At 43.6% G+C, this 115343-nt stretch carries 97 protein-coding genes, 1 tRNA gene, 2 pseudogenes and 1 riboswitch (2 of these 101 only partly in view); of the genes and pseudogenes, 36 read left to right on the forward strand and 64 right to left on the reverse strand.

Translation table 11 applies throughout. From position 1 onward, the window contains the following. Positions 1 to 125, reverse strand: partial view of an L-rhamnose/proton symporter RhaT gene (gene rhaT / locus ABD894_RS05435; RefSeq protein ID WP_345209976.1) — the start only. Its footprint begins 958 nt before the window's first position; the window shows 125 of its 1083 coding nt (coding positions 1-125); it begins with the start codon at positions 123 to 125; its stop codon lies beyond the left edge, outside the window. A 241-nt stretch (positions 126 to 366) separates the two neighbouring features. On the opposite strand from rhaT, the gene ABD894_RS05440 reads away from it, so the two are divergent. Continuing rightward, the gene (locus tag ABD894_RS05440; RefSeq protein ID WP_345209977.1) at positions 367 to 1218 is read left to right on the forward strand and encodes an SDR family NAD(P)-dependent oxidoreductase; all 852 of its coding nucleotides are present in this window, start codon (positions 367 to 369) and stop codon (positions 1216 to 1218) included. Between the two features lie 73 nt (positions 1219 to 1291). After that, positions 1292 to 2212: a helix-turn-helix domain-containing protein gene (locus ABD894_RS05445; RefSeq protein ID WP_345209978.1), complete on the forward strand. Its 921-nt coding sequence runs from the start codon at positions 1292 to 1294 to the stop codon at positions 2210 to 2212. Between the two features lie 113 nt (positions 2213 to 2325). On the opposite strand, the gene ABD894_RS05450 is transcribed toward ABD894_RS05445, so the two are convergent. The 6 genes from ABD894_RS05450 to ABD894_RS05475 all read right to left on the reverse strand — a co-directional run bounded on the left by ABD894_RS05450 (position 2326) and on the right by ABD894_RS05475 (position 12510). Next, the gene (locus ABD894_RS05450; protein WP_345209979.1) at positions 2326 to 3441 is read right to left on the reverse strand and encodes a DUF4998 domain-containing protein; all 1116 of its coding nucleotides are present in this window, start codon (positions 3439 to 3441) and stop codon (positions 2326 to 2328) included. A 30-nt stretch (positions 3442 to 3471) separates the two neighbouring features. After that, positions 3472 to 4656: a DUF5000 domain-containing lipoprotein gene (locus tag ABD894_RS05455; RefSeq protein ID WP_345209980.1), complete on the reverse strand. Its 1185-nt coding sequence runs from the start codon at positions 4654 to 4656 to the stop codon at positions 3472 to 3474. A gap of 38 nt (positions 4657 to 4694) precedes the next feature. Further along, positions 4695 to 6584 (reverse strand): RagB/SusD family nutrient uptake outer membrane protein, encoded by a 1890-nt coding sequence (locus ABD894_RS05460; RefSeq protein WP_345209981.1) that lies wholly within the window; start codon positions 6582 to 6584, stop codon positions 4695 to 4697. A 57-nt stretch (positions 6585 to 6641) separates the two neighbouring features. After that, entirely contained in the window at positions 6642 to 10007 is a 3366-nt protein-coding gene (locus tag ABD894_RS05465) for a TonB-dependent receptor (protein WP_345209982.1), read from the reverse strand. 554 nt (positions 10008 to 10561) lie between these two features. After that, complete coding sequence (locus tag ABD894_RS05470; RefSeq protein WP_345209983.1) at positions 10562 to 11815, reverse strand: FecR family protein; 1254 nt, start codon at positions 11813 to 11815, stop codon at positions 10562 to 10564. 95 nt (positions 11816 to 11910) lie between these two features. After that, entirely contained in the window at positions 11911 to 12510 is a 600-nt protein-coding gene (locus ABD894_RS05475; RefSeq protein ID WP_345209984.1) for an RNA polymerase sigma factor, read from the reverse strand. Between the two features lie 640 nt (positions 12511 to 13150). Here ABD894_RS05475 and ABD894_RS05480 point away from each other — a divergent pair. The 3 genes from ABD894_RS05480 to ABD894_RS05490 all read left to right on the forward strand — a co-directional run bounded on the left by ABD894_RS05480 (position 13151) and on the right by ABD894_RS05490 (position 14784). Then, positions 13151 to 13223 (forward strand) — tRNA-Gly (locus ABD894_RS05480). 103 nt (positions 13224 to 13326) lie between these two features. Then, positions 13327 to 13710: a hypothetical protein gene (locus tag ABD894_RS05485; RefSeq protein WP_345209985.1), complete on the forward strand. Its 384-nt coding sequence runs from the start codon at positions 13327 to 13329 to the stop codon at positions 13708 to 13710. Positions 13711 to 13776: 66 nt separating this feature from the next. After that, a complete protein-coding gene (locus ABD894_RS05490; protein WP_345209986.1) occupies positions 13777 to 14784 on the forward strand; it encodes a tetratricopeptide repeat protein in 1008 nt (335 codons plus the stop codon). A gap of 9 nt (positions 14785 to 14793) precedes the next feature. Here ABD894_RS05490 and ABD894_RS05495 read toward each other — a convergent pair. Then, a pseudogene (locus ABD894_RS05495) lies at positions 14794 to 15846 on the reverse strand (DUF3095 family protein); the annotation flags it as partial. Positions 15847 to 16203: 357 nt separating this feature from the next. On the opposite strand from ABD894_RS05495, the gene ABD894_RS05500 reads away from it, so the two are divergent. The 4 genes and pseudogenes from ABD894_RS05500 to treF form a co-directional block, all read left to right on the forward strand. Further along, complete coding sequence (locus ABD894_RS05500) at positions 16204 to 16731, forward strand: hypothetical protein (RefSeq protein ID WP_345209987.1); 528 nt, start codon at positions 16204 to 16206, stop codon at positions 16729 to 16731. A gap of 390 nt (positions 16732 to 17121) precedes the next feature. After that, positions 17122 to 17634 (forward strand): RNA polymerase sigma factor, encoded by a 513-nt coding sequence (locus tag ABD894_RS05505; RefSeq protein ID WP_345209988.1) that lies wholly within the window; start codon positions 17122 to 17124, stop codon positions 17632 to 17634. 4 nt (positions 17635 to 17638) lie between these two features. Beyond that, positions 17639 to 18283 (forward strand): hypothetical protein, encoded by a 645-nt coding sequence (locus ABD894_RS05510; RefSeq protein ID WP_345209989.1) that lies wholly within the window; start codon positions 17639 to 17641, stop codon positions 18281 to 18283. Between the two features lie 325 nt (positions 18284 to 18608). After that, a pseudogene (gene treF / locus ABD894_RS05515) lies at positions 18609 to 20213 on the forward strand (alpha,alpha-trehalase TreF); the annotation flags it as partial. Between the two features lie 54 nt (positions 20214 to 20267). Here the strand turns inward: treF and ABD894_RS05520 are convergent. Then, positions 20268 to 22730 (reverse strand): glutaminase family protein, encoded by a 2463-nt coding sequence (locus ABD894_RS05520; RefSeq protein WP_345209990.1) that lies wholly within the window; start codon positions 22728 to 22730, stop codon positions 20268 to 20270. A gap of 208 nt (positions 22731 to 22938) precedes the next feature. Between ABD894_RS05520 and ABD894_RS05525 the strand changes: the two genes are divergently transcribed. After that, positions 22939 to 23499 carry a GNAT family N-acetyltransferase gene (locus ABD894_RS05525; protein WP_345209991.1) on the forward strand — a complete coding sequence of 187 codons (561 nt, stop codon included), beginning with the start codon at positions 22939 to 22941 and terminating at the stop codon, positions 23497 to 23499. Here ABD894_RS05525 and ABD894_RS05530 read toward each other — a convergent pair. Further along, a complete protein-coding gene (locus ABD894_RS05530) occupies positions 23496 to 24392 on the reverse strand; it encodes a LysR family transcriptional regulator (protein WP_345209992.1) in 897 nt (298 codons plus the stop codon). The two genes, ABD894_RS05525 and ABD894_RS05530, sit on opposite strands and share 4 nt — an antisense overlap. 101 nt (positions 24393 to 24493) lie before the next feature. On the opposite strand from ABD894_RS05530, the gene ABD894_RS05535 reads away from it, so the two are divergent. From ABD894_RS05535 to ABD894_RS05545, 3 genes are all read left to right on the forward strand, one after another. Further along, positions 24494 to 25132 (forward strand): NAD(P)H-dependent oxidoreductase, encoded by a 639-nt coding sequence (locus ABD894_RS05535; protein ID WP_345209993.1) that lies wholly within the window; start codon positions 24494 to 24496, stop codon positions 25130 to 25132. Then, positions 25098 to 25388: a putative quinol monooxygenase gene (locus ABD894_RS05540; RefSeq protein WP_345209994.1), complete on the forward strand. Its 291-nt coding sequence runs from the start codon at positions 25098 to 25100 to the stop codon at positions 25386 to 25388. Before ABD894_RS05535 ends, ABD894_RS05540 begins: the two co-directional genes overlap by 35 nt. Before the next feature lie 110 nt (positions 25389 to 25498). Continuing rightward, positions 25499 to 25795 (forward strand): hypothetical protein, encoded by a 297-nt coding sequence (locus tag ABD894_RS05545; protein ID WP_345209995.1) that lies wholly within the window; start codon positions 25499 to 25501, stop codon positions 25793 to 25795. 11 nt (positions 25796 to 25806) lie between these two features. On the opposite strand, the gene ABD894_RS05550 is transcribed toward ABD894_RS05545, so the two are convergent. Together ABD894_RS05550 and ABD894_RS05555 are read right to left on the reverse strand one after the other, a co-directional pair. Then, complete coding sequence (locus ABD894_RS05550; protein ID WP_345209996.1) at positions 25807 to 26226, reverse strand: hypothetical protein; 420 nt, start codon at positions 26224 to 26226, stop codon at positions 25807 to 25809. Positions 26227 to 26235: 9 nt separating this feature from the next. Then, the gene (locus ABD894_RS05555; protein WP_345209997.1) at positions 26236 to 26535 is read right to left on the reverse strand and encodes a hypothetical protein; all 300 of its coding nucleotides are present in this window, start codon (positions 26533 to 26535) and stop codon (positions 26236 to 26238) included. Positions 26536 to 26919: 384 nt separating this feature from the next. Here ABD894_RS05555 and ABD894_RS05560 point away from each other — a divergent pair, with 384 nt between their 5' ends. Continuing rightward, entirely contained in the window at positions 26920 to 27153 is a 234-nt protein-coding gene (locus ABD894_RS05560; protein WP_345209998.1) for a hypothetical protein, read from the forward strand. Between the two features lie 405 nt (positions 27154 to 27558). Here ABD894_RS05560 and ABD894_RS05565 read toward each other — a convergent pair whose 3' ends face one another. Continuing rightward, complete coding sequence (locus ABD894_RS05565) at positions 27559 to 28065, reverse strand: cupin domain-containing protein (RefSeq protein WP_345209999.1); 507 nt, start codon at positions 28063 to 28065, stop codon at positions 27559 to 27561. A 373-nt stretch (positions 28066 to 28438) separates the two neighbouring features. Between ABD894_RS05565 and ABD894_RS05570 the strand changes: the two genes are divergently transcribed. Next, positions 28439 to 29149 (forward strand): hypothetical protein, encoded by a 711-nt coding sequence (locus ABD894_RS05570; protein WP_345210000.1) that lies wholly within the window; start codon positions 28439 to 28441, stop codon positions 29147 to 29149. A 563-nt stretch (positions 29150 to 29712) separates the two neighbouring features. Here ABD894_RS05570 and ABD894_RS05575 read toward each other — a convergent pair. Then, a complete protein-coding gene (locus ABD894_RS05575; protein WP_345210001.1) occupies positions 29713 to 30162 on the reverse strand; it encodes a KTSC domain-containing protein in 450 nt (149 codons plus the stop codon). Positions 30163 to 30561: 399 nt separating this feature from the next. Further along, a riboswitch (SAM riboswitch) is annotated at positions 30562 to 30670 on the forward strand. A gap of 456 nt (positions 30671 to 31126) precedes the next feature. On the opposite strand from ABD894_RS05575, the gene ABD894_RS05580 reads away from it, so the two are divergent. Together ABD894_RS05580 and ABD894_RS05585 are read left to right on the forward strand one after the other, a co-directional pair. Next, entirely contained in the window at positions 31127 to 34309 is a 3183-nt protein-coding gene (locus ABD894_RS05580) for a SusC/RagA family TonB-linked outer membrane protein (protein ID WP_345210002.1), read from the forward strand. Between the two features lie 5 nt (positions 34310 to 34314). After that, positions 34315 to 35757 (forward strand): SusD/RagB family nutrient-binding outer membrane lipoprotein, encoded by a 1443-nt coding sequence (locus tag ABD894_RS05585; RefSeq protein WP_345210003.1) that lies wholly within the window; start codon positions 34315 to 34317, stop codon positions 35755 to 35757. Between the two features lie 296 nt (positions 35758 to 36053). On the opposite strand, the gene ABD894_RS05590 is transcribed toward ABD894_RS05585, so the two are convergent. From ABD894_RS05590 to ABD894_RS05600, 3 genes are all read right to left on the reverse strand, one after another. Further along, positions 36054 to 37070 carry a LacI family DNA-binding transcriptional regulator gene (locus ABD894_RS05590; protein WP_345210004.1) on the reverse strand — a complete coding sequence of 339 codons (1017 nt, stop codon included), beginning with the start codon at positions 37068 to 37070 and terminating at the stop codon, positions 36054 to 36056. Positions 37071 to 37171: 101 nt separating this feature from the next. Next, positions 37172 to 37990, reverse strand: a complete 819-nt coding sequence (locus tag ABD894_RS05595) for an alpha/beta hydrolase (protein WP_345210005.1) — start codon at positions 37988 to 37990, stop codon at positions 37172 to 37174. Positions 37991 to 38024: 34 nt separating this feature from the next. Further along, positions 38025 to 39203, reverse strand: a complete 1179-nt coding sequence (locus ABD894_RS05600; protein WP_345210006.1) for a DUF4185 domain-containing protein — start codon at positions 39201 to 39203, stop codon at positions 38025 to 38027. Between the two features lie 247 nt (positions 39204 to 39450). Here ABD894_RS05600 and ABD894_RS05605 point away from each other — a divergent pair, with 247 nt between their 5' ends. Both ABD894_RS05605 and ABD894_RS05610 read left to right on the forward strand, forming a co-directional pair. Next, positions 39451 to 39900 carry a VOC family protein gene (locus tag ABD894_RS05605; protein WP_345210007.1) on the forward strand — a complete coding sequence of 150 codons (450 nt, stop codon included), beginning with the start codon at positions 39451 to 39453 and terminating at the stop codon, positions 39898 to 39900. After that, entirely contained in the window at positions 39900 to 40295 is a 396-nt protein-coding gene (locus ABD894_RS05610) for an iron chaperone (protein WP_345210008.1), read from the forward strand. Before ABD894_RS05605 ends, ABD894_RS05610 begins: the two co-directional genes overlap by 1 nt. Before the next feature lie 341 nt (positions 40296 to 40636). Here the strand turns inward: ABD894_RS05610 and ABD894_RS05615 are convergent, their stop codons facing one another. From ABD894_RS05615 to ABD894_RS05635, 5 genes are all read right to left on the reverse strand, one after another. After that, positions 40637 to 41080, reverse strand: a complete 444-nt coding sequence (locus tag ABD894_RS05615; RefSeq protein WP_345210009.1) for a hypothetical protein — start codon at positions 41078 to 41080, stop codon at positions 40637 to 40639. A 535-nt stretch (positions 41081 to 41615) separates the two neighbouring features. After that, a complete protein-coding gene (locus ABD894_RS05620; RefSeq protein WP_345210010.1) occupies positions 41616 to 43070 on the reverse strand; it encodes a PQQ-dependent sugar dehydrogenase in 1455 nt (484 codons plus the stop codon). A gap of 18 nt (positions 43071 to 43088) precedes the next feature. Beyond that, positions 43089 to 43592 (reverse strand): RICIN domain-containing protein, encoded by a 504-nt coding sequence (locus tag ABD894_RS05625; RefSeq protein ID WP_345210011.1) that lies wholly within the window; start codon positions 43590 to 43592, stop codon positions 43089 to 43091. A gap of 216 nt (positions 43593 to 43808) precedes the next feature. Beyond that, on the reverse strand, positions 43809 to 44345 hold the full coding sequence (locus tag ABD894_RS05630) for a DUF4199 domain-containing protein (RefSeq protein WP_345210012.1): 537 nt from the start codon (positions 44343 to 44345) through the stop codon (positions 43809 to 43811). A 113-nt stretch (positions 44346 to 44458) separates the two neighbouring features. Then, positions 44459 to 44938, reverse strand: a complete 480-nt coding sequence (locus ABD894_RS05635; RefSeq protein ID WP_345210013.1) for a response regulator transcription factor — start codon at positions 44936 to 44938, stop codon at positions 44459 to 44461. A 236-nt stretch (positions 44939 to 45174) separates the two neighbouring features. Here ABD894_RS05635 and ABD894_RS05640 point away from each other — a divergent pair, with 236 nt between their 5' ends. From ABD894_RS05640 to ABD894_RS05655, 4 genes are all read left to right on the forward strand, one after another. Then, a complete protein-coding gene (locus ABD894_RS05640) occupies positions 45175 to 45867 on the forward strand; it encodes a DsbA family oxidoreductase (protein WP_345210014.1) in 693 nt (230 codons plus the stop codon). A 339-nt stretch (positions 45868 to 46206) separates the two neighbouring features. Next, complete coding sequence (locus tag ABD894_RS05645; protein ID WP_345210015.1) at positions 46207 to 49257, forward strand: SusC/RagA family TonB-linked outer membrane protein; 3051 nt, start codon at positions 46207 to 46209, stop codon at positions 49255 to 49257. Positions 49258 to 49281: 24 nt separating this feature from the next. Continuing rightward, entirely contained in the window at positions 49282 to 50721 is a 1440-nt protein-coding gene (locus ABD894_RS05650; RefSeq protein ID WP_345210016.1) for a RagB/SusD family nutrient uptake outer membrane protein, read from the forward strand. A 292-nt stretch (positions 50722 to 51013) separates the two neighbouring features. Further along, positions 51014 to 51178, forward strand: a complete 165-nt coding sequence (locus ABD894_RS05655; RefSeq protein ID WP_345210017.1) for a hypothetical protein — start codon at positions 51014 to 51016, stop codon at positions 51176 to 51178. Positions 51179 to 51288: 110 nt separating this feature from the next. Here ABD894_RS05655 and ABD894_RS05660 read toward each other — a convergent pair whose 3' ends face one another. Continuing rightward, on the reverse strand, positions 51289 to 54186 hold the full coding sequence (locus tag ABD894_RS05660) for a DEAD/DEAH box helicase (protein WP_345210018.1): 2898 nt from the start codon (positions 54184 to 54186) through the stop codon (positions 51289 to 51291). Between the two features lie 286 nt (positions 54187 to 54472). Here ABD894_RS05660 and ABD894_RS05665 point away from each other — a divergent pair, with 286 nt between their 5' ends. Next, positions 54473 to 55669, forward strand: coding sequence for a PAS domain S-box protein (locus ABD894_RS05665; protein WP_345210019.1), 1197 nt, complete (start codon positions 54473 to 54475; stop codon positions 55667 to 55669). A 9-nt stretch (positions 55670 to 55678) separates the two neighbouring features. Here the strand turns inward: ABD894_RS05665 and ABD894_RS05670 are convergent, their stop codons facing one another. Then, on the reverse strand, positions 55679 to 56896 hold the full coding sequence (locus ABD894_RS05670) for a sterol desaturase family protein (RefSeq protein WP_345210020.1): 1218 nt from the start codon (positions 56894 to 56896) through the stop codon (positions 55679 to 55681). Positions 56897 to 57076: 180 nt separating this feature from the next. Here ABD894_RS05670 and ABD894_RS05675 point away from each other — a divergent pair, with 180 nt between their 5' ends. Next, complete coding sequence (locus ABD894_RS05675) at positions 57077 to 57343, forward strand: (2Fe-2S) ferredoxin domain-containing protein (RefSeq protein WP_345210021.1); 267 nt, start codon at positions 57077 to 57079, stop codon at positions 57341 to 57343. Positions 57344 to 57350: 7 nt separating this feature from the next. Here the strand turns inward: ABD894_RS05675 and ABD894_RS05680 are convergent, their stop codons facing one another. The 6 genes from ABD894_RS05680 to ABD894_RS05705 all read right to left on the reverse strand — a co-directional run bounded on the left by ABD894_RS05680 (position 57351) and on the right by ABD894_RS05705 (position 62576). Next, positions 57351 to 57881, reverse strand: a complete 531-nt coding sequence (locus tag ABD894_RS05680) for a ferritin (protein ID WP_345210022.1) — start codon at positions 57879 to 57881, stop codon at positions 57351 to 57353. A 95-nt stretch (positions 57882 to 57976) separates the two neighbouring features. Beyond that, on the reverse strand, positions 57977 to 58342 hold the full coding sequence (locus ABD894_RS05685) for a hypothetical protein (RefSeq protein WP_345210023.1): 366 nt from the start codon (positions 58340 to 58342) through the stop codon (positions 57977 to 57979). A 126-nt stretch (positions 58343 to 58468) separates the two neighbouring features. Then, entirely contained in the window at positions 58469 to 59731 is a 1263-nt protein-coding gene (locus tag ABD894_RS05690; RefSeq protein ID WP_345210024.1) for a YeiH family protein, read from the reverse strand. A gap of 26 nt (positions 59732 to 59757) precedes the next feature. Continuing rightward, positions 59758 to 61209 (reverse strand): phytoene desaturase family protein, encoded by a 1452-nt coding sequence (locus ABD894_RS05695; protein WP_345210025.1) that lies wholly within the window; start codon positions 61207 to 61209, stop codon positions 59758 to 59760. A gap of 101 nt (positions 61210 to 61310) precedes the next feature. Next, complete coding sequence (locus tag ABD894_RS05700; protein ID WP_345210026.1) at positions 61311 to 61919, reverse strand: beta-class carbonic anhydrase; 609 nt, start codon at positions 61917 to 61919, stop codon at positions 61311 to 61313. A 30-nt stretch (positions 61920 to 61949) separates the two neighbouring features. Next, positions 61950 to 62576, reverse strand: a complete 627-nt coding sequence (locus tag ABD894_RS05705; protein WP_345210027.1) for a redoxin domain-containing protein — start codon at positions 62574 to 62576, stop codon at positions 61950 to 61952. Between the two features lie 373 nt (positions 62577 to 62949). On the opposite strand from ABD894_RS05705, the gene ABD894_RS05710 reads away from it, so the two are divergent. Together ABD894_RS05710 and ABD894_RS05715 are read left to right on the forward strand one after the other, a co-directional pair. Further along, a complete protein-coding gene (locus tag ABD894_RS05710) occupies positions 62950 to 63192 on the forward strand; it encodes a MoaD/ThiS family protein (RefSeq protein WP_345210028.1) in 243 nt (80 codons plus the stop codon). Positions 63193 to 63324: 132 nt separating this feature from the next. Beyond that, the gene (locus ABD894_RS05715) at positions 63325 to 63717 is read left to right on the forward strand and encodes a molybdenum cofactor biosynthesis protein MoaE (RefSeq protein ID WP_345210029.1); all 393 of its coding nucleotides are present in this window, start codon (positions 63325 to 63327) and stop codon (positions 63715 to 63717) included. Positions 63718 to 64011: 294 nt separating this feature from the next. Here the strand turns inward: ABD894_RS05715 and ABD894_RS05720 are convergent, their stop codons facing one another. The 12 genes from ABD894_RS05720 to ABD894_RS05775 form a co-directional block, all read right to left on the reverse strand. After that, a complete protein-coding gene (locus tag ABD894_RS05720) occupies positions 64012 to 65064 on the reverse strand; it encodes a ThiF family adenylyltransferase (protein ID WP_345210030.1) in 1053 nt (350 codons plus the stop codon). Continuing rightward, complete coding sequence (locus ABD894_RS05725) at positions 65064 to 66248, reverse strand: NTP transferase domain-containing protein (RefSeq protein ID WP_345210031.1); 1185 nt, start codon at positions 66246 to 66248, stop codon at positions 65064 to 65066. Before ABD894_RS05725 ends, ABD894_RS05720 begins: the two co-directional genes overlap by 1 nt. Continuing rightward, entirely contained in the window at positions 66208 to 66678 is a 471-nt protein-coding gene (moaC, locus tag ABD894_RS05730) for a cyclic pyranopterin monophosphate synthase MoaC (protein WP_345210032.1), read from the reverse strand. Before moaC ends, ABD894_RS05725 begins: the two co-directional genes overlap by 41 nt. 141 nt (positions 66679 to 66819) lie before the next feature. Beyond that, positions 66820 to 68025, reverse strand: a complete 1206-nt coding sequence (locus ABD894_RS05735) for a molybdopterin molybdotransferase MoeA (protein WP_345210033.1) — start codon at positions 68023 to 68025, stop codon at positions 66820 to 66822. Between the two features lie 5 nt (positions 68026 to 68030). Continuing rightward, the gene (gene moaA / locus ABD894_RS05740) at positions 68031 to 69056 is read right to left on the reverse strand and encodes a GTP 3',8-cyclase MoaA (protein WP_345210034.1); all 1026 of its coding nucleotides are present in this window, start codon (positions 69054 to 69056) and stop codon (positions 68031 to 68033) included. 116 nt (positions 69057 to 69172) lie between these two features. Continuing rightward, entirely contained in the window at positions 69173 to 70345 is a 1173-nt protein-coding gene (locus tag ABD894_RS05745; RefSeq protein ID WP_345210035.1) for an aldose epimerase family protein, read from the reverse strand. 18 nt (positions 70346 to 70363) lie between these two features. Then, positions 70364 to 71440: a glycoside hydrolase family 2 TIM barrel-domain containing protein gene (locus ABD894_RS05750; protein ID WP_345210036.1), complete on the reverse strand. Its 1077-nt coding sequence runs from the start codon at positions 71438 to 71440 to the stop codon at positions 70364 to 70366. Positions 71441 to 71454: 14 nt separating this feature from the next. After that, positions 71455 to 72489, reverse strand: coding sequence for a glycoside hydrolase family 43 protein (locus ABD894_RS05755; protein ID WP_345210037.1), 1035 nt, complete (start codon positions 72487 to 72489; stop codon positions 71455 to 71457). A 135-nt stretch (positions 72490 to 72624) separates the two neighbouring features. Beyond that, positions 72625 to 73494: an HAD-IIA family hydrolase gene (locus ABD894_RS05760; RefSeq protein ID WP_345210038.1), complete on the reverse strand. Its 870-nt coding sequence runs from the start codon at positions 73492 to 73494 to the stop codon at positions 72625 to 72627. 4 nt (positions 73495 to 73498) lie between these two features. After that, positions 73499 to 74536, reverse strand: coding sequence for a hypothetical protein (locus tag ABD894_RS05765; protein WP_345210039.1), 1038 nt, complete (start codon positions 74534 to 74536; stop codon positions 73499 to 73501). A 317-nt stretch (positions 74537 to 74853) separates the two neighbouring features. Continuing rightward, a complete protein-coding gene (locus ABD894_RS05770) occupies positions 74854 to 75243 on the reverse strand; it encodes a GxxExxY protein (protein WP_345210040.1) in 390 nt (129 codons plus the stop codon). Positions 75244 to 75439: 196 nt separating this feature from the next. Next, entirely contained in the window at positions 75440 to 76798 is a 1359-nt protein-coding gene (locus ABD894_RS05775) for a glutamine synthetase family protein (protein WP_345210041.1), read from the reverse strand. 69 nt (positions 76799 to 76867) lie between these two features. Between ABD894_RS05775 and ABD894_RS05780 the strand changes: the two genes are divergently transcribed. Further along, positions 76868 to 77293 (forward strand): gamma-glutamylcyclotransferase family protein, encoded by a 426-nt coding sequence (locus tag ABD894_RS05780; protein ID WP_345210042.1) that lies wholly within the window; start codon positions 76868 to 76870, stop codon positions 77291 to 77293. A 149-nt stretch (positions 77294 to 77442) separates the two neighbouring features. Here ABD894_RS05780 and ABD894_RS05785 read toward each other — a convergent pair whose 3' ends face one another. From ABD894_RS05785 to ABD894_RS05800, 4 genes are all read right to left on the reverse strand, one after another. Then, the gene (locus tag ABD894_RS05785; protein ID WP_345210043.1) at positions 77443 to 77868 is read right to left on the reverse strand and encodes a DUF5655 domain-containing protein; all 426 of its coding nucleotides are present in this window, start codon (positions 77866 to 77868) and stop codon (positions 77443 to 77445) included. A gap of 39 nt (positions 77869 to 77907) precedes the next feature. Continuing rightward, positions 77908 to 78120, reverse strand: coding sequence for an integrase core domain-containing protein (locus ABD894_RS05790; RefSeq protein ID WP_345210044.1), 213 nt, complete (start codon positions 78118 to 78120; stop codon positions 77908 to 77910). Further along, positions 78117 to 78884 (reverse strand): hypothetical protein, encoded by a 768-nt coding sequence (locus ABD894_RS05795; protein ID WP_345210045.1) that lies wholly within the window; start codon positions 78882 to 78884, stop codon positions 78117 to 78119. The genes ABD894_RS05790 and ABD894_RS05795 overlap by 4 nt, the downstream gene beginning before the upstream one ends. A gap of 223 nt (positions 78885 to 79107) precedes the next feature. Next, positions 79108 to 80115, reverse strand: a complete 1008-nt coding sequence (locus ABD894_RS05800; RefSeq protein WP_345210046.1) for a glutamine synthetase beta-grasp domain-containing protein — start codon at positions 80113 to 80115, stop codon at positions 79108 to 79110. A gap of 561 nt (positions 80116 to 80676) precedes the next feature. Here ABD894_RS05800 and ABD894_RS05805 point away from each other — a divergent pair. Then, complete coding sequence (locus ABD894_RS05805; RefSeq protein ID WP_345210047.1) at positions 80677 to 82173, forward strand: malate:quinone oxidoreductase; 1497 nt, start codon at positions 80677 to 80679, stop codon at positions 82171 to 82173. A gap of 74 nt (positions 82174 to 82247) precedes the next feature. Here the strand turns inward: ABD894_RS05805 and ABD894_RS05810 are convergent, their stop codons facing one another. After that, positions 82248 to 84854, reverse strand: a complete 2607-nt coding sequence (locus ABD894_RS05810) for a M1 family metallopeptidase (protein WP_345210048.1) — start codon at positions 84852 to 84854, stop codon at positions 82248 to 82250. Positions 84855 to 85010: 156 nt separating this feature from the next. On the opposite strand from ABD894_RS05810, the gene ABD894_RS05815 reads away from it, so the two are divergent. From ABD894_RS05815 to rseP, 6 genes are all read left to right on the forward strand, one after another. Next, positions 85011 to 85961 (forward strand): glycosyltransferase family 2 protein, encoded by a 951-nt coding sequence (locus ABD894_RS05815; RefSeq protein WP_345210049.1) that lies wholly within the window; start codon positions 85011 to 85013, stop codon positions 85959 to 85961. Between the two features lie 129 nt (positions 85962 to 86090). Further along, entirely contained in the window at positions 86091 to 87059 is a 969-nt protein-coding gene (locus ABD894_RS05820; RefSeq protein WP_345210050.1) for a glycosyltransferase family 2 protein, read from the forward strand. A gap of 9 nt (positions 87060 to 87068) precedes the next feature. After that, positions 87069 to 87851, forward strand: coding sequence for a hypothetical protein (locus ABD894_RS05825; RefSeq protein WP_345210051.1), 783 nt, complete (start codon positions 87069 to 87071; stop codon positions 87849 to 87851). A gap of 3 nt (positions 87852 to 87854) precedes the next feature. Further along, positions 87855 to 89354, forward strand: a complete 1500-nt coding sequence (locus ABD894_RS05830; RefSeq protein ID WP_345210052.1) for a GH3 auxin-responsive promoter family protein — start codon at positions 87855 to 87857, stop codon at positions 89352 to 89354. A 37-nt stretch (positions 89355 to 89391) separates the two neighbouring features. Continuing rightward, the gene (locus ABD894_RS05835; RefSeq protein WP_345210053.1) at positions 89392 to 90603 is read left to right on the forward strand and encodes a 1-deoxy-D-xylulose-5-phosphate reductoisomerase; all 1212 of its coding nucleotides are present in this window, start codon (positions 89392 to 89394) and stop codon (positions 90601 to 90603) included. Beyond that, positions 90604 to 91929: an RIP metalloprotease RseP gene (rseP, locus tag ABD894_RS05840; protein ID WP_345210054.1), complete on the forward strand. Its 1326-nt coding sequence runs from the start codon at positions 90604 to 90606 to the stop codon at positions 91927 to 91929. 90 nt (positions 91930 to 92019) lie between these two features. Here rseP and ABD894_RS05845 read toward each other — a convergent pair whose 3' ends face one another. The 14 genes from ABD894_RS05845 to ABD894_RS05910 all read right to left on the reverse strand — a co-directional run bounded on the left by ABD894_RS05845 (position 92020) and on the right by ABD894_RS05910 (position 109524). Further along, positions 92020 to 92652: a DUF4199 domain-containing protein gene (locus ABD894_RS05845; RefSeq protein ID WP_345210055.1), complete on the reverse strand. Its 633-nt coding sequence runs from the start codon at positions 92650 to 92652 to the stop codon at positions 92020 to 92022. Between the two features lie 17 nt (positions 92653 to 92669). Then, complete coding sequence (locus ABD894_RS05850; protein ID WP_345210056.1) at positions 92670 to 93338, reverse strand: hypothetical protein; 669 nt, start codon at positions 93336 to 93338, stop codon at positions 92670 to 92672. Beyond that, a complete protein-coding gene (locus ABD894_RS05855; RefSeq protein ID WP_345210057.1) occupies positions 93335 to 94600 on the reverse strand; it encodes a dihydroorotase in 1266 nt (421 codons plus the stop codon). The genes ABD894_RS05850 and ABD894_RS05855 overlap by 4 nt, the downstream gene beginning before the upstream one ends. Before the next feature lie 11 nt (positions 94601 to 94611). Then, complete coding sequence (locus ABD894_RS05860; protein WP_345210058.1) at positions 94612 to 96672, reverse strand: BatA domain-containing protein; 2061 nt, start codon at positions 96670 to 96672, stop codon at positions 94612 to 94614. Positions 96673 to 96898: 226 nt separating this feature from the next. Further along, complete coding sequence (locus ABD894_RS05865; RefSeq protein ID WP_345210059.1) at positions 96899 to 97675, reverse strand: hypothetical protein; 777 nt, start codon at positions 97673 to 97675, stop codon at positions 96899 to 96901. A gap of 13 nt (positions 97676 to 97688) precedes the next feature. Continuing rightward, positions 97689 to 99995, reverse strand: a complete 2307-nt coding sequence (locus ABD894_RS05870; RefSeq protein WP_345210060.1) for a family 20 glycosylhydrolase — start codon at positions 99993 to 99995, stop codon at positions 97689 to 97691. A gap of 176 nt (positions 99996 to 100171) precedes the next feature. Then, positions 100172 to 101128 carry a thioredoxin-disulfide reductase gene (gene trxB / locus ABD894_RS05875; protein WP_345210061.1) on the reverse strand — a complete coding sequence of 319 codons (957 nt, stop codon included), beginning with the start codon at positions 101126 to 101128 and terminating at the stop codon, positions 100172 to 100174. 107 nt (positions 101129 to 101235) lie between these two features. Beyond that, positions 101236 to 101760: a hypothetical protein gene (locus ABD894_RS05880; RefSeq protein ID WP_345210062.1), complete on the reverse strand. Its 525-nt coding sequence runs from the start codon at positions 101758 to 101760 to the stop codon at positions 101236 to 101238. 6 nt (positions 101761 to 101766) lie between these two features. Next, positions 101767 to 102912 carry a glycoside hydrolase family 183 protein gene (locus tag ABD894_RS05885; RefSeq protein WP_345210063.1) on the reverse strand — a complete coding sequence of 382 codons (1146 nt, stop codon included), beginning with the start codon at positions 102910 to 102912 and terminating at the stop codon, positions 101767 to 101769. Between the two features lie 207 nt (positions 102913 to 103119). Further along, positions 103120 to 103704, reverse strand: coding sequence for an LOG family protein (locus ABD894_RS05890; protein ID WP_345210064.1), 585 nt, complete (start codon positions 103702 to 103704; stop codon positions 103120 to 103122). A gap of 77 nt (positions 103705 to 103781) precedes the next feature. Further along, positions 103782 to 105251 carry an IMP dehydrogenase gene (gene guaB / locus ABD894_RS05895; RefSeq protein ID WP_345210065.1) on the reverse strand — a complete coding sequence of 490 codons (1470 nt, stop codon included), beginning with the start codon at positions 105249 to 105251 and terminating at the stop codon, positions 103782 to 103784. Positions 105252 to 105686: 435 nt separating this feature from the next. Further along, the gene (locus tag ABD894_RS05900; RefSeq protein WP_345210066.1) at positions 105687 to 106964 is read right to left on the reverse strand and encodes a M16 family metallopeptidase; all 1278 of its coding nucleotides are present in this window, start codon (positions 106962 to 106964) and stop codon (positions 105687 to 105689) included. A 117-nt stretch (positions 106965 to 107081) separates the two neighbouring features. Beyond that, positions 107082 to 108317: a M16 family metallopeptidase gene (locus tag ABD894_RS05905; protein WP_345210067.1), complete on the reverse strand. Its 1236-nt coding sequence runs from the start codon at positions 108315 to 108317 to the stop codon at positions 107082 to 107084. Positions 108318 to 108531: 214 nt separating this feature from the next. After that, complete coding sequence (locus tag ABD894_RS05910; protein WP_345210068.1) at positions 108532 to 109524, reverse strand: hypothetical protein; 993 nt, start codon at positions 109522 to 109524, stop codon at positions 108532 to 108534. A 408-nt stretch (positions 109525 to 109932) separates the two neighbouring features. Here ABD894_RS05910 and ABD894_RS05915 point away from each other — a divergent pair, with 408 nt between their 5' ends. Continuing rightward, positions 109933 to 110493 (forward strand): hypothetical protein, encoded by a 561-nt coding sequence (locus tag ABD894_RS05915; protein ID WP_345210069.1) that lies wholly within the window; start codon positions 109933 to 109935, stop codon positions 110491 to 110493. A gap of 255 nt (positions 110494 to 110748) precedes the next feature. Here the strand turns inward: ABD894_RS05915 and ABD894_RS05920 are convergent, their stop codons facing one another. The 3 genes from ABD894_RS05920 to ABD894_RS05930 form a co-directional block, all read right to left on the reverse strand. Then, entirely contained in the window at positions 110749 to 111093 is a 345-nt protein-coding gene (locus tag ABD894_RS05920) for a phosphoribosylpyrophosphate synthetase (protein WP_345210070.1), read from the reverse strand. A gap of 503 nt (positions 111094 to 111596) precedes the next feature. Beyond that, complete coding sequence (gene clpB, locus ABD894_RS05925) at positions 111597 to 114206, reverse strand: ATP-dependent chaperone ClpB (RefSeq protein ID WP_345210071.1); 2610 nt, start codon at positions 114204 to 114206, stop codon at positions 111597 to 111599. A gap of 245 nt (positions 114207 to 114451) precedes the next feature. After that, positions 114452 to 115343 carry the 3' portion of an ATP-dependent DNA helicase gene (locus ABD894_RS05930; protein ID WP_425562925.1) on the reverse strand. 524 nt of this gene lie beyond the right edge of the window, so the window shows 892 of its 1416 coding nt (coding positions 525-1416); its start codon lies beyond the right edge, outside the window; the stop codon is at positions 114452 to 114454.

Raw genomic sequence — 115343 nt, forward strand, 5'->3', positions numbered from 1 at the left:
AATAATCCGCCTACAATCCAAAAGCTTTCCCAGGCCCATCCTTTAACTTTTTTGTAGGGGATATAAAAACTGCCGGAAGCAAAGCCGCCGACGAAATGAAAGATAACTCCCAAAATTACTTGCATCAGGTATATTTAATTGGTTTGTAAAATATATTCGCTAAAATATGTTCCCCCGTGTAATTAACCTTCCCTATCTGTCTTCGTTGATGTTTTTTCGCGGCAGATCTTGAATATTACAGGCAACACAAATTTGAGACAATGTACAACCTTCCCACGGTTCGACTACAAATACCCTCAATTAGGCTACAAGTAAAAAAGCGTTGCTGCTCACCTTTGGGGTATCATAAATTGAAAGATAAACATCATGGAACATCAACAGGAAAATTCATCAAATAAAGTTTGGTTCATTACAGGCGCGTCACGCGGCTTTGGCCGTGTTTGGGCCGATGCGGCACTTAAACGCGGCGACAAGGTAGCGGCCACCGCGCGCAACCTGGCAAGCATTGCCGAACTAAAAGAAAAGTACGGCGACAACGTGCTGACCTTAGAACTCGACGTAACTAACACCAACCAGGTACAAGCCGTGGTTACACAAGCGCATCAGTATTTCGGCAGGCTCGATATTGTACTCAACAATGCCGGTTATTCGCTGGTAGGCACTATTGAAGAGGCCAGCGCCGACGATGTTAAGGCTTTATATGATACCAATATTTTCGGCACGCTGGCTGTTATTAAAGCGGCATTGCCTTTATTGCGCCAGCAAGGCGGCGGCCACATACTGGGCACATCAAGCGGTTTGGGCCATGTAACCTTGCCGGTTATCGGTTATTACTGTTCGTCAAAATGGGCATTTGAGGCCATCCACGAAAGTTTGGCGGCAGAGGTTAAATCCTTCGGCATTAAGGTAACCATTATTGAACCGGGTGCATACGCAACCGAATTTGGCAGCCAGGACTCGTTAAAATTCGTGGCAGGGCTTGATATTTACGCCGATTTTAAAGCACAATTTGTTGACAGCTTAAAAGACATGGAAAGAGGCGATCCGGAAGCTACGCCGCAGGCGATCTTCCAGATAGTTGATACCGAAAACCCACCGCTAAGGTTTAACCTGGGCAAACATAACCTGGCATGGGCACGCGCGGCTTATGCCGAACGACTGGCCACCTGGGAGGCCTGGCAGCAGGTTTCGGAGTCGGCACAAGGGCAGCCAAAGTAATTGGTTAGTAAACAATTGAATGATAGCCGGTAATTAAAAACATTATCGGCTATCATTGTATTTAATTTTCAGCATGAAAAAGGAAAACATCCATCATAAGTTCGATTCTTTGTCAGAAGCGCACCGGGCTTTGGGTTTACCACAGCCCAGGCACCCGCTCATCAGTTTGATCAACAATGCCACAACCCAAATTCAGGTAAGCCAGCCGCGGGGGGCGCATGTGCTTAAATTTTATAAAATATCCTATCGGCCAAGGCTTAGCGGCAAGATCAGATATGGCCAGGGTCATTATGATTTTGACGAAGGCGGTTTATTATTTGCTGCACCCAACCAGCTGATTGGCAGCAATAATGATGAAAATGCCAACGAATGTTCGCTGTACACCTTGCTCATCCACCCCGATTTTTTATGGAACTATCCTTTGGCTAAAAAGATCAAACAGTATGGCTTTTTTTCGTATGCCGCTAATGAGGGCTTGCACCTGTCCGAAGAGGAAAAGGCAACTATAATAGCTGTGTTCCGGATGATTGATGAAGAGCTGAACAGCCGGATGGACGATCTTAGCCAGGATGTGATCATCTCTCAGATAGAATTATTGCTCACCTATGCCGATCGTTTTTACAAACGCCAGTTCATTACCCGCAAAGCCGTAAGCAGCAATTTATTACAGCAACTGGAAAGTATCTTGGAAACATATTTTGCTGATGAAAGATCGTTAAGTGAGGGTATACCCACCGTGCAATACCTTGCCGACCAGGTAAACCTCTCGCCTAGCTATTTAAGCGACATGCTGCGTTCGCTCACCGGGCAAAACGCGCAGCAGCACATTCACGATAAACTGATAGAAAAAGCTAAAGAAAAGCTGTCCACAACCAGCTTATCAGTAAGTGAGGTGGCTTATGCTTTAGGTTTCGAGCATTCGCAATCGTTCAGTAAATTATTCAAAACAAAAACAAACCTTTCGCCATTGGAGTTTAGGCGATCTTTTAATTGAGGCAGATTTCAACAGGCAATTCGGCTACAGAATAAAGGCCTCGTTTTATATAACAAAAAAGCCCCGCGAAGAAGAATCTCAGCGGAGCTTTTTATGCTAATTTTTAAGTGGTGTTACAATCCGTAAGTGCTTATCTCCCCCATCACCATATAGCTTTGCGGGCCTTGCGTGCCTACAAACTTAAAGTACCTTGCTTTTGGTTTATTAGGAAGTGAATATCGTTGTTCGCCATTTATTAAACGGTTAAAATTGAATGAGCCCTGGTTTACCCATGTTACATTATCCGCACTGGTTAAAAAATCAAATTTATCAGGCCCACGGTCGTCTCCGCCTGTTTCAAATGTGGTGCGCCAAACGCCAAACTGGGTAATGGTTCGTTCTACCCCCATATCTATGGTTGCAAAGTGTGGGTAGCTTGAGCAGCCTGCGCATGTATGCCAGCGGGTTGCTTCGTTACCGTCAATAAAATTGATCACCGCGTTATCACCATCAGAGTGCTGGGTTGAGTAACTGATTATTTTCCAGCTTTTTTTGTTGAAGGAAAACAGGCCGCTGCCATCGGTATAGGAAGTGTAAAAATTATCGATACTCAACGTATCAGGCCTGAATATGGTTCTGAACTGGTAGTTGGTGTTGGGTTTCATGTCCGGTATTTCTGAAACCAAAGATTTTACCGAAAATATTTTGTGTTGTTCCTTTCCCGATACATCAGTGTATTTAACTTCTGAGGCATAAGCACCATTTGATTCATCTGCACCGCCCCAACCAATGGTAAGCGTTCCGTTAGCATTCAGTACGTTAGAGTTTACAGGCCTGGTTAGCAATTGAGCCTGGTACTTTTCGCCATACGATCCGCCTACTACTTCAACCGGTATTGATGAATTGCCTTTACCGTCGTAAGTACGAATTGTGAACGTGTACTTTTTTTCAAGCAGGTTTTCAATGGTAACACTTATGGTATCGCCCGATGGCGGAATATCAACAGACAGGGAATCAGCAAAATTGTTCCAGTAAACTTTAGCCTTTACTACAGATGGATCCGATCCCCTGAGCCAAGCTATCTTTACCCTGTTCAAGCCCGAATAGGCTTTAGGTGAAGTCGCTTTCCCGGCATAAGTTAACCCTCCCGGAACTACATATTGCTTGTAGCTTTCTTCCATTTTACGGCAAGCTGAAACAATGCACATCGTAACGATCAATATGACCACGACATAGAATATCCTTTTCATAATATTATTTTATGATAATTAATTAAATAGCTATTGTACAATTTGGCCAAAGAAAGCCATCTCCATTATTACCACCTGGCCGGGACTGCTATACGTTTCTAATGATTTTAAGCGGAGGTAACGTACGGCAGGCGGTTGAATGTCAAAGTTGAAATCGCAGCCCAGGTTGGTTGCATAGTTGACATCTTCACTCGTTTTTTGCCCCAGCGGCAAGCCTGATGGTTTTAATGTTTCGAATTTACCCAGCAAGGTCCATTGTGTCCAGCCTCCGTCGGGATCGGGTGAATTTGAGCCCCATAACTCGAAGATCTTTAAACCCGAACCTGTATAACAATGGTCGTTTGATTCCATCCATTGTTTAAAGCGGCTTAACAGCACCTTTTTACCCAAATCAATGGTGATCCATTGTGGAAGCGATGAAGCGTTTGATGAGGCGTAAAGCCTCCTGTCGGCCAGGCCATTCCATATATTCTCAATATTATAACCCGGATCGGCAAGTTGGGTCTGATCTGTAGGAAGCACCAGTTTGCTGAACGTATTTTTGGGGATCTCAATTTCAAACTTAGGTGTAAGTGTTTTGATCAACGTATCCGACTTATTATTCCAGCGGTCGCGGAAAAACACCGCGAACTTTTGGGGCTTCGATTCGAAACCACGGGCTGCAAAGTTGCCCGTAACAGCCGCTGTATAAAAAGTACGCACGGTTACCCAGTCATTGTTGCCGGTAGTATCGCGCAGTATAACCACGGAAAAATCGGCTTTGTTCGGGTTTTTGAAAGCGATGCTTACGCCGCCGAACGTTTCTTCAAAAACCGCTACCTTAAGTACCGACTTAACCGGCGGTGTTTTAGGGGTAACATTCACTAAAAGCGGCTCCGATTCCTTTTCGTTGCTGCCCACGCTGTATATCTTCACGGCATGTGTTAACGAATCGCCGAAGCCTACCAGTTTCAATGTATCTGTATACCTCGATGATTTCGCTTCCCTGAATACACCGGGCTGTATTTCATATATTGCCTTAACGTACGATAAGTTGGCATCTGCCGGGAGCTTATACGTTAATATACCACCACCTGGGGTTGCATTAACCTTTACGTCAACTACCTGGCCCGGAGCAGGCAAATCGGCATCGACAAAATCTAACCTGCCGTCTTTTGAACAACCGTACCATATCAGCGCGGCTATCAATCCTCCTATATAATATATCTTTTTCATTTTTAGCTCTTTAATTATTAATCAATTGAGATGAAGGGCTACCAGCCTAAGTTTTGAACCAGGTTTGTATTAGCTGTCATGTTATCTTCGGAAATTGGCCAGAAATAATCTTTTATCCCAAATGTTTGGTTGTAGAGTACCGTGATACGATAATAGGATTCGGGCGTGGTTTGCGACATATCCCAACCCCTGATCTGATCGTTTAATATATCCGATGATTTTTTCCATCGGCGAAGGTCCCACAAACGCTGCGATTCGAAAGCCAGCTCAATAAGGCGTTCCTGTTGAATGATATCGCGTAAACCATCCTGGTTAAGATATTTCACCGGATTGGTAGAAAAACTTGTCCATGATGACGCTACAGTGCCTAAACCGGCCCGTTTCCTAACCAGGTCGATATATTTATTTACTTCAGCCGACGGCCCTGCCGACTCGTTCAGCGCTTCGGCATATAACAGATAAAGATCAGCCAGACGCATTATTGGATAAGGATAGTCAACAACAGAGTAATCATTATTAGAGGTAATGGTATTCTGAAAATTGATCAGCTTTTTAAGATTATAGCCAGTTACAGTATTATAACCGTATTTACCTTTACCATTACGTTGTTTGAATTTACCTTCGAGGTAAAACAGGTCAAGGCTTTTGCTATCGTCAAACCGCCCTTGCCCGTAATAAACTGCGCCATCAAAGCCAAGATCAGCGTAAAACCTTGGTTCCCTGTCAAAATGAAGCTTTACGGTTGTATAACCTTTGCGCACATACAATTTGTCGGCATCTTCTGCTGTACGTAATGTATAACGCCCGCTATAATTCCAGGTTTTATCTTCGTTAATTGGTACGCCATGGTCAGTATAAAACATTTCGGCAATTTTCAGGGGCGGTGATAGTTCCCCCCTGGTGATAACACCATCAAGATACTTAGGGTCCCACCAATTGGAGATCAACCTTTGCAAACCGGCGGTGTTTGATTGGGTATTCGCCCAAATGATCTCACTGTTCCACTTTTCGGCAACTGCGTTTCTGATACTTAGCTGCGTATTAATGGTATCTGTAAGTTTATATTGCTGAAACGCAGGGTTATATACATAAAGTTTCATACCGGCTTCTTCACAAATAGCAATAGCCCTTTTACAAGCGACAGCTGCAGTATCCCATTTAGCTTTAGAAAAAGTGGTGTTAAACAACTGGGTTCCGTCGTGATTTTTCAAATTGCCCTGATCTGTATTTCCATTAAATAAAGGGCTGGCAGCTGTAACCAATACCTTAGCCCTTAATGATAAAGCTATAGGGCGGGTAATACGACCTGCTTCGGTAGCGGGGCTAATGATATTTAGTGGTAAGCCCGGCGCAGCCTCGTTAAGCAGTTGCGCTATATAGTGAAAGCATGAATCCACCGGATCGCGAACCACCTTTACCTGGTTAACATCGGCCGAAATAGGCAGGTTGGTCTTGATAACAGGAATAGGCCCGTACATCCTTACCAATATAAAATGATAGTAGGCTTTAAGAAATTTGACTTCAGAGATCCATCTTAGCTTTTCCTCTTCCTGCATATCAGGCACTTTCCCAATATTTTCGAGGAAAATATTACAATCCCTGATGCCCTGGTACATAGATTCAAACCTATCGCCCAAAGGGCCTACCTTGGTTTGAAAACCTTGAGCCATATCCAAATAGGCGCCCCTGTCCGGAACTTCCCACAACTCATCGCCGCCTACCATAGCCGGGTCATCTCCTAATTGTCCGTTACGGGGCATAAAGGAGTAGCAGGTAAACAAGAATTTCATGGCTTGGGTACGCATCGTAAAAGCGTTATCTATAGTAGCCACGTTATCAGGAACCACATCAAGAAACTTCCTGCAAGAAGTTAACACTGCCAGTAAGCAGCATAATGTAAAAGCTCCGATCTTAATATATTTTCTCATAATATGTATGTTTATGAATTTATCAGATATGAATTATTGCGTCTAACAATCAACTAATTACCTTATTGACAGATTTAAACCAAGGTTGAACACACGTTGAATAGGGTAACCCAGGCCATCGCCTCCCATTTCTACATCCCATAGCTTAAACTTGCTGAAATTGAGCAGGTTACTCGCGTTTACATAAATACGGAAGCTTGACAGGTGCAATGCCTTTTGCACAGCTTGCGGAATTCTGTAGCCCAGTTCAACTTGCTTCAACCGCAAAAAGGAACCATCGCGCATAAACCAGGTACTTATTTGGTTATTGTTATTATTGATATCCGGGCTTAGCCTTGGCCAAAGCGCGTATACATTACGCGAATCCTCTGACCAGTGACTATCGGCATAGGCCTTTAACAGTTGGGTTTGGTTATTAAATGGAGAGGTGCCGTTAGCATCAATCCAAAACGACTCATTGGCCAGCCCCTGGAAGAAAGCAGAAAAGTCAAAGTTTTTATAACCGCTTGAAAATCCAAACCCATAAACAATTTCTGGTAAGCGTGGATTACCAATAGGTACACGGTCTGCCGCGGTGATCTGTCCGTCGCGGTTTACATCGGTATATTTAATATCGCCTCCGCCGTAAAGTCCGAAATTCTGTCTTGGGGAGTTTGCTGCTTCGGCATCGTCAACAAATAGTCGCTCTGCAATATATCCATATTCCTGAAAAATAGGATTTCCTATACGGCTGCGGTATTGCTCATTATAAAAAGGTTCTTCGTAAACGGTATACTTGCTGCGGGCATAAGTAAAGTTACCGGTTGCCTGGAACCAAAAGTCTTTGTTGATATTTTGTTGGTACTCCATAGAAATATCCACCCCTTTACCTGATGCTTCACCCACATTTGACCTTGGTTTTGCCGTTAAACCCATGGTAACAGGGATTGACTCACGCGTCATCAAAATATTCTTGCGTTTTTCGGTATACACCTCGGCAGTCATCTTAAACTTGTTGAAAAGCCCTATCTCCAATGCCAGATTCGTTTTTGTGGACCTTTCCCAGGTAATATCTTCATTGGCATAACGCGTAATATCTACACCACTTAAATAAGTGCTTCCACCCTGGCCGTTTCCAAATGTGGCCCCCCTGTTATCTGCATTCATCTTGACATTGGAGAGGTAAAAGAACCTGTCGGCAGGTGATCCGATCGCGTCGTTACCGATAAAGCCGTAAGTAGCCCGTAACCGCAGATTATTAACAATTGGTTTCAGATCTGCAAAAAACTTCTCGTTAAATATGCTCCACGCGATACCGGCAGACGGGAAATAGCCGAAACGGTTTTTCTGAGCAAATCTTTCTGAACCATTGTAGCCAAAGTTGTACTCTACGTAGTAGCGGCTATCGTAATTGTACGTTGCTCTTCCTGATACGCCTATGTTTCTGAACGGAAGAGATTGCTGAAGATCGGTAGCCGTAGCATTGAGGTTATTTTGCATCATGTATACAAGCAAACCGCTAAATCCATGCTTTCCAAATTGGTTGCTATAGTTTAACATAGCCTGCGTGTAAAAAGTAGAATTCAACTGCCTGTTATTCGGGTCCTGATTATAATCAAGATATTCGGTTGCCGTTGCTTCGTTAATGTTTTTTATAAAATAGGCATTATCTTGTGGATCATATCCGGTAAGTGTATAATAGTAAGGGTTATAGGCTCGCTTTACATCAAAATACGAGGTACGGTTAACGTTCATCATGGCACTCAAATTAAGCCCCTTTACCAAACCCGACAAATCTTGCTTGGCCTCTAACTGCGCCAGCATCAGCGATCTGGAATAGTTCATATACCCCCGTGTCATATCGGCATAAGGGTTGGTATACTGGCCCTGGTCAAAATTGCCGTACATAATGTGTTTAACAAAAGCATGATTGGCATCTACCGGGTAAGCCTGCGGAAAGAGTACCGGGTTTGAGCGCATTACTTTGCGGTACATTTCGGCACCACCATCTAAAGGCCCGCTGTAATCGTCGAAATTTCCGCTTAAACGGACGATCATTTCTGTTGATTTGGTTAAGTTTACAGTAATGTTGGAGCGAAGAGAATAGCTTTTGAGATCGATATTGTTGTTGAAATTATTGCGGTGATCTACCTTTAGCATACCGTTATCCCGGTTGATAGCGCCCGATATAAAGTACTTTGCAACTTCACCACCCCCGCTTACATTTAAATTTGCACGCTGGTTCAGGGTATAATCCTTAAAAATTTGCTTCTTCCAGTTGTTCGCCGGGAAAATAATAGGATTTGCTCCTGCTGCGGTATTGGCAATCTTCTCATCGCTGTATAGCGTTTGCCCCAGCGGGTTACGGGTTAATATGGCTTCGTTTGATTGGCGCATGTAAGTAACCGGATCGGCCATTTCAATATCCCTTACCGGTGCCGATACCGAGTTTTCTAAACGCACTGAAATTTGCGCTTTGCCTACCTTACCTTGTTTGGTGGTTACCAATATTACGCCGTTCGCTCCCCGCGCGCCATACACCGCGGTTGAGGTGGCATCTTTCAGAATAGAAAAACTGGCGATATCGTCGGGCTGTAAACGGGCAAGGTCGGTGGTGCTTAGCTCCATACCATCGATCAATATGAGCGGGTTATTTTTGTAACCAAATGTGGTAACCCCGCGAATAAAAAAGTCGGCATTGTCACGCCCGGGTTCACCGCCACGTTGAAAAGCGATAAGCCCCGCGGCACGGCCCGCCAAAGCCGTTGTAAGGTTACTTGAAGGGATCTTCAGGTCGGATGTTTTAATAGAGGTTACCGAACCAACCAGGTCCGTACGCTTTTGTGTACCGAAACCAACAACAACCACCTCGGTTAAAACCTTGTTATCAGGTTTCAAAACCACATCTATAACAGTTCGTCCTTTTACAGGTACCTCCTGCGTAACATAGCTAAGAAAAGAAAACACCAGCACCGCGTTCTCATTGGGCACATCCAAAACGAACTTTCCGTTCTCATCGGTTTTTGTACCTATTACGGTACCTTTAATGACCACGCTCACACTTGGCAGCGTACCTATAGAATCTCGTACGGTACCGGTTATGGTAATTTTTTGAATGGGCGCCCTCAAATCTTTCGCCACTACAGGCGCGGGCTTCTTTTTAACAATAATGGTTTGTTCCTCAACAAGGTAAGTAACGGGCTGTCCCTCAAAACACTTTTGCAAAGCGTAATCAACCGACGCGTTTTTAATATCGAGACTGATGAGCTTAGCACCCTTCAGCGAATTTGGGTTGTAAAGAATATTAAAGCCGGTTTGCGCTTTAATTTCTTTCAAAATACTTTCGAGCTTCGCCTCCTTTACAGTAAGGCTCACCTTTTGCCCGTAACTGGCAGCGCTGGCCTGTAAAAGTGTAGCAATTAATAAAATAATGGTAAGCTTCATTATCTTGATTGATTTGAGCATTACGCGGGAATTTAGGCCACAACAAAATGCCGTATAAGTTTTATACATTTGAGTGTTTGGTTTATGAAGTGATAACTGTTGAAATAACGTGATGACTTGTGTAAGCCAGCATTGGCCAGGGGCGTCGCAACCGCTCCTGGTTTTGTTTTTACTGAAGCTGAGTAAGTAATATTTAAGCCATAAGCATCTCTCCTTTTTATTATTTAAAAGCAAGTATTATTTCGGTTCATATTATAAACAGAGCAACGGGCTACATTCATTTGCCATAGTTCAAGCATAGCAAACCATAGCCGGGCTCGTATTATTTAGGCACGGTTATTATAAAGACGGTTGACAGGAAAAAACGGGGGGAGTAATTGCCGAACTTTATTTAATATTTTTTAATAATGAGTAACCATACCATCATTTTATGGCATACTGCTGTAACACGATGGTATTTAGGGGCTAAAGCCAGCTTTGCAATACGAGTTGAAGGAAGTTTTTGCGATACCGATCGGGTGGTCGGTTGTTAATTCGGGCTCCGGATACAGCCGTTAGAATACGATGATCTTTCGGTCTTTTATGGTGAAGGAAACGCTACCGGTAAACTGGAGCATTTTTAACACATCATTTACATTTTTATATTTGGATATGGTGCCTGAAAACACTTTGCCGTCCATATTACCCTGGTAGGTTACTTCAACATCGTACCACCGCGCAATCTTTCGCATTACCGCTTTAATATCTTCATTATCAAATTGAAAAACTCCATTTTTCCAGGCCACGGCAAGTTCGGTGTTAACTGCTTTTACGTTTAAGCTATTGTCTGCCACTGTTGATTGCTGACCGGGTGATAACATTACAGGTGCATTTCCTTCCCGTTTTTCCCCTTGTTGTAAAACACTCACTTTTACCGCCCCTGTAAGCAAAGTTGTTTTAATATCCTCTTCATCGGTGTAAGCGTTTACATTAAACTTTGTGCCCACAACCTCAATCCGTTGGTGGTTATTCATCACTATAAAAGGCATCTTTTCTGCCTTGCCCGATTTGGTATTTAGCCGCTGAACAGACATGATTTCAAAGTAACCTTCGCCATTTAATTCAACTACGCGTTCATTACCGGTAAATTGCGCGGGATATTTAAGTGATGATGCCGCGTTGAGCCAAACCTTTGATCCATCGGGCAATACAAGTTCATATTGGCCGCCTTTAGGGGTTGTAATGGTATTAAGCAGCGGCCCGGCAGTATTAGCCGTTTTACTATCTGCTTTTGCTTTATCCTCATAAACAAGTACCCCGCTTTTTGTTTTTTTAATGGATATATCGGCTTGTTTGGCAATTTCACCGTTTGAGGCATCTGCCAGGTTTATCTGTACTCCGTTGCTTAAAGTTAAAATAGCCTTGTTGCTTCCGGGTACTATCAATTGCTTTTGGGGCCTGGCAGCGAGTGTTGGAATATGTTTTTGTTTTGTGAAATAATAAAACACCACCGAAATAAATACGAGCGTAACAGCAGCAGCATATAATATGCGTTTGGTGAATAATATATTGCGTTTGGGCGAAATTTGAGAAGGGTTTGACCTTAAGATTTCATCTAACCCTAAATCGAGCGATTTTTGCACATCATCGCTCACTGCGTTATTTAAATTTGCCGCAGGCGGTTGCTGTAACTGTGCTATAATTAAGGCTTTCAGATCGTTATCGAGATCCTTATCTGCAAAAAGGGCTAAAATACGGTCAGCTTCTTCTTCCGAACATTCGTTTTTTAACAGCTTTTCAAATAATGCAGATAGTTCCTGGTCGTTCATTCATCAATGCTTTACCTAAAGACGTACGGCTAAGCAATATGGGGGGATGCTTGTCCGTATCCATCATTTTTGTTACCTGGCCGGCATCGTTTTAGTTAATATAAATATAGAATGAAAACAATTAAACTGGCAACTGATTCCATCTTTTTCGACATGAAGGCTTTAACCAGATACTTTGCCTTGCAAAGATATTCTTTAACCGTGTAGGGAGATATGCCCAGTTGAGCCGCTGTTTCTTTATAACTGCAGCCATCAATTTTGCATAACTGGTAAACGTGTCGTTGTTGCGGCGATAAGCAAGCCATGGCCTGTTCTAAAAGGTCTTTACTTTCGCGGTAGTAAATTGATTCTTCAATATGCGAGTATTCTTCGGTAATGGTTGATTTAAAATGGGCACGCATTTTTTTATCGCTCTCCAGCTTCCGGTAAAAATCGCAAACCAAATTTGATGCCGCGCGGTAAAGGTAGGCCGAAAAATCAGTTTCATAAGAGATGGTTGCCCGTTGCTGCCAGATTCGCGAAAACAGAATCTGTATCATTTCTTCTACCACTTGCTCGTCTTTAACCATTTTAAACATATTGGCATACATTTTACCACTGTACTTTTTGTAAAGCAGGGTAAAAGCAAGCACATTGCCCTGCTTCATTAAGTCGGTCAGTTCAAAATCAGATTTGCTGTTACAAGAGATCATCATTGGCCAAACATTTAAATATGGTGAATTAGCTGATCTTGCTTACAAATTGCGGTGGTGGCAACTAATGGATCCATCTTTTGTTGATAGGTTAATTATTAATTGGTTAATGAAACTTAAATAAATGCTATAACAATATTTACCAATTAAAGCGCCTGCCATTACTTACGTAATGCCCGTATTTGCACAAAACTAAGAACCCCTTACAGGCTACAACTTCATATAGTTATTAATGAAGTTGTTCTTTACAATGGTTAATTTTAATTGGTTATTTCAAAAATCATTTTATTTTTTTTAACAACCCTCCTGAACCCTCTTGTTAACTTTGATGTTACAAAAACTCACAATATCTGATTGGTAAACATTATCAAAAGCATGCATATTTTATAAAAGACATCATGCTTTTAATTTTTTTTCAAAAAAAAGTCATTTATTTTCATCAATAAAACCGCCTCCATAACCCATTAGTTTCTAATTTTTTACTACTTATCGAATATAAAAATCATAAGCCTGTAATACTCTTTTCAAATATTATTTAACGTATAATTATTACTAAATTATTGACAAATTGATTCAAAATCCCTACATTTGTGCCACTCAACAAAAAGCCCGAAAAACAATCAGAATATCGGTCTTTAACCAAGCGAAAGTAGCTCAGTTGGTAGAGCACGACCTTGCCAAGGTCGGGGTCGCGAGTTCGAATCTCGTCTTTCGCTCTTAAATCCCTTTCTCTACGGAGAAGGGATTTTTTGTTTTATGGCCATTCCATCCTCTCTCCCGTACGACCGAACATTTTCAAGCCAAAACCGTTAATGGAAAATGAAACTACTTTTTCAGTTGTCTATCACCTTATTGCTAATTATACCCGTATCAGTAAAAGCTCAAAAAGCTTATAATGCCGTTGCTTATATAGCAAATGTAAAAGGCAAATCTGTAAAACTCATCTTAGCGGATGGTTATTTGGCCGCCTCGAAAATCACGATCAGCAAGGGTAAAATGCAGAAGACAATTGTATTTTTACCTGAAAGCGGCGTGCCGGATGAGGGTGGCAAGCTAAAGTTTATACAAGCGTCTTTACCTTCAGAATATTTTATTGCAGATGGCTTGAAAGAGTCTTTTGAAAATCTCCCTGTAATAATAAAAGCAAGTTACCACACGCAGGGCAGGGTTATAAGCGTTCAATTTAAAAAAAGAGAGCATTAATATGTGTGGCAAATTTGTTAGTCCATATTAAACTGTAGTGATTACCTTAGTGCATCATCATATTTTATGAAGTCTATTTTAAAGATCATATCAACTATTTTATTTTGTGCCCTTTCGCTGGGCGCTTTGGCGCAGGATGCAAATTCACTGGTAAAAGAAGGCATTGAGCTTAACAACGCGCGCAATTACACAGGTGCTATCGAAAAATATAAGGCAGCACTTACGCTCGAGCCTGCCAATATCAATGCTAATTATCAGATAGCTTTCAGTCTGAATGCATTGGGAAAAGGCAGCGATGCCCTGCCCTACCTGCAAAATGTTGTAGAGGGCAATGCATCGGCCAATATCATGGCTGCATCCTACGGCTTAATGGGGAGCATTTACGACAAGCTATCGCAGGCGCAAAAATCTGTTGACAGCTATAAACTGGCCATTAAAGCCGACTCAACTGATCATTCCATGTATTATAACCTCGGGTTGGCCTATTTCCGTAATCGCCAATATGCCGAAGCCGAGCAAAGTGCTATCGCGGCCATCGGCCTAAAACCCGATCACGCGGCCAGCATACGTTTATACGCGCTGGTTACTTTTCATCAAAACAAAAGGATGCCTGCCTTGCTTGCATTATGTCACTTTTTATGGCTCGAACCTACCGGAGCAAAAAACGATGAGGCTTATACCAACCTGCAAAGCATATTAAAAGGAGGTGAATTAAAAGCAGGCCAAACATCGGGCACAGTGAGTGCCGATACACGCGAACTTAACCAGGCCATAACCACTGTCGTAGCCGGTGCAAACAATAAGAAATACCCCACGCCTGCCACATTATTAAGTGAGCAGCTGAAAGCAATATTTGCAGCGGCAGGTAATTTGGCTAAAAAACAAACAGGGGGCAGCCTTTTATATAACAAATTGGTAAATCGCTACTACAAACTGGCGCAAACAGGCAATATGCCCGCGTTTGCCAATTACATTAGCCAGGCTAATGATAAGGGTGCCGCGGCCTTTGTTAAAACGAAATCCGCCTCTATTACCGCGCTTGATGCCTGGGTTAAAGAGCAAGGGGTTTTATAAAAAAATCGATTATTGTATAGCCTTGATCTTGGCTTTCAAAACAGTGGCAGCCCTGGTATAGCCGCCCTCCGCACCATCTACAAAATGGATATGGCCATCCTCCAGATCGCGCACGTAGCACGACATGATAGAGGCGCCGCTTACATGTAATCCATAATAAATGTCGCCTTGTTTTTCCATTCCATCGAGTATGGCCTGTAACCCGGCACGTTGCTCTTTAGTGCCCGATATTACGGTATTGATCTTACCATCTATCACCAGCGTGTCCGACATTTCAACCAGTCGGTTCAGGTAGTCCTTTCCTTTTTCGGTACGGAACCATATGTAACTATACAGGTTAATCGCCCATGTTTTAACCAGCTCGAAGAATTTTATTTCACCCAGGCGAGCACGCATTTCGCTCCCCAGCCTGTTAAAGGTCGATTTAAATTTGAGCTTACCTACCGATATAGGCTGCCGCTTTTTGGCGCTGCCGTAAATATCATCTATCTGCCGCATCACCTCGCAAAACACGGTAGACTGCGCCGCGCTGTTGCGGGCAATAACCAAGAGGGTAACCACTTCATCTTTATTTTCGGGCGGAGGTATTTTATCCCAGCGGCATTGCATGCCGGTAAGGTCGGGTTCTTCAGTAACATCACTATCAAGCCCAAGCATATAACCTTCGCCTTTAATTATACTTTCGGCATAGTTTAACCCATCGCCCAATACAATAGGGATCGGGAAGCTATCGGCCAGGCAAAACTTGCATATCTGAAGCGAATAACCGGCCTCGTATACATCGGCGACCCGCACAGTACCAATACGCAGGTTCAAGCCAAAGTTATCCATAGTTTGCTGCTTATATTGCAACAGCGCGGGCATGGCCTTGTCAACCAGTTCGGGCGGTAATATAAAGGTGGCGCCATCGCCCCCAAAAAAGAACGGAACAGCCATGCCGGCCTTGTAAGCAAGGTTAAGCACAGTGACAATGCTGCCGGTTGCAACCATATTCACGTTTTGGTGCAACCCATCCTGCACGGCAAGGGTTGAACTTTTAATATCAGTAATGATAATGCGCCAGTCGGCAGGTACCTAGTGAAATAGATCAGCCGTAACCAATAGCTCGGTAAGCGGCAATTTACTAACCGGTAGGGCTGCATAAAACTGATCGGTATGGGTTGGCATATAGTGGTATAAACGCTTTGCACCAAAATACTATTTTTATAGCAATATGGTTTTACTGAATGATAATTAACGCTTCCTTCGATGTTAATTCCGTCCCCTACTTTGCTACACCATAAATAGATGAGTGATCTATCAATTTTTAATGGTAAATAGCAATCTATGTTATTACCTAAAAAACCACAGATTAGCAATAAGCCGGTATTATCACATTCTTATCATTGGCAGCATCGGTATCGATATTACAGGTTGGTATTGCTGATTACGTTTGCTACGCTGTTAACGGCCTGTTCCAGCTTAAAAATACCTCACCGGGATGGATTGGTTGACTTGAAAGCGCCGAGGATATTGGGCAGCTACCCTGTGGTAACGCATCAGGAAAATGCCCTAAATCGCCCCTCAAACAATGTAATTTGGAATTACTTTTTGAAAGAACCAGATATTGATTCGACAGAAGTAAAACAGGCGACACATTTTACGCTGGAAATGGCAGACCCTAAAAATGTCAAAGCATCTTTATACAATGGCGAACATTTACTTAAAACACGGCTGGTGAAAGGCAAACTAAAAAACGGTTATTTCAGGTTAAAGCACCGGCTTAAATGGCAAGGCATCCCCATCATTTACTGGGGATTAAGCTCGGAGAAAATACAGTTTGGCATTGGCAGTGAACAGCAGCTATACATTGATCAATCTTCAACCCGTAACGGCGGCATATTAATTATTATTTCGGGCACACCTGATGTTATTGTCAGTTCAACTATACTGCCATACAAATTTTAGTTTAATTCAAAAGTTAAAAGTCAAAATTCAAAAAAAAATTAAAGTGGTGCAGTGATAACACCACGGGTGTTCGGAAGATCAATTTCATAATCCGTCATGCCGAATTTATTTCGGCATCTCATTAGAAAAGTATCTGACAAGCAAAGTGTTTACCTTGCCTGTGGGATGCTGAAACAAGTTCAGCATGACATTTATAAATCTTCCGAACACTTGTAGTGATAACACCGACCACAGGCTGTAATTCAAATATTTTTCGCTCTTTAATCCTGATTCTTAACTCCTGATTCTCCTTTTTAATTTTGAATTTTAACTTTTGAATTAAATTCCTTTGTGACATTTTAGTTATCCGTACGAATAATTGTGTATAAATTGATAAACGCATGTACAACAATGGATACGCTTAACCGAAACGAACTCTTTTTATCGGTAATTGAACAGCATAAGGGATTGATCTACAAGATTGCCAACTCCTTTAAAAAAGACGACGACGATAAAAAAGACCTGATACAGGAGATCATCCTTCAGCTATGGCGGAGCTTTGAGAGTTATGATGCCCGCAGCAAAATATCTACCTGGATGTATCGTGTAGCGCTCAATGTGGCTATCGACTCGTACCGGAAAGAGAAAAAGAAGAACGAGCACATACAGCCGCTCCCCGATAACATTATTGCTTTTAGCGATGCCGGGGATGATGACGACCAAACCAACGTTCAACTCAATCTTTTACAGCAGTTCATCAGCGAATTAAAGGAACTCGACCGTGCGTTGATGCTGCTTTATCTCGAAGAAAAAAGCGGGAAGGAAATAGCGGAAATCTTAGGTCTGTCTGAAACCAACATCCGCACCAAAATAAACCGCATCAAAGAACAACTAAAACAAAGATTTTCAAAAATTAAAGCTTAATACAATGGAAGAACTGGATATAAAACAACTTTGGCACGCGTATGATGCCAAACTGGAAAGATCGCTGCAACTCAATCATAAAATAATTAAGGATATGCAAACCCAAAAGGCCGAAAACAAGATCAACGCGTTCCGCAACCAGTTGATATTGGGGGTAGTGTTGGGTACACTTTGGCTGGTAATTTTAGGCCTCGCCGTGTTTGATCACCTGGGGAATATATACTTTGTTATTTCGGCAAGCTTTATCATCTTCTTTAACCTGTACGCGGTAATAAAATACGCGCAGCATGCAGGTCAGCTATATAATATCGACCTCAACGGTAACATTACCCAGGCACAGGAAAAGCTGGCCGCTATACAACTATCAGGTATTGATGTGGGGCGTATACTCATACTGCAAACGCCCTTTTATTGCACCTTTTGGTATAATGATACGCTTGTTGCCCATGCAGGCACCACCTTTTGGCTGATCCAATTGATAGTGGTATCCTTGTTTATAATACTATCTGTAGCCGCCTATCGCTTGCTCAATTACCGCAAGGCTCGCCGTACCTGGGTGAAAAACTTGATAAAAAGCTTTGGCGGTACGGAGTTAAGTAAGGCTATTGATTTTTTAGATGAAATAGAAGATTACAAGACGGGTATTTAATTCAAAAGTTAAAAATCAAAATTCAAAAATCGACCTCTTAACTACCTTTAAGCATTACGAAGAAAAAGCGGGGCATGTGCGATTCCCTCCCTTGGGAGGGTGGAGGGAGGGGTTTCGTAGCCGTTTATGTAATACTGTAGAAAACCCCTCCCTGCCACCACAGTTCCCAACGCACCCCTCCCCAAGGAGGGAAGTGAAAATTATCCTCAACACCTACGGTGTTATTAGCGACCACAAATTATAACCGCCACTTTTGAATTTTGACTTTTAACTTTTGAATTCCCCTCACCCCAAACCATTACCCTAAACACCTGTTACTTCAACAACCAATACATTGTTTATGAAGTACAGGTTATTGATCATCGCGTTTGTTATATTATTTAGTGCCTGCAAACAAGGCGGCACCGGCACTACTAATACCAAAGAAACACTTAAAAAAAGTTCGCCGCGGGAGCTTTTTCCGGAACTGTTTGAGGCGGTACAATCGTCGGGGATATTTCCGGATAGTAAAACGTTTACCGATTGCACACCTAAACGAAGCCCTGCCGATATAATTAAAGATTACAAGGCGCAAAAAGATAAACCCGGCTTTAAATTAAAGGCCTTTGTGGCGCATAATTTCGGTTTTCCTGCAACCGCTGCAAACAAATACAAAAGCGGAAAGGAAAGTGTTGAAGCACATATTGAACAGCTGTGGGATGTACTCGCCCGAAAGACCGATAAGTACGACGCTTCAAGTTCGCTGATTAGTTTGCCTAACCCGTACATAGTACCGGGCGGGCGTTTCAGGGAAGTATATTACTGGGATTCGTACTTCACCATGCTGGGTCTTAAACAAAGCGGCAGGGTGAGCATGATCGAGTATATGGTAAACAATTTTGCCTGGCTTATTCGTAATTATGGCTTCATTCCTAATGGTAACCGCACTTACTATCTTACGCGTTCGCAGCCACCCTATTTTTCGCTGATGGTGCAGTTGCTGATGCAAAGCAAGCCCAGCAAGGCCGATTCTGTTTTGACCGCCAATAAAGACGCGCTTGAAAAGGAATACCGTTTTTGGATGGACGATAAAAAAGCCAACGTAATGGTATCGGCACACGTAGTGCATTTGCCGGGCGGCGCGGTACTCAACCGCTTTTACGATAGCGGCGACTGGCCCCGTGAAGAAGCCTATACCGAAGATATTGCCACAGCTGCGGCAAGCGGCAGGGCAAAGCCCGAAGTTTACCGCCAGTTACGTTCAGGTGCCGAATCGGGCTGGGATTTTAGTAGCCGCTGGTTTGCCGATGAGGAAACGCTTAAAACCATCAGGACGACCGATATTGTACCTGTAGACCTCAACTGCCTGCTCTATAATCTCGAACTACTGTTAGCCCATGCCACTCAGCTCGATAACAATGAAAAAGCCTGCGGCGATTTTACAGCGAAAGCTGAAAAACGCAAACAGGCCATCATTAAATATTGCTGGGATGCCAAAACCGGCTGGTACCGCGATTATAACTGGAAACAAGCCAAACAAAGCACTCAATTAACACTGGCCGGTGTTTATCCGCTGTTTTTTAAGATTGCATCGCAGGAGCAGTCAGGATTGATGGCTAAAGTATTGCAGAAAAAGTTTTTAAAACCTGGTGGTCTGGTTACTACCCTTGCCTTCACTCATCAGCAATGGGACGCGCCTAATGGCTGGGCACCTTTGCAATGGGTAGCCATTGAAGGGTTAAAGAATTATCAGCAACAGGCTCTATCTAATGAAATTGCATCGCGCTGGAGCCGTACCAATATCAGGGTGTTTAAGCAAACCGGTAAATTGCTGGAAAAATATAACGTTATTGATACCACACTGATAGCGGGCGGCGGCGAATACCCTACACAAGATGGCTTCGGCTGGACGAATGGGGTGCTCATCAGCATACTTAAACAAAAGCCATAAAACAGAAAGCGCCACCGATATAATTACCGGCGGCGCTTTGTTTAAATTGTTAAATTACTTTTTAGCTGTTTGCTTATCGTACAGCATCTTCATAAAATAACCGCCGATAACGCTACGGGCCTGAAAGCCTGTTTGTTTACCGTTAGTAGTTTCGTGCCAGTCGCTTAGTGGTACGCGAGTGCTGGTTTCTAAAGCGTATTTGTATACAGGCTGAACCAATGCTTCAAACTCTTTTTGAGTTGGTGCAAAGGTAGCGGTCCACAATATCCAGTCAGATTTGGTGTATGTTTTGCGGCTATCCAAAGGCAAACCGTATTCGTTTTGCTTGCTCAGGTAGTACTTGGTTTCTGTATCATATACCGATTGCGGGAACAGGTTCAAGCCTAAAACTTTATCCCAAACCAAGTTGTATTTTTGGCTCCAGGTACCTTTATTTTCGAAAGTAAGGGTATAGTGGTCGCCATCGCCTGCCAGTTGCATCCATTTACCAACCATGCCTTTAGCAATTTCGCGGTATTTGGCAGCGGTTTGTTTTTCGCCAAGGGCATCGGCCAGTTGCGCGTAGCAGCCAATACCAACAATAGCTTTAACCGATAAGTTGGCATTACGCGCCAAGTGACCGGCAAAATCGTCGGTACATAACTGGTTAGCCGGGTCAAAACCTTCTTCGGTAAGGTAATTTACCCAGGTGCTCAGGGTTTTCCAGTGTTTGCGGGCATACTCAGGGTTTCCCTGCGCTTTGGCAATAGCCGCCACCAGGATGATCATATTACCCGATTCTTCAACCGGCATACCTTCGCCATAAGTTTGGCCGTTGGCATGCGGATAGGTACCTAAATCGTGTGCCGCGAAGTTCTTATCAAACTTACCACTCTCACTAAAGTAGAAGATACCGTTAAGCATCCCCTGCAACAATTCGGGATTGTAAACGAGGTATAACGGGGCAGACGGATAGGTAACATCAACTGTGTTGATGAAACCACCGCTGAAGTTCTCTTTTGATAACCAAAGAATTTCGCCCTGAGGACTTTTAACCAATTGGTGTGCCGCTATACTTTGACGGTAAGCCAATACGCACAATTCAGCATAATCTTTACCGCCCGATTTTAAAGCTTGGGCATACATGCTTGTGTTAAACGCAGCGCATTTTTGCAATACCGAAGCATAACCGGTAGCAGCTTTGGTAAGCTGGCCCCCAATGGTTTCTTTGCCAGATAAATTCCACCATGGCCTTAAGTTGGTTTTGAAGTATTGGATAGAATAAATATCATCGTACCCTAACTCAATAAATTTAGATACAGGTGCCGCGCCAACCTTTGTAAAAGGCACAACAGTGTTTAACGCCAGCTTTTTGCCTTGTGATGCAGTTGATACTACGCTGCCTTTACGGAAAGCGCCGATAGCCTCTTTCTCAGATGTGATGAACTGGGTAGCACCTGCCGATTTTGGCGCGGCTACATAAACATAACCCCAGTCGATCCGCATATCGTCGCCTTTCTTTTTTAAGATTGGCTGCTCAACACTGCCTGCTTTCAGGATAGAAAGATTGGCGGTAGCATATTTTTTAGCGGTAACCTCCTGCGATGATTTATTAACCGCGATATCAGTTGACGCGCTTAAGTACACCTTAACATTGTGCGTTTTACCATCGTTGGCTTTTACTTTATAGGCGATGTATGAAACCGGCCTTGACAATAAAGACAGGTCATTCATCAGCAATGGCGAAGTAAAAGTCACATCCAGATCAACCTTGCCTGCTTTAAAGCTGTAAATGGTTTGTGTAGCGTTTATGCTTACATTGGTTTCATCTGCTACAGATATTGGTTTATCGGCACTTGGCTTTTCTTTATCAACCAGGCCAATATCGGCACGTGCGCCGCCGCCTGTATTTACTACGTGCATAGCCAATACGTTTTGGCCTGCTTTCAGTTTGGTTTTATCAATCGGGATCAGGCCGTAATCGTTAGTTACACCTACTTTTGAGTAAAGTTCTTCGCCATTTAAAAACACCTCCACATCATCATCATGAGATAGTTTTAAAAGCAGCTTATTGATATCTTCAGTTTTGGCGATAGTGAATGTTCTGCGGAACCAGATATCTTTTGTTTTCCATAAGATCTTGTCCAGCCCTTCGGTATCCCCAATTGGTGATGCGCCTTGTTTCCAGCCTGTTGCCGGGTATTGCGCTGCTTTCCAGTCGCCTTCGGGCTTGGTTTCGGTATAAGTAACCTCGTACAATTTTTCGTCGGATGCAGACAAAATGGTTTTGTAATATTCGGGTTCTTTACCTAAAAAGCGGTAAATGGTGCCGTCAACATTAATTAAACCGATAAGCGATTGGTTTGAGCCTGTCCAGTGTGTAGTAGTAGCATCGGTAAGCTTGTTGGCGGTTGACCAGATACTGAAATACGGGTTGTGCGTAATTAAAGGATAGGCCGGTGCCTTGCGGTCCTGACCCGAGGCATAATGAAAACTTGTTAGGAATAATGCAATCCCGAATAGCAGGTTTTTTCTCATGAATGTGAAAATTTTAAATTTTGGTTAATTGTATTGTCGAATTATGGCATCAATGCACTATTGTTTTACACTGCACAGAATAATCCATTAAATAAACACAATTTAATGCTAAAAGCATTTATTATTTTCAATTATTATAGATGATGCCCGAAGATGCGAAGCCATTTCAACCTACAAAACAAAACCTTTATCTATACCTTTACCCAATATGATACGACAGGCAACACCTACCGACGCGCCTCACATAGCACGCTTAATTATACAGGCCATGGGCGAGCTGGCTGCTAAGTTTATCAATGCCAATGACCCAAACGAAGCTATCCCCGTGTTTGAACATTTCGCCGGGATAGCGGGCAATCAATATAGCTATGAGAATACATTGGTTTACGAAGATGCGGCAGGTGTACACGGCATCATCAATGGTTATAATGGCGCCGATCTGGAAGTATTACGCGCGCCTTTCCTGCAGCATATTCGTTCTGTTTACGGTTTTTCAGTCCAACCCGAAAATGAAACCGAAGCCGGTGAATTTTATATAGACTGCCTGAGTGTAGACCCAAACCAACAGGGAAAAGGCATAGGCAAACAGCTGATAGCCGCATTGGTACAACAACACCAAAACCTGCCCATCGGTTTACTGGTAAGCCACGACAATCCCTTAGCCGAAAAATTATACACCGGCCTCGGCTTTAAGGTAGTTGGCCAAAAGCCACTGTTAGGCGGCATGTATAAACACATGCAATACCGGCATGAGCACCAGCCTGTTTAGGCTATTTCTTTTAGGAAAATATTTTCAATAAGATCGGTTTGCTCGGTATAGATAGATTTTTTGCGGGTGGCGAAGTACAACATGTTCTCTATCTTTTTATCTCCTTCCCATAGTATTTTAATAGCCCCGGCATCAAGCTCCCGTTTGGACAGGAAATCGGGTACTACGGCTACTCCCTTGCCTGCGCTTAAGCACCTGATGATAGAGCACATATTGGGCACAATGAAGTTCGGCTTAAAATCGGGCCGTTTACCAAAGTTGGAGAACCAAAAATTGCGCAGGTGTTCCATATCGCCGGCGGTACCATACCAGCGTTGTTCCTTTAGCCAGGCTTGCATCCCGGCTATATCCTGCTGCTGGTGCAGCTTGTTAAACCCGGACACAGGCGTTTGCGAACCGGTAACAACCACTATTTTTTCTTTAAAAAACGGCTTGTACAGCAAATTCTTATAGTCGCCTTTTTGCGGTGTAATGATCAGATCGAGGATACCATTATCCAGATCGGCAAGCATTTCGGGGTATTCGCCAAATTTGATAATTACGTTGAAGGGCAGTGTTGGCAAATAGGATTCAAGCGTGAACTGAAAAGTTTCAAAGCACATGCCAATACTGATGGTCGGTACATCCTTCTCGGTGCTTTTATGGAAATGTTTTTCGGCATCTTCGAGGCGGCAAACCGCTTCCTGCACATAATTATACAGTATTTTACCTCGCTCGGTTGATACCATTTTGCGCGAAGCCCTGTCGAAAAGTTTATAACCCACATAGGCCTCCAGCGAACTTAAATGCAGGCTTACCCCCGGCTGCGATATAAACAGGCTTTCGGCCGCGCCGGTTAGCGAACCTGTTTCATATATCGCCTTAAACGTACGGAACCATTCAAAATTTACCATTTTCTTATCGTCATAATTATGATACAAATGTATAATTTATATTATTTTAATAATGCAATAAAGCGAAGTAATTTTGATGCACAATAAAAGAGAAACATATAATGAAAAAAATATTTGTAATAAACGGCGGCCAGGTGTTCGGGCATTCAGGTGGTAAATTCAATAAAACCTTGCTCGATATCACTACCAGTTTTTTTGCCGACAGACCGGAGTTTGAAGTGCGTGCAACAGACGTGAACGACGATTACGATCCGAAACAAGAGGTTGAAAATTATAAATGGGCCGATATGATCATTTACCATACGCCTATCTGGTGGTTCCAGGTGCCGCACGATTTTAAGAAATATATCGACGTGGTATTTACCGAAGGCCATCAAAACGGTATTTACCGCAGCGACGGCCGTTCATCAGCCAACCCGGCTATTAATTACGGTACAGGCGGTTTGCTGCATGGCAAAAAATACATGGTAACTTCATCGTGGAACGCGCCTAAAGAAGCATTTACCCTGCCGGGCGAGTTTTTTAAAGAAACTAACGTTGACGATGGCATACTGTTCGGTTTTCACCGCATGAATGCTTTTACCGGCATGCAGCCACTGCAAAGCATTCATTTTCATGATGTGATGAAAGCCAGCAACGTACCTGCCGAACTTGATCGTTACAAGGCACATTTAAACACTATATTTACTCCAAACAACATACATAATGAGCATTTACTTAACAGCGTTAGTGAAGTGTAAACCGGGTACCACAGCCCAAATGAAAGGTTATTTACAGCAATTGGTAGCCGCCTCAACACAAGAAGCCGCCTGCCTGCAATACGAGCTGTATCAATCTACCGAGGATGAAACACAATTCATTTTCCACGAAACATGGGCCGATCAGCCGGGCCTTGATCTTCATAACGGCCAGCCGCATTTGCAAACCTTTAAACAGCAAATTGCCGATATTATAGATGGTACCGTAACCGTTTATAAAACCGACAGAGCAGCTTAACTAAATATAAAATAACAAAGCCCGGTTACTCAAAGTACCGGGCTTTGTTATTAGCTTGCATTGGTTAACTTATATGGTTAAAATTGCTTAACACAAACCGAACTATTGGCATGGCTAACGATAAATCGTCGCACATACTCAACGCGTCATCAAACTTACTGGGATTATGCTTTGTGGTGCTTACTTCACTAAAATTTTTAAAGGTTGATCAACGCACCTTTATCGACGAAACGGTAACCTTCGCCCTCATTTTTTTTATGTTGAGCTGTATCCTGTCATTCCTTTCCATACGTGGTAGCCTCAAGCCCGGTGGCAGGCTCGAAGCCATTGCCGATTACCTGTTCCTGGCCGGCATGTGCGTGCTGTTTATTACCGCTATTTTAATATTATTCAACGTAATAGCGTAACCGGCAATCCATTAATTCAAGGCAGCATCACCCTCCAACAAAACAAACGACAATTCGCATATGAATACTTTGCAAAACGTCATGATACTGCCCCTTGCCGATGCTTCGCTTACACGGTTGGCAAACAGGGTTTGAAATTGCTGTAATATAGCGCACCTGTCTTCGGCGTTCATGCCTTTCCATATTTCGAGTGCCAGTTTAAGCCGTGCAAAGTCAACGCTGCCATCGTCTTCATCGGGCAAAATATTGGTGGTTAGCTGCATCTCGCATGCATTAGGCAAGGCATCCTGCGCTGCCATGTCAATATATTGAGTAATGTAATTACGGTTAAACAATTCGGTGAGCCTGCGGCGCAAACGCTCTTTAACACACAAACCCGGATAAAGCCCGCCTTTAACTGTATATAAATTGGTATTGTAAAATTGTGCCATCGGTAGGTATTAGTTTATCATGTTTTTGGATGTGGTATAAATAAAGTCGGCAAGTAGCAGCCCTTTTGAACCATCAGGGGTTTCAATGGTATGTATATATTTAAAGGTGCGGGTAAACTGGTCGTAAGCCTGATCTATAACGATAATGTTCAATTCGTCCATTCCAAATTTCTCCTTGTTTTGAATGCACAGAAAGCTTTGCCCGCGCAAGGGTAAAAAATCGTGTATGTAACCTTTGTCGTGCAGATCGATAACCCGCCGGGTTAAAATGCTGTTCAGCTTAATGATGTAGTCGCGTTTTGTTTTCATAATTGTGAAGTGCTTGATTAGCACACACATACCAAACAATAAGCCAAAATCACAACTATTTATATATCAAATAGTTAACACAAATAACGTTTTATAGCAGTAACGGTATTTCGTTAGATCACGGAAACCTGCACGAAATACAACAGAATTACATAACGCGCTAATTATTAATATGTTAAAAACACTTCTAAAAGCTAAAAATAACGTAAATGCTGATAATCAGCAGTTTCGATATATCGTCCATTTATTTCGTAGAACTACGAAATAAAGATACTTGCAAAAATGCCCAATGTTTTAATTTACTGACAGACAACCATTTAATCAATTGGCACGTGTTATGTCTATGGGATGACATAATCATATCAACAATAAAATCAAACTATCATGAAAGCAATCATCTCAACCAAAACAAGTAAGCATAGCACAGGCAATTGGCTAAATATAATAACAAGTAACATACTGAATGTGAGGCCGCAACTGAATACGGGCAATAGCATATCAACCATTAATAACAACGGGTTACCGGTTATTACCAAAGGCCAAACCGACTTTATAAAAGGCAAGCTGATGCTGGCTTACTTATATGCAATAGAAATACTTTATATCATTTACCGATAATTAACACCAACCCAATCAACCTCAAAACAATCACCCATTATGGAAATCTTAGTTTACACAATCACCCGCGCCGTACTGTTTTGCTGCTTATTAGTACTCATTTACGTAATTGTACCACAAAACGCCTCGCTTGATAAGCTTGATGAATGGGAATAATTGTGGCGAAATCTGCAGATCGATCATCTTGTATAGGCAATTTATATCGTAACATTTTGGGAATGACTATCGTATAACATGCGTTACCACACCTTTCCCTTATTTGTTTGCATAAGATATATTGTACCCCTATATAACCCATGAAAAGATCTGCCGGCGCGGATCTTTTTCTATTTGTAGGATATTTAGACCTGAATTAAAAAAATCGGTGTGGTGATAACACCAACGGTGGGCTATAAATACTCTTTGCTACTTTTTATCCAGGTAATCAGGTGGATAAAGCTTTTGACCATATTTTTCGGCTATTGCCTGTAGCTTTTTCATGGCTTCGGCATCCATTGGCGGCGGTGGCAAAATTTCACCATAGGTAATGGGCTGCCCAATTTCCAGAAAGAAATTCTCCAACCCCGCAGGTACTACGGTACATAATAATCGGGCGTTCTTGTCGGCCTTGTTTTTAAAACAATGCACCATGCCCCCGGTAGGGATATTTACATAAGCCCCGGTTTGGGCAGTATAAGTAAGTGTTTCTGTTTTCACCTCAACCTCCCCTTCCAGAATGTAGAACGCTTCCTGAAAACCGGCATGAGCATGTGGCGTTGGTCCGCCACCCGGCGGCACCAGCATTTCAATTACCGCGTAGGCACCCGCAGTTTGCTCACCACTAATAACAATGCGATAAGCGCCGCCGGCAATTGATACACTTTGCCCCTCATGTGCACCTACGGTAGTAAGCACGCTAATTGAATTTTCCATATCGGATGATTAATGTGATGTAAACTTAAGCCAGCCAGTGCGGTATAATTAGTCGGCACAGATTTTAAAACAGCCGGATTGGGCAAAAGTTTAACCTGTAAAAATAATTAGCCGGGTGTGGGATGATCTGCGGAGTTTTTGTAGACCCGTGTAAACCCTTAGTGCATAATTCAAAAAGACGATATAAAGTTGGGCGTATCCCTACAGGTCGGGCTATCCGCTCATACGGCACAGGCATTAGGCGCAAGGCCGGTATCCGCTATTATCCCTTACGCGGGGGAAGGAAGTCGTGATATTAAAGATGCGGTGTGGTGATAACACCAATCCCAAGCTGTAATTAAAAATATTACAGGTAATCTTTATATTTGTTTAGATGAAAAAAGTCAATAAAAAATTACCTGTTAGTGTCCTGAAAGAACTTAAAGAATTTGTTAATCCTAAACTTTCAGAAACCGACAAGTTATTTTGTGTTATTGATTCCGAAGATTATTTATTTAAAACAGTTGATATTGATCAGACATCTGATTTTTATTATACAATTGAAGAATACAGTACTCAAAATGGTTATTTGTTAAGCTACAAACCCATGAATCAGAATGAGGTGGGTGTAAATAGATTATATGTTAAAGCTGACAAACTATCATTCTATTTTAAAATTTGGCATGACTGCTTGATTGCTTATGCGGAATTGGAAGAAGATCAAGACCCTTTCTTAACAAATCTCGAAAATCAATTTTTGGATGGATTTAACTTAAGTGACGAATCAAAGAATGAACCTTTAAAGTTGAATCAAATTTATTATTTAGAAGAAAGTTTAACGAAAATTGAAAATGAAATAGGCCACTATGTAACTCCAGAAACCGCTCCTAACATAACAGAGATTATCGAAGATGTTGAACATTTAAAAAGTCAGTTAGGCAGAAAGAGTCAGGAGTGGGTTGCTAAAAAACTTGCCAATATTTTAGCCAAAATCACGAAAGAGGGGCCGGATATTTTGAAAGGAATTTTCAAAGAAACGGGTAAGCAGATCATGATACAAGGTATTAAGTTTTTGTTGGAAAATGGAAACATGTTAATTAATTAACTACTATAATAAGGTACATTTTATTCTTAATTCTTATCGCTTTTCGCGTTAAGGATTGAAGTGGGTACCGGCCTTAGCGCTTAAGGCCTGAAGGCGTATGAACGTAAAGCCTGACCCGACGAAGGAGGGTAACGCCCATCTATTAAATCAAAGATTAAAAAATTGCGGTATTGAAATTTCAAGTTAATAGCGCTGCCAACTACCGTAAAAATGGAACAACTTGGGGACTGTCAGAATTATTTTAACGCGTAGAGATTGCTTCGTTCCTCGCAATGACGAGTTTTCAAAAATGCTTACAAATGGGTTCATCCTGAGCCTGTCGAAGGATCGTGCGCAGAGGCTATCACCCACGTATCCTTCGACAAGCTACCCATGACATGTTTGTAAGTAATTGATTATCAAATATATTTTTCACATGTCATTGAACCCTTAGAGGCCACGGATTTTAAAACTCAGGCTGACAGTCCTACGTAAAAAACCCCAAACCTTCTCCCCTATGGAAAGAAAATTTGGGATCATATATTTTCTTAAATCCTGAATCTCTATTCTTGTATCTAAACCGACTACGCCGATGCTACCAGCTTGCTTACGCTGCGGTAAACGTAGTTGTTGAAGATATGCCTGCGGGCGAAACGGCCGGGTGAATCGGCGTTGATGAGCTTTACATAGATGGCTTTTGGCACGTCGAAATATTCATATTCGTTGCCATCGGCAAAGCTAACTTTAAGCACTTGTGATTTGTATTCAAAATCAACCATGGCCGATGCGGTTGTGGTCGCGGTGTATTCGGTGATAGACTGGGCACGGGTTTCGGGAGCAATACTCACCAAAAAGTGATAGGCTTCGATAATAGTCTTACTTTTTTCTTCGGCAGCTAACTTGCTTTCTTCGCTTTCCTGAAATTTATCGGGGTGCCAGGCTTTCATCAAACCACGGTATACCGATTTTAGTTCCTGTAGTTCGGCGGCTTCGTTAACGCCCAATAATTTCCTGTAGTCTACTATCTTTTTCATGCTTTCGTTCGTTTTATGTTATTACGTAAAAAGATGAAAGCCTTGATATTAAGCCCAATCTCCCCCCGAAAATAATTTTGCAAAGGTACGCTTTATACACCACAATTTTAAGCACCGGTTCACTATTATCAATTTGATAATATCCGCTTAAAATTTAGCGCCATTGGTAATTGCAATACACGGTGCAGATACAAAACTTTTATATGTATAAATACCTCAAGCTTTAAAACCTGCAATTTTTACACTATATAATTAACACAATAAAATATACTTGTAATACAATTAATTATACCACCATAAACCCAAACTGACAATAATCTGACAATAAAATATAATATCTATAGATTTAGTAGAATATATATTATATATTTGCAGCGTCAATCGTTCTTATACATCATTTAATTATCCAGAAAGACGGAGGGAAAGGCCCTGTGATGTCTTAGCAACCTGTACGCCATTGGTATAAAGGTGCTAATTCCTATCTGCCCCGTGGCAGAAAAGATAATGTTAACTCTGCAAACTGTTTGCGCTACAAGCAAGCATCTCAGCTTATCTCCGGCAATCTGTATAATTAATTAAAAATTTTATTTCTGTTCATCCATAATTGGGTGCGCCGCATTAGTTAATAATAACAAGCATATTCCCCACTATTAATATAACAAATAAGTAAATGAAAAAACGAAGTACTCACTTAAGTTTACCTACCTTAAAAACCACATCTAACGGTGCCTTAAGCACATACGTTTTCGCGCACATGGCTGTCATGTGTTGTTGCAGCTAACAGGCTGCCAGGTTATTTGCACCGGTCTTAATATACAGGCTACCACAGCGAGTAACGCCAAACAATAAATATTTAACACCCTAAAGTTGATACTGCTTTTAAGCGGACTGGCTTTGCTATGCGCTTGTTTCACGGCAACATCAATACAAACGGGAGAAACACAAACACTCACAAACAATTGTCATGTTGAAAACTTACAAATTATTAGTGGCCCTGCTTTTGCCACTCCTTTTTGCCCAAACGCTTTACGCGCAATCGGTAAAAATAAGCGGTACGGTAACCGCCAAAACCGATGGCCTGCCCCTACCCGGCGTTAGCATCTCCATAAAAGGCAGCACCAGCGGTACCCAAACCAATGTGGATGGTAAATTTACCCTTACCGCCAAACCGAAGGATATTATAAATGTATCATACATCGGTTACAAAACACAGGAAATTGTGATAAGCGAAACCGAAACTACCTTGCAAATTGTGCTTGATGAACAGGCCAATTCGCTTAACGAGGTGGTAGTAACAGCGCTCAACATATCTAAAGAGAAAAAATCACTGGGCTACGCTGTTCAGGGTTTAAAATCGAAAGATATATCAGAGGCTAAAGAAACCAATATTATCAATGCTTTATCGGGTAAAATAGCAGGTGTAAACGTTACCAGCAGCCAGGGCGATATGGGTTCGGCACGTATCATTATACGCGGCGAAACTTCTATTGCCGGTAACAACCAGCCGTTATTTGTGGTAGATGGTGTGCCTGTAGATAACGCCCAAAACCAGGGCACCAGCGGGTCAAGGGATTTCGCCAACGTACTGTCCGACTTAAATTCAGAAGATATTGAATCGTTAACTGTGCTGAAAGGTCCTAACGCGGCAGCATTATATGGTTCACGTGCGGCAGGTGGTGTTATACTCATCAAAACCAAATCGGGAAAGAATAGCAAAGGTTTAGGCATTACGCTTAACTCAAACACCAGCTTTTCGAGCCTGCTTACCTTGCCCGATTATCAAAACGCTTACGGACAAGGCTCTAACGGTAAATTCAGTTACGTGGATGGTAAAGGTGCTGGTATTAATGATGGTGTAGATGAAAGCTGGGGCCCTGCATTGGATGGCCGCCTGATCCCTCAATTCTTCTCGAATGGTAAAGCAGAGCCTTTTGTAGCCCACCCTAACAATGTTAAAGATTACTTTAACACCGGTTATACATACAACAACGGTGTGGCCGTTACCGGTTCTGATGAAAAGTTCGACTACCGTTTATCATACAATAACCTGCATCAAACAGGCGTAGTGCCCAATTCATCGCAAGGTAAAAACGCTTTCGCGCTCAATACTACCTATCGTGTAAACGATAAACTGACTATTAACGCGGTGGCCAACTACATTAAGGATGATGCCGATAACCTACCCGGCGCTTATGGCAAGCGCGCTACCAGCACCATGCTACAATTCACATGGTTCGGTCGCCAGGTTGATATTAACCAGTTAAGGAATTATCGTAATGCCGATGGCAGTACCTTTAACTGGAACAACAGCTATTACAGCAACCCATACTTTGTAGCCTACGAAAATACCGTTGCACAACACCGCAACCACTTTTTAGGCAATGTGGAATTAAACTACAAGATCATCGACGGACTGTCTGCCAACTTCCGTATAGGTACCGATCAATATACCGACAGGCGCAAGATCAAAGTTGCCTACGGTACAAACGGAACCCCATTTGGCTCGTACGAAGAAGATGCCTACAACTTTAACGAAACCAATGCCGAGGGGCGTTTACAATACACCAAAAAACTTAACGACGATTTCAGTATCGACCTGTTAGCGGGTGGTAACATAGCTACCTGGCAAAATGAGCGCAACGATCAGTTAGCGCCCAAATTAGCTGTAAGCGGTTTGTATACGCTAAGTAATTCGCGCGATCCGCTAATATCCTATAACGAATTTTATAAGTATAAAACTTACAGTTACTTCGCATCCGGTCAAATCGGTTTCCGCAATTACGCTTTTATTAACGTAACCGGCCGTAACGATTGGTCGTCAACACTACCGGCTTCCAGCCTGTCCTATTTTTATCCTTCAGTAAACGGAAGCTTAATACTTACCGAAGCTTTGGATATTAAGAGCGATGTTTTAAGCTATGCTAAACTACGTGGCGGATGGTCAAAAGTAGGTAAAGCGACCGACCCTTACAGGCTCATCAATTTTTACACATTTACAGCGCCTTTCGGCACCAGTCCGCAGCAGGCTATTACCAATACCGATCTTAACCCTAACTTGAAACCGGAAAGTACTACTTCATCAGAGGCCGGTTTTGAATTGGGTTTCTTTAAAGACCGCATCCGCTTAGATGTAAGCGTTTACAACACCAATAGTACCGACCAGATCTTTAATGTTGACGTGAGCCCTACCACGGGTTTCACTCAAAAACTGATCAACGGCGGTAAAATAAACAATAAGGGTTTAGAGGTTCAGTTGGGCTTAACACCTGTAAAAACTAAAGACTTCACCTGGGATATCACCACAAACTACTCGCTTAACCGTAGTAAAGTAGTTTCATTGTACCAGGATCTGCAAAGCTACGTATTGGGTACTAACCGTACCGTACAGGTATTAGCCACCGTTGGCAGGCCTTATGGCACACTATATGGCAACGCTTACCTGCGTAATGCCAATGGCGATATTATTGTAAGCGACGGCGGTACACCGGTTATTAACCCAACCAAACAAAACCTGGGTAAATTTACCCCTAACTGGCTGGGTAGCATTAACAACAGCTTTACCTACAAAGGCATTAACCTGAGTGTATTGGTTGACGCGCACGTTGGCGGTTCTATTTACTCCAATACAAACCGTACAGGTACTTATACCGGCGTACTGGCATCTACCCTGCCCGGTCGTGGTGCTGCTAACGGTGGTTTAAGCTATTACTATGCCAACAACACAACTACGGGTAAAGCGATAGCTATTAATGCCGGTACCGCTGCCCCTAACGGCGAAACAGTGTATGATGACGGTGTAATTTTTAATGGTGTAAAAGCTGATGGAAGCAAAAATACTACCATACTACCGGCACAATCATACTACAAAGGCTTTACCAATGTTGACGAGGCTTTTGTGTACGATGCCACTTATGTAAAACTACGCGAGATAAAATTAGGCTATACCCTGCCAACCAGCTGGATAAAAGGCCTTAAACTGCAAAGCGCAACGGTATCATTAGTAGGCCGCAACCTGTGGATCATCCACAAGAATGTACCTAACATCGATCCTGAAACCGCATTTAACACCGGTAACGGTCAGGGTTTAGAAGACCTTACCTTGCCTACCGTTCGTAATATTGGTTTTAACATTAACCTTAAATTCTAACACTCATGAAACTTAATCATATACCGCTAATATTATCAGGCCTTTCGTTGATCGCGCTTACATCGTGCAAAAAGAGCCTGGTAGAACTCAATACCAACCCCAACAATTCACCAACCGCGCAACCCGATTACCTGCTTACCGGTGCCATTAAAACAACTGCCGACAGCTATTGGGGAACCGACAATAATATGAACTCAAGCCTGCTGTTCGTACAGCACTGGGCCAAAATACAATACACCGATCCCGACAGGTATATTTATACCAATAACGATTTTCAAAGTTTATGGTCGTCGGGTTATGCCAAAAGTATTATCAACCTTAACGGAATAATTAAGCTCGCTGATGCACAGGCTACTCCTAACTATAAAGGCGTGGCGCTGGTATTACGCTCATGGGTGTTTACTCTGTTAACAGATGCTTATGGTGATATACCGTACAAATCGGCTGCCCATATTGAGGAAGACCTTACCCCGGCTTACGATCCGCAAAAAGATGTTTACTATGCCTTGCTGGATGACCTGAAAGCAGCGCAAACTTCGCTCGATCCATCGGGCAAAGCCATACTGGGCGATGTGATCTACAATAACAATATCGCCTCGTGGAAAAAGTTTGCCAATTCGTTACGCTTACGCATTGCCCTGCGCATTGCCGACCGTGAACCCGAAAAAGCTAAACAAACCATTGCAGAAATACAGGCTGAAGGTAGTGGCTACATCAGCACTAATACCGAAACCGCTCAACTGGTTTACCTGGCGTCGCCAAACCAAAACCCAATAAGCAACCTGTTTGATACCCGCGATGATTACCGTATCAGCAAAACTATTGTCGATCAGCTTTTCGCGCTGAATGATCCGCGCCTGCCGATATTTTCGGCTAAAACAAAGGATGCTACCCCGCAAACTTATGTTGGGATACCGAATGGTTTACTGGTAGGTGATGCAAGTAATCTTGGTTTTACCAAAACATCAAAACCGGGTACTTATTTCACCGCGCCAACCGCACCTGCTGTAATTATCAGCTATGCCGAAGTATTGTTTGACCGTGCTGAAGCAGCAGCACGCGGCTTCACTAATGAAGATGCCGCCGACCTGTACAATAAAGCGGTAACAGCATCCCTTAACCAATATGGTATAACCGATGCTCCCACTATCAGCAGCTACCTTGCCCAAGCTACTGTAAAGTATGATGCAACAAACTTCCGCAAATCAATAGGTAACCAAAAATGGATAGCCCTTTTTGGCCAGGGATTGGAAGCATTTGCCGAGTGGCGCCGCTTAGATTACCCTCAATTGCAACCTGCCGTAGCGGGTGTATTAAGCGGTAAGCTACCTGTACGTTTTATTTACCCGGGTACCGAACAAGCCATTAATGGCGCCAGCTACCGCGAAGCTGTAGCACGCCAGGGTGCCGATGTGCTCACCACCAAACTTTGGTTTGATGTGAACTAATCATTCGGAACGATACAAAAGGGAAAGGTCACGGTGTAAATCGTGACCTTTTCTTTTTTTGTATAAATGTGTAATACTTAATTAGAGGCGAAAGCAAATTGTAGTTAACTCACCCGGTCTACGCTTCGCTGGACCTGCCCTCTCTGTGCAAGCACAAAGAGGGCGGGAAAGGAACGAAAAACACATTGCCCCTCGTTCCGCTTGCGGAGAGAGGTGTGGCGAGCGAAGCAATGCCGGGGTCAGTCGACATAACGAACAATCCATCGAACACTTTTTAAGTTGATCAATATGCTGATCTACTTAGCCTTGGATGAGCTCCTTACAATCAACTCTGTTGACAGCGTTATTTTTTGAACCGGTGCTTTTGTTTTGGCATTGAGCCTGGCTAACAACAGGGTGATGATACTATCGGCAATGGCGGTGATGGGCTGCGCTACGGCGGTTACCGGACAGGTGTACAGTTCAAATACCGAATAATCATCAAACGATGCCACTGCCAGATCATTGGGTACCCTCAAACCGAGTTTATTGATCACCTTCAATCCGCAGGTACCAATATGGTCGGTACCGAAAAGTACGGCATCCAAATGTTTATTTTCTTGCAGAAAGTGTGTTAATGGTTCTATCACTTCGGCATCGTTGCGGTTAAAAACTATCTCTTTAACATTGGGCTTCAGCTTATGCTCGTCAATCGCTTTATGGTAGCCCAGCATACGGTCGGTCATTTGGGTTTGGGTGGATGCAAAAGTGATGTAGGCAATATTTTTATACCCTTGCTCGATAAGGTGGCGAGTGGCATTGTAAGTACCAAACTGATTATCAACAATTACATGGTCGGTATCTATCAAAGGCAAATAACGGTCGAACAGGATCACCGGCAAATCATTCTTCAGTAGTTCGGCAATATCGTTTTCAATTCCGGGCGGGGGAGCTATGATATAGCCATCAACATGCCTGTCTCGAAACATGCCTATCAGATCGTGCGTTTTGGCGGTATTGTTATCGGTACTGCAATAAATTATTTTGTAGCCATTTTCATAAGCCCGATCTTCAATGAGGCGGGCTATGCTGGCAAAAAACGGCCCCGAGATATCCTCCACCATTAACCCTATCGTATTTGATTTGCCTGTCCGCAGGCTTTTGGCTAATGAGTTTGGCCGGTAGCCTACCTCCTCCACATAAGCCAGCACACGTTTAACCACTTTATCGCTTATCCGCTTTTCTTCGGCGCGACCATTCAGTATGAATGATACGGTGGTTTTTGATAAATGCAACGCGCTGGCAATATCAGCAATAGATATATTCTTGCTCAAGGTTTGGTTATATCAGTTAATGGTAAATGTAATGATCAGCAAAATGTGTACAGTAACACATCGCTAATGCAATATAATAAAATACCGCCTCAATGGCAGGTTTAGTTCAATTTGTTAAAGAAACGGCTAAAAAACAAAGCCTGGTACTGCACCGAGTTACCCCAATATTCCCACGAATGCCCGCCGGGCCGAACCGTAAAATCGTGACCAATTTTGGCTTTTAACAGCAAATCGTGCAGTTGGTTATTGGCGTTCATAAAAAAATCGCTTGCGCCACAATCAATGGTCAATTTTAACACATCAGGCTTAAGCTGATCTATCATACCCACTATGCTGTGTTTGGCCCAGCTATCGGGGTTATCCTCGTACTTACCCAATATATTACTGATGCCGAAATCTTTAGCGAAAGGTTTAAGATCCACCCCGCCGCTCATTGATCCCGCAGCGCCATATACATCCTGATGAGTGATAGCGAGGTACAAAGCGCCATGCCCGCCCATGCTTAAACCGGTAATTGCCCGCCCGGCACGATCTTTAATTGTAGCATAATGCCCATCGATATACTTTACCAGTTCTGATGAAATGTAGGTATCATACATCCAATCCTTATTTACAGGGCTATCCATATACCAGCTGGAGAAACCACCATCAGGGCATACAATGATCATGTTATACACATCCGCCAGTTGCTTTATTGACGGTACTTTTGATACCCAGTCGGCATAGTTACCGCTAAAGCCGTGCATGAGGTACAGTACCGGGTAAGGCGTTTTCTTTTTATAGGTTTGAGGCGTTATCACAACCGCTTTAATATCCTTGTGCATAATATCACTGTGGGTAAGCACGGTATCAACCTTTGCAGCTTTAACGCCGACGCTTGCGGCAACTAAAAAAAGTATGGGTAGTAGTTTCTTAAGCATTATGTAAGTTTCATTTGAGGTGATGGTAATATGATTATTCAAATTTCACCCTGATAAACCTTGGGCGATAAAGGTTAGGATACTCTTGCAGGTCTTTTAAAAACTCTACCGAGTTGATGTTATAGCTGATCAGCAGTTCGCCGGGTTTTGAGAGTGTGGGATGCGCCTTGGCATTGTATACGGTATAGCTTTTTTTGGCCAAATCTTTACTGCAATCCCACAGTTTTATAATTGGCCCGAACGGACCAGTAAGGCTTTTGCCTATCCTCATACCCACAAAAGGGCTCATGCCGTTCACCTGGAAAACCAGTGCGAACCTGCCATCGGCAAGACGGGTAACGCTTAATTCGTTCGATACCTTATCGGTAATGTTCACCAGGCTGTTAATATCAGTTTGCCAGTTGCTGCCATCCCAATAGCGCCACTGCTTAAAATCGTCGAAACTTTTAGCCGGAACCCGTGCCAGTACAAGCTGCTTGGCCATGCCACGAACGCCGTAAACATAAATGTAACCATCGGCATCGGGTGCGCCCGCGCTTTTGGTATTGGCATAAATCCCCGCTCCGAACGATCCGATATCGCCCTTGTTATCTAAAAGATACAAAGGTGTGTCCTCCTGTTTTTGATTGGTAAACTTAGGCACATCGTTAGCGTTGAGCTTAATCAGCGTGTTGCCCACTTCCCTGAAACCAAATGCTTCTTCGCTAACGTTAAATATGCGGTAACCGAATATATACAGGCTGTTGTTCTGATCTTTATTTACAAAGCCATCGCCCAGCCAAAAGTATTCGCCTTTTTTAGTAGCCGGTGATGTGGGTACAAACAGCGGCTCGGCTTCGTTCTTTGCGTTCTTATCCCAGTAAAACTGTATGGCTTTTTCGTCGGGCACGTTTCCCTTTAATATAGCTGCCGAATTATGGATCATGCGACTACCAGGTGCAAGGGTATTATCGCGCACAGTGCCTATCATGGTATCGCTGAATATGAGCAGGGTCTTGTCATTTTTACCGGCCGGCTTCCCCTCCTGCCCATTCAGCGGAATAGTATAGATACCATCGGCACCAAACCAACCATCGCCACGGTTCAACAGCTTAGTCCATTCGGGGGCTTGGGCAACGGTAAATTTTACGGTTTGCCAGTCGTCGGCACTTTGCGCGTAGCCTTGTAAACTAATGGTTGCCGCTAATAGTAAGGCACAAATATGTTTTTTCATGGGTGATGGGATGTAGGGTTTACCGGTATTGCAAATAATTGGTTTAAAGTTTAATGCAATAGTAAAAAATAAGTTTATGATTTTGCTAAATCGAGTACAGAAAAAATTGACGTGTAACAGTATTGGCACAATCAACCCTTTAAGTTGGCATTTTATCCCCTGCGCGGCTGTTGTTTTTGCTTGTATGTTTGTAATGTAAATCAACAACAAATAAACAATCGTCCTCACTAACCAAAAAACTAATACCATGAAAAAGATCACACCGTTCCTGTGGTTTAACAACAACGCTGAAGAAGCCATAGATTTTTACACCGCCGTATTTAAAAACTCCGAAAAATTCAGCGTAACCCGCGCCGGCGGCAATGTGTTAACCGCTACTTTTAAACTGGAAGACCAGGAATTTATAGCCCTCAACGGCGGTCCGCATTTCACGTTTACCGAAGCCGTTTCATTTTCTATCGACTGCAAATCGCAGGAAGAAGTTGATCATTATTGGGAAAAACTTTCCGAAGGCGGCCAAAAATCAAGATGCGGCTGGCTGAAAGATCCATTCGGTTTATCGTGGCAGGTAGTACCCACCAGGCTGGTTGAGTTATTGCAAGACAAAGACGCCGCTAAAGCCCAGCGCGTAATGCAGGCCATGATGCAAATGGACAAAATTATCATCAGCGATTTAGAAGACGCCGCCAAAGGATAATGAATACCGATACACCCATACCGAAAACCATCGACGAATATATAGCGCAGCAACCCGAAGCTTTCCGCGAAACGCTGACCGAGTTGCGCGCTATTATCAAAGGTTTGGTACCGCAGGCTACGGAAACCATTAGTTACCGCGTGCCCTGCTTTAAGTACCTGTATATGCTGGTGGGTATGGGGGTAAATAAAAACTCGTGCAGTATGTATGTGATGAGTCCGCCGCTGCTAAAACAGATGCAAAGCGAACTTAAGCAGCACAAAAATATCAAGGTTGCCGGGTCAACTATTCACTTTACGCTCCGGTTACCTTTACCCCTTGAGCTTATACAGCAGATTGTATTGGCCCGGGTTGCCGAAAATGAGTTGTTATATAGGCAGAAAAGAAGGGTATGAGATTTAAAGATAACCTTAGAAATTAGATACGCTGAATAACTTCCATATAACCGAAGATAATGAAACAACCATTATAACCACGAGCCAAAACCTTGGCTTGTTCTGAAATTGTTCTTTAATAAGAAAATGCGACTCATAAAAAATTGCTATGGCCAATACACCGGAGATAACAAATACTAAAAGTACTGTTGCTATTAATCCTACTATGCCAACTATGCTGCTTAAACTTAAAACACTTGACCAATAAGGCCTTGCATTCACAAGCAAGAAGAGCACTATGGAGGCAGCTATCAATAAGTTCCTGTTTTTTAACATGATAAGATTAGGCTATTTTATTTTTCTTACTGTACTCTCTTCATCCTCGAAAATGGGTAACCGTTGCAACCCCTCTTCGGGTTTTGCCTGTCGGCATGGGCGGTAACTTCGGCTATTGAATCGTTTTGGGCATCGTACACACTCAGGCAATAGCCCCAAAGCCAGGGTTCCATCTTGCTGAACTGCATAAAATCGATGCGGGTGTACAAGCCTCCTTCACCGGGATTTTTGTCATCGTTACGGGCTATCAGGTACTGCTCCTTAATATTCCATTTAATAATGTGGAATTTTGAACGTGGCTTTTGCAGCCAAAGGGTATCATTAATGCTGTACTTTATGCCGTAATCATCTACAAAATCACCAATTAAAAAAGCAGGTATTTTTTCGGTTTGTTTGGCTTGATGATTGCCTAATTGCGCGCTGACCGTAAAGCCTGCCAATAGCAGTATAATGATAAAAAATCGTTGCATTGGTACGTGATGGATTTAAGGCAAGATAAAAAAAGAAAAGCACATACATGAGGTAAGATAAACAAGCATCCGGCCTGGCTCGCCCAAGCCGGATGCTCCGATTTATAGATTAGTATGAGAAAAATTAAAATTATAACCATAGCCCATTTACTGAAATAGACTATTACTTATATTTTGATGGATAATTCGTTGGGAAGAGAAATTGAGTTATCGTTGCTGTAAGAAGCGAAGTTATTCTTACTTAGGCTGGGCTTATGCTGTAATTAATGTCAGTCTGCTCATAGCCGCAGAGGCCTATTGCTTTTGAGCCCAAAAGCAACAAAAGGCTTGTCCAGCAAAAGGCTTCTTTGCCGCACAAGGCCATCCCCCTGCAAAACGTGCAGAACTTAGGGCTGGAACTTTTGCCCCGCCCCGCTATTCCTACTCACATGCAACAAGTTCGCTATGCCCGCCATTGCGCTCCCGGCCACCACAGTTCTGCCCGTTTTCGTCCGAAGCTGTTTGCTGACGGGAAGTCGCCTCTTAAAAATCGTCATTAATACCGCTTTTTTCGTACCGGTGCCTTTTGTGTTTTATTGATAATATAAGCCGCTATACCATCAATATCAGCTTTCCTGATAGCGCCGTTCCAGGCGGGCATGCCTTTTTCGGTAATGCCGTTGGTAATGTTGCGGATGATGGAAGCCCTGTCGGCACCGTATTGAAAGCCATTGATAAAGCCTTTTGTACGTTCGGTGCCTTGCAGTTTATCGCCGTGGCAGCTTGCGCATAGCTGCTGAAACATTAGCGCAGGAGTCATCTTTTTACCCTGGTTGGCAACATCGGTACTCGCGGCAAGCTTAGTTGACGACAATGGCGCGTTACTACTTCCCTCAGGGCGCATGCGCAGTATCATATCGTAATGTTCGCGGCCGTTACCTTCGGGTGGGTCGTTCAGTGAGGTAGAAAAATAGATATAACCATCCGGCCCGGTAACCAACGAGCGGATGCGGCCATATTGCTTTTTCAGCAACACTTCTTGACTGGCTACCTTATTATCAACCAACTGAATTTTGAGTATCGATTCGCCGCGTAAACAGGCTACCAGCAAACTGCCCTGTAATTGCGGAAAAGCCTTATTATTATAAAACAAAATCTCCGAAGGACCGATAGAAGGCGTGTACTCCGAAAGCGGCGATACCATGTCCTGCCTTGTATCCTGGTGATGAATTACCGGCCAGCCATAGTTGGCACCCTTTTCAATAATATTGATCTCGTCGCCACCTGTTGGTCCGTGTTCAGATTCATAGAGGATATTGGTACCGGGTTGAAATGCTAACCCCTGCGGATTGCGGTGGCCATAAGTCCAGATCTCTTTGCGCGCGGTATCATTTTTAGCGAACGGGTTATCAGCCGGGATGCTGCCATCATCATTCACCCTTAAAATTTTACCGTTGTAAGCTTTTAAATCCTGCGCCTGCATCGGCTGGTCGGCATCGCCGGTGGTGATGTACAGTTTCTTATCCGGCCCGAACACTAACCTGCATCCTGTATGGTTTTGATTGGCCGGGATATTTTCGAGAATAGTAAAGGGATTAGTCAGCGTATCATTACCAAACTGGTACCGCACTACCCGCAGCCGCATTTTACGGTTGCTGTCGGTATAATTATTGGCAAGGTAAACAAACTTGTTCCTGGCAAAGTCGGGGTGCAGGCACAGCCCAAGCAAGCCGGTTTTACGGTCGGCAAATACATCGCTTACCACAAACACGGGCCTAACAACCAACTTTCCGTTACGATAAATACGCACCCGGCCCGCCCGTTCGGTAAACAGCATGCTGTTATCGGGCAAAAAAGTAAGCTGCCAGGGTACTATCAGGTTTTCGGCAAGGGTATCAATTTTAAAACCATCAGGCGGCAGACTTTGCCCCACAGGCTGATTGCTATACACAAACGCGCTGGCTATGATACCTAATATACCAATAGCTATGATCCCCCTTTTTATCTTCATGATTAGCTGTAATAAAAATTACATGGTTGGGTTTTGCTTGTAAATCGTCCACAATTGCTCAGGCGCATCCTTCTTTTTGGCCAATATGATAGATGAATTTACAGTGCCCTCAACATCTGATGGTGTTACGTATAATTCAGTACCCTTTAACTTAATGAGGTAGTTGCCTTTTTTCACTTCCACAAACTCATATTGCTGGTTCGCGGCTTCGGCAACTAAAGGTTGTTCCTCAAAAGCCACATCAGCAGCTGCATCTGCCGAAGGCTGGAATGTTTTTTTGGTGAGCAGGTTTTGTAATTGGTAGGTACCTTTTCCGGTATTTTTAAAATCCCAGGTCATGCATTTCCAATTTTCGGGATAATACGCTACCAGCGGTGTGCCGTTTTTACCATTGGCATCTTTAATACGCAGCATCATGCCTGTTTTCACGTTTTTAATGGCGTAAGTCCCCTTAATATCCTGCGCAAAACTGCCCGAAACCACGAACAGCAAAGCGATTAGAACCAATTGTATTTTTCTCATTTTTAAGCAGATATAATTAACCGTATAACACACGGTTAATATAAATGGTTTTAGCGAGAAGAGCAAGAGGATTTTCAGTGACCAGGTTCGAGGTTTCAGGTTCGGGTGAGGATTGAGTTTCCAGCAATTTTTCTTTCGCCACTGAAACCTAAATCCCGCCACTCGAACCTGAAACCTCACACCGACACAGCCACTCGAACCCGGAACCTGAAACCCCTAAACAGCTACAGCACCTTTCTTCCTTTTCAAAATCAGGGCGCTTATTAATGTGACTATCAAACCTAGGGGCAGTATTTCTACATAGGTGATCAGCATATTGAAAAGCGGATTTTTGTACTTCTGGTTAAAGTTGGCCATGCTGATTCTTTGGGCGGCTATTTGGGCGGCGCTGCTGCCGTCATGCTGCATTTTCTTTATGGTGTATTCGGATAGCTTCTCGGCAAAATCAGGCACGAAAAAGAAAAACTCTACCTGCCAAACCAATACATACATGGTAGAAGCGATCAACGCAATAAAGAATCCTATTTTAAAAGCCTTGCCAAAACTTACTACTCCGCCATTATACTTATCGCGGTAATTTTTCACTGCCACAAATATCAGCGAGAAAGCCAGCAGCATAGATGCATAGCCCAGCACCATGCTGTTCCCCGGGTCGAACGTTTTACTGTCGTGGCAATTCAGTGTAGTTATAGCCATCCAAACCGATACGATCACACCGGCAATAAGGCCAAATACAATTACATTTTTTTTCATGTTGTTTTATGTTTTTGATGGCTCAAATGTCTTCTATCGGTTTGTAAATGGGCTCATACTTTAGGGTGATTTTGCTTAAAAACGCTCTGTTTAGTACTAAAGCATGATGCTTTTCAGCGAATCAAGCTTAGTTTTTTGGCCTTATCAACGGCTTGTGTACGGCGTTTCACGTCCAGCTTTTCAAATACTTTTGACGAATGGGTTTTAATGGTATTTAACGATACAAACAAACGTTCGGCAATTTCATCGTTACTCAGGCCTGTGGCCATCAGCTGCAATACTTCCAGTTCGCGCTTACTTAGGTTTAAGCGACTGAGCTCGTCCTCGTTCAGTACAAAATCGTTGTTTTGATTAATGTAGATTTCCTTCTCTACAATCACTGTTTGCACCTTGGGTTTCGTCAGCTTTAGCGCCAGCCAAATACCTAAAGCGGTAAAAATTATCGCGATAGCGCCAGCGTAAATTTCAAAGGCGTTATCGATAATAATAAACTTCAGCTCCAGCCACCGCAGCAAAAACAACAACAAAGCCAACGAGATACCATATAATATCAGTTGCTTGTTACGATTGAATATATTGAGTTTGGTTTGCATGTGTAGTTGAGTGGCTTATCTCAAAAATAAGAAATTTTATTGGTGTTCAGGTTCGAGGTTTCAGGTTCGGGGCTCCTGTAAAAGCTGAAAAGTTTAAAGTTTACATACGAACTAAAAGACCTCATCCCCCGAACCTGAAACCTCGAACCCGAAACCTCCCCTCACAAACCTTACATTGCCATAACCAAACAATTTCGGGCTTTGCGTATCTTTAGGTTACAATTTAAAAGTATACGATGAAGGTAGAAATATGGTCGGATGTGGTTTGTCCGTTTTGTTATATAGGTAAGCGCAAGTTTGAAAACGCTTTGAAGGATTTTGATCAGAAAGGTAAGGTTGAAATAGTTTGGCGAAGCTTTCAGTTAGATCCTGATATGGAGTACGTTGAAGGGCAATCGGTAAGCGAATATTTGGCGAAAAGAAAAGGCGTATCCGTAGATAAAGCCCGCGAAATGAACAATTACGTTAGCGGCGTAGCTAAAGAAGTTGGCCTGGAATACGATTTCGACAAAGCCATACTCAATAATACACTTGATGCTCACCGCTTATTGCATCTGGCAGCAGAGCATGGCGTACAAACTCAATTAAAAGAAGCGCTTTTTGCTGCTTATTACACGCAAGGCAAAAACATTGGCGATACCGAAACCCTTGTAGAAATTGGCACTTCATTCGGCCTAAACGCTGCCGAAATACGCACCATGCTGCAAAGCGATACTTATAAAAATGATGTGCGGCAAGACCAATACCAGGCAAACCAGGTAGGCGCGCAAGGCGTACCATTCTTTGTATTCAACAGCAAATACGCCGTATCAGGCGCTCAACCTACCGAAGTGTTCAAACAGGTACTGGACAAAGTTTGGGACGAAGAAAAACCGGTAGCAGAAGCTACCGATGGTGGCTTTTGCACGCCTGATGGTGTTTGTAACTAATACTTAATATTCTCCGCTTCTAAAAAAAGCCGGGTGCAAATGCATCCGGCTTTTTTGTGCCCATTATTTTCTTACAAAGAAACCTATTTATTTATCACTTGCTTCTCACGGATGTGCGAAAACTGTGAAAAGGGTGATTATCGCATATCCGCATAGCAGCATTTTCGCTACAATTACATTTAACGCATATATGTAATACTACCACATCGGGTATACATCATCCGCTTATATTAACTATTAATCCTCTATGACAAAAGATCACCCTACCTAAACCACACCACAAACCATTCTTCGCAAGGCCTTACGGCTATAATTTATTAACTGATAATTATTAACACTATGAAACTAAAATTACTTTCTATACTGTTTTGTCTGCTGGCATTTACGTCGGCATGGGCACAAAACAAAACCGTGAAGGGCACCATAACCGGTGCCGACGATGGCTTACCCCTGCCCGGTGTAACCGTTATTATTAAAGGCAGCTCAACCGGCACCCAAACCGATGCCAATGGCGCTTTCAGCATTTCAGTGCCGGAATCGGCAGTGCTGTTATTCACCTATATAGGCTACAAAACTACCGAAGTACCCGTTGGCGACAAAACGCAGATCAACCTTGCTTTGGTAAGTGATGCCCGCCAGCTCTCTGAGGTGGTAGTAACCGGTTATCAAACCAAAACCCGTTCAGATGTATCGTCGGCGGTATCGGTAGTTAACGGCCGCGAAATGGCCGACAAACCTGTACCAAGCATTGATAACCTGTTGCAAGGTAAAGCAGCCGGTGTGCAGATCACTACCGAAAACGGTCGCCCGGGTGCTAACGCCTTTATCCGCATACGTGGTGTGGGTTCGGTAAATGCTGGCCAGCAGCCGCTGTTGGTGGTTGATGGTGTTCAAATACCTGATGACGTAGCGCCGCAGGTTTATACCACCCTTAACGCTAACGACATTCAGAACATTTCGATACTGAAAGATGCCGCGGGTGTATCATTATATGGTGCACGTGGTTCAAACGGCGTTGTGGTGATCACCACTAAAACCGGTGTTGCAGGCAAAAGCCAGATCACTTATAGCTTTCAGTACGGCACCAATGCCAAAATAGCTGATAACTTTAAGCTGATGTCGCCTGCCGAAAAGCTGCAATACGAATACGATTTGGGTTACGAGAACGGCGATTTTACCACCTACCTTGCTGATAATAACTTCCCTACCACGGCTACCCTTTTCAATATTACCTCGGCACAAAGACAGGCCGGCTGGAATAGCCTGATCGGTCAATCGCACAACTGGCAAAACGACATTTTGCGCACCGGTAAAATAAGGCAGCATCAAATTGCCATCAGCGGCGCCGAAGGCAAAACCAGTTACTACGTATCTTTCCAAAAATATGATGCCGATGGTATTACCGTGGGGTCTGACTTTAGGAGGTATACCGGTAAGATCAACCTGAAAACCGACGTAAACAATTGGTTATCCTTAAGCAATAACCTAAGCCTTGGCCAAAGAGCTACGAACGAGTTGCGCGATATTTACAACGCGCAAAACCCGTTCTTCGCGGTATACGGTTATAATACTTACGAGCCTGTTTACGCCAGCGACGGCACCTTTAACTTAACCAACCAGGGCTTCCCGATTCTGGAGGCTATAAAGAACAACCCTGAAACGCAGAAATACATCAACGGTTATAATACCACCACTTTGGATGTTCATCCTATTAAAGGACTGAATGTATCTACCCAGTTTGGTATGACATACGATGATTACAAACGCGAAAATTACATTAAACCGGGCTCGATACTCGATCAATATATTGGTGACCCTACAGCTCCCGGTTCAAGGGTTGACAATGGCTCAACCGAGTTTTCGTACGACTGGGTGAACAAGGCTACCTACAAATTTGATGTAGAAAGCGACCACCATTTCAATATACTTGCTGTACAGGAGTTTCAAAAAGACATGTTCAGCAGCTATGGCTTACAGAAGAAAGGCTTTGTACTGAGCGATTATGTAGATACCCAAAGCGCAGGTGCTGCCAATACAGGTGTTAACACCACCAATAAAACCAACTGGACCATCAGCTCATTATTAGGCGAACTGGACTATAACTACAAGAACAGGTATTTTGTAACCGGTAGTTTACGCCGCGATGGTTCATCAAGGTTTGGCGAGAACAACAAATATGGTAACTTTTACTCAACCAGTTTATCGTGGCTGGTAAGTGAAGAGAGCTTTTTAAAATCAGTTGACTGGATCAACGTGTTGAAACTGCGCGGCTCTATCGGTACTGCCGGTAACTTCAGCGGTATCAGCAATTATCAATCGCTGGGTTTATTTACTTTCGGGCAGTACAACAACCTGCTTACCGCTTTCCCGTCGCAATTGCCTAACCCTGATCTTACCTGGGAGAAAAAGTTGAAACGTAACATCGGTATCGATTTTGAATTGTTTACTTCGAGGGTAACCGGTTCATTAGATTATTATAATGAGAATACCACTTCGTTGTTACTGGATGTACCGCTTTCACAAACCACAGGTTATAAATCGGTTATCAAAAACGTTGGTTCAATGAACAACAGCGGTATCGACGCGGCCATCAGCGTTGATGTAGTACGCAACAAAGAGGTAAAATGGACCGTGTATGGCAACATCAACTACAACCGCAACAAAATTACCGAACTTAACAACGGTTCTACCGAAATTGTAGATGCCAACAACCTTGGTGTGGTTAAACCGGGCTACGCTATCAATACCTTTAAGCTGGTGAGGTACGCGGGTGTAAATTCAGAAACAGGCGCGGCGCAGTATTATGACAAGGATGGCAACATCACTGAAGATTACTCAAGCGATGATGCCGTTATACTGAAAGGTAAAAGCCCTAACCCTAAATTCTTTGGTGGTTTTGGTAGTAATGTAAGCTATAAAGGCATTGATCTGTCTGCCGATTTCACTTACACTTTGGGTAACTATGTGTTTAATTACAATAAAGAAACCTTAGTAGCATGGGGCGACCAAGTATACATTAACCAGGCTAAAGAGGCTTTAAATTACTGGAAGAAACCGGGAGACAAAACCCTGTTGCCAAAAGCCGACCCAAACAATACCACTTACGATACCGACCTGTACTTGCAAAAAGCATCATTCATCAGGCTGCGTAACGTAACGCTGGCTTACACCATTCCGGCCGAGATCACCAAAAAATATAAAGTACAGGGTTTAAGGGTATTTGTTACAGGCCAAAACCTGCTTACCATTAACCCTAATCACTTTTTTGGCGACCCTGAAGTGGGTGTAGGCAGCGGTGAAAGCTTTACCACAACCATACCGGGCCAGGCAACCTTATTCGGTTACCCTAACACCCGCCAGTTCACCTTTGGAGTTAATTTAACCTTTTAACCATCCATTAACAGAGAAATAAAGATGAAAAAGATATATATATACGCATCGGCAGCGCTGCTTTTAATTGCAGGCGGATGTAAAAAAGAATTAGATCAGAAACCGCACAACGCTATACCTTACGAAAATACATTTAAAACCCCCGAAGATTATACCTACGCAATAAGTGGCGCTTATGTCGCTTTAAGAAGTTCGGTTTATTATGGCGGACAGGATAACGGCGGTATGATCAGCACGCCGGATATTTTGGCCGACAACCTGATACTTAACCAATCCGGACGTAAATCGCAATCGCGTTTCTTCAATTATAAATATGTAGCCAGCAATACCTGGGATATTTGGGGCGATGCCTACAAAACCATTTTACGCACCAATTTTGTACTTGAAAATTTAAACAAACTGCCCGAAGATGAATTCAGAGATAACATAGAGGCCGAAGCTTTAGCCATAAGGGCTTTGGCGCACTTTGATCTGTTACGGGTTTACGCGAAATCATACACATCAGCTACTGATGCCGATCCGGGTATACCATTTGTTACCTCAACAGATTATACGCTGCTGCCATCGCGCACACCACTCAAACAAACTTATAATTTGGTTTTAGCTGATTTGGTTAAGGCTGAAGGTTTAATTGCAGCGGATAATCCGGTGGGGCATTTTACAAAGCCTGCGATTGAGGGTTTGCTTTCGAGAATATATTTATATATGGGCGACTGGCAAAAATCAGCGGATGCAGCTAACCGCACCATTACCAATGTAGATGGAAAGAATGATTTAGCCGATACAACAAGCTTTGCTGATATATGGTTAGATAAGACCGAGAAAGATGTACTTCTTAAACTTAAAAACCTTGATGCTGATAACGACCCTATAGGCGTAGGCTACAAACAAGGCAGCCCTAACGGCGTAATACCTGAATACAGTGTTGACTTCGCTTTTTACAATTTGTTTCAGGATGAAGACGTACGTAAAGCCGCTTACATTGATAAATCGAACTATAACGAAACCGATTATTACTACGTATACAAGTACAATGGCCGCGAAGCAGGTGATGCCGATGTGGTGGATGTGAAGCTAATACGTATGGGCGAAGTTTATCTTAACCTTGCCGAAGCGGAGTATAACTTAGGCAAACAAGGCGACGCGCTTACCGCGCTTAACAAGCTGCGCAGCAACCGTTATACCAACTTCGATCCGGCTACGGCTAACGAAACCGGCACGGCTTTATATAACGCCATATTGTTACAACGCAGGCTTGAACTGGCATTTGAAGGCTCAAGGTTTTTTGATTTAAAACGTTTGAACCTGCCTGTACAACGCTCTAATTTTGGCGACGAGGCTGATGGCGCAGGTATACCTGCCAGCGTAAAAACCGTAGCCGCTAAGGATAAGTTGTTCCAGTTGCCTATACCACAGGCAGAAATTAACGCCAATAAAAACATTTCGCAAAATACAGGGTATTAATACAAGCACAATTAACGGTAGGGTTTAGGCCCTATCGTTATTATACCGTTGCGAATAGGTGATTTTCACATATAGCGCCGCATCGCATCTTAGTATGTTTGCTACCGAACCAGATAGTTATCGTTAAAACATTTGGTCAGTTAATAGTTAATTAAAGAAGTCAGTTACGCGAGGTGATTGACTTTTTTTTATGCCCGTGACTCTCATTTAAAAATGTGCGAAAATCACTTTTCGCACCCTTTGTGTAACATTTAATTTTTTTGTGCGTCTCTTTAAATAAATCAACCCTTACATGAAAAAGTTTATAATTATAGCTGCAGCCGGAAGTATGTTCGCATACTCGTACAGTCCGGATAGTTCAGAGCGCGACAATCCTAAACCACGTTGCAAATCGACAAAACACTACAAAAAATCAACAGCTGTTGTGGCACCTCATAAAACCACTGTTTATTGCTAAACGCTACAAAAGTTTATGGCATTGTATAAATAATGCACTACAAAGGTTGATCAGGCCGGCAGCAAACAGCCTGGTCAACTATTTTTCAGTTACCTCTACTCTCTTTATCCTTAGCCTAAAATTTCCTTAATATCCTCAGCAGACAGCGACTTGATGAAGCTCTCTTCGGTAGTAATGAGCGAACGCGCCACACTTAGCTTACGTTGTTGCAGGGCAAGTATCTTCTCTTCTACAGTATCTTTGGTGATAAACTTATAGATGAACACGTTTTTGGTTTGGCCAATGCGGTGTGTACGGTCAATAGCCTGTTGTTCCACAGCGGGGTTCCACCATGGGTCGAGGATGAACACGTAATCTGCCTGGGTTAGGTTGAGGCCTACCCCACCCGCTTTTATAGAGATGAGGAATACCCGTGTTTTTTCATCCTCCTGGAAACGTTTCACCACGTCGCCCCGATTTTGGGTGCTGCCATCGAGATATACGAACGGTGTCCCCTTTTCTTCCAGATAGGCACGGTAAATAGACAGCTGTTTCACAAACTGCGAGAAAATGAGCACCTTATGCCCGCCCTCCAGCACGTTAGCCAGTGTATGCACCACATCTTCAAACTTACCCGAATCGCCCTCGTAATCATCATCTATCATGATGGGGTGATTGGCTATCTGGCGCAGCTTGATAAGTCCTTGCAATACCTGTATCTGCTGTTTGGCGTAAGTACCATCCTCAATGCTTTTCAGCAACTCGTTGCGGTATTCTGATTTTATTTTTTCGTACACCTCGGCCTGCTCTTCGCTCATTTTGCTGTAGAAGAGGTTCTCGGTTTTTGGCGGCAGTTCGGTAGCTACCTGCTCCTTGGTACGGCGCATTACAAAAGGCTTTATCAGCGCCTGTAATCGGCGGGCTTTGTCTTCTTCCTTTTTGCGTTCTATAGGGTTTACAAATTCGTTTAAAAAGAACTGCTGCGAACCCAGTAAACCGGGGTTAATGAACGACATTTGCGTCCACAGGTCATTCACTGAATTTTCTACCGGGGTGCCGCTCAAGATCAGCTTAAAGCGTGAGCGCAGTTGCTTAACCGACTGGTACGATTTCGACGACGGATTTTTGATATTCTGGCTTTCATCCAGTATCACATAATCAAAAAAGTACTCCTTAAACAGTTCAATATCTATCCGGCTGATGCCATAGGTGGTAACAATTACATCGTAGTTTTTAAACACCTCCGGCGATTTATACCTGAACGTGCCTGTGTGCACCATCATACGAAGCTTAGGCGTGAACTTTTTAGCCTCGTTAAGCCAGTTATATATCAGTGAGGTAGGCATTATTAGCAGCGATGTACTTTTACCGCCAGTGGCCTCTATATCCTCTTTATTTTTTTGCAGCAGTGCCAGCGTTTGTATGGTTTTACCCAAACCCATGTCATCGGCAAGGCAACCGCCAAAATGGTATTGCTTTAAAAAGTGGAACCAGTTGTAACCCGCCTTTTGGTACGGGCGCAGTGTGCCTGCAAAATCAACCGGCATGGGTATTTCTTCCAGCTCTTCAAAATCGTTCAGCTTTTGCAGCTTACGGTTCATGGTAACGTGCGCCATTTCGCCTTCGGCAAGTTCGTTTACCAGGCCTATGTGATGGCGGCGCAATTTAAGTTCGTTAGTCCCCTCGGTAAAGTGCAGCAGGTTACCATATTGCGAAAACCATTTTTCGGGTATTATAGCGATCTCGCCCGATGGCAGGGTGAACTCCCGTTTATTGTTTAAAATATGGTTTTTAAGTTCGATGAACGGGATGCGGTACGGTCCGAAATAAACAACGGCGTTGATATCAAACCAGTCGTTATTTTCCTTTACCTCCAAATCAATTTTGGTATTACCGAAAACGTAACGTTTTTGCCCTTCGGGCTGCTCCAGTTCAAAGCCTTCTTCAATCAGCTGATCGTGGTAATGGTTCATCCACTCGAATACCGAAAACGACTGATCTGCCGACTCATCATCGGCCGCGGCCACCTCCAGGTTTTGGAACAGAGAAGAGGTTGTTTTAAGGCCTTTCTCCTCCAGTAGAGTCATTTTATTACGTTCCCAGGTTAAGGAACGCTTTATGCGATGAAAAAGGTACTCATCGCCATTACGCTCAATACGTACCGAAACATGCCTGCCATCCCCGTAAGGGAAAATATAACCGGCATATTTAAAATACAATTGCAGCTGCGAAGTACCGCCTTCAATATAAATAGGTTTAAGCACCGGCCTGGCATCGTACTTTTCGGTATTAATGGTAAATCCTTCGGCGTATACGTTGTGTTTTTCTATCAGCGGGGCAACAAAGCGCTCAAAGTACGATTGCTCTGACGAGCGCGGTATTGCGATGTAGCGTTTGTTAAGGAAAGGCACCAGCTTTTTGCCCTCAATCTCCTTATCAAAAAAGTAAAGGGTATCATCAAGCAGCATCCATGCCGGGTGGTTACATATAACTTCGGCATTCTTAAACATAAACTCAATACGCATTCCCTGGTATTTGATGGTAGGGAAATAACGGATCTCGGTATCATCGCGCCTGAAATGGAACAGCACCGAAGCCGCTTCTGCCGCAATGTGCAACTTGCGTTCGGCCGGGTAGCCCTCCTTGCTCATCAGGTAAATTTCTTTAGTGCCTAATAAGCCCAACGCTTCGGCCATACGCTTCTCCATTTTAGGGCGTATAACATCGTATAGTTGCTCGTTAAATATCTTAGAGAAAAACTCGAACGGACGGATAGGCTTTTTGTAATACTTTTTAATAACATTGCCCTGCTCCATCTCCTCAAGCACCTTAACCAGCTTAATATCAACCTCATCAATACAGTGTACAAACTCTTTGGCGGTATTACTGAATAAGCGCTGGTGGGTTAGCGAAAACTCGCCGTTGGGGTTTAGCTGAACAATATGCGGTTCAATAACATAGCCCAGGTATTCATGCTTTGCAATGGCATAAATTATTTGGCAGGGCTTGGTACTATCTACGCGTAACATCAATTTATATTAAAAATTAATGCAAGCTACATCAACAAAAAATTCAAACGTAAATAGAATTTATCTCAAAAAAAACTTTTGGCGTTAATATTTTTTAAACATTTCTCGGCCGTCTGTTTAAATTACTGAATGCAAGGCTGTAAATTTTTAACAAAATGATAATTATGCCTGTTATACACGCCATGGGTTAATAATTGATAAATCGTTTTTCTTAATTAGAAAAAGATAGTTTACAACTTTTGGCTATATTTCGGCCAACTATCTTATCATTGCTGAAAAACAAATTATGTCTGGTGCATTACGAATTAGCCTGATCTTTTTATTTATAGGTTTATTGTGGGTAACGCTAAGCGACGCGCTGGCTTTTTATTTTATAGACGATAAAACTACCCTGCAACAGGTAAATTTATACAAGGGGTATTTCTTTATGATAGTAATATCGGTATTGCTGCACTCCATGGTGAAAAGCAATAATAAGCTACTGTTAAAAAAGACAAAGTTTATAGCCGATGCCGAAGAGCTGGCCCATATTGGCGGCTGGGAATATTTCCCTACCGAACGCAGGATGGTGATATCAAAAGAACTGCGCCGTATACTTAAAATAGCAAACCACAAAAGCGATTTTGACGTTACCGACGTGGCTGATTATGTACACCCCGACGATATTAAACTGGTAAGGGACAAATTCAGCGCCGCCGTTACCAACCATACCAACCTGCGGCTGGTGCACCGTGCCATTACAGGCGATGAGCAAGTACTGTTTGTAGAACAAATTGCCAAAATTGAATATGCAGATGGCTTACCCTACCTCGTAAGAGGCACCGTACAGGACATTACACAAACTATTGAGCTTCGCGATACCCTTGCCAAAACGAGCCAGGAAAACCAGCACCTGCTGGATATTATGAGTAAAATAAAAAGCATGGTGATCATTACTGATAAGAATGGTTTGGTAACGTGGATAAACCCGGCTTTTACCAAACGCACGGGTTATACACTGGAAGATATGGCAGGCAAGCGCCCCAGCCAGATACTACACGGACCGGAAACTTCGGCAGAAGCATTTAATGCCATTCAGCAGGACATTATAAACGAGCGTTATACCAAGGTAGAGATATTGAACTACACCAAAACGGGTGAGAAATACTGGGTTGAAGTGAACATTACCCCTATTGTTACCGATAACAGGTTAAGTGGTTTTATTACTATACAGGTAGATATTACCGAGAAAAAGGCCTACCAGGAAAAGCTGCAACATCAAAACACCTTGTTAAATGAAGTAGCCTGGATGACATCGCACGAGATCAGGAAACCAGTAGCGTCTATACTCGCCCTTGCCGAACTCTCCAAACATGCCTCAAGTCGCGAAGAAAAAGATGAATATGTGGATGTATTGGTATCATGCGTGGAAGACCTCGACAATATAGTGCGGCATTTTACCGCCAAGATCAATACCATTGAGCAGAATAAACAGGCTGAATAGTTGGCCCGCTTATTCCTTAACCGTATACACTACCGAAAGATAACGTTCCTCTACCGTACGGTAGAACAATACCAGCAGCAATAACGCGGTAACGATAAAGAAGGTAACGATATGGTAATCGGCATTAAACAGCCAAAGAGCGCTACCTACTACCAGCATGCGTAAAAACTCCACCGCGAAGATCCATTGCTTTTGCTCCATTATAGCGCCGCAATTAATAAGCGTAAGTATGGTAAACGATGTAAACAGGAATTTGGCGCTGTAGCCAAACTGGTGTTCAAACAATATAAAGGCAAATAATGCCACCAGCATCACTATTACCTGCCACACCACATAATTGCTCAGGCGTTGCTGTAAAGGCTCGTGGTGCTCTTCAATACCGAATATTATTTCGGCCTTGCCACGCACTTCAGGGTCTATGAGGTTAGGGCTGCCGAATACTACTTTAAATTTATCCTTAAAGGTTTTTTGCTGTTTAACCGTAAGCCACAGCTCTACTAAAAAATGAAAGTGCTGCCATAAAAAGCTGTAGGTGTGCAGTTGCTTCGTTAAGCCGTAAACAGGTTTTTCATCTTCCTTTTCAAAAGTACCGAACAGTTTGTCCCAAATAATGAGTACATCGCCATAGTTTTTATCCAGATACTGATCGTTACAGGCGTGGTGTACACGATGGTGCGATGGGGTTACTAAAAAATACTCCAGTATACCCAGCTTACCAATTACCTGCGTATGCACAAAGAAAGGATATAAACCGTGGATCAGCAGCATTACAGTAATCATGGGTGCCGGGAAACCTATAATAGGCAGCACGCACCAAAAACCGGTACGTACAATAGCCTGAAACAGCGTGATACGTGCCGATACTGTATAATTAAAATCTTCACTTTGGTGGTGTACCACGTGTACTGCCCAAAACACATTCATCTCATGCGCCAGACGGTGGTACCAGTACCATATAAAATCGGTACCGAGCAAAAGCAGGATCCAAACGGCTACGCCGGGCTTTATGTCGAAAATACCGAAATTCTTTTGGAGATAATCGTATACAAAATAGAAGGTGCCTGCTGTAAGCACATCGGTAAGGCGCTCCATTATACCAATACTTACATTGGCAATTGAAGTGTGCAGATCAAATAACTGCATCTTTCGGCGACGCGCTACATAATACTCCAATAGCATAAATACTACGAAGAGCGGTACTGCAAAAGCGAGGATATTGAGCTTCATGATGTCAATTTTTCGTTTGTCATGGGCAATTTTGTGGCAAACAGTTCACCTAAAAAACCGTCAAATATAAATCAATACTTGTCAAATTTATAAAAAGTGTGATTTTTAATTGGACATCTTATTAACGCTCAGGGTTTAAAATTTATTATTGTTGATACGTTTAACTAACTTTGTTGTAGTATGGGGAAGTTTGAAGTGCCAGATAAGGTGTTATACGTTTGCACCGGGAGCAAGTGCGGTAAGCGCGGAGGGAAAGATCTTTATAAGATGGCCAGCAGCATGGTGAAACATGTGAAGGGAAAATACGAAGTAGAAGTGGTACGTATAGAATGCACAGACCGGTGCAAGTTTGCACCGGTCTGTAACATTCAACCAGATAATATCTGGTTAAAAGAATATTCTGAAAGGGAAGTGCTCAGGCTTTTAGCCGGCATTATGGAAAAGTAGCGGAGTATTAAGCTTCGCTGCTATAGTGAATTTTGCCAACGTGTTTGTCAATTTCCCAGTTGCCTGTACCTTGTTCGCCAATAATTTCGAACAGTTCCAGCGCGCGGCGGGCCTTGTACTCTTCTTCGCGTTGCTCTTTAAAGAACCAGTTTAAAAATTCAAGAGTTACAAAATCCTGCTCTTTGTAGCAACGGCCTGCAATGTTCTTGATTGATTCGGTTACGCTGATCTCCTGATCTAAAGCATCCTCAAATACTTCGCGGAAAGAGTTGTATTCAATTTTGATATTGGTTACTTCAGGTGATATAGCGGTACCGCCCATATCAAGTACGTATTTGTAAAATTTAAGCTGATGTTGTCTTTCTTCTTCAGCTTGTTTAAAAAAGTAGTCAGCTGAGTTATCAAAACCGTTACGATCGCACCATGAAGCCATGGCTAAATATATAGATGAAGAAGTTGCTTCTTTTTTAATTTGTTGATTTAAAACAGTTTCTATCTCGGTAGATAGTAAACTTTTTATTCTGATAATATCTTTCATGATCTGATTGTTTAATCATTTATAACAATACAAAAATAGTGCTATATACAATAAAGCAACCAAATATTAACAATATGGAAACAATCTAAGTATAGTTAAACGGCAACCCTATACAGTCTGTTGTAAATGATGTGATTCAGGTCCAGCATCACGAAAGTACCTTGCAATAACTCTTTAAATTTGATGATCTCGGTAAGGGTTAACACGTAGGTATCATCACAAGCGCAAATAAATATAATTTCCAGATCGGGCGATTTGGTATTATCTAAAAGAAGACCTTCAATATCGATGTTGTTAACTGCTTTGCGCAATTTCATGAGGCAGCGGTAATCAAACCTGGCTACTTTGCCTGCAAAATCAATATACCAGCAATTTTCTGCATCACATTGGTAAATAGCCCCCGCGTTGGTGGCGAATACATCTGTCCAATTTGTGCTTGCTACTACTTCTCTTACCTGCATTAACTTAAATGTGTAATGCAAAACTAACACTATTTAGATTAAATCCAAACACTATCGAGAATTAATCTAAAGAAATTATCAACATGCCTCCAATTGTTTTATACAACCGGAGGCATGCATAGCTAACTATTTGTTAAACAACACAAAGGCAATTACCAGTGTTACCACCACGTTAAAGCCCTGCGCTATCAGGAAAGCGTATAAAGGTTTCTTGTTCTCGCGGCTAAACAGGTCGGCAAAGTTGGTTTCTAAACCAATGCTGGTAAAGGCCAGCGCAAACCATAGGCCCTGCAAATTTTTCAGACTGCCTTTTACCTCGGCTATAGCGGTTTCGGGTAAAAAGAAAGAGAAGAGCAGTGATGCCGCGATAAAGCCTATCACAAATTTGGGGAAGCGTTCCCATATCACTTTAAGGGTTGGTTTCTTGTCGGCATCTTTTGCTGCAGGGTGCTTGGTATACGTCCAGTAAACAGAGATAGCAAAAGCAGCTAAACCCAATAGTACGTTCTGCGAGAACTTAACAATAGTACTGATCTTCAATGCCTCCTCGCCTACCAGCGTGCCTGATGCAACTACGGCACCGGTAGTATCAATACTACCACCCAGCCATGCCCCCGTTACCTGCTGCGGAAAATGGAAGTAAGCCGCGATAATGGGCATAAAAACCATCATAGGTATAGCGGTGATCAGCACCAGTGATATTACGTAAGATAACTTCTTAGGATCGCCTTTAATAGCTCCAGCAGTAGCAATGGCGGCCGATACACCGCAAATAGATACCGCACTGGAGATCATCATGGTTATCTCATCATCAACCTTTAGCTTTTTACATACCCAGTAGGCAAAATACCAAACCGAAGTAACCACCACCAGCGACTGGATAAGTCCCAATGAACCGGCCTTTAAAATATCTGAAAATATAACGCTGGTACCCAACAGCACCAGGCCTATCTTAACATATAATTCGGTAGCTAAAATAGATTTAAACCATTCGGGCAGCTTAAAAAAGTTACCGATGATAAGGCCCAAACCCAAACTGAAGATCACCCCTTCCAGGTTTAAAGCCTTGGCTTCTTTACTGCCTGCAATTATTAAAGCGATAATAGTAAGCACATACACCGCCGGAAAGCCCAACAGGTAGTTTTTTAAATTTTTACCGGTAAGCAAAGCGCCCAAACCGGCTATTAACAGTACAAATAAAAACTGCAAGCCGAATATTCGAAGGTTGGCTATACTGAACACCTTATCGGCCAGATCGGCACCGGTGGCCCAGCTAAAAACCGGAACGGGTAACAAAACGCCCGAAAGCGAGAGAATAATAACAAGCGCGCCAAGTATTACAACCGTCCAGTCTTCGTGCAGTGTAAACTTATTTTCATTAGTTGACATAAAAATTTAATATGTGGTAATTGTGATTAATTCAGTGGTTTTATTTTGATATCGAACACATCGGCCAGCGCTTTTTTAGCGGCATAATAACCGCACATACCATGCACGCCACCGCCCGGAGGAGTTGATGATGAACAGATATACAATCCTTTAGCCGATGTTTTATATGGCGACCAGCGCAATGCAGGCCGGGTAAACAACTGGCCAATATCTATAATGCCCCCGTTGATATCCCCGCCTATGTAGTTGGGGTTGTGCTCTTCTATCTGTTGGGTATTAAAGGTGTGTTTGGCCAGTATGGTATCCTTAAATCCGGGCGCGAAACGCTCTACCTGGTTTTCAATAATGGTGGTCATGTCCTTAGTTGAACCATTGGGTACATGGCAATAGGCCCATGCGGTGTGCTTACCCGCCGGTGCCCGTGTGGCATCAAACTGGCTTTGCTGCGCCAGTAACACGTAAGGTTTTTCGGCATGATGGCCGTTGGCCGATGTTTGCTCGGATAGTACCAATTCCTGAATGGTTCCGCCGATATGCACCGTGCCAGCCTTGCGTACTTCGGCAGCGGTAAACGGAATAGGCTCGTCAAGCGCCCAATCTACCTTAAACACGCCATCGCCATAGCGGTAACGTTCCAGCTGCCATTTGTATAGTGCCGAGAATTTGTGTCCGGCAATTTGCAGTAGTTGCTTAGGCGTTATATCAAACAGCACCGCATGTGATGAAGGCAGCTGGTTGAGCGACCTCACATAGGTATCTGTTTCTATCTCGCCCCCTAATGATACAAAATAAGCCGCCAAAGAATTGGCTATTTGCTGCGAACCTCCTTTTGGTACAGGCCAGCCTTTCAGGTGTCCGTTAGCCATCAGCACCAATGCAATGGCCGATGTAGCGATATTGGTTAATGGCTGAATGGAGTGTGCCGCCATCCCCGCGAACAGGCCTTTGGCTTCAACCGTTTTAAAGCGTTTGGCCAGAAGGGTAGCCGGTTGCAATGCCGATAAACCAAATTTTGCCAGGCCTATCGGGTTCTTCGGAAAATGCAGCGGCCCCAATACATCGGCTGCCAGCGAGGGCCAGTCTCGTACTATAGGGTTAAAAAGATCGAGGTAGTTTTGTTCATCCGCACCTAAAAGCCGGGCGGTATCTTCTACTGAACCTTTCAGCAAAGCTGCCGTACCATTATCAAACGGATGGGCTGCATCTACCTCGGGGTATAAAAACTCCAGGCCATACTGCTCCAGCGGCAGCGTTTTAAAAAATGGCGAACCCACCGCGAGCGGATGAACGGCCGAACAAATATCATGTTTAAAACCGGGCAGGGTGAGCTCGGCTGTGCGTAAGCCACCGCCTATGGTTGGTTTGGCTTCAAGTACCAGTACTGATAATCCGTTTTGCTGCAATAAGATAGCTGCCGCCAAACCGTTTGGCCCCGAACCCACTATTACCGCATCGTAATCACGTTTTTCAAGCTTCATTTATATCCGGTGGTAAAGATATATTCCTTTTTAAGTAAGGGGCTAATGTAATATTTACCCCTTACAGGTATATTTTGTTTAATAATTGAACAATTGTGCATTTAGTTTACTGCCACGCCGGCTTTTGTAGCCTCGGGCACTTCAATAAGGCTGCCGCTTTTAACATCATAAATGTAGCCATAAACGGGTATATCTTTCGCTACCAGCGGGTGATTCTTTATCCGTACCACATCGTCGGTAACACTGGTTTCTAAATTTTTAAAGGTAAGGAAAGATATATAACGCGCTTCGTCGGTACCGCCTTCTTCCTGTACGTTGCGCCAGCCATTTTCATCTACTGTAGCCGTTTTTAAACTGGTAGCTAACAAATCGCGGATAATATCATCAGTAAACAAGGCCATGCCGCAATCGGTATGGTGAATAACAAACCACTCTTTTGTACCCAATAACTTATGCGATATCACCAGCGAACGGATAGCATCATCGCTTGCGCGACCGCCAGCGTTACGGATCACGTGGGCATCGCCTTCGGCCAGTCCGGCATATTGGGCCGGGTCTAACCGGGCATCCATACAGGTTAAAATAGCAAACTGCCTTGCCGGCGGAATGGTCAGTTTTGACTTATCGCCAAAATGCTTAACATATTCACTATTGGCGCTTAGCACCTGCTGATGAACAACGCTGTTTTCTTTTTGGAGTAGGGATGCCATATTTGATGATTTAAGGGTTTATATGATTTTCTATGCAGATCGTTTATTATCGGCCAATACCGCCTGGTGCACCGCGTTGATGATATCCTTTTCGGGATAATTACCTTGCAAATCATGATCTATATGGTGATACACCACCTGCCTTGCAGCATTCAACACGTAAACCGCCGGTAAATGAATGTGCGGATCGATCACCGAAAGCCTGTTCCAGGCCGTGGTACCACCCGGGTAAACCCGGAATTTTTCGGCCATGCCACCATCGGTATCAAAATAAAAATTAAGACTAAGGCTATGTTCCCATGCCAGTTTTTCCAGTTTAATATCGCGCTCATCGGCAATTACCAGCAGGTTACCACCGTAAGCTTTTATTTCGTGCTGAATTTCGTTGAAGTGCTTTAACTGCTCTAAACTGCCCTTACCCCAATAGTTTGAGTAAAACGCGATTACCAGCGGCCGCGCGAAAAGATTTTTAGTAATAAATGGTCCGCGGATTTCGGCACCGTTATAAAAGTGCTGCCAGCGCGATAGATCGTTAAGCAGGTTAAAGGATACGAAATGCCCCTCCCGTACCGGACTAAAGGCATGATCATAAGTGTAAGCCGAAGCAGAAATTTCAGTTGGATGTTCAAAAACAGGATAATTGACAGATGCTAACATGGTAGTGTTACAGGTATAGATATAGGATAAATTTTAATTGGATGATTTGCCCGCAGGCAACGTATATAAATACAGCGTAGAAAGGCTTGTATTAGCAACAGTGACAACAACACATTATACCTTTAACAGTGTAAAGATATGTAAAGCTTAAATGGCTGATATTGCTATTGTAAAGTGACATTTGAGTATTGAATGGACAAATATACTATATTGTCTATATATTTAGTAGAATATTTAAAACTAAATTTTTAGATATGGATAAAATAACAATTAGTTATAGCGTTTGTTATTTAGGCGGATGCACAATAATCATGTTGATTTAACATCAAATTGATTAATTTGCGCCTATCAAAAACTAAAAAAACAACAGATAATGAGGGTAGACATTTTAGCGTTTGGTGTAGCTAAGGATATATTTGGCCAACCATCCATCAGTATGGAGATCACCAACGACGCTACCGTATATAATTTAAAATACCTGCTGGAAAATCAGTATCCGCGCCTGAAGCAATTATCATCATACATGATAGCCGTTAACAACGAATACGTATTACCCGGCGATACCATCCACGAACGCGACGAAATAGCCATCATCCCCCCCGTAAGCGGCGGATAGAACAGGAGCCCGATCAACCGGTTAAGCGTATTGACGATTGACCACTCACCACTAACCATTCACCACCAACTTACTACACACAACCCACAACTTACAACTCGCCACTTGTCCACGCAAATCAGTATATCGCCCTTGCCCTTAGATTCCCAGGCTTGTATTAACTGGGTGATCACTCCCGAAAGCGGCGGCATTGATGTATTTATTGGTACCGTGCGCAATGCTACCAAAGGTAAAACAGTATTAAGGCTGGAGTTTGAAGCATACGAAAGCATGGCTATCCTTGAGATGGAAAAGATAGCGCAACAAGCAATGGAGAAATGGCCGGTGCAGAAATTACTGATCCATCATCGTACGGGTGTTTTACAAGTTGGCGAAATACCGGTGATCATAGCCGTATCATGTGCGCACCGCGATGCCGCTTTTGAGGCTTGCCGCTACGTTATCGATACACTGAAACAAACTGTTCCCATCTGGAAAAAGGAAATATTTGAAGATGGCGAAGTTTGGGTGGCTGCGCACCCGTGAAGAAGTCATATTATATAAAATCTTGTCATTGAGAGAGTTTTAATTCTTTTGGGACTTGAAGTTAAAACGACAATGACTCACACCTACTCTCAACTATCATGCTGAGGAACGAAGCATCTATCGCAGATAAGCATAGAGAAGAAGATTCTTCACTGCGTTCAGAATGACAGTTTTTTAACACGTCATGGGTAACGTGAGAGAAATCTTCTGCTTAATGCTGGTCGCAAACTTACATAGCGAAGAAGATCTTTCACTATGTTCAAGATGACAGGTAGGAGAGAATAAATTTCATCCCTATCCTCTCCACGCCTTCAACCCGCCTTCTAAAGAAAACGCTTTAACTTCGGGGTATTTCAGTTTAAACAGGCGTACCGCTTCGGCGCTTCTTATGCCTGATGCACAGTAGAATACTTTCACTATATCGGTATTTAACTGATCGATATTATTTTCGAGTTCGTTTAAAGGGATATGCCTGCCGCCAATGTCAAACAGTTCGCGCTCGTCGGCATTGCGTACGTCTATCAGTTCAACCGAGTTAGCGGCGAGTGCCTGCTTTAGGTCGGCTACTGTAATTACCGGTTGCTCTATACTGATGGGCAGCGCCGTAATATAAGTTTGGGTAATATTGCCTATTTTAATAATGCGGCTGCGCATGCTTTGCGCGTCAAATATCAGCACCTTACCGGTAAGCAATTCGCCGTTTTGGCTGATGTATTTGATCACTTCGTTAGCCTGCATGCAGCCTATAATACCGGCCAGTGTCGGGATTACCCCACCCTCGGTACAATTTGGTATCTGTGATTCATTAACCTTCGGGAACAGATCGCGGTAATTAGGTGTATAATAGCCATTGCTGTTGCGTACATTCCATATAGCTACCTGCCCTTCAAACTGATAAATAGCGCCGTACACTACCGGTTTACCTGCCAGCACGGCGGCATCGTTCAATAAGTAACGGGTGGCGAAGTTATCGGTACAATCAACTACTATATCATATTCCGCAACCAATTGCAATACGTTTTCGTGGACGATCTTTTGGTTGTAGGGTACTATCGTTATCGCAGGGTTTTGCAGGCGTAACCTTTCGGCAGCCACCTCGGCTTTATTACGGCCCACATCCGCCGGACCGAACAATACCTGCCTGTGCAGGTTGCTTACCGATACATTATCATGATCGGCAATACCCAACGTGCCTATACCGGCCGCGGCTAAGTATTGAGCGGCGGGGCAGCCAAGTCCGCCTGCGCCTACTACCAGCACTTTGGCCTGTTGTAACAAACGTTGCGAAGTTTCGCTAAAGCCCGGCAGGGCTATCTGGCAACTATATCTTTCAAAACCGGTTTCCATTATTCAGCAGCTATTTGTTGATGAAGCCGGCGTTTTATATTGTCGAGTTCATCAGGTGTATTAACATTGGTAAGGGTATCGGGGTTGGGGGCATTAAGCAAGGTAGTGTCGCTATTGATGAGTACCTTACGCGGGCACGAATAGCCCTGCGCCAAAAAGGACAGCAAAACAGGATAACTTTTAGGCTCCCAAATGGTGATCAAAGGTTCGGGAAAGCCATCGAAAGCACTGTTAAAGGCCGTTGCCACAGATGCCGTATTCCGGTTTGCCGACAGGTACTGCAGCGTACCATCATCCAGCAAAGGCAAATCGCTTGCCACTACCAGCCAGGCCGCATCGGGCTGCGCCCTGAATGCCGACAGGATAGCGCCATAAGGCCCTAAACCTGTAAAGGTATCTTCCAGCGTTTGATAGCCGTAAATATCGTCCTTCTGCTCGCTGCGGATGGAGATGAAGATATCCTTGCAATAAGATTTCAGCATATCGGCAACATGGTAGCGCTGTTCGCGGCCATGCCATTTTACCGACCCTTTATCAAAACCCATCCTCAGACTTTGTCCGCCTGCAAGCACCAACCCGTTCAGTTTGGGTTTGGCCTCCTGCATTTGTCGCTCAAAAAAAGCGATGATCTTACCCGTTTCGTCTAAACTATATATCGGCAAATTTTTCCAGTAAGGGATAGCCTCCTGTATAAAATCAAAAACTTCGGTACTGTTGGCGGCCAGTAAAATCATCTTCACGTTAGTAAGCTCCGCAACACGTTTTTTTAGCGATGCACGCTTATTCTCGTCGATAACAACAATCTGCGCCGCAGCTTTATGATGGTTACCGTTGATGAGTACCACATCGGCCTGTGCCAGCTGTTGCTTCATCTCAAAACTGTTCAGCTGACCTGCAAAGTTGATCTGCCGGTAATCGATCTGATCGGTATATTCCATATTGGCACCGGCTGCAAGTCTGCCCGGCGGCAGTACAATATCATCGGTATGGGTGGTATCAATATAAGCGCATTTATAATTGGTTGATAGTGTCTTGATCACTTCATCGGCCAATAATTTAATCACCGTACATGGCGCGCCAACGATGGCCCACTCGTTGCGCCCATAGTTACCGATAGACGGTTTAACCAGCGCGGTATGTTTTTTATGCTCTTTTGAAGTCACGCTTCCCTCCTGTCTTTTCAATCAAACGGGTTTCTTTAATCACTATATCGTGGCTCATGGCCTTGCACATATCATAAATGGTAAGTGCCGCCATGCTTGCGCCAACCAAGGCTTCCATTTCTACCCCGGTTTTAGCGGTGATGGTGGTTGTACAATCAATTACCACCTCCTGCTGCTCGTTTAAACTAATGCTGATATTGCAGTTATCCAAACCCAGCGGGTGGCAAAGCGGAATCAGATCACCGGTTTTTTTTGCGGCCATTATACCTGCAATTACAGCTATCTGAAATACCGAACCCTTTTTAGTTTGCAACTCACCATCGGTTAACAGTGCCAACACTTCATTGGGTAATACCACTACACTACGTGCCACGGCCGTACGTAAGGAAACTTTCTTTTCGCTTACATCTACCATGTTTGGATTGCCGTTAGTATCGAGGTGGGTTAACATATTATTTTCTTTGGATTACACCGATTATCGTTTGGTGATTTCACTGATTTGTTTTTGTTGGATTACGCCGATTATACTTTTTTAATTACACCGATTCTTTTTTGATTGATTACAGTGATTCGGGGTGATCTTGCTTGTTTATTATGTGATGGACGATATGAGGTATACCCTGTAGACCTCGCCTTTTTTAAACAATGTTTTTTCGGCGGGAAGTTCCATAAAGGCATCCGCGTCGGCTAAATTAGAGAAATCTCCTGAACCATTTCCGTTTAACGGGATAGCTGTTACCTGCGCCTGCTCGTTCACCAGTAGTTTAACCTGCAAAAAGTATTGCAGATCGGGTTTAAACTCCAGATCGTTATCTAACATGGCGTACACAGGTGGTTTCTCGGGCATATCCATTGAGGTATGCAGCCATGGCAAAAAGTACCTTTGCATACACAAAAATACCGCTACCGGGTTACCGGGGAACGCGAAAACGAACGAACCGCCCTCGTGCCTGCCAAACCAAAACGGCTTGCCGGGGCGTTGCTGCACTTTATGAAAAAGCTGTTCTACCTCTAAATTTTTTAATACCTGAGGGATATAGTCAAACTTACCCATTGATATGCCGCCGGTTAAAATAATGGCATCGTACGCGTGCAGGCATTGCTGCAAGTGGCCGGTTATCTTCTCCACATCATCGGGTACATGCAATACATCGGCATTTACTCCCTGCAATTTCAGGGCGGCCTGTACAGTAAAACTGTTTGATTGCCTTACCTGGTATTCGGTAGGTGTTTTATCTACAGGCACCAATTCATCGCCCGATGAAATTACTACCACACGCGGCGTTTTCTTCACCCTTACTTCGGTTTCGCCAACAGAGGTGATCAAACTGATCACCGCCGGACTGATCACCTGGCCGGGTATTGCTACAACATCCCCTTCTTTCCTGTCGGCACCTTTATAATGGATACTTTCGCCCTGTGTAATATTATCAGTTAAAATGGTAGCGATACCATCTTTTATCTCGATGTCTTCGTAGCGTATCACCGTATCCAGCGTTGCCGGCAAAGCGGCGCCGGTCATCACCTCAATACATTCGTCGGGGGCTTCTGTATCCACAGGTTCATCACCCGCGGCCTGGGTAGCCTTTATCCTGAACGATCTTATTCCGCTTGCGAATGCCTGGTAGCTCACCGCTATACCATCCACAGTGATGCGGTTGTAAGGCGGCAGGTCGCGGTCGGTTTTAATGGTTTCGGCCAGTATACGGCCCGCGGCCTGGTTAAAGAGCACTATCTCTTTACCAAAATCGCCTTTGTTATCCTGTATTATTTCTTCAGCTTCTGCAACTGTTATCATAAGTATTAGCCTCCTATTGTGGCCATTGATTCGTGAACACCTGTTTTTTCTATTCGCGACCGCTCGGCTTCGTAGCCATCCTGCGGTCTGTGGTTAAAGGCATTGGTCAACACCTTTTCCAGTTCTTCATTTGTTATGCCCTTACGCATCACGTCCCTAATATTAAGCACGCCATCATCATACAAACAATTCTTCAATGTGCCCTGCGGGGTGATACGAATACGGTTACACGTGCCGCAAAAAGTGCGCGAGTAAGCTGCTATGATACCTACATCGCCTTTATGGCCGGGTACATGGTAATTGTATGATGTTGAATGTGCCGGATCGATCAGTTTTTGAATACCCGGAAACCCATCCCTGATCTCTTCCAGTATCCGAAGATGATCCCAGGGCAAACCCGTGTAAACATGGCTGTCGCCGTTAAACGGCATTTCTTCAATAAAACGCACACTCACCGGCAACTCTTTAGTCAGTTCAACCATCGGGATAATATCCTGTGTGTTTTGACCGGCCATAACCACCGCGTTTATCTTTACTTCTATATCTTGCTTTAACAACTGGTGCAGGGTATTCATCACCATATCAAATTCATCCCTGCGGGTAATGGAAAAAAATCTACCGGAATCCAAAGTATCTAAACTTAAATTTACCGACCTCACCCCTATCTTTTTCAACTCCGGAATAAAAGGTGCGGTAAGTACACCATTGGTGGTGATACTCAACTCATCCAGTCCATCCAATTTTGAAAGCGCGGTAAGCAGCTGCATAATATCCTTACGTACAAAAGGTTCGCCACCGGTGATACGGATCTTTTGAATGCCCATTTTTACCAGCAGGCTGCTTACACGCAGCATTTCCTCATAGCTCATCAGTTCGGCACGCGAAAGCCAATCCAAACCATGCTCGGGCATGCAGTAAAAACAGCGCAGGTTACACCTGTCTGTCACCGCGAGGCGAAGGTAATTTACTGGCCGACCGTGATTATCTGTTAGCAATGGGTATCTGTTTAAACGCTTTGTGTAAAAGTACAAAATACTGCCTTAGTAATTATTTTAAGGCCGTGTTTGTTTGTAAGGATTACGTATTTTTAACAAATAAGGCCCTGCTAATTGCTTAGCAGGGCCCTTTCTATAAGTGAATCAACCTATTACTTAACAAAGAATTTGTAAGTAGTGCTGGTTTTATAAGTTTCACCCGGTTTTAATACCGTGGTAGGAAATTGCGGTTGGTTAGGTGAATCAGGGAAGTGCTGAGTTTCTAACGCGAAGGCAGTACGCAGATCATCCTTTTTACCAAATTTAAGTGTGTTTTTGCTTTGCATAAAGTTACCGCTGTAAAATTGCAGGCCCGGCTCTTCAGTATAAACTTCCATAGTGATACCACTTAAATCGCCGGTGATAGCTGCTACCGGTTTGGTGGCATCGTGCTTGTTCAACACGTAGTTATGATCGTAACCTTTACCGTTTTTCAATTGCTCGTTATCGGTTTCAATACGTGCGCCAATTTCGGTTGATTTGTTAAAGTCGAACGGGGTACCGGCAACTTTTTCAATTTTACCTGTCGGGATCAAAGTTGAATCAACCGGGGTATAACCATCAGCATTGATGTATAAAGTATGTTTTAAGATCTCGCTGCTGCCTGAACCATTAAGGTTGTAGAAAGCGTGGTTGGTTAAGTTAACTACAGTAGTTTTATCGGTAGTAGCTTCGTAGCTTATTTTAACCGCGTTATCATCAGTCAACTGGTAAGTTACTTTCACTTTCAGGTTGCCCGGGAAACCTTCTTCCATATCTTTTGAAAGATAGGTAAGCTCTAAAGTAGTTGAATCTACCTGTTTGCCATCCCAAACTACATCCTGATAACCTTTTTTACCGCCGTGCAAGGTGTTAACACCATTGTTGGTGAATAGGGTATATTGCTTACCCTCTAAAGTGAATTTACCTTTAGCTATACGGTTACCATAACGACCAATGGTAGCTCCAAAATAAGGCTCGGTTGAGTTTTTGAAACCCTCAACGCTGTCAAAACCTACTATTACGTCGGTTAGTTTACCGTTTTTGTCGGGTATTAAAAGGCTAACTATACGGCCGCCATAATTGGTGATGGCAGCTTCGGCGCCTTTGCTGTTCTTTAATACGTACAGGTGAGTTTCTTTGCCATCTATTGTTTTTTCGAATGCAGATGCCGCTGGCAGGGCGGCAGCAGATGTTGAATCAGTCATATCAGAATTTTCTTTTTTTTTGCCGGATTGATCACAAGCCGATAGCATAATGGCCGGTATGATCACAGCCGACAAGCCTTTGATTAATTTGTTTCTCATAACTTTAAATCAGGTTTATTATTTGTTGTTTAGTTTCTTTATCAGGTCAACTTCTTCCTGGCTAAATACCTCGCCGTTTTTCCTGAATACATCATGAAACCAAACTTTAGGTTCGGCTCCGTCAGGCATTGGGGTATCCCAGGCGTACATGGTATTGGTTTTACCGGCAACAAGTCCCCAGTTAATAGCGCCAACATTTTCCTCTTTAAGCAAAGGTGCAGTATTGGCAAATGTGCTGTTGCGGGTACGGGCCATATATTCAGTACAAATCAGCGGGCGACCGTGCGATTTCAGCATTTTAACCACGCGTTTGTGCCAGTCTGGTGCTTCGTAATCGTGGTAAGTGATCACATCCGAATTGATGGCCTGTAAAGCGTTCAGGTCTGATGCATCCCATGTCCACAAACCGGCGCTGATAGGTTGCGACGGGTTAACCGCGCGTGCCCAGGTAAATACCTGTTTCAACAGATCGAACGATTTATTGCCTTTGTTTGAGTTACCCGGCTCGTTGTATAAATCCCATAAAAGGATGCGTTTGTCGTTTTTAAACGTGTTAAGCACATCGGTTACGTATTTTTGCAATGCAGGGTAATCTGCCGGTTTAGTTTCGATATTGGCAGGATCCTGTACCCAGCCCGAATTGTGCGTACCTGTTTTTGGCTCAGGCTGTTTACCCGCTTTAGGCGTAGCGTTCCAGCAATCATCAAAAAATACAAATATGGTTTGTATGTGGTGCTTATCGGCAATGGTAAGGTAATCGCCCACGCGTTTTTTAAATCCCTGCGGATCTTCTTTCCAAGCGATGCTGTGTAAGAACACACGCATGGTGTTAAAGCCAATGCCTTCGGCCCAGCCCAGTTCACGATCAATAGTGGTAGGATCAAAAGTATCGGCCTGCCACATTTCTAACTGGTTAATGGCGCTGCTTGGTATAAAGTTGGCGCCGTTGATCCATTTGTGCTGCGCATACCAGGTGTTTGCTTTTTCTATAGACCACCTTTTACCCGGTGCTACATCTTCTACTTTTTGCGCCCAAAGCGACGTTGTTGATACCAGTAAGGCACCCGCGATGGTTAGTTTTTTTAATAGGTTCATATAAATTTGATGTGTTATTTGCTCTTTTTAGTGCTCGACGGAAGCGCCAGCGCTGTACCCAACTTTACAGGCGTTCCAAAGTTTGGACTGCCATCTTTATTCCAGGTAAACTTTTGCGCCCTTGGCGATCTTTTGTTACCGCAGCCATCACCGGCATTAGCGTTGGCATGGTATAAGATCCAGTCTTCCTTACCATCCGGCGATTTAAAGAAGGAGTTGTGCCCCGGCGCGTAAACGCCATTCTCTGGTGATTGCTGAAACACCGGTTCTGCCGATTTTTTCCATGAGGCTACGTCTAACAGGTTGCTTTTTGTTGAAGCGGTAAGCATACCCAGGGCGTAAAAATCTGTCCAGCAGCCGCTGGCCGAGTAGATCAGGTAAAGCTTATCGCCGTGTGCAAGTATCTCGGGGCCTTCGTTCACCAAAACGCCTATACCGCTGTTGCTTTCCCATTTATAGGTTGGCGATGATAGTTTAACGCGTTTGCTGCTGATTGTCCATGGGTTGCTCATTTCGGCTATGTAAATACTTTGCATGCCGTTTTTATCGCCTTCCCAGCCCGACCATATCATGTAGAGTTTCCCTTTGTTTTCAAAAACAGAACCATCAATAGCCCATTTATTGGTATCGTCGGCCACTTTGCCTTTAAACGTCCATTCGCCTTTCATTGGGTCGAGAGATGGATTTTCGACCACGTACATGCGGTGATGGTTATTATCGCCATCATCGGCAGCGAAATACATATACCATTTTCCCCTGATGAAGTGTAACTCGGGAGCCCAAAGTTCTTTAGAATATTCTTTACCGGTTGGCGGCACCCAAATTACTTTTTTCTCTGCCGATTTAAGGTCGGTCAGGTCTTTCGTTTTCCAGATAACCAGGTTACCCCCTGTAGAGTTGGTGTAATAGTAATAGCCATCCTTGTAAATATTCCACGGATCGGGCCCTGCCGGTAGCAAGGGATTAGTGAACGTATTTGAGGGTGCATTTTGTACAAAACCAAAAGAAGATAGCAATACAAGAAAGAGGAAAACGGTAGTTTTTTTCATATCAGGCTAAATCGGGTAGTGCAAATATATATTATTCGGGCAAAAACAAATGTAAATCATACATTTAATTTATATATAGTAGCCTAATTTTTTGCTACCGCCACGGCCTGCATGTAAATTGCTAAAACGGATTTGCTAAAATCCGAAGCCATCTGTCTCAACTACAGCGTTTTCGCAAATATAGGTAGGCACTATGCCCGTAGCATGTATGCTCGATTCAGCATCGCCCGGCAAGGTATTGCCCGATAATACCAGCACGGTATCCAACCCAAATTTGTTGCCGCCAATAATATCGGTAAACAGGGTATCCCCTACCATTACTATATTCTTTTTGTTGATCGGTCTGCGCTCGCGAATCAGATCATACGCGAACATGAACATCTGCGAATCGGGTTTACCAAAGCGGATAAACTCCTTACCCACTATGCTCTCCACCATGTTGGCAATACTGCCCACGGCTATTGATATATCATTTTTAGATAGCGGGTAAGCATAATCGGTATTGGCCACAATAGCTGGAATGGTGCGTTTACGCAGCAGGTTAACAGTTTTATTGATATCTTCAAACCAGTCGAAGCCCTCATCATCCATAAACACCAGCGCGTTCACTTTATCAATATTGGTGCTGTTCACCTCGCTTACGGGCAGGGTTTGCCTGCCCTCCGCGTCAATATAATGTGCCGATTCGGGCGTACCCAGGTAGGCAACAATACCGCCGTTAACTTTAAGGTCGAGGTACTCTTTGGTAAGCATTCCTGACGACACAATACGTTCCGGATCGATAATGTTTAAACCATATTTATGATACGACTGCGCCAATTGCAGCGGACTGCGCGAGGCATCATTAGTTACTATGTAGTACTCTTTGCCCTGCTGCTCCAGGTATTCAAACGTTTTTTCAATACCAGGCAGCAAACCTTTATAGGTTTTAAGTACACCAAAGGCATCAAAAAACACTATCTCGTAACGATCTATTATGGATTTAAAATTATCTATCCGCTTCATTTAATTATTTTAGTTTTAGGGCGCTTATTATCTTTTCGGCATCAAAATCCCTGTCAACAGATGGCAGGTAAATATCAAAGGCTTCGGCTTGCAGCTTTTTGGCATATTGCTCGTGGAAAAAGTGTTTACCATCTTTTATTACATAGTTCAATATAAAAAAGCGGTAGCTTTCTTTCAAAAACCTTATCTCATCCGCTTTTAGCGGGTTCACTTTATGGTACTCTTTCAGGAAGAGGATAAACCTGTCTTCCATCATGGTATCAATTACGTAGCTAAACACGGTGCGGTCGCCAATGGAGGATACCACGCGACTGAAAAAGTAAAAATCCAATATCCGGTAACTCATCCGGAACCAATCATAATCCCAGCGCGAATACAGTTCAAGATCGGGCGTTACCGAAAAATTGCCGATGTTCCAGTCGATAAATACGGGGATGATCTCGAACGAGTTCAGGTTATATTTCGACCTGTTTTTCAGGAACATTTCGCACTGGTATTTCAGGTAGTCGGCCTGCATGCGTGAGCCAAACTGCTTTTCATTGGTCGCCAGCTGATCAAGCAATATGTTGATATCGGTACGTAATGTTTTAGATGATTTGGGCAGCACATTCTTTACCCTTGAACAGGCTTTATGAAACTTACCTACCTGTTGCCCCAACTTGCGGATATGCTTTTCTTCCAGCTGGCGCGGCAACCTGTCGAGTATGCGGGTTGGGTTGTAGAACACCACCCAGGCATCGGTTTTGCCCTGTTTGTAACGGTAAATATACACCCTGTTATTTTTTAACAGCGATTTGGCAAGCAGGTTCTCGAACGGATAAAGCAGGTTATTTGATAAGGAGTGAATAAGGCGGTGGTCTTCTTTAAAATGCTCGTACTTACCAAAGTACGATAGCTTGGCGATGATGATATCGTCGTCGTCAAAGGTGATACGGTAAACATGATTGGTTGAAACCCTCGCGCTGATATCTTCTATAGTGCGAATGGTTTTCGAAGCGTCATATCCCTCCCAGGCCTTCTTAATAATAATTGAATAGTCCATTTAGAATTTATAATAGATTGCAAAGGAAAGCATTTTATAGTGTTTTTAACCACAAAGGATAGAGCTTTTAAAAGCTGGTTAGATTTTTCGAACGATTTGTTTTTTAACCACAGAGTAAGCAGAGGTTTCCACGGAGTTACACAGAGGTTATCTTTTTATGATGAGTGTTTTTGAGGTTTATTGAGGCATCTATATATTGAATTTTTCGAACGATTTGTTTTTTACCACAGAGTGAGCGGAGGTTTGCACGGAGTTACACGGAGCTGTTCTTTTTATGATGAGTGCTTTTGAGGTTTATTGAGATACTATATATTGTGTTAGAGAGATATTTTGCCATTTACCATTCTCTTTACACCATCCTTGAGCATCAGTACGTTGAAATTAATCAGCAGTCCTACCTTGTATTGGCCGAGTTTCATATACGTTAATATTTGAGCTGTGTGAACATCGTTCAACGCTTCAACACTTTTTATTTCGACAACCAATTTGTTTTCTATCAAAAGATCAATTCTATATCCGCAATCCAGTTTAACTTCTTCAAATACCAAAGGCATTGCTTTCTCTTTCTCAACATACAAACCCGATTGAGCAATTTTATAATAAAGGCATTCTTTGTAAGCACTCTCCAGCAACCCCGGCCCCAAAGCCTTATGCACTTCAATAGCCAACCCTATTACTGCCCCTGAAAGCTCATTTTCTCTCATCATAAAAATTCAATTATAACCATAAAAGCTCCGTGCAACTCCGTGCAAACCTCTGCGCACTCTGTGGTTAAAACACAAAACAATAATGCTCCCCAAAGCTCATTTTCTCTCATCACAAAAACTCAATTATAACTTATACAAGCTCCGTGTAACTCCGTGCAAACCTCCGCTCACTCTGTGGTTAAAACACACAACAAGTCTATATCACCTCAAAATACCTCTTCAACTCCCAATCGCTTACGCTTTTGGCAAATTGGCGGTGTTCCCACAGACGGGTGTTGGTAAAGTGGTCTACAAAGCCGGCACCGAAGAGTTCCTGGGCTATAGGGGAAGTTTTCATGGCGATGGATGAATCAAAGAGATTACTGTGCAGTTTGCCGTTGCGGGTATCCTGGTAACCATTGCCCTCGGTTGCAGATATATTTAACGGAAGTTTGTTTTTGATACCATATAAACCCGATGCCAGCGAGGCCGCTATGGCAAGGTATGGGTTAGTATCCGATCCCGGGATGCGGGTTTCGAGGCGGGTATATTTTTCGTTGGAATTAAGGATGCGGATAGCCGTAGTGCGATTATCAATACCCCAGGTAATGGTGGTTGGCGCCCAGGCACCTTCAACCAATCGTTTGTAGCTGTTGATGGTTGGCGCGTACATTGGCAATAAATGCGGAAAACAATATAGCTGACCTGCCAGATAATGTTTCAGCAGATCGCTCATATTATGTTCATCTTCGGGATTATAAAAGAGGTTGTTCTTTTTCTCCTTATCCCATAAGCTTTGGTGAATGTGGCCGCTGCATCCGGGAAGATCAGCGTTCCATTTAGCCATGAAGGTGGCGGTGATGCCATGTTTACTGGCAATTTCTTTAACGGCGGTTTTAAATAAAACGGCTTTATCGGCAGCGGCCAAGGTTTCATCGTGAATTATGGCGGCTTCATATACTCCCGGACCGGTTTCGGTATGCAAACCTTCTATCGGGATATTGAATTGCGTAAGCAGATCGAACAAATCATTATAAAACGCGCTCTGCTGTGAGGTACGTAATATAGAATAACCAAACATGCCCGGCGTTAGCGGCTCAAGGTTGGTAAAGTTTTTATCTTGCAGACTTTGCGGTGTTTCTTTAAAATTGAACCATTCAAACTCCTGCGCGAACTCGGCGTGGAAGCCCATTTCGCTACATTGCTTTACAATATGTTTCAGCAAACTCCGCGGACAAGCCGGCAGATCGTTTCCATCGGGCTTGCTGAAATCGGCCAGAAAGAACGGGATATTATCCTGCCATGGTATATTGCGCAGTGTTGACAGATCAATACGGCAATCCTTATCGGGATAACCGCTGTGCCAGCCGGTCAGTTTTACATTATCATAAGCGGCATCATTTACATCCCAGCCAAAAACAACATCGCAAAAGCCGTAACCATCCTGCAAACCTTCGGTAAACTTCTTAGGGTGGATCATTTTTCCGCGTAAAACGCCATCAATATCAGCGAAAGCGAATTTTATTTTTTGGATGTTATTTTCCTTAATATAAGTAAGGATCTGGTCTGTATTCATATAGTGTAAAGGTATATGCCCGGTTTAATTTAAGCAAGATAATTGTAAACGCGATGCAATAGTAATAAATTGTGGCTTCAAATCATGCTGATGCCGATAGCCACTCCATTTTTGTTTGTATACGGAACTTTACTGTTAAGCGATAACGATTTTGGAAGATATCTTAAAAATAACTGCACATTTTTTAGCCACGGCAGGTTCAAAGGTAAATTATTTGATATCGGTGAATACCCGGGAGCCATCATTGATCAATCCGGAAATCATTATGTACACGGCAGCATTTATAAACTGCATAATGCCGATAAAGTATTGAAAATTTTAGATGAATACGAAGGCGTAGGCGAAAACGAGATACAACCTAATTTATATACCCGGGGAATATTGCAAGTAGATACAACCGACGGCAGCTACCCTTGCTGGGTTTATTTATATAATTGGCCGTTGGATGCTAAGGTTTTTATTGAGGGTGGAGATTATTTGAAGTATAAACGTTAGGGGACTCACCCGATCTTCGCTTCGCTGGATCTTCCCTCTCTACTTCGTAAAGAGGGATTTGTAAGTTTTGAAGATACAATTCAACATAAGCCTAACCCTCTTTTCACTTGTGAAGAGAGGGACGTCGAGCGCAGCGATGACAGGGTGAGTCACTCCTGCTGCAAAGCCAGCTTCATAAACCCGATCACTTCATCATTAATATCATCAACCTGCAACATCCTAAAATGGTGATTATACTGATCATCGCCCGGTACCTGCGCAATTTTCTGAAAACAGGTGCTATCATCATACGGCTGCTTAAACGGGAACACCACGTGAATAAAGCTTTTGCCCAACTGTGTTACCCAGGCAATTCGCCGCTCGTCAGGTGCTGTAATACCTATCATGCTTTTTGTTGGGTAAATACCGACATCTCCTAAATCTTTGTATGAAGTAATAAAATGATCGAACAACATCAGCGTATGTTCCGATTTTCCTTGTAAAAAGGCGTTTAATTGTTCGTCGGTATTCATTTTATAGGTAATTGGTGCATTTAAAGATAGTGAATTGAGGTAATATGCCAGCACTATCGTCATTGCTGTAAGGGTTATGTAATTCGGTAACAGAATTAGGTTTTATTTTTTGTTGTTTAGGGAGACCATATCGATAGGTTTTTTACCGTTAATACCTTGATGCGGTCTTTCCCAATTATAATAAACAAGATACTTAAGGAGTTCATCTTCGAGTTCTTCCAGGCTGTCAAAGTCTGTTTCTTCGATGAGGTCTTCTTTGAGTGTTCTCCAAAAGCGTTCCACCTTTCCGTTTGTCTGTGGGCGGTAAGGCTTCATGTACGGCGCTTAATGCCGGTTTCCATTAACATCCGCTCAAAAGGATGGTTCTTTTTATTCAGGCTGGCAGAGGGGCCAAACTCCGGCCCGTTATCTGCAATGATTTCTTCAAACTGTATGCCGAACTCCCGCTTGAGTGTCTGCATGCAGTGCATGGCAGTAAACATCGTACTTAAGGCAGTAATATCTTCCATCACTTGCGCCCAGGCCAGGCGTGAGTAATCATCCAGTACGCAAAGCAGATAAAGTTTCCTGTGTTGTCCCCTGATGACACTTTTGCTTAAATGATGACAGTCGATATGCCCTAACTGGCCCATACGTTCCTTAATTATCTTAACCTTTACTTCCCGGTCGGCCGGTTTTAAGCGGTTCCTGTTATGCCGCTTCAGAATGTTGTATATTCCCGAAGGCGATGGCGTAAAGTTATTGGATTTCTGTTTAAGCTGACTGTTGATCTCAAACTTATTGCAGCCCCGGTCCCGTAACGCTAATACCTGCTGCTCGTCTGCCGGCGAAGGCCTGCGACTACCATATTTAGGGCCACGTTTACCGGGCAGCAAATCAAGTTCGTTACCTGACTGCTTGAAAAGGTTATAGTACTTCAGGAAAGCCCTTGCATCAGTATCATGTGCAGAATAAAAGTCCTTAGCGAACCTAAAGACGGCATGCTCGCCCCGCTTTACCTGCTCATACTCACTGATCAGGAATCGATATTTGCTAAGATAATTCCGCTTTAATGTAAGATCATTATTAATGTTTCGCATAACGTTTTAGCTTTATAACTTAAAGCTAACTCTGTTACCGAATTACTTGACCTTTACAATTGCGAAGATAGTGAAGCAATCCCCGACTTGCAGAGCCGCTCTGCATAGTTTAGATTGCTTCGTGCCTCGCAATGACGCGGGTTTAATTTATGTCAATCCCAAAAACAAAAAAACCCCTTCTCAATTAAGAGAAGAGGACTTTTAAGTATTGTAAAAGCGAATATTATAATTTCGCTGATTTTACAGTTTTGATGATTACTGCAGCTACTTTGTATGGATCAGCAGCAGAGTTAGGACGACGATCTTCCAGGTAACCACTCCAATCGTGATCTACAGTGTAAAGTGGGATACGGATAGAAGCACCACGGTCAGATACACCGTAGCTAAAGTCGGTGATAGAAGCAGTTTCGTGTTTACCGGTTAAGCGTTGATCGTTATCAGCACCGTAAACAGCGATACACTCAGCAACAGCCGGACGGAAAGACTCACAGATAGCTTCAAAAGTAGCTTTGCTGTTAGCAGTACGTAAAGTTGTGTTTGAGAAGTTAGCGTGCATACCAGAACCGTTCCAGTCTAATTGACCAAGCGGTTTGCAATGCCAGTTGATTGATACACCAAATTTTTCACCGATACGCTCTAACAGGTAACGAGCGATCCAGATTTGGTCACCGGCTTCTTTAGCGCCTTTAGCGAAAATTTGGAATTCCCACTGACCGGCAGCAACCTCAGCGTTGATACCTTCAACGTTTAAGCCTGCTTCTAAACATACATCTAAGTGCTCTTCAACAATTTCGCGACCGTAAGCATTGTTTGCGCCTACTGAACAGTAGTAAGGGCCTTGCGGAGCCGGGTAACCACCAGCCGGGAAACCAAGCGGTTTGTTGGTTGCAGGATCCCAAAGGAAGTACTCTTGCTCAAAACCAAACCAGAAATCGTTATCATCATCCTGGATCAAAGCACGGCCGTTTGATTCGTGTGCAGCACCGGTTGAATCCAATACTTCGCACATTACTAAATACCCGTCTTTTCTTTGCGGATCAGGTACTACGTAAACAGGTTTCAATACACAATCAGATGAACCACCCGGTGCCTGCTCGGTTGATGAACCATCAAAGCTCCAAAGTGGCAGATCTTCTAATTTACCACTAAAATCTTTTTCAATTTTTGTTTTGCTACGAAGGCTTTGTGTTGGTTTGTAGCCGTCAAGCCAGATGTACTCAAGTTTTGCCATTGTTTTTTGTCGTTTTTATTTATTGTTGTTGGGGTTTAATATAGCTTTTGCATTTCTGCAACTAATTATAGAGGCGAATTTAAATTATTTTTATAAAATTCATAACAAAATGTTAAATAAATTATATTTTTTTTGAAATTCTGACAATCAACCTTCACAAATACACAAAAGCCATTATTCTAATTACCAAAACATCATTAATAGTTAAAATATTGCCGACTAATCAAAATAATTTATCAAAAAGAATGATAACAACAAATAATGCACTGACTTATATATTATATTAATGTAAAGTCAATGCTTCTTATTAACAAAAAGTGCTATGCACAACTTTTTTATTCAAAACAATCCATTGCCTGCATAGTAAAAGGAGATAAATACATGGTATATTTTTACAAAATCAGGAAACATCTTTTATAAAATTTTCTTAAAATTGCCTGATTTAAATTTTCGGTTGCCTCAATACCCGGGGTTAGCATTTATTACATCTGCCCTCAAACCGTTCTTTCATAAATCAGTTTATTTTGAGCAGTCCTTTTACATAAGGCTTTTATATTTATAATGAATAACAGCACAGTTTCAAACAGTACGGCAGATGTGGTTTTAATAGGCGCCGGAATAATGAGCGCTACTTTGGGCGTAATGTTAAAAGAGCTTCAGCCCGATCTTACAATAGAGATTTTTGAACGACTGGATGTTATTGCTGCCGAAAGTTCGGATGCTATGAACAACGCAGGTACCGGTCACTCCGCGTTTTGCGAGCTTAACTACACTCCTCAACTACCCGATGGCAGCATCGAAATAAAAAAAGCTATCAATATTGCCGAGCAATTTGAAATAAGCAAGGAGTTTTGGTCGTACCTGATCGAAAGCGGATATATTACATCGCCTAAGGCATTTATTACCAAAGTACCACACATGAGCTTTGTTTGGGGTGCCGAAAATGTTGAATACCTTAAAAAACGCCAGCAAGCCTTAACCAAACACCACTTTTTTAGAGATATGCTGTACTCGGAAGATGCCGCGCAGTTAAAACAGTGGATCCCCTTGGTAATGGAAGGCCGTGCGGCCAACGAAAAGGTATCGGCTACTTATATGGATATTGGCACCGATGTAAACTTTGGCTCCCTTACCCGTGCCCTTTTTGATAAACTGAAACAATTACCGGGCGTTAGCCTGAGCCTCAATCACGAGGTTGATGATATAAAACGGACTGCCGATGGCAGCTGGCAGGTTAAAGTGACCGATAAAACCGGGGGCGCATCGCGCAAGCTGAACACTAAATTTATATTTGTGGGTGCAGGCGGCGGCGCTTTGCCGTTACTGCAAAAATCGGGCATACCGGAGAGCAAAGGCTTTGGCGGTTTCCCGGTGAGTGGGCAATGGCTGGTTTGTACCAATGAGACTGTTATAGCGCAGCATAATGCCAAGGTGTACGGCAAGGCATCGGTGGGTTCGCCGCCAATGTCGGTACCGCATTTGGATACCCGTACCGTTAATAACAAAAAGGAATTGCTGTTTGGCCCGTACGCGGGTTTCTCTACCCGTTTCCTTAAAAAAGGTTCGCTGCTTGATCTTTTCAAATCTATCAAGTTCAACAACATAAAACCGCTGCTATCAGTAGGTATGCACGAAATGAAGCTGACCAAATACCTCATCAGCCAGGTGCTGCAATCGCCTGCCGACAGGTTAAAGGCCCTGCAAGAGTATTTCCCTAACGCCAAACAAGGCGAGTGGGTACTTGAACATGCCGGTCAGCGTGTACAGATCATTAAAAAAGATGACAAACTGGGCGGCAAGCTGGAATTTGGTACCGAGGTGGTAACCTCTGCCGATGGCAGCATATCAGCACTACTGGGTGCATCACCGGGCGCGTCAACATCTGTACCTATCATGATACAACTGATAGAGCGCTGCTTTAAAGGCAAAGCAACGTCAGCGGCATGGCAGGCTAAACTGAAGCAAATGATACCGTCGTACGGCCTGTCAATGGTTAAGGACGAGCAACTGGCAGATGCCACACGTGCACGCACCAGCAAGGTATTGGAGTTGATTTAAAGCTCCCATAATAGCACAAAAAGAAAACCCGGATAACTAAGTTACCCGGGTTTTCTTTTTGTGTAATTCCTGATTTATTTAAAGGTATCGGCAGTGATATTGGTATTAATATCCGCAGATTTCACTTTAAACTCTATCGGGTAACCGGCCACACTTGTTTTTTCGGTATAAGGTACTTTTATACCTTTTACATCGGTATAATTACCCCACTCTATCGGCGCGGCATTAGGTACATCAAGCAATTGCCTAACTTTTAAGCCGGTTTGTATATCGTAGTAATTTTTCACAGGCACACCTTCAGGCGTAGTTACTGTAACCAAGTATGCCGGTTGTTTGTTCACTACTTTAGCGTTTGGCGATAGTTCCAGCTTGTAACCCGCTTTGCTGTAATCAAGTTCAGGATACTGTTTATTTTTAGTACGCACATTGGCACTGGTTGTTTTATCCATAGGCGATTTTTGGCCGAACTGTGTAATGGTGATACTATCACCTACAGATACAAAATGAAACACCTGCCTGCCGCCTGCCTGTGGCAGCGTAACATCCTGAAATACCGAGTTTGGCGCTTTGTACTTAGCTACCTTATTCACCTCTGTACCTTGTATACTGCCTATAGAGGTGATGGTCAAATCTTTCAGGTCTTTAATTTTATCGGCACCGCCAATGGCATCTAAGTATTTTTTAATAATGCTTTCGGCTGTAGTACCTTGCGGAACGGCTACCCCACTGAACGAGTTATTGTCCGGGTTAATATCCGGCAAGTTATGGTCGGGATCAATAATGGCGTAAACAATTTTTGAAGTTGATTTATGCGCAAATGTCCAGGTACCGCCACGTTGCCATATTTCTACAGGTAATTTAACGGTATCTGTTTTACCGTTCTCTTGTTTAATAGCTATGGTTACCGGTAGGGCCATTTCTTCCAGGTTCTCGATAGTGATGAGCGAGCCTTTAGCAGCATCATTATCAATATACTTAATATCTTTCACGCCCTGATCGAGCTTGAACGAGGTGAAGAACCACTCATTCCAAAACCAGCTCAGGTCTTCACCCGCCGCGTTATCCATTGAATGGAAAAAATCGTAAGGCGACGGATGTTTAAATGCCCACCTTTTAATATAAGTACGGAACGCATAATCAAAACGCTCATGGCCTAAGATCTGCTCGCGCAGGATGGTTAAGCCCAAGGCTGGTTTTTGATAAGCATCGATACCCAGGTTGTTAGGTTGTATTACGTCCGGCGTGTTCATAATAGGCTCTACCCCATCGCCAAACATATAACTCGCGGTCGCGTTTACATCTTCCTTTTCATAATATTCGCCTTTGTTGAAAATGCGGGTATCCACATCGTTAATAAAGGTGTTAAAACCTTCATCCATCCAGGCAAATTTGCGCTCGTTTGAACCAACGATCATCGGGAACCAGTTATGACCAAACTCGTGATTGGTTACGTTCCATAAACCGCCGCCGCTGCTGGTATAACCGCAAAATACGATACCCGGATACTCCATACCGCCAACAATGCCGGCTACGTTGGTAGCTACAGGGTATGAATATTCGAACCAGTTTTTTGAACATTGTTCAATAGTAGCTTTTACATACTCGGTTGAGCGGCCCCATTTGGTATTGCCTTTACTTTCAACCGGGTAAACTGATTGCGCCAGCGCTTTTTTACCGCTTGGCAGGTTAATACGCGCAGCATCCCATATAAACGCTTTTGAAGCAGCCCAGGCCACATCGCGCGAGTTTTTACAGAAGAAGTGCCAGGTTAACGATGGCTTTTTCAAATAAGCCGTGCTGCTTTTTACATCAACAGTATCTTTAATAAATACTGTTTTCTCGCTCGCTTTAGCGGTGGCCAAACGTGCAATAGCGGTTGGTGTAAGTACTTCGTTAGGGTTTAACAATTCGCCCGAACCTGCAATCAACAGGTCGGCAGGCGCGGTAATGGTATAATCGAAGTTACCATACTCCAGGTAAAACTCGGATGCACCCATGTACGGAATGGTGTTCCAGCCGGAAAGGTCATCATATACTTCCATACGCGGGTACCATTGGGCAATTTCATAGATCCAGCCGTTCTTGGTTTTTAAGCGGCCTAACCTGTCGGTACCGTATTCGGGCACATCAAAGGCGTAGTTAATTTGTATCTGCAATTTACCGCCGCCTGCTTTCAGGGTATCGGGCAGTTTAATTTGCATACGGGTATCGTTCACCAAGTAATTGGCTTTTACCGGCTTGCCGTTCTTAATAAGCGTTACCGAACTAATTTCGGCGCCTTTGGTATAAGCCTTAGTGGTGAAACGACCGCCTGTTACCGGCGTAACGGCAATAGCGCGCGAATCTTCGCGGTAAATGTTCTGATCTACCTGCAACCAAACAAATGGCAGCGGATCGGGGCTGTTATTGGTGTAGGTAATTACCGTTGAACCTGTAATGCGGTGTTTTGCCGTATCAAGGGTAACGTTAAGTTTGTAGTCGGCACGGTTTTGCCAGTATTTGGCACCCGGCGAACCACCGGCTGTGCGCACCTCGTTACCCCTGCCGGGATAAAAAAGCGGGTTAAACACTTTGTGCTGATCGTATTTCGATTCGTTTTTAGGCTTTTCGGCCTTTTGGGCATAGCTGCTGATGGCCCCGGCACAAAATAAAAGTGATAAAAGAGGTCGGATGAGTTTCATTTCGTTAATAATTTACGCCAAGATAAAAATATTTAGCGTCTGTTTAAGTTTAGTAGATGCAGATTTATATTAAGGTTTGCCAAAGCATTATTTGTTTTTTATATTTTTGCCAATTGTGGCGAAATAATAACAGCATCGCACAGTACATCCCTATAAATGGATATATCAGTAGTAGTACCTCTTTACAACGAAGTAGAATCATTGCCCGAGCTAACCTCATGGATAAGCAAGGTGATGGACGACAATAAGTTTTCGTACGAAATTTTATTGGTTGATGATGGCAGCAAGGATGGATCGTGGGAGATGATATGCAGGCTAAAAACCGGCAACCCACACATTAAGGGCATCAAATTCAGGCGCAACTACGGCAAATCGGCCGCACTGAACGTTGGTTTTGAAGCCACGCAGGGCGATGTAGTAATTACCATGGATGCCGATTTGCAGGACAGTCCCGACGAGATCCCCGAGCTTTACCGCCGCATTACCGAAGAAAATTACGACCTTATATCGGGCTGGAAAGCCAAGCGGTACGATCCGCCGAGCAAAACCATCCCTACCAAGCTATTCAATTCGGCCACCCGCAAAATGTCGGGCATTAATAACCTGCACGATTTTAACTGCGGCCTTAAGGCCTACAATAAAACCGTGGTGAAAAACATTGAGGTATACGGCGAAATGCACCGCTATATACCTGTATTGGCCAAATGGGCAGGCTTCACCAAAATTGGCGAACAAATTGTAGAACACCGCGCCCGTAAATACGGCACCACCAAATTCGGCATGAGCCGTTTTGTTAACGGCTTTTTGGATTTGCTTTCGATTTTTTTTGTGGGCAAGTTCGGCAAGCGCCCTATGCACTTTTTTGGAAGTATGGGCGTGCTTAGTTTTTTAACCGGGTCGATTATAGCGATATGGCTGATCAGTGAAAAGCTTTACCTGATTTCACGCAATGAGCATTATCGAGACATTATCGATAATCCATTGTTTTATATCGCCCTGGTAGCCATCATACTGGGTTCGCAATTGTTTTTAACCGGATTTGTTGCCGAGCTGGTATCGCGCAACTCACCCGAACGTAATAGCTACCAGATAGAAGAAGTTGTTTAAACCGTATGTGTTGATGTGCAAATATGCAGATGTGCAAATTGCACCATCGGCACAAAACGCATTATTCAAAATTAACAAGATCAATCATCTGCACATCAGCACATACGCATATTTGCACATCAAATAACTATGTTTTTTTCCATCATAATCCCTTTGTATAACCGCCCGCAGGAGATAAAAGAACTGCTGGAAACCTTGTTACTGCAAACTTATAAGCAGTTTGAGGTGCTGGTTATTGAAGATGGTTCTGTAAATGACGCGGCCGATATTGTGAAGACCTTTGCCGGTCAACTCGACCTGCGTTATTTTGTAAAACCCAACGAAGGCCAGGGCTTTACCCGCAACTTTGGGTTTGAGCGTGCCAAAGGTGATTACTTTATCATATTTGATTCGGACTGCCTCATACCGCCCGATTACCTGGAGATCGTTAACCGTTCGCTGAAGGCCAATCCGCTGGATATGTACGGCGGCCCTGATGCCTCGCACCCATCGTTCACCCCTATTCAAAAAGCCATCAGCTATTCCATGACCTCGCCTTTTACTACGGGTGGTATCCGTGGCAATAAAAAAAGCATCGGTCAGTTTCATCCGCGTAGCTTTAATATGGGCGTATCGCGCAAGGTATGGGAAAAGGTAGGCGGTTTTATCATTACCCGTTCGGGCGAGGATATTGAATACAGCATCCGTGTGCATACGGCAGGCTTCAGGATCGGGCTGATACCCGATGCCAAAGTTTTCCACAAACGCCGCACTAATTTTTTACAGTTCTATAAACAGATCCACTTTTTTGGCAGGGCACGTATCAATATTTACAAGTTCTTTCCCAACGAGTTAAAGGCGGTACACTTTTTTCCGAGTGTATTTACGCTGGGACTAATTTTTACCTTGCTGGCCAATATTGCAGGCTGGCCTATCGCGCTGTTTTGCAATGTAATGCTGCTGATATTAATTATGTTGATATTTTTTCACTCATTGATTAAAAATAGATCAGCAAAAATTGCATTTTTGAGCATAATAACTGCCTTCATTCAACTCACTGCTTATGGTTTAGGCTTTATGCAGGATATTTGGAGACGACTGATTTTAAAACAATTTTAAGAATTTCTAATGTACCATCCGTTTTCTGTAATAGAAACCATTAAAACTTCATGGGATATTCTCAGAAAAAACTTTATACCGCTTATAATTTATTCGGTAATAACCTTGCTGATCTATAAGGGGGTTAAAATTGTTACGTTTATTATATTTCCGGATGATGATGAACTACTGAACAATCTAACACAGATCTTTGCTCAGATGATCGTGCAAACCTACCTCACATTAAGCTTTTATAAATTGATATTAACGCTGATGGACAGGGCCTATTACGAATTTGAGTTTAAAGATATTTTGCCTTCCCTGCGTATGGCATTCAATTTCATCGTTATTTGTATAGGGTTCGGAATACTCATCGCATTTTTAATTTTCATTAACCTGGTATTGAGTCGCCAAAACATTGTCTTTTCTGAAGTATTTACAGTAATTGCTACTTTAGGTTTGTTGTATATGCTGCTAAGGTCGATATTTTGTGTTTGCTTCATCATTGATGACGATTCAAAGCCGCTCGAATCATTAAAGCAAAGCTTTGAGATTACTAAGGATAACTTTTTTAAAACTTTAGGTATCGCGTTAAGTATACTCGTTATAATGATCATCACGCTGATACCGATCAATATCATTATCACATTTTTACACCCCAGTGCCGATGCGGATGACTACGTATTTGTATTAGGATATTATGCATGGTTTGCCATTGCTTTCCCCGCAGTACAGGTTATTATTATGGTTACCTACCGAAAACTGGTTTACAGCCACTTAGATGTGGATGACGATATTGCCGAAACCAATTAAACTATGGGTTTAAAAGCCACATTAAGTAAAGTGTTTGCAGCTTTTGTAAATGTGCAGCTCAATAAGCTGCGCAAAAACGCTGTGCCGCTCCAGCAAAAAACATTCCTGCAATTAATTAAGCAGGCTAAGCATACCGAGTTTGGCAAAGCCCACAACTTCGCCCAGATAAAAACTTATGCCGATTTTAAAAAGCATGTCCCGGTACGCGATTACGAGGAACTGCGCGGTTATATAGAACGTGTTACCGCGGGCGAAGAGAATGTACTTTGGCCGGGCAAACCAACTTATCTTACCAAAACATCGGGCACTACATCGGGCGTTAAATACATCCCGATATCAAAAGAAAGCATGCCCGAGCACATCAAAGCCGCCCGTAACGCGCTGTTGAGCTACATCCACGAAACCGGCAATGCCGATTTTGTAGATGGCAAGATGATATTTTTGCAAGGCAGCCCCATACTCGCCAAAAAGAATGGGATAGATACCGGCAGGTTATCGGGTATTGTTGCCCACCACGTTCCCGGTTACCTGCAAACCAACAGGCTGCCAAGCTACGAGGTTAATTGCATTGAGGATTGGGAGCAAAAGGTTGATGCCATTGTAGAGGAAACCGCCAACGCCGATATGCGCCTCATTTCGGGCATACCGCCCTGGTGCCAAATGTATTTCGACAGGCTTTCTGCCAAGTTCGATGGTAAAAAGATCAAGGATATCTTCCCTAACTTTAAGTTGTATGTATATGGCGGCGTTAATTACGAGCCTTACCGCAGCCGTATGCAGGATAGCATTGGTTTCGCCATTGATACCATAGAAACCTACCCGGCATCGGAAGGTTTTATCGCTTTCCAGGATTCGCAAAAGGAAAAAGGATTGCTGCTGCTGGTTGATTCGGGGATATTTTATGAGTTTATCCCGGCAGATGAATACTTTAACGAAAACCCTACCCGCGTCAGTTTGGAGGATGTGGAGCTGAATAAGAACTACGCCCTCGTGATGAACACAAATGCGGGTCTTTGGGGTTATAGCATTGGCGATACGGTGAAGTTTGTATCTAAAGCCCCGTACCGGATTGTGGTGAGCGGCCGCATTAAGCATTACATATCCGCCTTTGGCGAACACGTTATTGGCGAAGAGGTAGAGCAGGCTTTATTAAGTGTAGCCAACCAGGAAGGACTGGACATTGTGGAGTTCACCGTTGCCCCACAGGTAAACCCGGATGCAGGCCAATTACCTTATCACGAATGGTTTATAGAGTTTGGCCAGCAACCAAAGGATATTGGCGACTTCGCACTCAAGGTTGATAAGGCGCTGCAAAAGAAAAATATTTACTATTTTGACTTAATAGAGGGTAACATTTTGCAACCTTTGATCGTCAAAGCTTTAAAAAAAGATACCTTTATTAACTATATGCGCTCGCAGGGTAAACTGGGCGGGCAAAATAAAGTACCAAGATTATCAAACGACAGGAAGATAGCCGAGGAATTAAAGGATTATATAATTTAACGTCGTGGCGCGTGAATAACAGGGCCAACGAACATATATGCACAATAGCACACACAACGATATAAAAATCATAGCCATACTTGGTTCTACCGGCAGTATAGGCACGCAAACACTGGAGGTGGTGAAGGAAAACCCTTCGCTGTTTAAGGTGGTGCTGCTTACCGGTAACGCCAACGCCGCCCTGCTTATTGAGCAGGCCATCGCCTTCAGGCCGCAGCACGTGGCCATTTGCGATGAAAGCCAGTACCCGGCAGTTAAGGAAGCGCTTGCAGGTTACGAGATCCGTGTACACGGCGGTCACCAGGCCATTACCGAACTGGTTACCCTGCCCGAGATCAATATCGTGCTTACCGCTATGGTTGGTTTCGCGGGTTTGGAGCCTACCATTGCCGCCATAAAAGCCGGTAAAACCATCGCGTTAGCAAATAAAGAAACATTAGTGGTTGCCGGTGATATTATTACCGAACTGGCACAGCAACACAACGTAAAAATATTACCGGTTGACTCTGAACATTCGGCTATTTTTCAATGCCTGGTGGGCGAAGAAAATAACCCGATAGAAAAGATCATTCTTACAGCCTCCGGTGGCCCTTTTCGTGGCAGAAATGCCGAGTTTTTGGCCAATGTAACCCGCGAAGACGCGCTGAAACACCCCAACTGGGTAATGGGCGCTAAAATAACTATCGACTCTGCTTCGTTAATGAATAAAGGGTTGGAAGTTATAGAGGCAAAATGGTTATTCGGTTTAACGGCCGATCAGATTGAGGTGATCGTTCACCCGCAGTCAATTGTGCATTCGCTGGTGCAGTTTCAGGATGGCTCCATAAAAGCACAAATGGGCCTGCCCGATATGAAGCTGCCTATACAGTATGCCCTGGCCTACCCCAACCGTGTACAAAACAATTTTAAACGATTTGATTTTACGGCCTACCCTAACTTAAGCTTTGAGCAGCCCGATACCAAAACCTTCCGTAACCTGGCTTTGGTATTTGATGCTTTGCATAAAGGTGGTAACATGCCCTGCATTGTTAACGCCGCCAATGAGGTAGCCGTAGCTGCTTTTCTGCACAAAAAAATAGGCTTTTTAGCCATGAGCGATGTTATTGAAGCCTGCATGCAGCAGGTATTTTTTATAGCCCGCCCTAACTTAACCGACTATTTGAATACTGACAGGGAAACACGCATATTTGCACATAATTTTATAAACAATATACCGCATAAGGTATTACAATTTGATACAAACAACTAAATGAATGTAATAATAATGGGTGGCCAGTTGCTGCTCGCCCTTTCAATATTGGTAATTTTGCACGAGATGGGCCACTTTTTGGCCGCACGTGCTTTTGGTATTAAGGTAGAGAAGTTCTACCTGTTTTTTGATGCCTGGAATTTTAGTCTGTTCAAATTCAACTACAAAGGTGTTGAATACGGTATTGGCTGGCTGCCATTGGGCGGTTATGTTAAAATTGCCGGCATGATAGATGAATCGATGGATACCGATCAAATGGCCGGTCCGCCGCAGCCATGGGAGTTTCGTTCGAAACCGGCCTGGCAGCGTCTTATTGTTATGCTTGGTGGTATCTTCGTAAACATTGTTGTAGGTATATTCATTTTTTGGATGATGACCGTTAAGTACGGCGAAAGCTATACCCCAAACAGCGCTATTAAATATGGTGTTGCCCCGGGTAAAATAGGTACTAAAATAGGTATTAAGGCCGGCGATAAAATCTACGGTATCAACGGCACCCCGGTTGAGCGTTTCGATGAAGTGATCAGCGCCAAAGTATTATTGAACAGCACCGTTTTAAACGTTGAACGCGACAACCAAAAGCTGGATATCCCTATCCCGAAAAGCATCCTGAACGATATATCCGACTATGGTATCAGCGAGTTTGTAATGCCACGCAGCAAATTCAGCGTGCAGCAGGTTACCCCAAAAAGCAACGCGCAAAAAGCAGGTTTGCTAAAAGGCGACAGTATACTGGCTGTAAATAGCACCCCTACTGTATTTTTTGATCAGTTACAGGGCGAGTTAACCAAGAACAAGAATAAACAGGTACAGCTTACCGTAAAGCGCCATAACGATGTATTGAACCTTAACGCGCAGGTGAACAACCTGGGTCAGCTTGGTTTTATGCGCACTTATGATCTGCCGGTTGAAAAAACCATCCGTTACAGCTTTTTCTCGTCGTTACCTGTTGGTGCCAACAAGGCGATGAACATGTTTAAGGATAACGCCAAAGGTTTAGGCAAACTGTTCACCGGCGATGTTAACCCTCGCAAAGCGGTATCAAGCCCGATAGGTATAGCCGTGTTATTTGGTGCCGAATGGGATTGGGTTCGTTTCTGGGGACTTACAGGCCTGCTATCAATGGTATTGGCGCTGATGAACCTCTTGCCTATCCCTGCATTGGATGGCGGCCACGCGCTGTTCCTGATCATTGAGATGATAAAAGGCAAACCATTAAGCGATAAGTTTTTGGAGCGTGCACAACTGGTAGGTTTTGTATTGCTGATCTCCCTGATGGTATTCGCCTTCGGTAATGATATATTAAAACACATTGTGCCTAAATAAGAACAGGCACAAAACATATTCAAAGCAAAAGCGGCGCTTCCTGATCAGGGAGCGCCGCTTTTCATTTATCTACTTGTGGTATTTTAAGTATTAATAACGTTGTGGCTCAGGGGCCTCGTCAAACTGCAAGGTGATAGGTGGCTCGCGTTTAAATATGGCTGCAAATATGAGTGCCAAAACAAACGTCATGATAATGGAAATAACCACACCTTGAATGTATTTGGCTACACCGGCATCTTTTTGAGCGTCAAAGCCTTTTTCTACCTCGGCTATCTTTTTATCAATTTCGGCCTGCTCAACGTTTTGATCCTCCATAAACTTGGTAGTAGCATTTACCATGGTGTTTTGCATCTTTTCAACCATTTGCGGCTCAATAACTTTGGCAAACAGCAAATCGCGGCCAATGGTACTTACTATGTTACCCACAATAAACAGGATAAATATGCCTGATGTGGCTTGTTTCAATGTCCAGAAACCACCAATTTTCTTGCGCAAATCGAGCACGAAGAATACCGCGATAACTAACGGAACAAGAATACCGAACAAAAGCGGCCCCGATACGATAAGCCAAAATGATGACGCGATACTTACTACAAAGTAAAACGAAAATATGCCTAATACCAGCAAAATTACGCCCAATAGCACGCCGCTTGGTATAGCCGCTTTTCTTATCGACTGCTGTAAAGCCTTATCCGCGGCTGCTTTGTTTTCTTCAATATCCATTGCGATAGTATTTAAGTTTATTTAAAGTTAGTTAATATCTCATATACCGCGCTGTCAAACTCCGTATCTACAGCGTTAGCTATCACTTCCTGTTTATCCTCTTCAGTTGGATCGGTATTGTAAAAGAAGCTCATCACCGGGTAAAATAATTCCTTAAGTTCTGATTCTTCAGGTAAGGCTTGCGCTACCTCGTTAATTTCGGCATAGCTGCCTTCCATCAGTATCTGATTGGCAATTATCGGCTCGTAAATGCGGTACTCATCCTGAAACTCATCTTCATCAACTAATAAAAACTCTTTCAGGTAATCATCCAGTTCGGGCTCGATACCTTCGTCGTCGCACTCGTTAAGGTACAGCAGCAGGTTCAACAGTTCGGTACCACGGTCTATGGTTTCTTCTTCAATGGCTTCCCATTCAGGTGTATCAAGGTAATCTTCTTCCAGTTTCTTTACATCAGCGCTAAAGAAATTGATCATCAATAAATCGAAGAATACCTCACGCAAACCTTCTATTTCAGGGTTCTCGTTAAACACATCATCCAACAGGTCAACCTTGGTTAAAAAGTCTTCATCTGATGAAAAAACTTCGTGAAAACCTTCCGTCAGCTCAACAGCGTTAAAATCACTGTTGTTACTGAAAGCCGCTAACGCCGCGTCAAGGGCTGCTTTAATTTTTGGATCTATCATGCTGATGGTAAATTAAAAGTTTGATTATTATTAATGGTTAACAGCACACGGCCTTTTAAACTGTGCCCTATGAACGGTGAATTATATGATTTTGATTGGTTGTTCTCTTTATTATATTCCCACTCCGCTTCGCTGTCGAACACAACCAGGTTAGCCTCTTGCCCTTCGGCAATGGCAGGCACCTCTACACCCAGTATACCACGCGGATTAACAGACAATTTCTGCACAATGGTGTCAACACTTAAACCAGCTTTTAAAGCCAGTGAAAGCACGGTTTGCAATCCGATGATACCGAACTCGGCCATCTCGAACTCCACATCCTTAAACTCAATTTCGTGCGGGGTATGCTGCGATACAATGGCATCAATTGTACCATCGTTAAGGCCTTCTATCAGCGCGTCAACATCACTTTGGATGCGTAACGGGGGTTTTACCTTGTATTGGCTGTCGAAGCCTGCTAAAGCGGCATCAGTAAGTACCAGGTGGTGCGCGGCTACATCGCAGGTTACATTGAGTCCTTTGCTTTTTGCTTCGCGGATCAAACTCACCGAACGGCCTGTTGATATGGTGCTGAAGTGAAGTTTTGAATCGGTGTATTCGGCAAGGTAAAGGTCGCGGGCTATCATCAGTTGCTCGGCCAGCGGCGGAATGCCCTTCATGCCCAGTAACGTGCTTACTTCACCCTCGTTCACTTTAGCTTTGCCTGCAATGGCGGTATCTTCAGGGTATGAAAACACGGTTGCGCCAAAACCATTGGCATACAACAACGCGCGCTCCATTAAACCGGCATCCTGCACCGGGCGGTTGGCATCGGTAAAGGCTTTTGCGCCGCTGCTGTACATATCGTACATTTCGGCAAGGTCTTTCCCCTCGCGCTTGTGCGATATAGTACCTAAAGGAAATACATCAACCAGGTTATTTTTCGCACGGTTAAGCAGGTATTCCACCTCGGTTTTTGAATGCACCGGCGGCTGGGTTGCAGGCATCAGGGCCAAGCCTGTAAAGCCACCGGCGGCAGCGGCCTGTGTGCCTGTTTTAATATCTTCTTTAGTTTCGAGGCCAAGCTCGCCTATGTTGCAGTTAAGGTCGAAAAAGCCGGGGGAAACGTATTTGCCTTGCGCGTCAAACACCTCAACATCAGCAGCATTAATAGATGCGGCTATTTGGGTGATGATACCATCTGTAATTAAAATATCGGCAATTTGTTGATTAAATGGAGAGTTGGGGTCAGTAATTTTTGCAGATCTGATAAGCAAATTCATTCGCTGTTGCTTTAATGAGTAGTTTGAGGTGATGATGTCCGGTTTGCCGCGACACTGTCGGTTTTATAGAACCTGATGAGCAGTATTTCGGCAGCCAGAAAAACCAATGCCAAAATTATACAAAGTTTCCATAATTGCATGCCATAATTTGTGTCATTAATTATGCTTTTTAACGACGCGTTGGTGGCAGGCAACAAAGTACCTGTTTGCGGCAATAAGGTTTTAAGCTCGGCTGCCGAAAGGTAACTCATATCCGATTCGCTGCGATTATCGTTAAAAGCCAATATAGCTGCGGTACTGTCTTGCTTTTTAAGTTCGTACAAGCCGGTTTCCTGGAGCTGGCCGGGCAGATATAAAACGGTGCCGCCATCCTGCTGCCTTACATCGGGTATTATTTTCTGCTGACCCTTTACCAGCGTAACAATTTGTTTTTCGGTGGTTTGCAGCGGCAAGGTTTCTATCCCCTCGTTACTGTCCAGCTTGTAAAACAAAGGCGTATCCTGTCCGCTCAATAAAGCAATGCGGAACATAATGGGCACAAACATGGCATGGCGTTGCAGGTTGCTAAAGTCATCGTTCAGCGGCACGGCAGCTACATATACATTTCCCTTACCGCTTTTATACCCTGCCCAAAAAGGCTGCCCATCGGCCAGTTTCATTATCGTTTCGGCATTGGCCGTGCTTAATGTAAAATACTGTTTTGCTACCGGCAGATCAGGATTTTGAGGAATAGCCTCGAATATATTTTTGAATACTTTATTCTGTAAATTAATGGCAGATACTTTCGCATCGGCTTTTACCAGCTTTTCGGGGTAAGCCGCGTTTACAGATTGCAATAATAAGCGGTAACTCGCCATATCCGCGTCGGCAGCCGGGAATACCGCAAGTGTGCCACCTTTATCTACATAGGTTTTTAATTGCTGCGCAAGGCCGGTAGAAATACTTTTAACATCGCTCAATACGATCAGCGGGTAAGTGTTAAGGCCTGCATAGTTAACGTTTCCATCAGGTACCCGTGTAGCCTGAAAAAATTTATCCGATCCGAAAATGGCTTTCAGGTAATTATTCTCCGTACCGCCATCTATCAGTAAAACGGGCATTTGCTGTTTTACGTTAAAGCTGAAATAAAAACGGTTATCAAAAGTAATGGGGTTATCCTGCAATTCAATTTCGCCGCGCTGCCAGCCTGCCTCCAGGCCTGAAAAGCTAAGCGTATCGTTTTGTACCGATCGTGATTTTATGCTGTAACTGCCTAAGGCCTTTTGTTTCCCGTTGATCATCAGTTTCAGCGGAATGTTTTGCGCCTGTTCATCGGCATAATTATGCAGCCTTACCACCATTTTTTCGGCCTCGCCGGGGCGGTGAACCGCGCTCAGTAGCCAAACAGAATCAACCGCTACATTGGGCAATAAATTGGCTTTAAGCTGCACCAGATTAACGGTAATATTTTTATTTGCCGGGATAGGTTTTGTACCGATATTTTTTTGAAAATCAGATATGATATATGACAAAACTTCGGTATTGCCCTGCATATCCAGCAGATCTTGCTGGCGGCTGATGATCTGTTGTAAATTGCGGCTTTGCGCGCTGATCTTCACTTCATCAACCGCGCTGTTAAACTCATCGCGACTTAGCAAGCGCTGATGCCTGCCTTCAAAATCCTGCGTAAGCAACTGAAAACGATCGTTAATACCATAAGCAGATACAATTTCTTTGGCTTTTTGCTTAGCCTCGTCAAGCAGGCTCCCCTCACGGTTAAGGGTTTGCATGGAGTACGAATTATCTACAAATATGCTGATCAGGTTTTGCTTACCCGCCACGGCCGTGCTTTTGCCGGGGATAAAGGGCCGTGCAAATGCCAGCACCAAAAAGGTAAGCGCCAGTAAACGACTGGCCAGTATCAATCTTTCGCGCAGGTTACGGCGTGAGGCCTGCTGCTCCTGGATCTCTTTTAAAAACTGCACATTGCTGAAATACACCTTTTGATACCGCCTGAAATTGAACAGGTGTATCACCACCGGAATGGCTAAAGAAGCAAGCGCGAAAAGAAAAGCCGGATACAGAAACTGCATTTATAGATATAGGGTATTGATGTTATACAAATGTGCAAAATTCATTTGCAGCAGGCAACTTTAAAAAACTGTTAAACACTTCTTTTTAACCTGTTACGATACTCCTCCTATTCCAAGCTCCCGTCACATCAAACTCCCTTGCGCAAGCGAAAAAGAAAATAAAAAATCCCTCTTTGCGAAGCAGAGAGGGATGTCCGGCGAAGCGTCGATAGGGTGAATCCGCCTGTTAATTTCTATGCCTGCGTCTCTTTTTTGATGATCTTGAAGATGACGACGAAGAACGCTTCTTCTTTGACGAACTGCTGCGTACTTCTGATTTCTTCTCCGTTTTTTCTTCCTGCTTTGGCTGGTTGGCAACGGCTTGTTTAGGCTCATCTTTAGCGGTAGAATCTTTACTTAACTGATCAACCGTAAAACTATTATTGCGTAAACCATATTCAAACACACGTTTAGCGCCGCTCGGCTTGGCTTCGGCCCCTTCACCATCGTATATCGGGAACTCGCGCATCAGCTTGCCTTCTTTTATATAAAAGTTATCGTTACCACGATAGCCTTTGCGCTGTTTTTTGGTCAGCTTCGGAAAGTCGAGCTTGTTAGCCCTGTCGCCGTTAAACTCAAAAGCGTATACATTGGCGTAGTTGGTGCTATCCTTGGCCTTACCTTGTATTAGTAGCTCGGGGTTGCCATCGAGGTCCATATCCGAGTTGTACACATCAACAATACTGCCCTCCAGGTTACCGGTAGTGGTGGTATAATCCATACCTGCCGAATCAGAATGCAGTATCAGGAAACTGCCCACATCTGACGACCCACGGCCCCAGCTGAGCACATCAAAATCTTGCCCGGGCGCTACCTCTATCCTTTTATGAAAACGGAATGGTGCCTGTACCGTTGGCTTTTTTGGAGCCACGGCGTTGTTATTTACCGGCTTTTTATCGTCGTTGCCGCAACCTGCTGCCAGCACGCCTGCCGTTAATAAACCTAATATAAACCTTGCGTTCATGTTATTAAATTTCTTAGTTGAAAAGTGATTCGGGCGATACTTCGCCTTTCGGCTTGCCCGGTATGGTCATAAATACTTTAAGTATGCTTGATGAACCGATGTTGAAATAGCGTAACGTTAACTTATGAAATCCTTTTTGCAAAGGCACTGCCCCACCCTGTTCGTACAGATTATGGCGACCATCATTATCAACCACCGGCTGGTCGTCTATCAATAACACCGAACCGTCAGTTGATTGGGTTGAAAAACCGTAAACGCCATCGGTATCAATACGGATGTAGCCGTTATAAACTACACCGAAGTTTTTGGTTACTTTTTTAAATGCCAGCGGACTAAACGTTTTGGTAACGCCGCTATCCAGTAACGAAACCGACTCTATCCTGCTCGTATTACCAAAGGTGCCGGAATATACCTGGTATTTTACACCCGGAATAGTACCCTGAAAATTAGCTACAGGAGCCAGCGGTGTACGGTTATAAATAACAGCCTTAGTAACCAAACTGCGTTTTCCCGATGGCGTTACCACCATGGTTTGCAACATGCGGTACTGATCTGCCGGTACATTATAGGTAGCGGGCAGGTCATAGATCAGGTCTGTTTCGCGCGGACTGTAATCATCTATGGTATAATAAATTTTAGCGCCCGCAACCGGCGATTTCAAATCGACCGTAAACTGCGGCGCGAATATGATGGTATCCTTCGCGCCAATTGCAGGTGGCACACGGTAATTATAGTTGTTCCTGTCCAGCCAGGCAAAATGCTGCGGCAAACGTACTTCGCTAAAATCTTTAAAATTCTTGTTGGCCAATGGCGACCATGCTACCTCGGCAAGGGCCAGTATGCGTGGTAGTACCATGTACTCTACCTTGCCCTCGGTGGCAATGTACTCCGTCCACAGGTTGGCTTGTACGCCCTTAATATATTTTTGTTGTTCAGGAGTTAAAGCGCCCGGCGTTGGGTTATAGCTGTAGGTTTTCTCTAACGGAGAATAACCGCCAATGCCCACCGGTTCCTGGTAAAGCTTACCCTGCGCGTGGTCGAGGTAAAGACCGTTTGAGCCCGGTGTCATGATCACGTCGTGGTTTTGCTGTGCCGCGCTGATGCCGCCTGCTTCGCCTCTCCAGCTCATTACGGTAGCGTTGGGTGCCAGTCCGCCCTCTAATATCTCATCCCAACCTATAATACTACGGCCTTTGCTGTTCACAAACTTTTCCATACGCTGAATAAAATAGCTTTGCAGGCCATGTTCATCTTTCAGCTTCAGGCTTTTTATCAGTTTTTGGCAAAATGCCGATTTCTTCCACGCTTCCTTTGGTACTTCATCACCACCAATGTGGATGTATTTGCTCGGGAACAGATCGATCACTTCGGATAATACTTCCTGCAAAAAGGCAAAAGTTTTTTCTGAAGGGCAGTAAACATCATTGAAAACGCCCCATGTTTCGGCTACTTTATATGTTCTATCGGGTTCGCAGCTTAACTCCGGATAGGCGGCCAAGGCAGCCTGCGCATGGCCCGGCATTTCAATTTCGGGCACTATGGTGATATACCTGTCGGCCGCGTATTTTATAACATCCTTAATTTGCTCCTGCGTGTAAAAACCACCGTAAGGGGTATTATCATATTGCTGCGGAGTACGATCGTGATAGTTACCAACCACGGTTTGCGCGCGCTGACTGGCGATCTGGGTTAACTTAGGGTATTTCTTGATTTCGATGCGCCAGCCCTGGTCGTCGGTTAAGTGCCAGTGGAAGGTATTGATCTTGTAAGCGGCCAGTATATCGATATATTTTTTAACAAATTCTACCGAAAAGAAATGGCGGCATACATCCAGCATCGAGCCACGATAACCGAAACGCGGATAATCCTCAATTTCCACAGCAGGGAGCTTAGCAACTCCCGCCCTTTCAACCGGGAATAATTGAATGAGCGATTGAATACCGTAGAACAGGCCCGCGCCTTTACCCGCGATGGTAATACGCTGCGGGGTAATTGTTAAACGGTAACCTTCGGCGGGCAAATTATCAGTACCTGCCGATGTTAGATAAATGGTATTTACGCTGCTGCCGTTACCGGTAGTAACGGGTTTATTGTATGCCAGTTTATTGGCCAAAAATGATTTAAAAAAAACTACGGCCCGGTTATCAGGCGTGTCGGCTTGTATTACGGTTTGCTGGCTTAAAATGAATTCGCCAACGGCTTTTTTAACAGATACGGGGGCGGGTATAATGCCCATGTAGGGGTTGGTGTCCTGTGCCATTACGGTACTTGCAGAAAAAGCAGCCAAAGCACACAGCAGGGTGTAGATTTTTTTATGCATCAAAATAGAAACGATCAGTTTAATAATTTATGATTGGGTGAAGTTAGCAGATTTTGAATTTAATATGCAAGCTTACCGGCAAAAAACTCCCCTAAAAACAAAAGCCACCCTTTAAAAAGGTGGCTTTATGCAATCGTTTGCTAAAACGAACTATAATATTATAAAAAGGCTCCCGGTTAAGCGGTAACTACGTGCTCTTTAGCGGCAAGGTAACGCTCGGCGTCAATGGCGGCCATACAGCCCGAACCGGCAGCAGTTACTGCCTGGCGGTAAATATGATCCTGCGCATCGCCGCAGGCAAACACACCTTCTATATTGGTTTCTGACGAACCCGGCTTGGTAATGATATAACCTGTTTCATCCATATTGATCCATCCACGGAAGATCTCGGTATTAGGGTGGTGACCAATGGCCACAAAGAAACCGTTCACATCCAGTAACCTATCCTGGTTAGTTTGGTTGTTAAGTATTTTAACACCGGTCACCACTTGTCCGTCGCCTACTATTTCGGTAGTTTCTGAATTGTAGATCACCTCGATGTTCGGTGTATTCAACACCCTGTGTACCATCGCCTTTGAAGCGCGGAACTCATCGCGGCGAACGATCATGTATACTTTACGGCAAAGTTTTGCAAGGTAAGTAGCTTCCTCGGCAGCGGTATCACCGGCACCTACTATGGCAACATCCTGTCCGCGGAAAAAGAAACCATCGCACACGGCGCAGGCAGAAACACCAAAGCCGTTATACTTTTGTTCCGACTCCAAACCCAGCCATTTTGCCGATGCTCCGGTTGAAATGATCACGGTATCGGCCAGTATGGTTTTGGTTTCGTCAACCACTACTTTATGCGGCAGGCTTGCAAAATCAACTGAACTTACGTAGCCAAAGCGGATATCGGTACCCAGGCGTGATGCCTGTTTCTCGAAGTTCTGCATCATTTCGGGCCCTAAAATACCATCCGGGTAACCGGGATAGTTTTCAACCTCGGTAGTTTGGGTAAGCTGGCCTCCCGAAAGCATACCGGTATATAATACGGGCTTAAGATCGGCGCGTGCAGCATAAATAGCAGCTGTGTACCCGGCAGGACCCGAGCCTATGATAAGGCATTTAACGTGTTCAGTTTCTTGCGACATTAGTATTATTGAATTTGAATACAAATTTAAGCTTTATTGCTGATTAAGGCAACATACATCAGTCAGTATAGTGCCATTAGGTGGTTACGCAGTAATTACAAATCAGGCTACGCTCCGTTTGTTGTAAACGTTATAATTTTTTGCTGTGACAAATTTAAGCTTGCATTCCAAAAATAGTGCCCACCATCTTCAACAAGAACAATTTGGTTATACCAGGTCTTCTTTTTCAAAGGCGATTCTCTATTAGCACGTATATGAAAAAGATCTGGCTTCCAGGCTGCATTAATATAAATCATCTTTTCGCCCCTGTAATTTATATATCCCAAGTATTGGCGAGTATATTTACTTAGGTTGGCAACCACGAAATCATGACAATATTTAAAACTGTTTAAATCAGAAGCAAGTAACTTTTCAGTTGATAATATTTCTTTTATAGATGGGGTAAAGCGCTTATGACCTTTTAATTCGTATAAGTTTTCTACAGCATACTTTTCACTAAATATTACCCCATCAAAATTTTCTCCCTTAACATAAACGGAGTAGCTTGTTTCATTTTTAACTACTTTAATATTTTGCCCCTTTGTGATACAAAAAATAAATAAAGCAAGTATTGATAGCAGCAACCTTTTCATATCCTATCAATTTACATATTCCGTCAATCGCAAATCTACCCTAAACAAAAAAACATTATAAGGCTGCCATTGCGACATCAGGAAGTACAACTCATCGCCATCGTTTTTTTGCGGATGGATGAACGCGCCATATAGGCCGGGATAATCATCGCCGCTCACCAGTAGTTTGGCATCGCTCCATTTACCGTTTATGGTTACGGCATCCCGCAACATTATCTTTCTCCTGTGTTCATCCAGATAAGTTACCATCCATCGTTTATACTTAGTATTATATGCCAATGATAATTCCCCGGCAGGGCCATTAAATATGGGTGAAGCTTTCGCCTCGTTACCTTTTACCCAACCTGTTTTAGTATGGTATTCGTAATTGCTTTGCTTCGCGATGTTCTGCTCTTTAAAGCGGGCAAGGTACACATCGCCAAACCTGCCTGCTTTGGTACCCAGCATGTAAACGTAACCATCCATTTTACCATAAGCTGCCTGCGCGAAATTGCTGATAGCGGCAAAAGTTACACCGGGTACTTTAGCCCAGTTTTTGCCATCGTCGGTCGATCTGTACAGCCCTGAATAATTTGTTGACCATGTACCGGGAGCACCCCATTTTTTTACGGCCATGTAATGCAGGTAATCAGCCCCGTTAACACGGATGGCCGCGGTGGGGATGGTCGTCCAGTCGCCGTTACCGCTGGTATTATGGGCACTGGGTACAATTTCCCTGGCACTTTTCCCATCGGTACTCATGGCCATACCCGAAAATGTAAGACCATCATCAAGCTTATTATCGGCAGAAAAAGCTAACAGGTTTGAGCGCCAGTTAGCGCCATTACCGCCGCCTTCTTTAGTTTGCTTCCAATTTCGACCAAAACTATCGCCAAAGAAAATGCCGGTACGGCCTTTACCCATATCCCACATAATACCCAGATCGGTACCGCCCAAATCATATTTAACCGGAGTATTATTGGGGTTCGGCAATGTTTCGCCGGGAAGAGTAGCGCCGGTTACACGCGCTATACGCTTTAAGTTAACGGCTATTAAATTATTGGCCTTTTGCTTTTGCACATGCTTTTTTAATGCCCGCAGATCATCCTTTTTAAAGCAGATCATCATGATGGCAAAAGCGAGCACACCAACAATACACAGTATTCGTTTCATTTTTTTGGGTGAGATGGTTTATACAGTTGGTAAAAACAAGTATTGGAAAAAGGCACTGTCATCTCGACCGCAGGGAGAGATCTTCTTCGCTTTGTAAGTCTGCTACTTACTTGATGAAGAAGATTTCTCCTCGTTCCTCGTTCGAAATGACATCCTTTTTATCCCAACACATGTGGGTGAATCATACTGTGCAATATATAAAACCTTCTACTTAAGTCCGTTTTTATTATACCAAACTTCTTCGGGCTTTGAGCTGAAGTTTTCCATCTGCTCAAACAAATCGTCTATAGAAGCTGAACTTAATACCAATTTACGATTGGCCGGTTTTAAAAACTTTTGCTGTTCCATTACATCCAGTTGCTGTAATAGCAAATCGTAAAAACCATTGATGTTAAGCAAACCAACCGGGTTTTGATGCAGGCCTAATTGCAGCCAGGTAAGGGCTTCAAAGTATTCTTCGAGCGTGCCTAAGCCGCCGGGCAAGGTGATGATGCCATCACTTAATTCGCTCATGAGTTGCTTGCGTTCGTGCATGCTTTTCACAATGTGCAATTCGGTAAGGCCGGAGTGGGCAACTTCTTTATCAATCAAAAATTGTGGCATTATCCCGATAGCTTTGCCTCCCCTGCTTAAAACCGCATCGGCCAGCATCCCCATCACCCCTACTTTACCGCCACCAAATACCAGGCTAATATTACCGGCAACCATTTTTTTGGCCAGTTGCTCAATAGCCTGTGAAAGCACCTCGTCGCCATTAAAATTGGCTCCGCAAAAAACACAAATAGATTTCATTGAATATGGATTGAAAATTTCAGCTATAAACAAAAAGAAACGCTTTTGGGCGTTTCCTTTTTATTTGCATTTAATACTTATCTTGTATAGTTCGGCGCTTCCTTAGTGATCGTAATATCGTGCGGGTGCGACTCGCGGATACCTGAAGCGGTGATCCTCACAAATTTCGCTTTTTGTAATGTAGCAATGTCTTTTGAACCGCAGTAACCCATACTGGCGCGTAAACCGCCCACATATTGGTAAACTACTTCGGCCAAAGTACCTTTAAATGGTACACGGCCTACAATGCCTTCAGGTACCAGTTTTTTAATATCATCTTCCACATCCTGGAAGTAGCGGTCTTTTGAACCTTGCTCCATCGCCTCGATAGAACCCATGCCACGGTATGATTTAAAACGGCGGCCTTCGTAAATGATGCTTTCGCCCGGCGACTCTTCCACACCTGCAAATAACGAACCTGCCATGATAGAACCCGCGCCTGCCGCGATAGCCTTAGCGATATCGCCTGTATGTTTAATACCACCATCGGCAATTACCGGGATGCCTGTACCTTCAAGGGCTTTAGCACACTCGTAAACCGCGTATAACTGCGGTACACCAACACCGGCAATGATACGTGTGGTACAAATTGAACCCGGACCGATACCTACTTTTACAGCATCTGCACCGGCTTCGGCTAATGCCTTGGCGGCATCGCCAGTGGCTATATTACCTGCTATCACCTGCAAATCAGGATATTTAGCTTTTACTTCTTTCAGTTTATCAATAACTCCTTTTGAATGGCCGTGAGCGGTATCGATAGCGATAACGTCAACTCCTGCTTTAACCAAGGCGTCAACCCTGTCCATTGTATCAGGTGTAACACCAACGGCTGCACCTACACGCAGACGGCCATGCTCGTCTTTACAGGCATTAGGGAAGTTTTTGAATTTCTGGATATCTTTAAAAGTGATCAAACCGATCAGCACATTCTCGTTATCAACAACCGGTAATTTTTCAATTTTGTGGTTTTGAAGTATTTCTTCGGCTTGTGTAAGAGTGGTACCTTTTGGCGCGGTGATCAGGTTTTCTTTGGTCATTACATCCTGCACGCGTTTGGTTGGGTCTTTTTCAAAACGCAGGTCGCGGTTGGTAATAATGCCTTTCAGTTTGCCGGCATCATCAATAACCGGGATACCACCTATACGATACTCCTTCATTATTTTAAAGGCATCGGCCAGTAAACCATGCTGGTTAAGCGTAACCGGATCCTGGATCATACCGCTTTCCGATCTTTTCACTTTGCGAACCTCATCGGCCTGGCGTTGTATGCTCATGTTTTTGTGCAGCATACCCAAACCACCCGCCTGCGCCATAGCTATTGCCAATTGCGCTTCGGTAACGGTATCCATTGCTGCCGAAACCAAAGGAATGTTCAGCTTGATCTTTTTTGTAAGATACGAGCTGGTATCAACTTCGCGCGGTAAAATTTCTGAATAAGCCGGGAGTAGTAAAACGTCGTCGTAGGTTAATCCTTCGGCAACAAATTTAGAGGTATCAGGGTGCATAGCAAACAATTTTAGGAGTTATTATTTGCCGGGCAAAGATAGGAATTTATTTTGAAATAGAGAATGGATAGCAACTAATTGTTGTTATCAGGCAGATTATTGCCTTGGTGTGATAATTAGGATTGGTTTAGACTTTGGGATGATTATAGGTTTTAGTTTATTACCGCAGAGGGCGGGGAGCTTTCTTTTTTACCACAGAGGGCACAGAGGTTTGCATGGAGTTACACAGAGATTTTGTTTGAGGATTTAGTTTATTACCGCAGAGGGCGGAGAGCTTTCGTTTTTTACAACAGAGGGCACGGAGGTTTGCACGGAGTTACACAGAGATTTTGATTTTACCGCGAGTACAGGATTTGGTTTGAGGTTTTGAAACCCCTCTTTCCGTTTACGGAGAGAGGGGCGTCCAGCGAAGCGAAGACGGGGTGAGTCCCCCTCTTAATACTTTCCTACAATCACTTTATAAAACCTGTCGAAATCGAGGTATTGCTGTGCCAGTTGCTGTAAATACGGTGCAGTTACCGTTTTTATGGTTTGGCTGTAGCGGGTGTAGTAATCGTAATCTAAACCGGCGAAATAGATATTTTTGAACTTATCGGCATGCGAAAAGATATTCTCCAGGCTACCCAACAGCGAACCCAGCATGTAATTACGCACCAGGGCCAGTTCTTCGTCGGCTATCAATTCTGTTTTTAACAGGTCGATCTCTTTTTCTATTTCGGTAACGGCTGATTTGCATACATCCGCCCCTACTTCGGTAGCTATAAACCAAGCCGCAGCATTTTTTAGCGATGATATGCCCGAGCCTATGCCGTAAGTATAACCTTTATCCTCACGAATATTAGCCATTAACCTCGATCCAAAATAACCGCCCAAAACAGTGTTCAATACCTGCAAGGCAGGGAAATCGGCATGGGTGCGTTTAATTGCCGGTATACCCAGCCTAATAGCCGATTGCAGCGCTTCCGGTTTTTCTACATAGTAAAACAAATCTGCCGATGGCTCTACTTCCGGTTGTGTGGTATCTGCCGAGTTTAGGGCATTTTCCCAAGCCGCGCCGAAGGTATCGGTGATGATTTTCAGTGTTTCGGCATCGGTTTTACCGGCTACAATAAGCGTACAGTTTGATGGCTGGTACATTTGTTTAAAATGCGCAAGCAGATCCTCACGTTGCAGGTTCTTATAATCGTCGGCATCCGGTGCGAGGCCGTAGATAGTATCGCCGTTAATGGCTTTATTGAAAGTACGGCGTGCAACTACATCATTCTTTTGCAGGTTTACCTGTAGTTTTTGTTGCTGGTTGCGGATAAAGGTTTCTACCTCTTTTTGCGGAAAAATGGAATTAGTAAGCACATCCTTTACCACCGGCAAGGTACTTTGCAGGTGTTTATTAAGGCTGAACAAGGTTACCTGTGAGTGATCGAACCCGTAATCGGACTGGAAGAACGCGCCGTAAAAATCTATCTTGTCGGCAATTTGAGCAGCGGTTAAAGTTTCGGTACCGTCGGTAAGCATCGCGTTAACAGTAAGGTTAAGCAATGGCTTAGCCGGGTCAAAACGCAGGTTACCGAAGATCCACTCTATGCGCACCAATTCCTGGTCGCCGGAGTTGAATACGAAAACATTACAGCCATTATCAAGCTGAATATGCTCGGGCTTTATTAAATTTATATCGTTGATGGCCTTAAAATCAGGCGCTATAGTTCTGTCTATCATTCCTTTTTTGCTATTAGTCAGTGGTCATTATTTAGGTCACTGGTCATTTTGTCATTGGTCATTCTTATCTATTCGACAAACAATGACCAATGACCTACTGACGCAATGACCAAATGACTACTCGGCCAAATAAATTAACGTTGATGAATTATCCCGACGGAATATCGAGCGGGCAGTTTCCTGTATTTGTTCGGCGGTTACGGCGGTATACTTACCGGTTTCGCTGTTGATGGCTTCTGCATCGCCCAATAATTCAAAAAATGCCAGGTTCATCGCCTTTTCCAGTAACGACATTTCGGAAAACACCATGGTCGATTCCGTTTTGTTCTTTACCTTGGTCAGTTCATCGGCAGGCACCTGTTCATCGTTCAGCTTTTCCAATTGCTCCCAAATGGCAGCCTCGGCAGTTTCGGTAGTGATGTTTTGCAAAGGCTTACCTTCAATAACCATCATACCTTTATCAAGGCTACCTGTAATATAAGCATGTACATCGCTGAATATCTGCTTTTCTTTCACCAGGTTACGGTATAACCTTGATGAATTTCCGCGCGAAAGTATATCGGTGATCAGCTCGGTAATATAATAATTATCGTCGGTACGGGTACCGGTTTGCAGGGCTATGTACACATTGTTTAACGGCACTTTGGCGGTAACGGTTTCGCGGCGTTCATCATGCTGTTCGGGCTCCTGTGGCAGGTCGCGGTGATATTTTTCACCGGCAGGGATAGGCCCGAACCATTTTTCGGATAGCTGCTTTACCTGCTCAACAGTAACATCGCCCCCAACTACCATAATGGCGTTTTGCGGGTTGTAATGCTTTTTAAAGAATGCTTTTACATCCTCAATTTTAGCATCGCTGATGTGGCTGATCTCCTTACCAATAGTTGCCCAGCGGTACGAGTGGTTTTTATAAACCAACGGACGCAGTTTCAGCCAAACATCGCCGTAAGGCTGGTTGAGGTAACGCTGCTTAAACTCTTCTATTACCACATTGCGCTGTACTTCAAGGCTTTTTTCGCTAAAGGCAAGGCTAAGCATGCGATCGCTCTCCAGCCAAAAAGCCGTTTCAATATTTGCTGATGGCAGCGTGATATAGTAGTTGGTAATATCGTTGCTGGTGAAGGCGTTATTTTCGCCGCCTACACGTTGCAGGGGCTCATCATAATCGGGTATGTTGACTGATCCGCCGAACATGAGGTGCTCAAATAAATGCGCGAAACCGGTTTGTTCTGGATTTTCGTCGCGGGCGCCAACATCATATAAAATGTTAACTACCGCCATTGGTGTTGTATTATCTTCGTGAACAATAACCCTAAGGCCATTATCCAGTGTAAAACGGTTGAATTTAACCATGTAGCTTTATCAATATTTAAAAAGATAAAGGTATAATTTTTAGTTTTCGGCTCATTTTTTTGTTGTATTGATTTTGTAAAAATCCGCAATCAGCTATTTTACAGGCTCATACATTTACATTACATACACAATAAGCTGCCCCGCCAAAGCAAAAAACCGGAGCGCAATACCTTGCACCCCGGTTACATATACTAACTAACAGACTAAAATTTCATCAATCGGCCAGGTGATAGTACGCCTTAACAGATTCGTAATTGTTAAGATCTATCTTTTTGGCCGCGGCTACCGTTACCCCGCCCGGTATAATTACATACCTGTATTGCAACAGGGTTGATAATGCTACGCTATTGCTGTTATCATGCGCAAAACGGGTAATAACCAACCTTCTGAATAATGGCATAAAGTTGATGGTATTAGGTTTACCACCTGCATTGCTGGTGTATGGTAATGGCAAAACGCCGCCGCCATAAGTAAAGTAAACCAATATAGTACCCGAGTTTAATATGCTGGTTGTAAGGGCAGGCACGGTAATGTAACCCACTTTTAAAGCAGAGTTATCTACAGTAGTATCGCTAAAAGCTTTGGCGTACATCCAGCCTGAATATTGTACGTTGGCGGTTCCGGTAGCACCTGTCGCGCCATTATCACCTTTATCTCCTTTGTCGCCCTTATCGCCTTTGGCACCTTTTAAAGATATGGCTACGCCCCAGCCGCTATCAGTTCGCGGGCCGTATAGCAGGTAGGTAGTAGTATTCAGGTAAAAATCGCCCACTTTGCCTAAGTTGGCAGCAGGGATAACTGTACCTGTTAATATCTGGCTGCCGGCAGCGCCCTTGGCACCTGTAGCGCCGGTTGCACCTTTATCGCCTTGATCGCCTTTTTCACCCTGGTCGCCTGTGTTGCCTTTGGCACCTTGCGGGCCTTTAAGCGATAATGCAGTACCCCAATCACCTTGTGTTTTAGGGCCATATAGCGCACCATTAGTTGTGTTTAAATAATAATCGCCATTTTTACCTACGCTGGCAGCAGGCGCGCCTATACCACTGTAAATAACGCTACCGTCATCGCCGGCCGGACCAGCGATACCTTTCGCGCCGGTATCACCTTTAGCACCTGTTTCGCCTTGCGGACCAATGCCACCATCCTTACCACACGATGTTGCCAATGCCAGCAGGCCAATAATTAATAGGTTTTTAAATTGTTTCATAATGCTTAATGTTGTTTGTGTTAATTGATATTCCAAAACAACGGCATACACTAAAGGAAAAACCCCGTTAAAACACCCTATTTAATTGCTTTATTAACTTGAAAAACCTGCAACTTTCACAGTTATATAACAGGTTAACTAACATGACTATTTGTTACCTAAAACGGTAAAAACAACACGACTAATAACCCTTATAACCCCTTTTTTGAACTTGTCACAACCTGTATGTTTAACAACATTAAAAGCTATAATTGCCGCAGAAGCAAAAGGTATGTCCTCACTTGTGTGAATTTTTGAGAAACAAACTCTTCCCACTTTTCACATTCAGCCGAAAAAAATCAAAAAACGATGTTGAAAATAAAGGCGTTTTTTAATTTTCACTTTTGAATTTTGACTTTTGAATTAACAATGACCCAGCAGGAACTCATCAAAGAAATATCGGCCACCATGGGTAAATCCCGGGTGGTTGAATTGGTGGCTTTATTAAACAAGCACCGGTTCCCGCTGACCGATCTGATCGATATTACTTTTCACACCGATAAGAATATCGCCTTCCGGGCATCGTGGATGTTGGAGAACGCTTTGATAAAGGATGCCGGTAAATATGTTGAGGAACTGAATTATTTAATAGCCAAATTCCCGGAAGTAAGTTACCCAAGCTGCCAGCGACATTATGCCAACATCATGATACGGCTTACCGCCCGCAAAGCGTCGCCCCTTATTAAAGCCAAACTGGACGCGCTCGATTTGGAACCGGTTGTAGAAAAGCTATTCGACTGGATGATTGACCCTAAAGTATTGATAGCAGTAAAATGCTCGGCTGCAGAAGCTTTGCTACATTTAAGTCCCCGTTACAATTGGATTGCCGAAGAACTGGCCAACCAGCTTCAGTTTTTAATGCGTAATGGTTCGGCTGCTATACAAGCGAGGGGGAAGATGATATTGAAAAAGATCCCCCCGGCCCCCTGAAGGGGGAGTTTTTGATGATCTATTTTTAGCCTTAACGCCCGGGTAGGTTACACCAAGCTCCCCACTGTCATGCTGAGGAACGAAGCATCTGTCACGGGTAAGTAGCACAGAGAAGTCACTTAGCTATAAATAGTTCATTAATAGATGCTTCGTTCCTCAGCATGACAGTGGGAAGGGTATAAAAAAAAGCGACTGAATATTAATATCTGTCGCTTTTTCTAAGCTTACGTTTTTGGCGTCCCATTTTAAGACTTGTTAAGCTTTAGGTCTGTCTTCGCCATGCAGATGATCGCTTACCTGATTGTGGTGAAGTTTTGCTACCAGCGCGGCCGTAGCGTTATCGGCATATACGCCGTATGCGTTTACCAGCACGCCCTTTAAGTTATACTTATCCGAACTGATGGCGTATACTATTGATGTATCTGATGGGTTACTTGCCCCTTCAAAGCGGTAAAACTCATCAATTTCAAAATCATCAGGCAACATTTCAATGTTGTGCTCTTTATCGTTTACCGAGTCTTCATCTAAGCTCAGGTTTGCTGTATATCCTCTTTTTAAAAGATCGTTAGTGGCATCCACTAAGGTTTCATAATTTTCCATGGTGATGTTTTGTTTAGTGATAACATAAGCAGAGGTTGCTGCTGCTCTCTTCTGTTGTATTAACTTATAAACCGCACAGGTTGTTTTACTTTTTTTATGGATTGTTTGATGATGGGTGATAATGAATGGGTTGGAAGAGTATGTAAACGGAATGATCGATTAGATACCGGAAGGCTTTTAATTGGTGCGGTAACAATATTGATAATAGGGTAAATCATCTTCCACTGTCATGCTAAGGAACGAAGCATCTAATAGTCAACCTTTATGGTGAAGAAGATTCTTCGTTCCTCAGAATGACAGGTGATGAAAACCTTTACAGGGCCTTTACTCGCGCACCCTTCGACAAGCTCACGGTACCCCCCTTATACGCCAAAGAGCTGCCTTTTAGGGGCAGCTCTTTGGCTATATGATGGAGTTAATTATGTTCTTTTGAGAGGATTTACCAGCTTTGGTTTAACGGATAAAAAACTTTTTCCGTAAAACCTGTGGCTGGTTTAATCGCCTTATTGAACACTCTCTGCACTTGTATTTACAAATACGAACTGGTTATCGAACATATCCAACTTTATAGTGCTTTCTTTATCTACTTTGCCTGAAAGTATCTGTTTTGATAACTCGTTCAGGATCTTCTTTTGAATAACCCGTTTAAGCGGACGTGCACCAAATTGAGGGTCGTAACCCAGTTGTGCCAGCCAGTCGAGCGCTTCGTCGGTTGCATTTATCCTGATCCCCATTTCGGCAAGGGTATCCTGTACCTGCCTGAACTGGAGTTTCACGATATCGCCAATCTCGTTGCGGCTTAGTGGGGTGAACATGATGATCTCATCTATCCTGTTCAAAAACTCCGGCCTTATGGTAACACGCAGCAACTCGAACAGGTCGTTCTTGGTTTTAGCGATCACCTCATCGCGGTTATCATCTTCCAGTTTCTGGAAGTTCTCCTGTATCACGTTTGAACCGATGTTGGAAGTCATGATGATGATAGTGTTCTTAAAGTTTACCAAGCGGCCTTTATTATCAGTTAAGCGGCCATCATCAAGCACCTGCAGCAATATGTTAAATACATCGGGATGCGCTTTTTCAATTTCATCCAGCAATACTACACTGTATGGTTTACGGCGTACGGCTTCGGTTAATTGTCCGCCTTCATCATAACCCACATAGCCCGGAGGCGCTCCTATTAAGCGTGAAACCGAATGGCGTTCCTGGTATTCGCTCATATCTATCCGTACCAGCGCGCTTTCATCATTGAACAGAAACTCGGCTAATGCTTTTGCCAGCTCTGTTTTACCTACACCGGTGGTTCCTAAAAATATGAACGAGCCTATCGGTTTACGTTTGTCCTGCAAACCTGCACGACTACGGCGTATGGCATCGCTGATGGCTTCAATAGCTTCTTCCTGCCCGGCTACACGTTTGTGAAGCTCTTCTTCGAGGTGAAGCAGTTTTTCGCGTTCGCTTTGTATCATTTTAGAAACCGGGATACCTGTCCAGCGTGAAACCACACCTGCAATATCATCAGCGGTAACCTCTTCTTTGAGCATGCGGCTATCGTTTTGCATGGCCTGTAAAGAAACTTTCAGCTTCTCTATCTCGTCCTGCACTTCTTTAATACGGCCATAGCGTAATTCCGCTACTTTACCGTAATCACCGGCACGCTCTGCCTGGTCGGCTTCGAGTTTAAAGTTCTCTATTTGCTCGGTCTTTTGGTTCACAGCATCTACCAGGTCCTTCTCCCCTTTCCACTTCGCGTAAAGCGAATCACGATCAGCAGATAGATTGGCAATTTCAGCACTTAGCTCCTGTACCTTCTTTTCGTCCTTTTCGCGTTTGATGGCCTCGCGCTCAATTTCAAGCTGCATAATGCGGCGGTTCAGTTCATCTACCGCTTCAGGTACCGAATCCATCTCCAAACGTAGTTTAGAAGCGGCTTCATCCATTAAATCGATAGCTTTATCCGGTAAAAACCTGTCGGATATATAGCGTTGCGACATCTCTACCGCGGCTATAATGGCCTCATCTTTAATAATTACCTTGTGGTGTGCCTCGTAGCGTTCCTTCAACCCACGGAGGATAGAAATAGCATCGGCAGTATCCGGCTCATCAACTATTACCTTTTGAAAGCGGCGTTCCAGCGCTTTATCTTTCTCTACGTGTTTTTGATATTCGTTAAGGGTAGTGGCGCCAATGGCTCTTAGTTCGCCACGGGCAAGGGCTGGTTTCAGGATGTTGGCGGCATCCATAGCGCCTTCACCACCACCTGCACCTACCAGCGTGTGTATCTCATCAATAAACAGGATGATCTCACCATCGCTTTGGGTAACTTCTTTCAGTACGGCTTTCAGGCGTTCTTCAAATTCACCTTTGTATTTGGCACCGGCTATCAGCGCGCCCATATCCAGCGAGTAAACCACCTTGGTTTTCAGGCTTTCGGGCACATCACCTTTAATAATACGGAAGGCAATACCTTCGGCGATAGCTGTTTTACCTACACCGGGTTCACCTACCAGTACCGGGTTATTTTTAGTACGGCGGGATAATATTTGAATGGTACGGCGAATTTCTTCATCGCGACCGATCACCGGATCGAGCTTGCCCGATTCGGCGTATTCGTTAAGGTTGCGGGCGTACTTGTTAAGGGCGTTATAAGTGGCTTCGGCATTTTGGTCGGTCACTTTATTATCGCCGCGTAAGGCTATAATAGCCTTTTTAAGATCTTTTTCATTAACACCGGCATCTTTTAACGCGCCGGCGGTTTTATCATTAGATGCCAGGATACCCAAAAGAATATGTTCAACCGACACAAATTCATCCTTAAATTCCTTTAGGTCCCCCTGCGCTTTTTGCAAAGCAGCATTGGCATCCGACGATAAATATACATTGCTGCCGCTAACCTTCGGGAATGTACCGATCTGCTGATCGAGTGTTTCGTTCAACCGGTTAAGGTTAACGTTCAGTTTTTTTAGTAAGTAAGATATAACGTTTTCATCAACCAGTAACAAGCCTTTTAACAGGTGCGCATTTTCAATGGCCTGCTGCTGATTACCGGTGGCAATTTCGGAGGCCTTTTGTACGGCTTCCTGGGCTTTGATTGTAAAGTTGTTAAAGTTCATATATCCCTCTTGTTCAAATCTGTTGCCAATGTGTTTATACTGAAAAAATGTCGGTTTAAATCAATCAGCCGCGACTTTTTGACTGTTATTGATCAATAACCATTACAAAACGTATAGGAGTACCGCCAAATTAACAGATACCCGCGAAAGCTGTTTTACCTATTTGCCCCCGGCAATAAATAACCATTGACCAAATGACTAAATGACCGCATAGCGAAATGACCCAATGACTAATGACGGAATGCCTAAATAAAGAACCGCTCGTTAAAGTTTACTAAAAACAATTCGTTAGTGGCGCGGGTACAGGCAGTGTAAAACCAACGGAGAAAATCGAGGTTTACCATTTCTTCGGTTAAAAAACCCTGGTCAACAAATACGGCGGGCCATTGGCCGCCCTGCGCTTTGTGGCAGGTAATGGCGTAAGCAAATTTTATTTGCAGGGCATTATAATAAGGATTGAGCTTTAGCTCCGCATGCTGAGCACGGCGGTTAGGGATATGCTCGTAATCTTTCATTACTTCGAGGTAAAATCGCTTTTGATCTACCTGGCTCAAAGCAGGCGATTCGGAATCGAGCGTATCCAGCAATACTTTGCAATCAATAATAGGATCTTCCGAGTAATCGATCAGCTCCATTTGTACATTGGCGAATCTGAAACCGTACATCTCTTCAACTCCGCGCACTTTTCTTATACGGGCAATATCACCGTTGGCAATAAAACCGGTACTACCTTCCTCGTTCTCCTGTAGCCAAAAATAGTTATTGCGCACCACCATAATCTGATCGCCGCCGGTGAGTTCTTCTTCGCGCCATAGTATGCGTGCGCGGATTTGTTTGTTATACAGATTAGCGTTTTTGTTAGAGCGGCAGATGATCAGCGTACTCTCGTGCCCGTATTTGCTGTAGGCATAGTTAAGGCCCTCCTCCAGCTTATCGCTCCCCATCCGGAAAACATCTTTATAACCTTTGGTAGTAATACGCGGCATTTTAAGCGTTTGCAGCCTGATCATATCGCGCACATTGGTTACATTATATAGTATACCCGAGTTTTTTTGCTGCCGCAATACATCCGTCAGTTCAAAGCTGAACACCGAAACGCTGTAAGCCGAACGCACCAGCTCCACATCCAGTGCCGGG

This window comes from Mucilaginibacter gynuensis (assembly GCF_039541195.1).
GTDB lineage: Bacteria > Bacteroidota > Bacteroidia > Sphingobacteriales > Sphingobacteriaceae > Mucilaginibacter > Mucilaginibacter gynuensis.

Excerpts from the sequence above, each read along its gene's own strand:
- ABD894_RS05750 (WP_345210036.1), bottom strand. The coding sequence starts at position 71,440 with ATGAACCTATTAAAAAAACTAACCATCGCGGGTGCCTTACTGGTATCA.
- ABD894_RS05755 (WP_345210037.1), bottom strand. The coding sequence starts at position 72,489 with ATGAAAAAAACTACCGTTTTCCTCTTTCTTGTATTGCTATCTTCTTTT.
- ABD894_RS05540 (WP_345209994.1), top strand. The coding sequence starts at position 25,098 with ATGAGCATTTACTTAACAGCGTTAGTGAAGTGTAAACCGGGTACCACA.
- ABD894_RS05645 (WP_345210015.1), top strand. The coding sequence starts at position 46,207 with ATGAAACTAAAATTACTTTCTATACTGTTTTGTCTGCTGGCATTTACG.
- ABD894_RS05615 (WP_345210009.1), bottom strand. The coding sequence starts at position 41,080 with ATGCAACGATTTTTTATCATTATACTGCTATTGGCAGGCTTTACGGTC.
- ABD894_RS05705 (WP_345210027.1), bottom strand. The coding sequence starts at position 62,576 with ATGTTAGCATCTGTCAATTATCCTGTTTTTGAACATCCAACTGAAATT.
- ABD894_RS05765 (WP_345210039.1), bottom strand. The coding sequence starts at position 74,536 with ATGGACTATTCAATTATTATTAAGAAGGCCTGGGAGGGATATGACGCT.
- ABD894_RS05745 (WP_345210035.1), bottom strand. The coding sequence starts at position 70,345 with ATGAGAAACAAATTAATCAAAGGCTTGTCGGCTGTGATCATACCGGCC.
- ABD894_RS05900 (WP_345210066.1), bottom strand. The coding sequence starts at position 106,964 with ATGATAGACAGAACTATAGCGCCTGATTTTAAGGCCATCAACGATATA.
- ABD894_RS05470 (WP_345209983.1), bottom strand. The coding sequence starts at position 11,815 with ATGAACGACCAGGAACTATCTGCATTATTTGAAAAGCTGTTAAAAAAC.
- clpB (WP_345210071.1), bottom strand. The coding sequence starts at position 114,206 with ATGAACTTTAACAACTTTACAATCAAAGCCCAGGAAGCCGTACAAAAG.
- ABD894_RS05530 (WP_345209992.1), bottom strand. The coding sequence starts at position 24,392 with ATGGTAAATTTTGAATGGTTCCGTACGTTTAAGGCGATATATGAAACA.
- ABD894_RS05775 (WP_345210041.1), bottom strand. The coding sequence starts at position 76,798 with ATGAATACAGACCAGATCCTTACTTATATTAAGGAAAATAACATCCAA.
- ABD894_RS05660 (WP_345210018.1), bottom strand. The coding sequence starts at position 54,186 with ATGTTACGCGTAGATAGTACCAAGCCCTGCCAAATAATTTATGCCATT.
- ABD894_RS05490 (WP_345209986.1), top strand. The coding sequence starts at position 13,777 with ATGAAGTCTATTTTAAAGATCATATCAACTATTTTATTTTGTGCCCTT.
- ABD894_RS05885 (WP_345210063.1), bottom strand. The coding sequence starts at position 102,912 with ATGAAACGAATACTGTGTATTGTTGGTGTGCTCGCTTTTGCCATCATG.
- ABD894_RS05850 (WP_345210056.1), bottom strand. The coding sequence starts at position 93,338 with ATGATAGATCCAAAAATTAAAGCAGCCCTTGACGCGGCGTTAGCGGCT.
- ABD894_RS05680 (WP_345210022.1), bottom strand. The coding sequence starts at position 57,881 with ATGAAAGATATTATCAGAATAAAAAGTTTACTATCTACCGAGATAGAA.
- ABD894_RS05525 (WP_345209991.1), top strand. The coding sequence starts at position 22,939 with ATGATACGACAGGCAACACCTACCGACGCGCCTCACATAGCACGCTTA.
- ABD894_RS05825 (WP_345210051.1), top strand. The coding sequence starts at position 87,069 with ATGTACCATCCGTTTTCTGTAATAGAAACCATTAAAACTTCATGGGAT.
- ABD894_RS05870 (WP_345210060.1), bottom strand. The coding sequence starts at position 99,995 with ATGCATAAAAAAATCTACACCCTGCTGTGTGCTTTGGCTGCTTTTTCT.
- ABD894_RS05535 (WP_345209993.1), top strand. The coding sequence starts at position 24,494 with ATGAAAAAAATATTTGTAATAAACGGCGGCCAGGTGTTCGGGCATTCA.
- ABD894_RS05700 (WP_345210026.1), bottom strand. The coding sequence starts at position 61,919 with ATGGCATCCCTACTCCAAAAAGAAAACAGCGTTGTTCATCAGCAGGTG.
- ABD894_RS05830 (WP_345210052.1), top strand. The coding sequence starts at position 87,855 with ATGGGTTTAAAAGCCACATTAAGTAAAGTGTTTGCAGCTTTTGTAAAT.
- ABD894_RS05455 (WP_345209980.1), bottom strand. The coding sequence starts at position 4,656 with ATGAAAAAGATATATTATATAGGAGGATTGATAGCCGCGCTGATATGG.
- ABD894_RS05440 (WP_345209977.1), top strand. The coding sequence starts at position 367 with ATGGAACATCAACAGGAAAATTCATCAAATAAAGTTTGGTTCATTACA.
- ABD894_RS05860 (WP_345210058.1), bottom strand. The coding sequence starts at position 96,672 with ATGCAGTTTCTGTATCCGGCTTTTCTTTTCGCGCTTGCTTCTTTAGCC.
- ABD894_RS05555 (WP_345209997.1), bottom strand. The coding sequence starts at position 26,535 with ATGAAAACAAAACGCGACTACATCATTAAGCTGAACAGCATTTTAACC.
- ABD894_RS05675 (WP_345210021.1), top strand. The coding sequence starts at position 57,077 with ATGGGGAAGTTTGAAGTGCCAGATAAGGTGTTATACGTTTGCACCGGG.
- ABD894_RS05720 (WP_345210030.1), bottom strand. The coding sequence starts at position 65,064 with ATGGAAACCGGTTTTGAAAGATATAGTTGCCAGATAGCCCTGCCGGGC.
- ABD894_RS05585 (WP_345210003.1), top strand. The coding sequence starts at position 34,315 with ATGAAACTTAATCATATACCGCTAATATTATCAGGCCTTTCGTTGATC.
- ABD894_RS05630 (WP_345210012.1), bottom strand. The coding sequence starts at position 44,345 with ATGAAAAAAAATGTAATTGTATTTGGCCTTATTGCCGGTGTGATCGTA.
- ABD894_RS05570 (WP_345210000.1), top strand. The coding sequence starts at position 28,439 with ATGAAAAAAGTCAATAAAAAATTACCTGTTAGTGTCCTGAAAGAACTT.
- ABD894_RS05605 (WP_345210007.1), top strand. The coding sequence starts at position 39,451 with ATGAAAAAGATCACACCGTTCCTGTGGTTTAACAACAACGCTGAAGAA.
- ABD894_RS05485 (WP_345209985.1), top strand. The coding sequence starts at position 13,327 with ATGAAACTACTTTTTCAGTTGTCTATCACCTTATTGCTAATTATACCC.
- ABD894_RS05655 (WP_345210017.1), top strand. The coding sequence starts at position 51,014 with ATGAAAAAGTTTATAATTATAGCTGCAGCCGGAAGTATGTTCGCATAC.
- ABD894_RS05735 (WP_345210033.1), bottom strand. The coding sequence starts at position 68,025 with ATGATAACAGTTGCAGAAGCTGAAGAAATAATACAGGATAACAAAGGC.
- guaB (WP_345210065.1), bottom strand. The coding sequence starts at position 105,251 with ATGCACCCTGATACCTCTAAATTTGTTGCCGAAGGATTAACCTACGAC.
- ABD894_RS05460 (WP_345209981.1), bottom strand. The coding sequence starts at position 6,584 with ATGAGAAAATATATTAAGATCGGAGCTTTTACATTATGCTGCTTACTG.
- ABD894_RS05650 (WP_345210016.1), top strand. The coding sequence starts at position 49,282 with ATGAAAAAGATATATATATACGCATCGGCAGCGCTGCTTTTAATTGCA.
- rseP (WP_345210054.1), top strand. The coding sequence starts at position 90,604 with ATGAATGTAATAATAATGGGTGGCCAGTTGCTGCTCGCCCTTTCAATA.
- ABD894_RS05810 (WP_345210048.1), bottom strand. The coding sequence starts at position 84,854 with ATGAAACTCATCCGACCTCTTTTATCACTTTTATTTTGTGCCGGGGCC.
- ABD894_RS05665 (WP_345210019.1), top strand. The coding sequence starts at position 54,473 with ATGTCTGGTGCATTACGAATTAGCCTGATCTTTTTATTTATAGGTTTA.
- ABD894_RS05620 (WP_345210010.1), bottom strand. The coding sequence starts at position 43,070 with ATGAAGATAAAAAGGGGGATCATAGCTATTGGTATATTAGGTATCATA.
- ABD894_RS05910 (WP_345210068.1), bottom strand. The coding sequence starts at position 109,524 with ATGAAACAATTTAAAAACCTATTAATTATTGGCCTGCTGGCATTGGCA.
- ABD894_RS05785 (WP_345210043.1), bottom strand. The coding sequence starts at position 77,868 with ATGACGATAGTGCTGGCATATTACCTCAATTCACTATCTTTAAATGCA.
- ABD894_RS05880 (WP_345210062.1), bottom strand. The coding sequence starts at position 101,760 with ATGAAAAGGTTGCTGCTATCAATACTTGCTTTATTTATTTTTTGTATC.
- ABD894_RS05575 (WP_345210001.1), bottom strand. The coding sequence starts at position 30,162 with ATGAAAAAGATAGTAGACTACAGGAAATTATTGGGCGTTAACGAAGCC.
- ABD894_RS05790 (WP_345210044.1), bottom strand. The coding sequence starts at position 78,120 with ATGAAGCCTTACCGCCCACAGACAAACGGAAAGGTGGAACGCTTTTGG.
- ABD894_RS05835 (WP_345210053.1), top strand. The coding sequence starts at position 89,392 with ATGCACAATAGCACACACAACGATATAAAAATCATAGCCATACTTGGT.
- ABD894_RS05610 (WP_345210008.1), top strand. The coding sequence starts at position 39,900 with ATGAATACCGATACACCCATACCGAAAACCATCGACGAATATATAGCG.
- ABD894_RS05805 (WP_345210047.1), top strand. The coding sequence starts at position 80,677 with ATGAATAACAGCACAGTTTCAAACAGTACGGCAGATGTGGTTTTAATA.
- ABD894_RS05820 (WP_345210050.1), top strand. The coding sequence starts at position 86,091 with ATGTTTTTTTCCATCATAATCCCTTTGTATAACCGCCCGCAGGAGATA.
- ABD894_RS05445 (WP_345209978.1), top strand. The coding sequence starts at position 1,292 with ATGAAAAAGGAAAACATCCATCATAAGTTCGATTCTTTGTCAGAAGCG.
- ABD894_RS05710 (WP_345210028.1), top strand. The coding sequence starts at position 62,950 with ATGAGGGTAGACATTTTAGCGTTTGGTGTAGCTAAGGATATATTTGGC.
- ABD894_RS05465 (WP_345209982.1), bottom strand. The coding sequence starts at position 10,007 with ATGAAGCTTACCATTATTTTATTAATTGCTACACTTTTACAGGCCAGC.
- ABD894_RS05625 (WP_345210011.1), bottom strand. The coding sequence starts at position 43,592 with ATGAGAAAAATACAATTGGTTCTAATCGCTTTGCTGTTCGTGGTTTCG.
- ABD894_RS05560 (WP_345209998.1), top strand. The coding sequence starts at position 26,920 with ATGAAAGCAATCATCTCAACCAAAACAAGTAAGCATAGCACAGGCAAT.
- moaC (WP_345210032.1), bottom strand. The coding sequence starts at position 66,678 with ATGTTAACCCACCTCGATACTAACGGCAATCCAAACATGGTAGATGTA.
- ABD894_RS05685 (WP_345210023.1), bottom strand. The coding sequence starts at position 58,342 with ATGCAGGTAAGAGAAGTAGTAGCAAGCACAAATTGGACAGATGTATTC.
- ABD894_RS05595 (WP_345210005.1), bottom strand. The coding sequence starts at position 37,990 with ATGCTTAAGAAACTACTACCCATACTTTTTTTAGTTGCCGCAAGCGTC.
- ABD894_RS05565 (WP_345209999.1), bottom strand. The coding sequence starts at position 28,065 with ATGGAAAATTCAATTAGCGTGCTTACTACCGTAGGTGCACATGAGGGG.
- ABD894_RS05600 (WP_345210006.1), bottom strand. The coding sequence starts at position 39,203 with ATGAAAAAACATATTTGTGCCTTACTATTAGCGGCAACCATTAGTTTA.
- ABD894_RS05795 (WP_345210045.1), bottom strand. The coding sequence starts at position 78,884 with ATGCGAAACATTAATAATGATCTTACATTAAAGCGGAATTATCTTAGC.
- ABD894_RS05905 (WP_345210067.1), bottom strand. The coding sequence starts at position 108,317 with ATGGTTAAATTCAACCGTTTTACACTGGATAATGGCCTTAGGGTTATT.
- ABD894_RS05635 (WP_345210013.1), bottom strand. The coding sequence starts at position 44,938 with ATGCAAACCAAACTCAATATATTCAATCGTAACAAGCAACTGATATTA.
- ABD894_RS05845 (WP_345210055.1), bottom strand. The coding sequence starts at position 92,652 with ATGGATATTGAAGAAAACAAAGCAGCCGCGGATAAGGCTTTACAGCAG.
- ABD894_RS05505 (WP_345209988.1), top strand. The coding sequence starts at position 17,122 with ATGGATACGCTTAACCGAAACGAACTCTTTTTATCGGTAATTGAACAG.
- ABD894_RS05855 (WP_345210057.1), bottom strand. The coding sequence starts at position 94,600 with ATGAATTTGCTTATCAGATCTGCAAAAATTACTGACCCCAACTCTCCA.
- ABD894_RS05580 (WP_345210002.1), top strand. The coding sequence starts at position 31,127 with ATGTTGAAAACTTACAAATTATTAGTGGCCCTGCTTTTGCCACTCCTT.
- ABD894_RS05815 (WP_345210049.1), top strand. The coding sequence starts at position 85,011 with ATGGATATATCAGTAGTAGTACCTCTTTACAACGAAGTAGAATCATTG.
- ABD894_RS05670 (WP_345210020.1), bottom strand. The coding sequence starts at position 56,896 with ATGAAGCTCAATATCCTCGCTTTTGCAGTACCGCTCTTCGTAGTATTT.
- ABD894_RS05450 (WP_345209979.1), bottom strand. The coding sequence starts at position 3,441 with ATGAAAAGGATATTCTATGTCGTGGTCATATTGATCGTTACGATGTGC.
- ABD894_RS05800 (WP_345210046.1), bottom strand. The coding sequence starts at position 80,115 with ATGGCAAAACTTGAGTACATCTGGCTTGACGGCTACAAACCAACACAA.
- ABD894_RS05520 (WP_345209990.1), bottom strand. The coding sequence starts at position 22,730 with ATGAGAAAAAACCTGCTATTCGGGATTGCATTATTCCTAACAAGTTTT.
- trxB (WP_345210061.1), bottom strand. The coding sequence starts at position 101,128 with ATGTCGCAAGAAACTGAACACGTTAAATGCCTTATCATAGGCTCGGGT.
- ABD894_RS05690 (WP_345210024.1), bottom strand. The coding sequence starts at position 59,731 with ATGTCAACTAATGAAAATAAGTTTACACTGCACGAAGACTGGACGGTT.
- ABD894_RS05865 (WP_345210059.1), bottom strand. The coding sequence starts at position 97,675 with ATGAACGCAAGGTTTATATTAGGTTTATTAACGGCAGGCGTGCTGGCA.
- ABD894_RS05510 (WP_345209989.1), top strand. The coding sequence starts at position 17,639 with ATGGAAGAACTGGATATAAAACAACTTTGGCACGCGTATGATGCCAAA.
- ABD894_RS05770 (WP_345210040.1), bottom strand. The coding sequence starts at position 75,243 with ATGATGAGAGAAAATGAGCTTTCAGGGGCAGTAATAGGGTTGGCTATT.
- ABD894_RS05920 (WP_345210070.1), bottom strand. The coding sequence starts at position 111,093 with ATGGAAAATTATGAAACCTTAGTGGATGCCACTAACGATCTTTTAAAA.
- ABD894_RS05760 (WP_345210038.1), bottom strand. The coding sequence starts at position 73,494 with ATGAAGCGGATAGATAATTTTAAATCCATAATAGATCGTTACGAGATA.
- ABD894_RS05545 (WP_345209995.1), top strand. The coding sequence starts at position 25,499 with ATGGCTAACGATAAATCGTCGCACATACTCAACGCGTCATCAAACTTA.
- ABD894_RS05890 (WP_345210064.1), bottom strand. The coding sequence starts at position 103,704 with ATGAAATCTATTTGTGTTTTTTGCGGAGCCAATTTTAATGGCGACGAG.
- ABD894_RS05915 (WP_345210069.1), top strand. The coding sequence starts at position 109,933 with ATGACCCAGCAGGAACTCATCAAAGAAATATCGGCCACCATGGGTAAA.
- ABD894_RS05475 (WP_345209984.1), bottom strand. The coding sequence starts at position 12,510 with ATGATGATCTCTTGTAACAGCAAATCTGATTTTGAACTGACCGACTTA.
- ABD894_RS05550 (WP_345209996.1), bottom strand. The coding sequence starts at position 26,226 with ATGGCACAATTTTACAATACCAATTTATATACAGTTAAAGGCGGGCTT.
- ABD894_RS05695 (WP_345210025.1), bottom strand. The coding sequence starts at position 61,209 with ATGAAGCTTGAAAAACGTGATTACGATGCGGTAATAGTGGGTTCGGGG.
- ABD894_RS05640 (WP_345210014.1), top strand. The coding sequence starts at position 45,175 with ATGAAGGTAGAAATATGGTCGGATGTGGTTTGTCCGTTTTGTTATATA.